The organism is Prosthecobacter sp., assembly GCF_020439865.1.
GTDB lineage: Bacteria > Verrucomicrobiota > Verrucomicrobiia > Verrucomicrobiales > Verrucomicrobiaceae > Prosthecobacter.
In genome coordinates, this window is the sequence record NZ_JAGRPF010000149.1 from 1 (window position 1) to 81,107 (window position 81,107).

At 60.5% G+C, this 81,107-nt stretch carries 73 protein-coding genes and 1 tRNA gene; 31 read left to right on the forward strand and 43 right to left on the reverse strand.

What is annotated here, in order from left to right:
* The coding region (locus KDL09_RS18320) for a PAS domain S-box protein (protein WP_294388396.1) at positions 1–982 on the reverse strand (982 nt) is incomplete at its 3' end.
* A 12-nt stretch (positions 983–994) separates the two neighbouring features.
* Here KDL09_RS18320 and cutA point away from each other — a divergent pair.
* Positions 995–1,312 (forward strand): divalent-cation tolerance protein CutA, encoded by a 318-nt coding sequence (gene cutA, locus KDL09_RS18325; RefSeq protein ID WP_294388398.1) that lies wholly within the window; start codon positions 995–997, stop codon positions 1,310–1,312.
* Positions 1,313–1,314: 2 nt separating this feature from the next.
* Here the strand turns inward: cutA and KDL09_RS18330 are convergent, their stop codons facing one another.
* Both KDL09_RS18330 and KDL09_RS18335 read right to left on the reverse strand, forming a co-directional pair.
* Positions 1,315–1,857 (reverse strand): hypothetical protein, encoded by a 543-nt coding sequence (locus KDL09_RS18330; RefSeq protein ID WP_294388399.1) that lies wholly within the window; start codon positions 1,855–1,857, stop codon positions 1,315–1,317.
* A 106-nt stretch (positions 1,858–1,963) separates the two neighbouring features.
* Positions 1,964–3,286, reverse strand: coding sequence for a glutamate--tRNA ligase family protein (locus KDL09_RS18335; RefSeq protein WP_294388402.1), 1,323 nt, complete (start codon positions 3,284–3,286; stop codon positions 1,964–1,966).
* 108 nt (positions 3,287–3,394) lie between these two features.
* On the opposite strand from KDL09_RS18335, the gene KDL09_RS18340 reads away from it, so the two are divergent.
* The 3 genes from KDL09_RS18340 to KDL09_RS18350 all read left to right on the forward strand — a co-directional run bounded on the left by KDL09_RS18340 (position 3,395) and on the right by KDL09_RS18350 (position 6,845).
* Positions 3,395–4,870 (forward strand): hypothetical protein, encoded by a 1,476-nt coding sequence (locus KDL09_RS18340; protein WP_294388404.1) that lies wholly within the window; start codon positions 3,395–3,397, stop codon positions 4,868–4,870.
* A gap of 113 nt (positions 4,871–4,983) precedes the next feature.
* The gene (sppA, locus tag KDL09_RS18345; RefSeq protein WP_294388406.1) at positions 4,984–6,012 is read left to right on the forward strand and encodes a signal peptide peptidase SppA; all 1,029 of its coding nucleotides are present in this window, start codon (positions 4,984–4,986) and stop codon (positions 6,010–6,012) included.
* 2 nt (positions 6,013–6,014) lie between these two features.
* Entirely contained in the window at positions 6,015–6,845 is an 831-nt protein-coding gene (locus KDL09_RS18350) for a CPBP family intramembrane glutamic endopeptidase (protein WP_294388408.1), read from the forward strand.
* A gap of 1 nt (position 6,846) precedes the next feature.
* On the opposite strand, the gene fabG is transcribed toward KDL09_RS18350, so the two are convergent.
* Complete coding sequence (gene fabG / locus KDL09_RS18355) at positions 6,847–7,593, reverse strand: 3-oxoacyl-[acyl-carrier-protein] reductase (protein ID WP_294388410.1); 747 nt, start codon at positions 7,591–7,593, stop codon at positions 6,847–6,849.
* Between the two features lie 82 nt (positions 7,594–7,675).
* On the opposite strand from fabG, the gene KDL09_RS18360 reads away from it, so the two are divergent.
* Positions 7,676–8,656, forward strand: a complete 981-nt coding sequence (locus tag KDL09_RS18360; protein ID WP_294388412.1) for an endonuclease/exonuclease/phosphatase family protein — start codon at positions 7,676–7,678, stop codon at positions 8,654–8,656.
* Here KDL09_RS18360 and KDL09_RS18365 read toward each other — a convergent pair whose 3' ends face one another.
* Positions 8,657–10,117 carry a DUF1501 domain-containing protein gene (locus tag KDL09_RS18365; RefSeq protein WP_294388572.1) on the reverse strand — a complete coding sequence of 487 codons (1,461 nt, stop codon included), beginning with the start codon at positions 10,115–10,117 and terminating at the stop codon, positions 8,657–8,659.
* Positions 10,118–10,193: 76 nt separating this feature from the next.
* Here KDL09_RS18365 and KDL09_RS18370 point away from each other — a divergent pair, with 76 nt between their 5' ends.
* Positions 10,194–11,570, forward strand: coding sequence for a sulfatase (locus KDL09_RS18370; protein WP_294388413.1), 1,377 nt, complete (start codon positions 10,194–10,196; stop codon positions 11,568–11,570).
* Between the two features lie 21 nt (positions 11,571–11,591).
* Here the strand turns inward: KDL09_RS18370 and KDL09_RS18375 are convergent, their stop codons facing one another.
* The 10 genes from KDL09_RS18375 to KDL09_RS18420 all read right to left on the reverse strand — a co-directional run bounded on the left by KDL09_RS18375 (position 11,592) and on the right by KDL09_RS18420 (position 21,650).
* Complete coding sequence (locus KDL09_RS18375) at positions 11,592–12,239, reverse strand: hypothetical protein (protein ID WP_294388415.1); 648 nt, start codon at positions 12,237–12,239, stop codon at positions 11,592–11,594.
* 166 nt (positions 12,240–12,405) lie between these two features.
* Positions 12,406–13,200 carry a hypothetical protein gene (locus KDL09_RS18380; RefSeq protein ID WP_294388417.1) on the reverse strand — a complete coding sequence of 265 codons (795 nt, stop codon included), beginning with the start codon at positions 13,198–13,200 and terminating at the stop codon, positions 12,406–12,408.
* A gap of 37 nt (positions 13,201–13,237) precedes the next feature.
* Positions 13,238–13,831, reverse strand: coding sequence for a hypothetical protein (locus KDL09_RS18385; protein WP_294388419.1), 594 nt, complete (start codon positions 13,829–13,831; stop codon positions 13,238–13,240).
* A gap of 3 nt (positions 13,832–13,834) precedes the next feature.
* Positions 13,835–14,575 carry a prolipoprotein diacylglyceryl transferase family protein gene (locus KDL09_RS18390; protein ID WP_294388420.1) on the reverse strand — a complete coding sequence of 247 codons (741 nt, stop codon included), beginning with the start codon at positions 14,573–14,575 and terminating at the stop codon, positions 13,835–13,837.
* The gene (locus KDL09_RS18395; protein WP_294388421.1) at positions 14,572–15,915 is read right to left on the reverse strand and encodes a radical SAM protein; all 1,344 of its coding nucleotides are present in this window, start codon (positions 15,913–15,915) and stop codon (positions 14,572–14,574) included. Before KDL09_RS18395 ends, KDL09_RS18390 begins: the two co-directional genes overlap by 4 nt.
* Positions 15,915–16,247, reverse strand: coding sequence for a hypothetical protein (locus tag KDL09_RS18400; protein WP_294388423.1), 333 nt, complete (start codon positions 16,245–16,247; stop codon positions 15,915–15,917). Before KDL09_RS18400 ends, KDL09_RS18395 begins: the two co-directional genes overlap by 1 nt.
* Positions 16,248–16,421: 174 nt before the next feature.
* Entirely contained in the window at positions 16,422–19,226 is a 2,805-nt protein-coding gene (locus KDL09_RS18405) for a DUF1553 domain-containing protein (protein ID WP_294388425.1), read from the reverse strand.
* Between the two features lie 70 nt (positions 19,227–19,296).
* Entirely contained in the window at positions 19,297–20,004 is a 708-nt protein-coding gene (locus KDL09_RS18410) for a class I SAM-dependent methyltransferase (RefSeq protein WP_294388427.1), read from the reverse strand.
* Positions 20,001–21,308 (reverse strand): MFS transporter, encoded by a 1,308-nt coding sequence (locus KDL09_RS18415; protein ID WP_294388428.1) that lies wholly within the window; start codon positions 21,306–21,308, stop codon positions 20,001–20,003. Before KDL09_RS18415 ends, KDL09_RS18410 begins: the two co-directional genes overlap by 4 nt.
* A 57-nt stretch (positions 21,309–21,365) precedes the next feature.
* Positions 21,366–21,650, reverse strand: coding sequence for a hypothetical protein (locus KDL09_RS18420; protein ID WP_294388430.1), 285 nt, complete (start codon positions 21,648–21,650; stop codon positions 21,366–21,368).
* Between the two features lie 150 nt (positions 21,651–21,800).
* Between KDL09_RS18420 and KDL09_RS18425 the strand changes: the two genes are divergently transcribed.
* From KDL09_RS18425 to KDL09_RS18435, 3 genes are all read left to right on the forward strand, one after another.
* Positions 21,801–22,862: a hypothetical protein gene (locus KDL09_RS18425; RefSeq protein WP_294388432.1), complete on the forward strand. Its 1,062-nt coding sequence runs from the start codon at positions 21,801–21,803 to the stop codon at positions 22,860–22,862.
* Between the two features lie 166 nt (positions 22,863–23,028).
* A complete protein-coding gene (gene plsX / locus KDL09_RS18430) occupies positions 23,029–24,051 on the forward strand; it encodes a phosphate acyltransferase PlsX (RefSeq protein ID WP_294388435.1) in 1,023 nt (340 codons plus the stop codon).
* Positions 24,038–25,057, forward strand: a complete 1,020-nt coding sequence (locus KDL09_RS18435) for a beta-ketoacyl-ACP synthase III (RefSeq protein WP_294388438.1) — start codon at positions 24,038–24,040, stop codon at positions 25,055–25,057. The genes plsX and KDL09_RS18435 overlap by 14 nt, the downstream gene beginning before the upstream one ends.
* A gap of 101 nt (positions 25,058–25,158) precedes the next feature.
* Here the strand turns inward: KDL09_RS18435 and KDL09_RS18440 are convergent, their stop codons facing one another.
* The 5 genes from KDL09_RS18440 to KDL09_RS18460 all read right to left on the reverse strand — a co-directional run bounded on the left by KDL09_RS18440 (position 25,159) and on the right by KDL09_RS18460 (position 28,636).
* Positions 25,159–25,287, reverse strand: coding sequence for a hypothetical protein (locus KDL09_RS18440; RefSeq protein WP_294388441.1), 129 nt, complete (start codon positions 25,285–25,287; stop codon positions 25,159–25,161).
* A gap of 12 nt (positions 25,288–25,299) precedes the next feature.
* Complete coding sequence (locus KDL09_RS18445) at positions 25,300–26,154, reverse strand: DUF3037 domain-containing protein (protein WP_294388443.1); 855 nt, start codon at positions 26,152–26,154, stop codon at positions 25,300–25,302.
* Positions 26,155–26,159: 5 nt separating this feature from the next.
* Positions 26,160–26,879, reverse strand: coding sequence for a HipA family kinase (locus tag KDL09_RS18450; protein WP_294388445.1), 720 nt, complete (start codon positions 26,877–26,879; stop codon positions 26,160–26,162).
* Between the two features lie 177 nt (positions 26,880–27,056).
* Positions 27,057–28,361 (reverse strand): hypothetical protein, encoded by a 1,305-nt coding sequence (locus tag KDL09_RS18455; RefSeq protein WP_294388448.1) that lies wholly within the window; start codon positions 28,359–28,361, stop codon positions 27,057–27,059.
* Between the two features lie 17 nt (positions 28,362–28,378).
* Positions 28,379–28,636 (reverse strand): hypothetical protein, encoded by a 258-nt coding sequence (locus KDL09_RS18460; protein ID WP_294388451.1) that lies wholly within the window; start codon positions 28,634–28,636, stop codon positions 28,379–28,381.
* A gap of 619 nt (positions 28,637–29,255) precedes the next feature.
* On the opposite strand from KDL09_RS18460, the gene KDL09_RS18465 reads away from it, so the two are divergent.
* Together KDL09_RS18465 and KDL09_RS18470 are read left to right on the forward strand one after the other, a co-directional pair.
* On the forward strand, positions 29,256–29,903 hold the full coding sequence (locus KDL09_RS18465) for a fibronectin type III domain-containing protein (protein WP_294388452.1): 648 nt from the start codon (positions 29,256–29,258) through the stop codon (positions 29,901–29,903).
* Positions 29,904–30,045: 142 nt separating this feature from the next.
* The gene (locus KDL09_RS18470; RefSeq protein ID WP_294388454.1) at positions 30,046–30,561 is read left to right on the forward strand and encodes a hypothetical protein; all 516 of its coding nucleotides are present in this window, start codon (positions 30,046–30,048) and stop codon (positions 30,559–30,561) included.
* Between the two features lie 115 nt (positions 30,562–30,676).
* Here KDL09_RS18470 and KDL09_RS18475 read toward each other — a convergent pair whose 3' ends face one another.
* Positions 30,677–30,883: a hypothetical protein gene (locus KDL09_RS18475; protein WP_294388460.1), complete on the reverse strand. Its 207-nt coding sequence runs from the start codon at positions 30,881–30,883 to the stop codon at positions 30,677–30,679.
* A 192-nt stretch (positions 30,884–31,075) separates the two neighbouring features.
* On the opposite strand from KDL09_RS18475, the gene KDL09_RS18480 reads away from it, so the two are divergent.
* The 9 genes from KDL09_RS18480 (at position 31,076) to KDL09_RS18520 (ending at position 40,848) form a co-directional block, all read left to right on the forward strand.
* Positions 31,076–31,150 (forward strand) — tRNA-Thr (locus KDL09_RS18480).
* Positions 31,151–31,166: 16 nt separating this feature from the next.
* On the forward strand, positions 31,167–32,189 hold the full coding sequence (locus tag KDL09_RS18485; protein ID WP_294388464.1) for a hypothetical protein: 1,023 nt from the start codon (positions 31,167–31,169) through the stop codon (positions 32,187–32,189).
* 10 nt (positions 32,190–32,199) lie between these two features.
* Positions 32,200–33,561 (forward strand): histidinol-phosphatase, encoded by a 1,362-nt coding sequence (locus KDL09_RS18490; protein ID WP_294388466.1) that lies wholly within the window; start codon positions 32,200–32,202, stop codon positions 33,559–33,561.
* A gap of 10 nt (positions 33,562–33,571) precedes the next feature.
* Complete coding sequence (gene ispF, locus KDL09_RS18495; protein WP_294388468.1) at positions 33,572–34,048, forward strand: 2-C-methyl-D-erythritol 2,4-cyclodiphosphate synthase; 477 nt, start codon at positions 33,572–33,574, stop codon at positions 34,046–34,048.
* 87 nt (positions 34,049–34,135) lie between these two features.
* On the forward strand, positions 34,136–35,137 hold the full coding sequence (locus KDL09_RS18500) for a MoxR family ATPase (protein WP_294388471.1): 1,002 nt from the start codon (positions 34,136–34,138) through the stop codon (positions 35,135–35,137).
* Between the two features lie 72 nt (positions 35,138–35,209).
* Positions 35,210–36,103 carry a DUF58 domain-containing protein gene (locus KDL09_RS18505; RefSeq protein ID WP_294388474.1) on the forward strand — a complete coding sequence of 298 codons (894 nt, stop codon included), beginning with the start codon at positions 35,210–35,212 and terminating at the stop codon, positions 36,101–36,103.
* A complete protein-coding gene (locus KDL09_RS18510; RefSeq protein WP_294388477.1) occupies positions 36,100–38,256 on the forward strand; it encodes a BatA domain-containing protein in 2,157 nt (718 codons plus the stop codon). Before KDL09_RS18505 ends, KDL09_RS18510 begins: the two co-directional genes overlap by 4 nt.
* Positions 38,257–38,269: 13 nt before the next feature.
* On the forward strand, positions 38,270–40,564 hold the full coding sequence (locus KDL09_RS18515; protein WP_294388480.1) for a vWA domain-containing protein: 2,295 nt from the start codon (positions 38,270–38,272) through the stop codon (positions 40,562–40,564).
* Positions 40,565–40,566: 2 nt separating this feature from the next.
* Positions 40,567–40,848, forward strand: a complete 282-nt coding sequence (locus KDL09_RS18520) for a DUF167 domain-containing protein (protein ID WP_294388481.1) — start codon at positions 40,567–40,569, stop codon at positions 40,846–40,848.
* Positions 40,849–40,974: 126 nt separating this feature from the next.
* On the opposite strand, the gene KDL09_RS18525 is transcribed toward KDL09_RS18520, so the two are convergent.
* Positions 40,975–41,568, reverse strand: coding sequence for a hypothetical protein (locus KDL09_RS18525; RefSeq protein WP_294388485.1), 594 nt, complete (start codon positions 41,566–41,568; stop codon positions 40,975–40,977).
* 22 nt (positions 41,569–41,590) lie between these two features.
* Positions 41,591–42,799 (reverse strand): Tm-1-like ATP-binding domain-containing protein, encoded by a 1,209-nt coding sequence (locus tag KDL09_RS18530; RefSeq protein WP_294388487.1) that lies wholly within the window; start codon positions 42,797–42,799, stop codon positions 41,591–41,593.
* 141 nt (positions 42,800–42,940) lie between these two features.
* Here KDL09_RS18530 and purL point away from each other — a divergent pair, with 141 nt between their 5' ends.
* From purL to KDL09_RS18550, 4 genes are read left to right on the forward strand one after another with little or no spacing between them, the layout of a single operon-like run.
* The gene (gene purL, locus KDL09_RS18535; protein WP_294388490.1) at positions 42,941–45,328 is read left to right on the forward strand and encodes a phosphoribosylformylglycinamidine synthase subunit PurL; all 2,388 of its coding nucleotides are present in this window, start codon (positions 42,941–42,943) and stop codon (positions 45,326–45,328) included.
* A gap of 52 nt (positions 45,329–45,380) precedes the next feature.
* Complete coding sequence (locus KDL09_RS18540; RefSeq protein WP_294388492.1) at positions 45,381–46,937, forward strand: DUF1549 domain-containing protein; 1,557 nt, start codon at positions 45,381–45,383, stop codon at positions 46,935–46,937.
* 39 nt (positions 46,938–46,976) lie between these two features.
* Positions 46,977–48,233: a DUF1501 domain-containing protein gene (locus tag KDL09_RS18545; protein WP_294388494.1), complete on the forward strand. Its 1,257-nt coding sequence runs from the start codon at positions 46,977–46,979 to the stop codon at positions 48,231–48,233.
* Positions 48,233–49,246, forward strand: a complete 1,014-nt coding sequence (locus KDL09_RS18550) for a hypothetical protein (protein WP_294388497.1) — start codon at positions 48,233–48,235, stop codon at positions 49,244–49,246. The genes KDL09_RS18545 and KDL09_RS18550 overlap by 1 nt, the downstream gene beginning before the upstream one ends.
* Before the next feature lie 9 nt (positions 49,247–49,255).
* Here the strand turns inward: KDL09_RS18550 and KDL09_RS18555 are convergent, their stop codons facing one another.
* The 13 genes from KDL09_RS18555 to KDL09_RS18615 all read right to left on the reverse strand — a co-directional run bounded on the left by KDL09_RS18555 (position 49,256) and on the right by KDL09_RS18615 (position 63,491).
* The gene (locus KDL09_RS18555; protein ID WP_294388499.1) at positions 49,256–51,073 is read right to left on the reverse strand and encodes a tetratricopeptide repeat protein; all 1,818 of its coding nucleotides are present in this window, start codon (positions 51,071–51,073) and stop codon (positions 49,256–49,258) included.
* 439 nt (positions 51,074–51,512) lie between these two features.
* Entirely contained in the window at positions 51,513–52,190 is a 678-nt protein-coding gene (locus KDL09_RS18560) for a response regulator transcription factor (RefSeq protein WP_294388502.1), read from the reverse strand.
* A complete protein-coding gene (locus KDL09_RS18565) occupies positions 52,177–53,286 on the reverse strand; it encodes a sensor histidine kinase (protein WP_294388505.1) in 1,110 nt (369 codons plus the stop codon). The genes KDL09_RS18560 and KDL09_RS18565 overlap by 14 nt, the downstream gene beginning before the upstream one ends.
* Positions 53,283–53,735 (reverse strand): FdtA/QdtA family cupin domain-containing protein, encoded by a 453-nt coding sequence (locus tag KDL09_RS18570; RefSeq protein WP_294388507.1) that lies wholly within the window; start codon positions 53,733–53,735, stop codon positions 53,283–53,285. Before KDL09_RS18570 ends, KDL09_RS18565 begins: the two co-directional genes overlap by 4 nt.
* Positions 53,732–54,688, reverse strand: a complete 957-nt coding sequence (locus KDL09_RS18575; protein WP_294388509.1) for a glycosyltransferase family 2 protein — start codon at positions 54,686–54,688, stop codon at positions 53,732–53,734. Before KDL09_RS18575 ends, KDL09_RS18570 begins: the two co-directional genes overlap by 4 nt.
* A complete protein-coding gene (locus KDL09_RS18580) occupies positions 54,675–55,454 on the reverse strand; it encodes a class I SAM-dependent methyltransferase (RefSeq protein WP_294388513.1) in 780 nt (259 codons plus the stop codon). Before KDL09_RS18580 ends, KDL09_RS18575 begins: the two co-directional genes overlap by 14 nt.
* Positions 55,455–55,456: 2 nt before the next feature.
* Positions 55,457–56,569, reverse strand: a complete 1,113-nt coding sequence (locus tag KDL09_RS18585; protein ID WP_345781097.1) for a DegT/DnrJ/EryC1/StrS family aminotransferase — start codon at positions 56,567–56,569, stop codon at positions 55,457–55,459.
* An 84-nt stretch (positions 56,570–56,653) separates the two neighbouring features.
* Entirely contained in the window at positions 56,654–57,958 is a 1,305-nt protein-coding gene (locus KDL09_RS18590) for a DUF58 domain-containing protein (protein WP_294388515.1), read from the reverse strand.
* 5 nt (positions 57,959–57,963) lie between these two features.
* Positions 57,964–58,992 carry a MoxR family ATPase gene (locus tag KDL09_RS18595; protein WP_294388518.1) on the reverse strand — a complete coding sequence of 343 codons (1,029 nt, stop codon included), beginning with the start codon at positions 58,990–58,992 and terminating at the stop codon, positions 57,964–57,966.
* An 18-nt stretch (positions 58,993–59,010) separates the two neighbouring features.
* Entirely contained in the window at positions 59,011–60,300 is a 1,290-nt protein-coding gene (locus KDL09_RS18600) for a DUF4350 domain-containing protein (protein WP_294388522.1), read from the reverse strand.
* 23 nt (positions 60,301–60,323) lie between these two features.
* Entirely contained in the window at positions 60,324–61,766 is a 1,443-nt protein-coding gene (locus tag KDL09_RS18605) for a hypothetical protein (RefSeq protein WP_294388524.1), read from the reverse strand.
* Positions 61,756–62,727 (reverse strand): stage II sporulation protein M, encoded by a 972-nt coding sequence (locus tag KDL09_RS18610; protein ID WP_294388525.1) that lies wholly within the window; start codon positions 62,725–62,727, stop codon positions 61,756–61,758. The genes KDL09_RS18605 and KDL09_RS18610 overlap by 11 nt, the downstream gene beginning before the upstream one ends.
* A complete protein-coding gene (locus tag KDL09_RS18615) occupies positions 62,724–63,491 on the reverse strand; it encodes an RDD family protein (protein ID WP_294388528.1) in 768 nt (255 codons plus the stop codon). Before KDL09_RS18615 ends, KDL09_RS18610 begins: the two co-directional genes overlap by 4 nt.
* 110 nt (positions 63,492–63,601) lie before the next feature.
* Between KDL09_RS18615 and KDL09_RS18620 the strand changes: the two genes are divergently transcribed.
* Entirely contained in the window at positions 63,602–64,123 is a 522-nt protein-coding gene (locus KDL09_RS18620) for a DUF5362 family protein (protein WP_294388532.1), read from the forward strand.
* A 2-nt stretch (positions 64,124–64,125) separates the two neighbouring features.
* On the opposite strand, the gene hemW is transcribed toward KDL09_RS18620, so the two are convergent.
* Positions 64,126–65,256, reverse strand: a complete 1,131-nt coding sequence (gene hemW, locus KDL09_RS18625; RefSeq protein WP_294388535.1) for a radical SAM family heme chaperone HemW — start codon at positions 65,254–65,256, stop codon at positions 64,126–64,128.
* A gap of 54 nt (positions 65,257–65,310) precedes the next feature.
* On the opposite strand from hemW, the gene KDL09_RS18630 reads away from it, so the two are divergent.
* Positions 65,311–66,285 carry a squalene/phytoene synthase family protein gene (locus KDL09_RS18630; protein WP_294388538.1) on the forward strand — a complete coding sequence of 325 codons (975 nt, stop codon included), beginning with the start codon at positions 65,311–65,313 and terminating at the stop codon, positions 66,283–66,285.
* Here KDL09_RS18630 and KDL09_RS18635 read toward each other — a convergent pair.
* The 4 genes from KDL09_RS18635 to KDL09_RS18650 form a co-directional block, all read right to left on the reverse strand.
* Positions 66,282–67,790, reverse strand: a complete 1,509-nt coding sequence (locus KDL09_RS18635; protein WP_294388540.1) for an efflux transporter outer membrane subunit — start codon at positions 67,788–67,790, stop codon at positions 66,282–66,284. The genes KDL09_RS18630 and KDL09_RS18635 overlap by 4 nt on opposite strands.
* 13 nt (positions 67,791–67,803) lie before the next feature.
* A complete protein-coding gene (locus KDL09_RS18640) occupies positions 67,804–70,992 on the reverse strand; it encodes a multidrug efflux RND transporter permease subunit (protein ID WP_294388542.1) in 3,189 nt (1,062 codons plus the stop codon).
* Positions 70,993–71,025: 33 nt separating this feature from the next.
* Complete coding sequence (locus KDL09_RS18645) at positions 71,026–72,180, reverse strand: efflux RND transporter periplasmic adaptor subunit (protein ID WP_294388545.1); 1,155 nt, start codon at positions 72,178–72,180, stop codon at positions 71,026–71,028.
* A 62-nt stretch (positions 72,181–72,242) separates the two neighbouring features.
* On the reverse strand, positions 72,243–72,845 hold the full coding sequence (locus KDL09_RS18650; RefSeq protein WP_294388549.1) for a TetR/AcrR family transcriptional regulator: 603 nt from the start codon (positions 72,843–72,845) through the stop codon (positions 72,243–72,245).
* 111 nt (positions 72,846–72,956) lie between these two features.
* On the opposite strand from KDL09_RS18650, the gene KDL09_RS18655 reads away from it, so the two are divergent.
* Positions 72,957–74,414 carry a sigma-54 dependent transcriptional regulator gene (locus KDL09_RS18655; protein ID WP_294388552.1) on the forward strand — a complete coding sequence of 486 codons (1,458 nt, stop codon included), beginning with the start codon at positions 72,957–72,959 and terminating at the stop codon, positions 74,412–74,414.
* On the opposite strand, the gene queC is transcribed toward KDL09_RS18655, so the two are convergent.
* Both queC and queF read right to left on the reverse strand, forming a co-directional pair.
* Positions 74,396–75,058, reverse strand: coding sequence for a 7-cyano-7-deazaguanine synthase QueC (gene queC, locus KDL09_RS18660; RefSeq protein WP_294388554.1), 663 nt, complete (start codon positions 75,056–75,058; stop codon positions 74,396–74,398). The two genes, KDL09_RS18655 and queC, sit on opposite strands and share 19 nt — an antisense overlap.
* On the reverse strand, positions 75,055–75,486 hold the full coding sequence (gene queF / locus KDL09_RS18665; protein WP_294388557.1) for a preQ(1) synthase: 432 nt from the start codon (positions 75,484–75,486) through the stop codon (positions 75,055–75,057). Before queF ends, queC begins: the two co-directional genes overlap by 4 nt.
* A gap of 206 nt (positions 75,487–75,692) precedes the next feature.
* Here queF and KDL09_RS18670 point away from each other — a divergent pair, with 206 nt between their 5' ends.
* The 4 genes from KDL09_RS18670 to KDL09_RS18685 form a co-directional block, all read left to right on the forward strand.
* Positions 75,693–76,478 carry an IclR family transcriptional regulator gene (locus tag KDL09_RS18670; RefSeq protein WP_294388560.1) on the forward strand — a complete coding sequence of 262 codons (786 nt, stop codon included), beginning with the start codon at positions 75,693–75,695 and terminating at the stop codon, positions 76,476–76,478.
* Complete coding sequence (locus KDL09_RS18675; protein ID WP_294388565.1) at positions 76,475–80,182, forward strand: DUF1553 domain-containing protein; 3,708 nt, start codon at positions 76,475–76,477, stop codon at positions 80,180–80,182. Before KDL09_RS18670 ends, KDL09_RS18675 begins: the two co-directional genes overlap by 4 nt.
* 199 nt (positions 80,183–80,381) lie before the next feature.
* Positions 80,382–80,840 (forward strand): nucleotidyltransferase, encoded by a 459-nt coding sequence (locus KDL09_RS18680; RefSeq protein ID WP_294388566.1) that lies wholly within the window; start codon positions 80,382–80,384, stop codon positions 80,838–80,840.
* A gap of 5 nt (positions 80,841–80,845) precedes the next feature.
* Positions 80,846–81,107: DUF1501 domain-containing protein (locus tag KDL09_RS18685; protein WP_294388569.1), on the forward strand; the 262-nt coding region annotated here is incomplete at its 3' end.

Sequence of the window (81,107 nt, forward strand, 5' to 3'; positions counted from 1 at the left end):
TGCGGGTGGTGGCGAAGGGCTGGAAGAGCTTGCCCATCTGCTCGGCGCTGATGCCCTTGCCGGTGTCCTCAAAGTTCAGCCGCACCTCGTAGTCGGTGAAGGTGCCGCTGATCGTCAGCGTGCCGCCGTTGGGCATCGCCTGGCAGGCGTTGCGGATGAGATTGTAGAAGGCCTGTTTCATCTGGTTCGCGTCCAGCGGCATCGAGGGCAGGTCGGAGCGCAGGTCGAGCTTCAGCTTCACCTTCGCCTGCTCGATCTCCGGCTGCAGGAAGCGCACGCACTCCTCCAGCAGCTCGCGCAACTGCACGCGCTGGAGCTGCGGCTGCGTGGGGCGGATGGCGGCGAGGAACTGGCCGATGATGAAATCCAGCCGCCGGATCTCGCCGGTGGCCACGTCGAGGTGCTCGCGCAGCGCCTCGCCCTTCGCCCCCATCTTCTTGAGGCGGCGTTCGAGGAGCTGGAGGTGGATCGTCAGCGAGTTGAGCGGATTGCCCAGCTCATGCGCAACGCCGGCGGCCAGCAGTGTGAAGGCGTTCAGGCGCTCGCTTTCGAGCTGCTCCTCGGTGCGCTTGCGCGTCTCGGTGACGTCGCGGATCAGCATCACGAAGCCCAGCGGTGAGTCGTCGTCGATGCTGGTGATGTAGAAATTGAGGTAGCGGTTCTCCGGGTAAAAGATCTCCAGGTCGCGGCTCACCACGGTGCCCGGCTTGAGCAGCTCGTTCCAGTCCAGTCCGCGCACGCCCTGCGCCAGCCGCTGCCCCAGCACCTGGTTTTGCTCCAGCCCGAAAAAGGTGCAGGCAGCGCGGTTCACGTAGCTCACCTTGCCCTCGGTATCGAGCAGGATGACGCCCTCCTGCAGCGCTTCGAAGACTTTTTCCTGAAACTTCTTCTCCCGCACCAGATCGAGCACCACCGCCTGGACCTCGCCCGGTTCGAGGCGGTCCATGCGTTTGATAAGCTTGTCGATGAAGGCGGATCTCATACACTGGCGGTCATGAACGACATCCTGATCGTCCTCTGCACCTTTCCCGACATGGCAAAGGCACGCGAGACTGGCACGGCGCTGGTGGAATCGCAACTCGCCGCCTGCGTGAATCTCATCCCCGCCGTTGAGTCCATCTACCGCTGGGAGGGCAACGTCGAGACCTCCGCCGAGGTGCTGGCCCTCTTCAAAACCACCCCCGCCGCCTGGCCCCGTTTCGAATCCCGCCTGAAGAAACTACATCCCTACGACGTGCCGGAGATCGTGGCGCTCAAGCCGGAACAGGTGTCGGAGAGCTATGCGCGGTGGGTCGGGGAAAACGTGGTGTGACGTCATTTGCTCCGCGTTGCCTTGCTGCGAATAGAAGCGGCAATGACGTCGCCCTGTTTCAGCAATTCGATAACCTGATCCCTGATTGAAAGCAGTTTTAGATAGTCTTCACTTTTTGATGGTGGGCTGTCACGGCGAAAAAAACGTTTCAAGTATCGTTCGATAGTGCCTTTTCGCGACAACCGTTCTTCATCGGACATCTCAAGCGAATCCATAAAGATGCTCCACGGTCGATTTCCTTTCTTCGAATTACACGGCTTACAACATGGAAGTAGATTGCCAAGCCGATGTCCGGCTCCACTGAACTCGCCATTTTCTACCGTTGCAAATACGTGGTCCCATGTTTCGGCCTCTTTTCCGCAATACACACACTCAAGATCGGCTTCCGGGTCTTGTCCCAGCGCGTGGACAGCCTCTTTCACATCAGCTTCGCTGTATTGGTCACAAGGAGAAATCGCCGATGCAAATGCATGATTGATCGTGGTTTTTCGCCTTCCAAAGATTGAGTAGATGGTGAGATGCTTCTTTATGGCTGTGACTCTCATGTTTCGGAAATGGTTGATGGAATACCCTCCTACTGAGTCTGTCCGTTTGATGAACAGCCGCTTTTGCGAACAGTGGTTTTAAAACGTCACTCGGGAACAATACGACTTAATTATCCACCACTTCCCGTAGCGCCCGCTGAATCCTCGCCAGCGTCTTCTCCTTGCCGATCAAATGCGCGATCGTCGTCACGCCCGGACCGCGTGACTGGCCGCTGAGGGCGAATCGCAGGAGCGGCATGAGTTTGCCGGCCTTGATGGCAAGCGTGTTGGCAGCGGCTTCGACGGCGTCGTGCACGCTTTGCTCGGTCCACTCGGTGGCCTGGGCGAGTTGATCGCTCGCGGCCTTCAGCAGATCGGCGTTTTCGGGTTTGGCCTTCAGTTTGGCCACGACATCTTCCTCAAACGGGAAGTCCTCGCGGAAGAAGTAGTGCACCCACTCGGGAAGTTCGGTGAGCAGGCTCACCTTCTCGCGCACGCTGTGCACGGCGGCGGCGGCCATGGCGTCGTCGGTCCATTGCAGGCCTTTGGCGGTGAGGAACGGACGCGCCTGCTGCAGCAGCGCATCGGGGCTGAGTTCGCGCAGATACTGCGCGTTGAACCACTGCGCCTTCTTGAGATCGAACTTGGCGTTGCTGCTGTGGATGGCCTCGGCGTCGAACAGCGCGGTGAGTTCGCTGCGCGAAAGTTTTTCGCTCTCGGCTTTCGGCGTCCAACCGAGCATGCAGAGGTAGTTGAACACGGCGTCGGGCAGGAAGCCGGCGTTCATGTAGCTGTGCTCGATGGCGCTGCCTTCGTCGCGCTTGCTCATCTTCGTGCCGTCCGGATTAAGGATGAGCGGAATGTGCACGTAGGTCGGCGGCGTGGCGCCGAAGGCGTTGAAGAGGTCGATGTGCTTCCAGGTGTTGGAGAGATGATCCTCGCCGCGGATGACATGCGTCATGCGCATCTCAATGTCGTCCACCACATTGACGAAGTGGAAGATGTAGCTGCCGTCCGGACGACGGATCGTCATGTCCGGCTCCTCGGTGGGCGCGAATGTCACATCGCCGCACACGAGATCGTGCACGGTGATCGCGGTGCGGCTGAACTTGAAGCGCATCGCGCCATCAGGCTCGGCATACACGCGGCCGGCGTCTTCGAGCTTCTTGAAGTAGGCGTCGTAGATGTCCTTGCGCTGGCTTTGGAAATACGGACCGCAGTCACCACCGGCCTCCGGGCCTTCATCCCAGTCGAGCCCGAGCCAGCGCAGTCCTTTGAGAATGCCGGCGGAAGCTTCCGCCGTATTGCGCGCGCCATCGGTATCTTCCACCCGCAGGATGAACGTGCCGCCGGTCTTGCGGGCCATCAGCCAGTTGAACAAGGCCGTGCGCGCGCCTCCGACGTGAAGGTCACCGGTGGGAGAAGGAGCAAAGCGGACGCGAAGGGACATGGATGAGGCGTGAGGGGTTGAAACGGGGGAGCGACAATAGCCGGGATTTGCCGATGGAAATTTCAAATCTCAAATTTCAAATCAGGCCCACAGGCCTATGTTCGCCCCATGAAGATCTCACGCATCCTGCTTTCACTGCTCGGTCTGGCGATTCTCGGCGCCGTGGCCGCACCGCTGGCCGGCGCCTGGTGGCTTCGGAGCTACGTCAACAAGGAGCGCCTCGTGCTGGAGACGGAAAAGAACATCAATGCGCGCGTGCAGCTCGACGATGTGGTGTTCACTCTCTTCACCTGGCCGCCAACGATCCGCCTCAGCGGCCTGAAGATCGCACCGCGCGACAAGTATGCAGGAACGCCTCTCGAAGGACGCCCGCAGCTCCAGCATGCGCCGGTGGAGATCGACATGGCCTATCTCGAACTGGACTCGGACGGCCTGTGGCGCCGGCAGTTTTATCCGCGCGTGCTGCGCATCATGGGCGTGGAGGTTCAGGAGAGGCTGGACGCCCAGGGCAGTTCGTTGGAGAAACTGTTTCAAAGGCCTGTTGCTGAAATAAACCTGACCGAAGACGGCGTGCCGCGCGCGATCCCGCTGTCTCCGCCTGGAAACGAGCCTGTGAATGCGCCACCCGCACCCGGCAAGTCCACCTTGGTGCAGGACACGACGGAGCCCGTGGTGACAGCTATTCCACAGGTGGAACTTCCCCCTGCTGAGAAATCGCGTGCCGAACGGCTGGCGCTGCAGGAGATCAGCATCGAGCAGGCGCACTTTCACATCGTCAACCAGGACGCTGATTCCAAGTTCAACGCTGACATCAGCGACTTCAGCCTTTCCCTCACTGACATCGACATCGATCCGGAAAACCTCATGGCGCACAACCGCCTGCACGTGCGGCTCGCCGCCAAGGCGGTGGTGGACGGCATGGCAAAGATCGGCGGACAAATGCGGCAGGTGCGCTTTGCCGACATGGTGCTGCATGGTGACGGCGAGGTGAAGCCCGTCGATCCCGCCACGATGGCGTGGTCCCCTGCGGCCGATTTGAAACTCGTCATCGACCGCGGCTCCTCCATCGGCGGCAACATGACGATCGGTGAAACCGCGGGCCAGAACCTCGACAAGCTCATGAAGTACGGCATCGACATCAGCGCCGTCCGCATTGGCGGAACGTTCCTGCAGGATGTGAACGCCCACATTTTGTTTCACAACCAGTACATTCAGTTCCTGAGCGACACCCAGTTCGTCCTGCCGGACTACGAGTACACGATCAAGCACGAGTCATGGATGGACTTCGCCAAGGATCAGCAAGGCCTGTTGACGCGGCTGTCCTGCGGCGACGCGCTCAAACAAAGCATCATCAACGGCATCGCCAGCCGCGGTGTGAACAAGACGCTTTCTCAAATGGCCGTGGATCTCATGTCCGACAGCCGCGGTCGTCTTTCCTTTGATCTCACCATCACCGGTTCGCTGGCTCACCCCGAAGTGAAGCCGGACCTCCAGCGCAAACTCGAAGGCCTGCTGGGGAACGACATCGAAGACAAGGCCAAGGGCCTGCTCAACGGCCTCAAGGGACTGTTCAAGAAGCTCTGATCCGGACGCACGATTGCTCCGCAAAAACGAACGTTGATGCTTCAGACATGCGAAGGGAAATTCCCGCGGGAACACTTGGCATCCACAGACGCGCTGAGTAGCTTCCCAGCATTATGAGCAACAAATCGTATGGCTGTCTGATCATCCTGCTGCTTCTCGCGCTGATCGTGAGCCTCGGACTGAACGTGGGCCAGTTTCTGGGCAAACTGGATCTCGATGTCGGCATGGACGCCGGCCTCTCGACCGCACGTCCGAAAAAGAAACTCCACGAGACAACCGTGGAATCGGCGAAGAAGCCGACGCAGGACAAGATCGTTCACATCGACCTCGAAGGGGTCATCTCATCGATGGAAATGAGCGGGCTGTTTGCCGAGGCGATGCCGAGCGTGGATTCGATCAAGCAGGCGCTGGAACAGGCGACGGAGGACAAGAACGTGAAGGCCATCGTGCTGCGCATCAATTCCCCCGGCGGTGAAGTGACGGCGTCGGACATCATCTACAACGCGGTGAAGAAAGCGGCGAAAGAGAAACCCGTGGTCGTTTACATGGACTCGATGGCGGCCTCCGGCGGCTACTACGTAGCCTGCGGTGCGACGAAGATCGTCGCCAGTGAAACCACGCTCACGGCCAGCATCGGCGTGATCATTGAGACGATGAACTACAGCGAACTGTTCGGCAAAGTGGGCCTGTCGATGACGGCCTTCACCAGCGGTGCGTTCAAGGACTCCCTCAGCGGCGCGCGCCCGATGCGCGACGACGAGAAGGTCTATGTGCAAAATCTGGTGACGCAGATGTATGACCGCTTTCTCGGCATCGTGTCCGAGGCTCGCGGCGTGCCGAAGGACCAGCTCAAAAACACCGTAGCGGACGGCCGAGTGGTGACCGGACGTGAAGCACTGGCGGCAAAGCTGGTGGATCAAATCGGCTATGTCGAAGACGCCTATGCGCTGGCCCGCGAACTGGGCAAGACCACCGACGCCGGCGTGGTGAAGTATCGCCATGAGGTGAGCCTTTTTGACGTCTTTGCCTCCGCCAAAACCGCTCCGCAGCCAGCAAAGGTGCAGCTCGACGTGAGCAGCGGCCTGCTGCCAAAACTGCTGCCGGGTGTGCCCTACTATCTGCCGCCGAGCTTCGCCCGCTGATCATGCTGGAACTTTCAACATTTGGGGTCTTGCGTGATCTTGCGATCTTCGCCAGCATCGCCACGGCACTGGGAGTGGTGGCCTATCGCGTGATGCGGCACTTCAGGCCGGAAGTGTCATGGAATCACGAGGGACAGGTACTCTCACGTCCCTATGCCGCGCCAGATTTGATGGTGCTGGCGGGCCTGGGACTGCTCTTTCTCAGCAGCATGGCGCCTCCGTCGGGCGGACAGGCCGATGCGGCGATGAGTGCCTCCGGGATCATTCTCAGCATGCTCTTCAATCTCATCGTCTGCGCGGCCCTGCTGCTGTATCTGCATCAGCTGCGCGGACTGAACCCAGCGGAACTGTTCGGACTGCAGCACCTGCGCTGGCGCTGGATGGGGAAAGTCGTTTTGATCTTTGCCGTGATCTGCCTCGTCGCGGTCAGCCTCACTTCGATCGCCGTGACCAAGTGGCTGCAGGACATCTGGCCGGATTTGCAGCCTCAGCAGATGGTGGCCGTGTTTCAATCATCCGGCGACCTTTGGATCAAGGTGCTGGTGATCATCGCCGCAGTGGTGATCGCACCGCTGGCGGAAGAGACCTTGTTCCGCGGATTCGTTTACGGTGTCTTGAAGAGGTATACGGATGCGCCATTCGCAGCACTGAGCTCCTCGCTCATGTTTGCGATCATTCACATGCACGTCGGCAGCCTGTTGCCGCTGTGCATGCTGGCCGTGCTGTTCTGCCTCGCGTACGAAATCACCGGCTGCCTGCTGGCGCCGATGCTCCTGCATATGATCTTCAACACCACCAGCATCGTGCTGATGCTGGTCTTCGATGTGAAGTGACTCACATCACCATGCCACCATCGACAGTCAGCACCTGGCCGGTTACGTAACGTGCGGCAGGGCTGGCGAGATAAAGCGCGGCGGCGGAAATGTCTTCAGCGGACCCGAGTTCTCCAAGAGGGACCTTCTTCAAGATCTCCTCCTTTACCTGGTCGTTGAGCACGTGCGTCATGTCCGTGGCGATGAAGCCGGGGCAGATGCAGTTGGCAGTGACGCCACGACCGGCGAATTCGCGGGCGAGCGACTTCGTGAAACCGATGAGGCCGGCCTTGCTGGCCGCATAGTTGGCCTGACCGGCATTGCCGATGAGACCGATGACGGAGCTGATGTTGATGATGCGTGCGCCTTTTTGCTTCAAAATGCTGCGCTGCACGGCCTTCACCATGTTGAAGGCGCCTTTGAGGTTCGTGTCGAGCACAGCATCCCAGTCTTCCTCGCTCATGCGAAGAAGCAGGCCGTCCTTGGTGACACCGGCGTTGTTCACCAGAATGTCAACGTGATCGAAATCGGCGAGAATCTGCTTTCCAACTTCGGCGCAGGCGGGACCGTCGGCCACATCGAGCGCATAGGCCTTGGCCGCACCGGGATGCGCGGCGTTGATGGCATCAGCAGCGCTCTGCGCGTTGGCCTGCGTGCGGCTGACAACGGCGACTTTCGCGCCTTCGGCGGCGAAGGTTTCAGCGATGGCTTTGCCGATGCCGCGACCGGCTCCGGTGACGATGGCGATCTTGTCTTGAAGTTTACCCATGGTTCATCCATGAACGGGGCCATTCACCGTGCAAGAAGAAGGTGCATCCAGACCGGATCGCGTTCATGGTCGCCCATTGCCGATGAGTGACGACGCGCCGCCAGCCGACAAACCCCGCCTTCTGAAAACGTCCCTCTCATTCGGCGGGTTCTGTGAAATCGCGGCCCTTTCGGCACTCACCGGAACGTGGCTGGGCAGTCTCGGACGCTTCCATTGGACGTTTGACCTGCTGTCGCACTTTCGGCTGCAGTACATCGTTGTGAACGCCGTCATCGTTGTCTTCGCGCTCTTCCGTCGGCGCACATGGCTGCTGCTTGTGTCGCTGATCTCGCTTCTCTGGAATGCCCAGATCATTCACGCCTACCATCACACCGCCGGGATCGAAGAAGCCGGATCAGTCAAGCCGCTAAGGGTGATGACCTTCAATGTCATGATGGACAACCCCAACCAGGTCGCGGCCATCGAGCACGTGATGAAGGCGGATGCCGACATCGTCTGCCTGCTGGAGGTGAACGAATCATGGCAGACGAGCCTCGAACCACTGCGCGTGAAATATCCCCATCGCGTCGAGGAGATGAACGACGGCAATTTTGGCATCGCCTGCTACACCCGACTGCCGCTGAAGAGTCTCGAGGTCCGGCGATTCACAATATGGCGGCTTCCTTCCCTGCTGCTGACCCTCGATCACCTTGGTGTGCCTCTGACCTTCATCGGCACCCATCCGATTCCACCGATGGGCGGCCTGAGTGCGCATGAGTGGCGGGAACAACTGTCCCAGATCGGCGCCATCGTCACGGACCTCGAAGGCGAGGTCATTGTGGCCGGCGACTTCAACGCCACGCCCTGGTGCGAAGGCATGCGGTTGCTCCGCGAGAAGAGCGGCCTCGATTTTCACTCCGTCGATCCTGTATGGCCGCCGACGTGGGGCTTGAGGCTGCCGATGATGATTCCGATCGACCATGTGCTGGTCAAACGCGGGCTGACCGTACAGAAGCGCACGATCGGACCTGAGATGGGTTCAGATCATCGTTCGGTGACGGTCGAGATTCTCAGCTCGCGTTGATCACGCCAGCACCGCCTTCACCGGATGATGCTCTTCCACGCCGGTGAGCCGCTGATCAAGTCCTTGGAACTTGAAGCTGAACTTGCGGTGGTCGATGCCCATGAGGTGGAGGATCGTCGCGTTGAGGTCGTTGATGTGAACCGGATCTTTGACCACGTTGTAGCTGAAGTCGTCGGTTTCGCCGTATTCGACGCCGCCTTTCACGCCGCCGCCGGCCATCCACATGGTGAAGCAGCGCGGATGATGATCGCGACCATAATTGTCCTTGGTCAGCGTGCCTTGGGAATAGACAGTGCGGCCGAATTCGCCGCCCCAGACGACGAGCGTGTCCTGCAGCAGGCCGCGTTGCTTCAAATCCATGATCAGCGCCGCGCAGGCGCGCTCGCTGTCCTCCACCTGGCCGCGGAGGAGCTTTGGCAGGTTGTTGTGCTGGTCCCAGCCGCGATGCAGGATCTGCACAACACGCGTGCCGCGCTCGATGAGACGACGCGCCATGATCGCGCTGTGCGTGAAGCTGCCGCTGCGCTGCACGTCCGGGCCATACATGTCGAGCGTGGCCTTGCTCTCCTTGCTCAGGTCGGTGAGCTCCGGCACGCTGCTCTGCATGCGAAAAGCCATTTCGTATTGCGCAATGCGCGTTTGAATCTCGGGATCACCGATGCGGTCGTGATTGATCGTGTTCAGCTTGTTGAGCGCATCGAGCATCGTGCGGCGGTCGGTGGGATCGACGCCGGGCGGATTCTTCACATACAACACCGGATCGCCCTGGCCACGCAATGCCACACCGGTGTATTTGGTCGGCAGGAAACCGCTGCTCCACATGCGCGTGAACAGCGCCTGCGCCTGACTTGCCGCAGGGAATGTGGGCGTGAAGACCACAAACGAAGGCAGGTCATTGCTCAGACTGCCGAGACCGTAGGAGAGCCAGGAGCCGATGCTCGGCTTGCCCGGCACCTCGCTGCCGGTCATCACAAAGGTGCAGGCCGGATCGTGATTGATGGCGCTGGTGTGCACGCTTTTGATGACTGCGATTTCATCGACGATCTTTGCGGTGTGCGGCAGCAGTTCGCTCACAAAGCGCCCGCACTGGCCGTGCTGCGTGAACTTGAACATCGACGGCGCCACGGGGAAGCGCGCCTGGCCGCTGGTCATCGTGGTGATGCGCTGGCCGTTGCGCACGCTTTCAGGAAGGTCCTTGTCGTAATGCTGCTGAAGCTGCGGCTTGTGATCCCACAGATCGAGCTGTGACGGCGCGCCGTTCATGTGCAGGTAGATGATGCGCTTCGCCTTCGGTGCGAAATGCGGCAGTCCGGGCAGCGGCGGCTGCACCAAGGAGGAGTCGGCGCTCGCGAGGCGTTCACCCAGCATGCTCGCCAGCGCGATGCTGCCCGCCCTCAGGCCGGTCTGGCCAAAGAACTGACGGCGGGTCTGACTGCGGTGAAATTCGAGGAAGGGGTCCATGCAGCCTCCCATAACGCCGTTCACGTGCGTGAGTTTGCGGAAAGCCTTGCCCACGGGGGCGCGTTCACCAACGGCCATGCTGATTCGTCTGCCCCTGCTCGCCACCGTATTGTTCCCGCTGCTCCTCTCTGCAGCTCCATCCAGGCCCAATGTTCTCTTCCTGCTGGTCGATGACCTGCGCTTCAACGCGCTCGGTTACATGGGCGACACGATCGTGAAGACGCCGAACATCGACCGTTTGGCGAAGGAGGGCGTGGTGTTCAAGAACATGTTCGTCACCACATCGATCTGCTCCGTGAGCCGCGCCACCGCGCTCACCGGCCAGTGGATGCGCCGACATGGCATCGAGGACTTTGCCAAAGGAATCAGCGATGAAGCATGGAAGGACACTTATCCCGCGCGATTCCATGACGCAGGCTACTACACCGGCTTCATTGGTAAATATGGTGTGGGCAATCCGCAGGTGACGAAGGCACGCGGAGCGAGCTTCGACTTCTGGCGCGGTGAACCGGGACAGGCAGGCCGCTTCTTCATCGAGCCGAACGATCCCACGCGCACGCACAAGACGGCGAAGATGGGCAACGATGCCCTGACGTTTCTGACGACGACACCGAAGGATAAACCGTTCTCGCTGAGCGTCAGCTTCAACGCCGTCCACGCACGCGATCACGAGAAGCGCGAGTATGAACCCGATTCGCGAGACGATGGCATGTATGACGGCATCGAGATCCCGCTGTCCAAGCTGGCGACGGATGAAGCGTTCAAGCGGTTGCCGGAATTCGTGCAGAAGAGCGAAGGCCGTCGCCGCTGGGAATGGCGCTTCGACGAGCCGCAGAAGGCGCAAAGCATCCTGCATGATTATTACAGCCTCATCTCCGGCGTGGACCGCGAGATCGGCCGCATCTTGGAGACACTGGATCAGCAGAAGCTCATGGAAAACACCATCATCGTCTTCACCGGCGACAACGGTTACTCGCTGGCCGACCGCGGTATGGCGGACAAATGGTATGCGTATGAGGAAGACCTGCGCGTGCCGCTCATCATCCGGGATCCCATGCTGCCGAAGGACCGCGCCGGAAAAACCGTGGATGCGATGGCGCTGAATGTCGATCTCGCGCCCACGATGCTCGATCTGGCCGGCATTCCTGTTCCCGCCGCCATGCAGGGGCGCAGTTTGAAGCCGTTGCTCGAAGGCAAGGTGCCGGAAGACTGGCGCACCGAGTACTTCTACGAGCATCACAGCGTCAAAGACCGCATCCCACCCAGCGAGGCCGTGCGCACCCAGCGTTGGAAATACATCCGCTGGATGGAGCCGAATCCGCTCGTCGAAGAACTCTACGATCTCGAATCCGACCCGCTGGAAGAGCACAACCTCCTCGCTGATCCGAAGCATGTCGCCATCCTGAAGGAACTGCGGGAGAAGTGGGCGAAGTATCGCGAAGCTTTGAAGTGAATCCCACTTCTGCCGCCGTACCTAGTACCGCGTTTCGCTGACCGCGCCGGAAACCGTCACGGTGGCTGTGTGGAAGTTCAGTTTCATCAGGGCATCCGGCTTCATGCCTTTAATATGTTGATGGCCAGATTGAATGGTAGGGTTGCCTTCGAGAACGACTTCTGCTGATCCCGCACGGAAGTGAATCCGCGAGGCAAGGGCGAAAAAGCTGCCCTGCGACGTAATAACAGTGACTCGTGCGCGGGAAGCACGTGCCGCCAGCAGCAGCCCCCCTTTTTCGCGAATAACCCGAATATCGTCGCCTTGGAGCAGCACAAAGGGGCTCTCACAGAGTGTCAACTGACCGCGGCGCCCGTGTGGTGCGCTGTTGACGAAACCAGCGCCGCCATTGTCCTGAGTAGCGACCACCCACGTCATGGGGTCCACGACCATGAGCGAAGAGGCCACCTTCTCGACAGCAGCGCTGGCTCCGCGACCAAGGCCGATGCCAGACGGCCTCAGCCCGGTCCCACCACTCGCCGCCAACTCTGCATCCGTAACGAACTGACGCGCGTGCACGAACCCGTGATCGATAACACGCAATTCAGGCCCCGGTTTTGCCGCCCAGCTTTTCAGCTGCGGATCCAAATCCACCACCTCACCACTGCGAGGAACCGCATCATTCGCCATGCTCAGGACGCTGCCAGAGATGAGGCCGACACACGGTGTCAACCAAGGCAGCGACAACAAACATACCGTCAAAACGAATAGAGCACGCTGAAGCTTATGCCGCTGCATTTCTCAAGTTTGTCCGGTCAATGTGGCGGAAGCAAGCATTGACTTCATCCCACTGCCGTCACCGAAACAGTTTATTCACAACGACTGGACCGTTGACGATCACGCGCCTGTTTTTGAAGTCCAGACGCATGATGGCATCATGCTTCGCTCCTTTGATGTGTTGCTCTCCGGACTGGACGGTGGGATCGCCCTCGAGGATCACCTCCGAGGAGCCGCTGCGGAAATGAATCCGCTCGGCGAGGCCAAAATAGGTGCCGTCGGGCGTGATGACCGTCACTTTGCTGTGTTTGCTGGCACGGGCGATTCGCGGCCATGGCTCCTTCTCTTTGCCGAGGTATGTCAGGTCTGTCCCTTGCAGCAGGACAAATGGAAACTCATTGAGTATCAACTGGCGGCGCATGTCGTGAGCCGATCCCGGAAATTCGTCAAGAACCCCCAGATTTCCGCCTCCTTCTTCAATCATCCCCCGGGTGCTGGCATCTGTGGCGGCGAGCAAAGCGGATACCATTCCGATGAAGTTACCCGTTTTCCCTCGCAGTCCCGTTCCGGGACGTGGCGCGGTATGAGCGATTTTCTTCGGCAGATCCTCATCACGAACAAAGAGATTGGAGGGGACCGATCGAACCACCTGGATCTCCAGCATGGGTCCCGGGCGAGCGGCCCATTGTTTCATGTCCGGGTGGGGCAGGTAGTCGAGCGGTTGACTGACAAGCGGCCTGGCAGCAACATTGATCGCGCCGGAAGCCATCGTCCCCAAACCAAGCGTGCATGGAGTCAGCCACGGCAGAGAAACAACGCCAACCGCCAACACAAACAGGCCTCGCTCAATTGTTTTACGGGTTGTGACAAGCATGGCGGCAGCCTAAAACGAGAATGTAAAAACGCTTGTATCAAAACTTGGTTTCCACGGCTCGGCCGCTCACAAACACGGCGAGCCTTGTGTAATCCAGTTTCATCAGCGCCTTCGGACCGGCGGCTCTTACCTGCTGACGACCAAACTGAACGAACGGCGTGCCCTCCAGCACGATCTCCGAAGACGCAGAGCGAAAATGGATTCGTTCGGCCGTGGCAAAAAGCGTTCCCTGAGATGTCGCGACAGTGATTTTCGCCATCGATGACCCGGTGGATGCAAGGGCCAGCGACGGCATGTCCTTTTTTCCTTCTCTGGCAACCCAAACATCGTCACCTTCGAGCACTGCAAGAGGAGAGTCAGACAGATCGACCTGTTTCCAGGAGCTGCCTTTGATCGGTGTGAGCTGTTGGCTCTCTTCAAATGAGATCAACGCCTGTCTGGAGATCGATTGATTCTGCCGGACAATCAAAGACGATCCGGGTTTGACCGCTTGATACAAACGATCTCGGTCGGGTGACACGGACAGATTGGAATCACCCTGACCGCTTGGGGCGCAGGGCGTTAGCCACGGCAACGCCAGCACGCAGGCCGCCAACGTAAACAGCGCACGACGGAGAGTTTCCCGTTTCATGGGTTAATCCTGCCCATCTTCTCCGCGTCGGGCAAGAATGAATTCCGTTCGCCGGACCAGCATGGCATATCCCAGAGCGGCCATCGCCAGCGCGATGAACTGATAGCCGCTGAGTCCAAGCCAGACCTTCGGTGTATCGCGCATGAATTCGTGCAGAAAGCGAAACAGGCCGTAGGCGATGAGGTAGAGAAAGAACAGGCGGTCACGCAGCAGGCCGCGCCATTGCAGCAGCCAGAATGTGATGAGCATAATGACCTGAAATGCACCTTCGACAGCGGGAGCGGGCCAGCGGGCGATGCCGTTCACATCGCGTGCGGCAAACACACCGGCAGTCGGTTTGCCAAGGCAGCAGCCGTTCAAATAGCACCCGACGCGCCCAAGCAGAATGCCGACGGGCACGATGATGGCAAAGGCATCGCCGGTGGAATGCTTGTGGCCGGTGAAGTGCTTGGTGAGTTCCACACCCGCATACGCGCCGAGCAAGCCGCCGAGCACCGATTTGCCCGTGGCCCATCGCACCCAATGATCAGGCTGCTGCCACTCGAGCCAGCCCTCGGCCAGCAAGTAAGCGATCTTGGCACCCGCGAACCCGCCGATCAGCGCGCCGAGATAGATGAGCAGCAGGTCGCTTTGGCCCTTCGTGCGACGATACCAATAAAAGGCTCCAATCAAGATGCCCGCGACCATCATGAAAGCGTAAGCTGCGCTCCCCGGCAGGAACTGATGCTGGGAAGAAGCGCTCACGATGCGGCTTTGGTGTCAGGAAAACCGGAATAGTAACGGCAAAACGAGTCCAATGCGCCATCCGGTCGAATGACATGCGTGCAGCAGCGGTCAATGCGATCCTCGTCCCAGGTCCACGCGTCCATGAAGGGCTTCACCATGAGGCGGAAGGCCATGCTGCGAGTTTTTTCGAGCGTCTTGAGCAGTTCGCCAAGCGGTTCGTTCTCGCAGCCGCATTTGGCGAGGTCTTCGAGCGTGTAGTGAATCTTGTCCTGCAGGAAGCCCTGAAGTTTCGTGAAGTCGAGGAAGTCGCTGACATGCCAGACCTGATCGTCGCGGCGAATGAGATAACCGATGGTCGCGCAATTCGGATCGCCGCAGGGCAATGGCGTGAAGTCCTCAAAGCGAAGCTGGCCTTCCGACTGACCGACTGCGGCAAGCAGGATGTCGGCGGTGTTGAGACGCTGCCGGGCGTTGGGCGTCTGATTGCGCCCGCTCACAAACTCCGGCTGAAAGGTCACGCCATGGATGTTCGCGTCATCGAGGCCGAAACGAATCGTCTGCCAGAGGTGTGGCAGGTTGTCATGCGTCACCGTCATCGCCAACGTGACGGGAATGTTCGCCGCCGCGAGGTTCGCGAGCGCCCTTTGTTTCACTTCACGCAGATCGGCGCCGCGAAGCGCTGTGTGTCCGGCCTCCTGCAAGCCGTCGAACTGCAAATAGACCTGCAAGCCACCGGCGCGGAAGATTTCACCGAGTTCCTGGCAAAGCGCGGGCTCTTTGGCGAAGCGCACGCCGTTCGAGTTGATCAGAAGGAAGTCGATCTGTTCGTGCTGCTTTGCCCAACGACAGATGTCGACCAGTTGCGGATGCAGCGTCGGCTCGCCGCCGGAGAGCTGCAAAATCTCGATCTTGCCCTTGCGTGCAATGACACCGTCCACGCGCTGCTGAATTTCGACCACTGGCACGGCATCGAGCTTGGACCCGATGCCGATGGGTGAGTCAGCGTAGCAGGTCGGACACGACAGGTTGCAGGAGTTCACGATCTCAATCAGTGCGAGACAGGTGGACAGAGTCTCAACGGGATTCGCACCACGCCCTTCCGCGTTACGGCCCAGCGTTCCCGCACTCCGTCCTGTGGCGTCACAACAGGTGCCACCGGAACAGCAGCGGTTCTCTTCCCTGCCCTGCGCCAGCCAGTAAAACCGTGCGTCACTGGCGATGCAGGCGCTGAACTCGCCATGGGCAATACAACGTCGTTTCATGAACACCTTGCCGTCCTGCTGCTCCACCGTGGCGGGACACGGCTTGTGGCATTGAGGACAGCGCGAGGTGGTGTGTTTGAGGAGGGAGCCGCTCATTATCCTTGGGCGACGAGGGCCAGACAACCGGCAAACAATGAAACCAGCATGAGCGCCCAGCCTCCAATGATCAGACCGACCAGCAACCCACCGGCTCTGCCCTTGCCCAGCTTGATGCTGGACACGAGATGAAGAACAAATGAACTGCCGCCTGTCAGAACCAGATAGGCCTCGCCCACGCTGGCATCATTGGGGAGCAACGGCACCGCTGCCAGAATAACAGCCGGGATGATCGCCGTGCTGGCGATCCAGATGCCCCACCAACGTTTGACGTTTGCCGTGGGTGGTGTCGTGACCTGCTGAGGAATGGGCGGCGGGATGCTTTCTTCCATTTTCGTGATTCAATCGTGAATCAGAATCGAATGCAAGACAGTTCAAAAGCAACACCAGTCCTCATGAGTTGCCAAAGCTTTCGTGCGTGAACCGTCACGAACGCCGCACAGCCGAAAAGGAATGTGGTGAGGATCATGATCAAGCCGTCGAGGAACCAACGCTTCCGTCTCACTTCAGTTCAAGAATCGAAACTCAGGCGTGGACCACAGGGTCTGAATGAACCGCGCCCAAAGATCCCGGATGTCTTCGGTGCTGGCGTTGCCAGAAGCGCTGGATTCGAGGAAGTCACGGACCTGATTCCGCTCGTGGTCCGTTGCCGCGCGCTGAAGAGAAGTTTGGAAGGCGTTCTGAATGCGCTGGTCCGTGTCGGGCGATGATTTGAGCACGACCTCGGCGGCGGCGCGGGCCTGTTCGATGACCTTGGGCGAGTTCATCAGGAAGAGCGCCTGCGTGGCGACGGTGCTGGTCGTTCGCTGCGCGATGGGCTGGTTGATGTCGGCGAAGTCGAAGACTTCAAACAGCGGATGACGCACGTTGCGGAAAGCGGCGGTGTAGAGGCTGCGGCGTGTGTCGAGGAACTGATAACCGTATTCGAGATTTTGGATTTTTTGATCGTTGGCATCGACCGCCTTCGCCTCGCTGACTCCAGGGCCGCCGATGGAACGATCCAAGGTCCCAGCGGCGACGAGCATGGCGTCGCGCAGACACTCGGCATCCAGACGCTTGCGGTTCATGTGCGAAAGCAGGCGGTTGTCAGGATCCTGAACGAGCGCGGGCGCATTGGAGGTCATGCGATAGGTGCGGCTCATGACCATTTCTTTGACCAGACGCTTCAAGCTCCAGCCGTCCTCGATAAACTTCACGGCGAGATGATCGAGGAGCTCTGGATGACTCGGCAGTTCGCCGGTGGAACCGAAGTTGTCGGTTGTGCGCACGATGCCGGCGCCGAAGAGCCAGTGCCAGACATGATTGACCATGACACGGGAGGTGAGCGGATGATCGCGCGATGTCATCCACTGCGCGAGCTGCAAACGACCGCTGGCATCGGCAGGAACACCCGGAGCATCGGGGCGCATGGCCACCTGGATGAAACCACGCGGCACGACGTCGCCGAGATTGCGAATGCTGCCGCGGATGTGGATCTTCGCATCCTCAGGTGCCGAGTCATCAGCCACGGACATGGCCTCCGAGCGCTCCGGCATCTCCTTTTGCAGCGTCTTGAGTTTTTTCTCCAACTCTGCGAGCTGCATTTTGAGCGCTGTAATCTTGGAGGACTCCTTGGCGGGCTCCTCGTCCTTCACCACCTCTCCGGCGGACAGGAACTGCACCGCGTCGACGGTCACAAAACCTTCCGACCCGGCGTTGGAGACGAGTACAAATCCCTGACCGTTTGTTTCGAAGCGGTAGGTGCCCAGCGAGGCAAATTGCAGCCCCTTGAGACTCTCGGTGGCCATTTTGACCACTTTCAAGTCCTCGCCGTCGGCATGCATGATGGTGATGGATACGCGTTCCGCCCGGCTGGGGCCGGCGTTGTAGGCGAGGCGAACCTCGTAACGGCCCGCCTCCGGAAACCTCGGCGCGAACGAGACGGTCTTCTCGCCTTTGCCCTCGTCTTTGTCACTGAGATAACCCTCATTGATGTATGGGGCGTAGCTGGTGGAGCGCTTCCAGTCGCCGACGATTTGCGCTTCGCTGTCATCGACGACGATGCCGGAAAGATCTTTGGCCGAGATGGTTTTGCGTTTTCTCAGATCGGCACTGCCGGCATCCCGCAGATCATCTTTAAGCCCGGCGATTTGAGTCTTGAGTTCAGCGACCTGCTTCTCGTGCTTCTGCATGACGATCTCAGCCTCGCCATCGAGCGGCAGCGGCGAGTCGATCCAGTGCGCAACGTTGTCCGTGTAATTTCGAAGCGTCTTGGTGCTGCGCATGATGCCGGCCAGCGCATAGTAGTCGCGCGTGGAGATGGGATCGAATTTATGATCGTGGCAGCGGGCGCAGCCGATGGTCATGCCAAGGAAGGCGCGGCCCATGGTGTCGAGTTGTTCATCGACGATGTCCATGCGCAGCATGCCTTTGTCCTGCTCCTCGTAGTTGGTGGGACCGAGAGCAAGGAATCCGGTGGCGGTGAGCTGACGGCGGCGCTGCGCCGCATTTTTATACGGCATGAGGTCGCCCGCGATCTGCTCGGTGATCATGCGATCGACGGGTGCGTCGTCACGAATGGATTCAAGAACGTAGTCGCGAAAGCGCCACGCGTCTTTGAATGGCAGCGAGCGCCCGCCGCCGGAAGATTCGGCAAAGCGCGCGATGTCGAGCCAGTGAGAGGCGAAACGTTCCGCGAAGGCCGTGGAGTTCAGGAGTTCATCGACCAGCTTCTCATAGGCGGCAGGGGTCAGCGCCGAACTCGAAGCTGCGGCGTCCGGAGGCAGTCCGGTGAGATCGAAGAAAAGACGACGCACGAGCGTTTGGGAGTCGGCTTCAGGCGCGGGCTTGAGCTGGTTCGCTTCGAGTTTCGCGAGAATAAAGCGGTCGATGTCATTGGCAGGCCACGCCGTGTTCTTCACCGCAGGTGGAGCCACGGGCTTTGGCGGCTGAAAGGACCAGAAACTGCCATCGGCACGAGGCTGACGATGAGAGGCTGATTTTTCGACACCACCTTCGCGAGGATCGGGCGCACCGGATTCGATCCAGAGTTTGAGATCGGCGATTTCGCTGTCCTTGAGCTTCCGCTTCGGCGGCATTTTCAAATCACGGTCAACGTAGGTCACCGCATGCCAGAGCGGACTCTCGGTGAGCTTGCCGGGAACGATGGCCGGGCCGGAATCACCACCCGTCTGCCAGCCGGCGCGGGAGTCGAGCCGCAGTCCTCCCTTTTGCTTGTCGGGACCATGACAGTCGATGCAGTTGGCGATGAGAAGCGGGCGGATGCGCTGCTCAAAATGCGTCGTGTCCGCAGCACCGGCTGCGGCGGACATGAGAAGTGTGATGAGGGTGCATCGGATCATCAGGGGTGCGAAGGCAAACGAGACGCGCTCTGGGGCTCTTTCAGGCGGTAAACCGCAGGACGTAGTGCTGCTGGTAGCGGCCGACGACTTCCGTTCTGGAAAGTCCCGCCTGTTTGGCCATGAGCGTCAGATCGGCGACCGTTTCGGGAAAGTCATACGCGGCCACATGCGCACAGGCGTCATCGAGATGTTCGGGCTGGACCTCCGTCCAGTGCGTGCGCATGAAATTCAGATAGTCATCGAGATACTGCTCACGGCTCTGGCCCTCCTCCCGCACGACATCGACCATGATGAACTGACCTCCAGAAACTAGGCGTTCCGCGCAGGCATGAAAAAGCCGCTGTTTGGCGGCTGGATCCAGATGATGCACGGCGAAACCGGTGAAGATGACGTCGAAGGCCGAATCCGTGTCCTCCACGGCCTGCAGCATGTCCTTGTGATGCAGCGCAGCATTGGGGATGCCTTTCAAATGAATGCGCGCCTCATCCAGTGCCGAAGCGGAAAGATCGACGCCATCATATGTCTCCGGCAGCGCCGCCTGAAGACAGGACGAGAGAAAACGGGCATTGCCGCAGCCCAGGTCGAGGAGGTGATAGGGCCCCTGTGCGCGGCGCTCCTTCAGCAACGCAGTGACGTGTGCGTAGATCTCGAGATGGAACATGTAGTTCTTCTCCGTGATGGCGTCATAGAGCGTCCACGCTTTGCGGAAAAGGGCGGTGTTGTCGTCTTGAGGAGGAGATTGAGTCATGAGGAACGTGAAGCAGCGTCGGTACGGCCAAGAAGAACAACGACGGCACTCAGAGCAAGCATGGCGGCGATGCCGTTGAGCGCCATGCCCATGTCGTAGCGAGTTTTCAACCACGCGACCATCTCGGGACTGAGGTAGCCGGCGAGGTTGCCGAGGGCATTGATCAGCGCGATGCCCGCCGCAGCGGCGGTGCCGGAAAGAATGGCGGTGGGCAGCGCCCAGAAACAGGCTGCGGCGGACATGACGCCGGTGATGGCGATCGCGAGCGCCACCATTTTGAGAACCGGCGGCAGGCCAGGCTGGCCGCTGATCACGAATGCCACAGCTGCGACAAAGGCTGAGATGCCGACATGCCAGCGGCGCTCGCCAGTATGATCGGAATGCCGTCCTACGAGCACCATCCCGACTGCGGCAAAGGCCCAAGGAATGGCGGAGTAGAGTCCGACGAGCCACTTGTCCTTCGTGAACGTATTTTCCACGATCTGCGGCAGCCAGAATGAAGCGCCGTAGATGCCGACGACGATCCCGAAGTAAAACACACTGCAAAGCCAGACCTGCGGTGATTTGAAGGCGTCCAGCGCACTGTGATGGCGGTGTCCTTCGTCAGCCTTGGCCTGCTCGTCAGCGTCGAGGCGGCTTTGCAGCAGGCGCTTTTCATCATCGTTGAGCCAGTTCGCGTGCGAGGGTTTGTCAGTCAGCAAAAAGGGAACGGTGAGACCGATGAGAACGCTGGGCAGTCCTTCAACGATGAAGAGCCACTGCCAGGCCTTCAGACCATGCCAGTTGTCGGCCGTCTTGAGCAGCCAGCCGGAAAGCGGTGAACCGACGACACCTGCCAGCGCAATAGCGGTCATGAACCACGCCACCATGCGCGCCCGGTGCTCACGCGGGAACCAGTAGGTCAGGTAGAGGATGATGCCGGGAAAGAAACCGGCCTCCGCGATGCCGAGAATGAACCGCATCGTGTAAAACGAGACGGGGCTGGAACACCAGGCCATCAATGCCGAAACAATGCCCCAGCCGATCATGATGCGGGCGATCCACAAACGCGCGCCGACGCGATGCAGGATGATGTTTCCCGGCACTTCAAAAAGGAAGTAGCCGATGAAAAAGATCCCGGAGCCCGTGGCAAAGACGGCATCGGAGAACCATGGCTCCGCCTTCATGCCAAGCTTCGCAAAACCCACGTTCACCCGGTCGAGATAGGCGAGGATGTAGCAGGCAAACAGGAACGGAATCAGCCGCCACGCCACCTTGCGATAGGTGGCGGCGGCGAAGGCAGGATCGGCGTCTGAGTTCGGCATGCGGCCCGCATGAGAGCATCAATCAGACCTCACGCCAGCATTCGCTCGTCAACGCTTTCAATAAGGACGCGGACAGACCACGAAACCGTGGCCGTGCGGGCGATACCAGACGCCACGATGCGTGTAATAAGGTGCGCCTCCGTGATAAACACGCCGCGCCTCCCTTGGCAGAACAACCACTCCGCCCGGACTATACGGGCTGTGAGGATTGCGTTCACCGGGAAGCACCGCCCGGCCTCCGGGACTGTAGGGACTGCGGGCACGCGGCCCCATCGGCGTGACGAAGCAGGAGGTCAGCGTGGTGAGAATCAGGACCGAGGAGAGGATATGACTGGTTTTCATGGCGGAGAAGTTGGACCCAAACGACGGCCCGGCGTTGCAAAAAGGCCTTCAGCCGCGATCAGCAGCCCGGCGAGTACCTCGAAAGGGATGGATTTTCACTTTCGTTTATTGCGCCCCTTTCCAAAGTCCCGCTCCCAAACTCCGACCATCATGACGCCCGAAGACGCCAAAAACCAGCTCGACAACCAAGTCCGTGAAACCATCGCGTGGCATTTCGCTCCAGAAACCGGTTGCCCCTTCTGGCTCGACTGGACAAAGAAGAACTTCGACCCGCGCGGCGTGGTGAATAGCTACGAGGACATCATCGCCAAGTTCCCGCACTTTGAAGACGAGTGGCTGCGCGACCAGCAGCCCGAGGTCTGGGTGCCTGCCGCATTCAAGGGCAAGCCCTTCAACATTTTCGAAACCGGCGGCACCACCGGCATGCCGAAGCAGCGCATCGGCTGGAATGACTTCCGCGTCGATTACGAAGAGTTCAGCCACAAGCTCGACGACAAGCATTTCCCGCCTGGCGAGTCGTGGATCATGGTCGGACCCACCGGCCCGCGCCGTCTGCGCCTCGCCGTGGAGCATTTGGCAAACTACCGTGGCAGCGCCTGCTACTTCGTCGATCTCGACCCGCGCTTCGTGAAGAAGCTCATCTCCAACAAGCAGTTCGACGTCGCCCGCCAATACATGGACCACGTGGTCGATCAGGCTGTGCTGCTGCTGAAGAACCGCAAGATTTCCGCCATCTTCACCACGCCGAAGCTCCTCGAAGCCCTGGCCGAGAAAGTGGACCTCTACAGCGCCGGCATCCGCGGCTGCTTCGTCGGCGGCACCACGATGACTCCGCAGTATGTGCGTTTCATCGTTGAAGAAGTGCTGGAGGGCAAAATCGGCTTCTATCCGACCTACGGCAACACGCTCATGGGACTGGCCGCCAGCGTGCCGCTCACGCCGGAGGACAACTTCTCCATCACCTACTATGCCCCGCAGCCGCGTGCCGTGCTGCGCATCGTCGATCCAAAGCAGACGGACAAGACCGTCGAATACGACACCTGGGGCCGCGTGGAACTGACCACGCTGACGAAGGAATTTTTCATGCCGCGCTTCCTCGAGCGTGATGAAGCCATGCGCCGCAAACCGCGCGCCCCCTATGCCTGGGATGGTGTCGCCGACGTGCGTCCGTTTGGTGCGATGGAGAAGACCATCGTCGAAGGCGTGTACTGATTCTGCGGCGTCCTTGAGCCGCTCTACAGCCGGGGATGCGCACGACGCATCCCCGGCTTGTTTTTTGGGCTCTCCAAGCCGGGAAAACTCCCATTTGCATTCCAGCCGCCGCACGCTTTAAGACTCGCCTCCCGATACTCTTGAAGACCACCACGCACACGCAGGCATGAAGATCGCACTGGATGTCATGGGGGGCGATTTCGCCCCGCAAAATCCCATTGGCGGCGTCAAACTCGCCCTCGAATCCCTGCCCTCCATCACCAAGCTGTTCCTGGTGGGTGTGCCCGAGGTCATCGAGAAGGAATTGCAGGTTCAGGGCGTCTCCAGTCCCAAGCTGGAAATCGTCCCCGCCAGCCAGGTTGTGGAGATGTCCGACAGCGGCCTAGACGCCGTGCGCAAGAAGAAGGACAGCTCCATCAGCCGCGCGGTCGATCTCGTGAAGGATGGCACGGCCGACGCCGTCGTCAGCGCCGGACACACTGGAGCCGCGGTGACGGCCTCGCTGATCAAAATGCGCACGCTCACCCACATCGAGCGCCCGGCCATCGCCTCGATCATGCCGTCGCTGACCAAGCACTGGATCTTGATCGACGCCGGTGCCAATCCCGACAGCGAGCCTGCCCATCTGGTGCAAAACGCCATCATGGGCAGCGCCTATGCCCGCCACGTGCTTGGCCGCGACAATCCGAGCATCGGCCTCATGTCGAACGGCACCGAGGAGGAAAAGGGCAACGCGCTGTGCAAGGAGACAAGCAAGCTGCTGCGTCACACGGCGGGCCTGAACTTCATCGGCAACGTCGAAGGCCACGATGTCTGGGACACGCCGCCCGATGTCGTCGTGTGCGACGGCTTCACCGGCAACGTCATTTTGAAGAACGCCGAGGCGCTCTCCCATGCGATCTTCAGCATGGTGAAGAGTGAAATTAAGAGCTCGTTCTGGACCAAGATCGGCGGCCTGCTCGCCAAGCCGGCCTTCAAGCGCGTCCACACCCGCACCAATCCCGACGAGGTCGGCGGCATGCCGCTGCTGGGCCTCCGCGGCATCACCATCATTTCCCACGGCAGCGCATCTCCGCTTGCCATGAAGAACGCCATCCGGCAGGCTTGCGAATCCATCAAACATCAGGTGAATCCGCACATCGAAGCCGCCGCCACCGCCCATTCCATTTCCCTCCATGCCCGCTCCTAGTTCCCCGTCCTTTTGCGCCTCCAGCATCATCGGCACCGGCAGCTACATGCCCGACAAAGTGCTGACCAACGATGACCTCTCCAAGATCGTCGACACCTCCGACGAGTGGATCACCTCGCGCACGGGCATCAAGGAACGCCGCATCGCCGCGGAAGGTCAGGCCACCAGTGACCTCGCCGCCGAGGCCGCACGCCGCGCCATGGAAAACGCCGGCGTTTCCGCGGAGGAGATCAAGCTCATCATCGTCGCCACCGTCACACCGGACATGTTCTTCCCGTCCACGGCCTGCTTTGTGCAGAAAAAGCTCGGTGCAGTGAACGCGGTCTGCTTTGACATCTCCGCCGCCTGCTCCGGCTTCTTGTACGCCCTGCAGGTCGCCCGCCATTTCATCAACACCGGCAACCGCACCACCGCCCTCGTCATCGGCGCAGAAAAGCTCAGCAGCCTCATCAACTGGAAGGACCGCAACACCTGCGTGCTCTTCGGGGATGGTGCCGGCGCCGTGGTCCTTCGCAAAGCGGCTGCGTCTGAGTCCGACGCCCCCGGCCGGGTGCTTTCCACCGTCATGGGCACCGACGGCACCCTCGCCGACGTGCTCAAGGTCCCCGGCGGCGGCTCCTCCTGCCCGATCACTGCAGAAAACGTCGAGTCCCGCCCGAACACGATCCACATGGAGGGCCGTGAAACCTTCAAGCACGCCGTCACCCGCATGCTGGAGGCCTCCCAGCAGGCCCTGGAAATGGCCGGCCTCTCCGCCTCCGACGTGTCCCTCGTCATCCCCCATCAGGCCAACGCCCGCATCATCAGCGCGATCGCCGAGCGCCTGAACCTGCCGCCGGAGCGCGTCTTCATGAACCTCGACAAATACGGCAACACCAGCGCCGCCACGATCCCCGTGGCCCTCGACGAGGCCAACAAGGCCGGACGCCTCAAACCCGGCGACGTCGTGCTCCTCGTCGCCTTCGGCGGCGGCTTCACCTGGGCCAGCTCCGTCGTGCGCTGGTAGTCTTGGGTGAGACAGGCAGAGGATCCATGGCAGCCGAAAGCGTTGCAACGGCTGGTGACAGGGGCCTGATCGTGGCCTCCGTGGGGGCTGCAGCCCTCAGCTCACTTTCTCGGTTCTTTGTTCACCACCCACAGCACGGCCGCCACCACCAGTCCGGTTCCCACGGCTTTGACCGCCTCTTTGACCAGAAAAGCCTGGGTGAATCCTGCCCCACAGACGCCTTGAATCATCACGATGATCCCTTACTGCTCCGTCTTGGCTCTGGCTGCAAAAGCCTGAAGCGAATCCCTGTCACTATACGAAGCGGTTAGCACATCGAGTTTGAGCAGCTCCTCGCAGACCTGCTGGGCCACGTCATGCATTTGATTTCCAGGTTTCGGTGACTTTACGACGACGAGACAGTCATCAGGAAGTTCGCCGCCTTCCTTGATACGGCGCAATCCGCCGACCACTTGATCTCCCTTGCGCAGGATTTCAGTGGTGTCGCGTAGATTCAGATGCAGCGCACGGATAGCGCGGACAGGAACGGCATGAGTTTGGTGAACGAAGGGGAACTTCATCCGATAGATGTCCGTGCCCACCTCAAGAGGTTGATACAGCTTGGAGAGATCCCACTGCTTCAGGTGATCGTGGATCGCCTCACGCATGAGTTGCTCCTGATACTCTTTCGGCTGCGCAAACTGGCGCCGGACATAGTGTCCAAACAGCTCCTTCAGTTTGGTTGAAGGATCTGGCGTCATCGCCACTCGCACATCGCTGAAGTGGAACAGCGTCTTTCTCGGACGGACCAGGAAATTGAAGGCTGAAGACAGATTGGGAGCGCCACCTGAGAGAGTAAGGCATCCATCGACCGAAGCATTGGCTTTGGGACTCAGTCTCGTGATTTCGCTTTCGATGGATTTGATGCCTTGGCGGTAAACTACACCATCGAGCTCATCAAAAAAATCGGTGACCCGGGTGGAGCGCCGTTTTTCGAGGAGAAACCCCAGGTAGCCCAGTTCCTCACAGAGGACCAGCACTCCCACGTTCACAAACTCTTCCGTTTCCCGGTAGGGGAGGAAGCGTACAACAGCATATTTGCAAAGATGTTGATTCATGGTGGTTAGGGCAAGGGGCGGGAGAGCAGTATGCGGATCTTTTCGATAAAATCACCTGAGTCTTTCAGCCATTCAGCAGGAAGTTTGGCGAGGATGGACTCCAAGTGGTCTTTACCAGTCTCCAGCCAGGCACGCATGGCGTCCCCGTTCTCGCCATCCCAGCATTCCTGCCAGTCTTTTCGGAAAATGTGCGTTTCGATGACATCCCGCACCGGGATGGCAGACAATGTTAGATGGTGGTCAATCACCCACAGGGCCTTCTCCGGTGCCAACCAAAGGAGGTTGGGGTTGGCATCCCGGCGGTCGCTATTGTTGATCCAATGATCAAAGGCCAGCAGTCGCTGCCTCTCTAGAACTGGAACGTCCTGCGTGGCTGCTTTGGGGAAAGTGTCTGCAAACTCCACCGCCTGCGATCCGAAGGCCCAGCCAGGGACTAGGTCATAGTCCGAGTAGATGCACTCGTTCACCAGCGGAGCGGGTAGCCAGGCGATGCAGACTGGCGGACACCGCAACCCCAGAGCATGGGCGAGATTGCTACACACCCACTCGCACACCAGAGGCAGCATATCGGAGGAGCGACTCTTAATGAAGTAGCGATTACCATCCGCCGCCAGACACTCCAGCGGGCGCAGTATGCTCGCAGCTTCACGGCCCAGAATCTCGGTGATGAGCAGGCGTCCGCCGGCAAAAGCGGAATCGGGTGGCATTGGGAGGTCCGAGTTCATGATCGAGTGACAAAGTTAGCCAATGTAGAGTTGACCGGCAAAGGCCTTCTGAAGGATGGCCTGCCTAAAGCGGGTGGCGAGTTGGAGGTTTGTGGAGACCATGGCTTTCAGTTCCTCCATCACGCTCAACCGCCGCCAATGGCAATAACCACTGCGGGCGTCGTGACTGGACAGGGTTTATTTCTTTGATTTTGCTCTCGACGCTTCAACCTCTGAGCCATCCGCAGTTTTAACGCGGAGCGACGTCAGCCCCTGGAGCATCACGTCAGAAATGGCAGAAGGATGAATATCGCCTTCTGACGCCGATGCGTTGGAGAACAAGTTCCTCGAAAGCTCGCGCAGTAGGTCGGTTGGAATCTCGGCATTCTTCTCATGCGCATCACGAACGGCCTCCAGCAGCCAACCAGAACGTCCGATGTCGATCAGGCGGGAACGATTTCTGAACTCTTCTTCTGAGTGTTGCTTGGCCCATGAGGACGACCAGCGAATGAAATAGACCATGAAAGTCGTGAATGCGGCTAGAGGGAAAACGGCTTTGGAGGCCAGTGCAACCCAATGCCACCATTGAAGCTTAGCAAGGTCATCCGTTGTTTTCAGCAGTTCATAGTTGTGGGTGGTCGCATAGGCTGTCAGGCCGCCAGTGACCAAGATAGCTGCAACATAAGCGCCTGTGATCGGCCAGCGCTTACGGCTCGTTCCTTTGGTGAGACCCCAGTTCTCCAACCACGCTTGAATCTGTTTGATCTGTTCATCTTGCTTTTGACGGGAGACATAGCGCGCTTCTTTGGTTTGGAATTCCGCCTCTTTGTCCGCGTGCGCATTCTCGCGTTTCTCAATTTCAGCCAATCGCGCTTCATGCACGCGTTGTAGCTTTTCGCGCTCTCCGGCAAGTTCTTCCCGCAATTGGCTTTCGTGTTTCTCGAATCGTTCCGATCGAAGTTTCTCGATCTCAGCATTTTTGTTCGCAACATCGACAATGATCTGCTCTGCCGTTTGTTGAAGGCTGCTCAACACTCCTGCCTGCGCATTTCTATATTTTCCCCACGCCGTGCTTGGATCGCCAAGCAACGAGGCGTCCAATTCCGATGCCTTGAGGCTTTTGCGACATAGCGAAGTAAGCTTGATGGTCAACTTGGCGACCTGTTGCTTTTGCGGTTTATCGAGGTGATTACGCCACTCGTCTTCGATTCGAAATACATCGAAGTAGGAATCGATTTTTCTCTGAACATACACGACGGCGAGACCGCCTGGCCCGCGCAAGTACAGAGAGGGAGCGATCGCTGAATTCTCGGCAAAAAGCGCTTTCAAGTCAGAACCGTCTGGAAGTGCATCGAGTTCATAGTTGACCTCTTGGTCACCAACAGGCGGCACATTAATTATGAGCTTTAGCGGGCATGTTTCGGCAACCTCTTTGGCGACTGAGATCAACGCTTCCGCAATCTCTTTGTCGGTAAGGCGAGGAATATTAGTGTTTGTGGCCATAGGTGGGACGTGGTGAGTTATGCCGCGAGTGCCTCGTTAAGCTCTTCCAGCAGTTTCGGCAACGGGCCGCCGAAGAGTTGATGGGCCTTACCGGGAACGCCTTTCTGGTTGAAAGGAGTGTCGTCGTAGCGGCCGGACTTCAGCAGCACCTCACGGAGTGCTACGCCAAGCGCGGCGGAGGGATCGAATACTTTGTAGTCCCGAACGGCCCAGCCCGCCGCCGCCAGCAAGGCGTCGATGTTCTGGCGGGCGTGCTGGTCCGGGAGATCGGCCATAAAGGTAATTTCTTATCAAAGCCGGGGATGAATCCGATGGCAAGGAATTGTCCCGGGCCGGAAAGTGCGAGGAAAAGCTAGCTGCGCCAAGCAGGTCGAGATGGGGAGAGGAGGAGAATGGGCACTCTTGGCTTGGTGCGCAGGCACCCCTTGAAAATGAGCGGGTTCAGTGTCTCCCCCCTCCTCGGAAAAAGTTTTTCCGAGGAGGGATTTCACGTTTCCGAGTCCGGTTTTGCGGTTTCCGGACTCGGATCTCGCGGGTCCGGCCCCGGAATGAGCGTTCCCGGACGGGGAAAGGGTGGTTCCGGGCCGGGTTTTGATGATTCCGGAGGGTGAAAAGGATGTTCCGAGCGGGGAAATCCGGGGTTCAAGGCGGGGGTAGGCTGGGGAAAATGGGGATTGAGGATGGGTCAGGTGTGGAATCTTCAAACCGAGTCGTTTCCTGGGTTTTAATTATTTTCTCCCTAAATAAAGTTCTCGCTTAAATCTGGACTTTGCCTGTCAAGTTGCTGAAATCGCGCCAGCCCCCGTCCTAACAACCAGGAAAGACACCATGCCTCGTTTCGACCAGCCCGGACTTCGATTTGACAGCGCCGGGCTGTTTTATGACGCGGCGCCGGTGCCTTCCGCAACACCCAGACGCAAGATGGCCAAACCGAAACTCGACCTGAAAAGCAAGACCGACAGTGAACTGCTGGGCTACGCCCAGGCCCACATCACCGCCATGACGGGGAACGCGAACTTCCCCACTCCGGACCCGGACGCCGCCGCCTTTGCCGCGAGCGTGGCGGCCTTTGACACGGCGCTGACCACCTCCGACACCGCGCAGCAGACGGCGCGGGAGAAGGTGGCGCTCAAAGACGCCGAGCGCGCCAGCCTGGAGCAGGCGCTGGCCCAGCGCGGCAACTACGTGGAGAACGCCAGCGGCGGCGATGAGGCGAAGATCCTCTCCTCCGGCTTCAGCGTGCGCTCCCCCGCCACGCCGCCCGCCATCCCGCCGGTGCCGGCGGACCTGGGCATCACCATGGGCGACCATGCCGGGGAGATCGATCTGCACTGGACGCCGTCGAAGGGCGCGAAGTCCTACATCATCGAGTGCGCGCCCTACAACACGCCGCGGGTGTGGCAGCAGGTGAAGATCACCACGCGCAGCAGCTTCACCGTGACCGGCCTGACCCCGGGCGCGACCTATGTCTTCCGCGTCAAGGCCATCGGCTCCGCCGGTGAAAGCGACTGGAGCGACGAGGCGGTGAAGATGGCGCCGTGAGCGCGACCCGAAACCGGGCGTTGGCCGAAAGAAGGAAAAGACGAGAAAAAATCTGAATCGGTTTTTGAACTCTTTCGATTTTTTCGGCCAATCCTCCAGCTTCGCGGCCTGACCGCTTCCTCTTCTCAAACAGCGGGCAGGAGTGCCCGCGCTCCCTTCAACCGCCATTGCCCATCCGTCATTCCGCATTCCAGCCACGCCATACGACCCATCCTACCCATCTACGGACGCCCTGATCGAGTCCGCGCCGATGCGCGGCCAGTTCAACGGGCTCAAGGACCTCATCGACGCGATCCAGACGATCACCGCCGCCGCGGTCGATGCCACGAACACCCTGCCGCCGGGAAATCCGGCGACGGTGAGCGTGAGTGTGAGCGGCAACACGCTGCACTTCACCTTTGGCATTCCGCAGGGACTCAACGGCACTGATGGAACCAACGGCAATGACGGTGCCCAGGGGCCGCAGGGAGACCCCGGCCCGCAGGGGCCGATGGGCGAGATCAGCAACATGGATCTGAGCAATGCGATCTCCGGCACGAGCGCCAACAGCAACGGCGTGGGCACGCTGGGCCTGGTGGCGAGCAGCCCACCGACGCAGTACGAAATGCAGGCGGTGGCCGACAAGCTCGACGAGCTGATCAATGCGCTGCGGAGGTAGGAGGGCAAACCTCCGTGTTTGCCGAAGTCGGCAACGCAGGAGCGCTGCCCTCCGGGGGCAGGGTTCGCGGGGCTTGGAACGTGAGACAGGCAGCCTGGGTCACGACGGCGGAACGTCAGGCTGACCGCTTCTGATGCTTGTTCCGCATGTTCCGCCATTCGGCGCGATGGTTTTGCGCCCATTCGTTCAGGGCAAACTCAAAGCCGATGTCGCGGCCCTCGCGTTCGCTGGCGAGCCATTTGAGACGCTGAATCTCCTCCTGCTCGGCGAGGAACTCTCCATAAGGAGTGCCGGGGAGAACGTCTGGGGATGAGTCGGGCATGCCTATTCATCGCAGCACCCGACCATGACTTCAAGCAGGAGAGGCGGCTCAAACCCAGCCCCATCCGAGGAACCCGGACACACCTTCCAAAGATCACTCAGAACGATGATTTTTACTCCCTGTGGCAGAAAGCAAATGACAAGGTCCTGCCACCCTTTATATAATCGCCGGCTTTAAAAGTCACACGTTCAAGCCGGAGTAGCTCAGTGGTAGAGCATCGCATTCGTAATGCGAGGGTCGCGGGTTCAAATCCCGCCTTCGGCTCCACCAACGCGTGTTCACCATGACCGACCCGAGTATTGACGCCCCAATCACGCCCCGCCGCAGCAGCGCCCGGCGTCGCGAAGCAATGATCAATGCCATTGCCACCATTCTCGGTTGCTTGGCCTTGGTGATCATGATTGCCACCGTGGTTCGTGTGGTCACGGTCAAGCTCTGGGACTCGGCCAAGGTAAACCCGGATTACGTGCAGTCTGTTTATGATGACAACGCGAACGAGCGCCGCTGGTCAGGCACCATCTCGGAGCGCCCCGCTCTCTTGAGCGAACCCTCCAAGGATAAAGCCCAGTCCGAGGATGCAGCCAAGCCCGCCGCCCCCCGCATCAGCCCCCCGCATGCCGCCACGCCGCCGGCCAGCACCGTCTCAGCCATTGAAAACATCGAAAGCAAGCGTCTGAAGATCGAAAACACGATCCGGGGCTTTTTTGAGACCACCGATGTGGATCAAAAACTCGCCTTCGCCCGTGACCCCCAGCGGGTACGATCATTGATGGAGCAATACTACCAGAACCATCCCCAGCCTCACGTCGAATGGAAGAGCCTCGGCTGGGTGCTGCCGGTGGAGGAGCCCGGCTACCGCCTCGGCTATGCCCAGGCGATCTTTAACAACGCCGAGCCCGTCAGCCTGATCATCGAGGAACTGGCGGACGGATCGTTCCGCGTGGACTGGGAAAGCTCCGTGCGCTACGGGGAACTGGACTGGGAAGAGTTTATCAAAACACAGCCCGCATCCCCCAAACTTTTCCGGGTCATCGCCTCCAAGCCCCAGCACGCGCCGCCCGGCGAATCGACCCAGGGCAGCGAAGTTCTGGAGATCAAGCATCCCGATGAGGAAGATGTGATTTATGCGGATTTCGACCGCACGGACCCCAAATTCGAACCCCTGATCCAGCAGCTTCAATCCGGCAACTGGAAGGACGTCCCTTTAACACTGCGACTCTGCTATCCGGGTCCTGCAGGCAGCGGCAAACGCGCACGGATCGCAGATGTCGAAGGCAAAGGATGGCTGATGATTGCAAGGAACTAGGAGCGAGACTGTGAGCAAATCCAACAGAACCACCAAAAAGGCGGCCCCGGGAAAGGCCAAGCCAGCTGCACGGAAACCAGGCAAAGCTGCCCCCTCCAAAAAGCCCGCTTCCAAGCCGGCACCGGCCAAAAAAGCTGCCAAAGCCAAGTCCGCTCCAGTCAAAAAGCCCCTGACGAAGAAGAAGCCCGCAGCCGCCAAGAAACCGGCCCCGAAGAAGCCGGTCAAAAAAGTTTCGCCGCCCAAGCCCGCGGCCAAGAAGAAAGCCCCTGCCGCCAAACCAGCGCCGAAGAAGCCTGTGGTGAGGGCTGCCGTTTCCAAAGCAAAAGCGCCCGCACCCAAAGCTGCGGTGGCCAAGCCGGCCCCGAAAGCTGCCAAACCGGCCTTCGCCAAGCCAGCTGCGAAGCCCGCTCCAGCGGTCCAGAAAGCCCCCAAGCCTGCCGCAGCCCCGGCACCCGCCCCGGCCGCAGCCGCGGTTTCGGCGGAGCCCGTCAAAAAGGGACCTTCGCAGCCCCTGCCCGCCCCCGGCCCGACCAAGTCCGGCGCCCTGTTCTATGACTCCCACATGCACACACCTTTGTGCAAGCATGCCTGGGGAGAACCGGAGGAGTATGCCCAGCAGGCGGTGAAAGCCGGTCTCAAAGGCATCATCTTCACCTGCCACTGCCCGATGCCCAACGGCTTCTGGCCCACGGTGCGCATGGCTGAGAGCGAATTCGACACCTACGTCGCCATGGTCCAGCGCGCGGCCGACGCCTTCAAGGGCAAGCTCGACATCCGCCTCGGCATTGAGAGCGAATACTTCCCCGGCTGCGAAGAATACATCACAGGCCTCCACCAGCGCGCCAACTTCCACTACGTGCTCGGTGCGGTGCACTGGCAGGCCAAGGAGTACCTCAACAAGTTCGAAACCGGAACGATCGAGAATTTCCGCCGCACCTACTTCGAACACCTCGCCAAATCTGCCGAGTCCGGTCTCTATGACTGCCTCGCGCACCCCGATCTGGTGAAAAACTACCATCCGGACTCCTGGTGCTTCGCGATCGTCAAAAACACCGTCTCCACCGCCCTCGACCGCATCGCGGCCACAGGCGTCGCCATGGAACTGAACACCTCGGGGCTTAACAAGAGCTACTCGGAGATGAATCCCGGCCTCGAGATGCTGCGCATGATGGCCGAGCGCAAGATTCCTGTCGTCATCGGCTCTGATTCGCACCGCCCGGTGCGTGTCGGCGAGCACTTCGTCACCGCCCTGAATCATCTCACTGAAGCAGGCTACGAAAAAGTCAGCTACTTCCTCAACCGCCAGCGCATCGATCTCAAGATCTCCGATGTCCTCGCCAGCTTGAAGAAGGCCGCCGACCACAACGCCTGATTTCGTTCCCATGGTTCGCACCGGCATTGGTTACGACGTTCACCCCTTTGAAGAAGGCCGCCCGCTGGTGCTCGGCGGAGTCACCATCCCGCATTCCAAAGGACTCAAAGGCCACTCGGACGCGGATGTGCTGAGCCATGCCATCGCGGATGCCGTGCTTGGAGCTCTCGGCGAACCCGACATCGGTCACTGGTTCCCTCCTTCCGACCCCACCATCGAAGGCATCTGCAGCCTGAAGATCCTCGAAAAGTGTGCCCAGATCGCCGCAGACAAAGGCATGCTCATTGAAAACGTCGATTCCTCGCTGATCGCCGAAGCACCGCGTGTCAAACCTCACGCCGCGGCGATGAAGAGGAATATCGCCGCCGCGCTCGGCATCGAGCCCGATCAGGTTGGTGTCAAAGCCACCACCAACGAACGCCTCGGTTTCGTCGGTCGTGAGGAAGGCATCGCCGCCATGGCCGTCGCCTGCGTGAGCAGAAAGTGAGTTGGAGAAAGAACTTCTCCTTTCACCTCGTGTTCAGCACGCTTTTCTGCGCTCCCGCTCCTTCACGTTCCCTCCAAGACCCACGTCATGTCTGACACCGCATCCGCCGCCGCCCTCGTCGCCAATTTCCAAAAACTCAAGACGGCCCTCAGCAGGCGCATTGTCGGACAGGAAACGGTCATCGAACAGCTCTTCATCGCACTTGCCGCCGGAGGTCACAGCTTGCTCGAAGGGGTTCCCGGTCTGGCCAAGACGCTGCTCGTCAAATCGCTCGCCGATGCGATGCATCTGAGCTTCCGCCGCATTCAGTTCACGCCCGACCTGATGCCCGCGGACATCACCGGCACAGAGATCATTCAGGAAGACGCCGAGACCGGCCGTCGCAAACTCACCTTCCAGTCCGGCCCCATTTTCTCGCAGATCATCCTCGCCGACGAAATCAACCGCACGCCGCCCAAGACTCAGGCTGCTCTGCTTGAGGCGATGCAGGAAAAGCACGTCACCGTCGGTCAGGAAACCTTCGAACTGCCGAAGCCCTTCTTCGTGCTCGCCACGCAGAACCCCATCGAGCAGGAAGGAACCTATCCCCTGCCCGAAGCGCAAAAGGACCGCTTCCTTTTCCTCATCAAAGTAGACTATCCTTCCCGCGACGACGAACGCGAGATCGTGAATCGCACCACGGGCAGCGAGTCCCAGGACATCGACGCTGTGCTCACCGCTGAAGACCTTCAGGCCGCCCAGCAACTCGCCCGCAAGGTTCCCGTGCCCGATCATGTGATCGACTTCGTCCTCGATCTCGTCCGCGCCACACGCCCGAACGAGCCGACGGCTTCTGAATACGTGAAGAGCATGCTCAGTTGGGGCGCAGGTCCGCGTGCCAGCCAGATGCTCGTCCTCGCTGGCAAAGTCCGCGCCCTCCTCCAAGGTCGCACCCACGTCACCACCGACGACATCGAAGCCCTCGCGACTCCTGCCCTGCGTCATCGTCTGGTGCCGACCTTCCACGCCGAAGCCGAAGGCATCTCGGTGGATCAGATCATCGCCGAGATCATCAAGCAGACGAAGAAGAGCGAAACGCGAGTGCTCTGAGTCACCGTCAAAAGATCAGCGCCCAAGCAGTTCAGGTGGTCGCCGGTCTTTCCCTGAATCTCACTTTCTCCCGTGGCCACGCTCTCCGACATCCTTCACGCCGAAGACATCACCAGCCTGCAGCATCTGCAGCTCTTCGCGCGCACCGTGGTCGAGGGATTCACCACAGGCCATCACGCCTCACCGCACAAAGGCTTCAGCGTCGAGTTCCGCCAGCACCGGCCCTATGTGCAGGGTGACGAAATCCGGCGCCTCGACTGGAAGGTCTTCGGCCGCAGCGACCGCTTTTACATCCGCGAATACGACGAGGAGACGAATCTGCGCGCCACCATCGTTCTCGATGCCAGCGGCAGCATGAACTACCGCGGCCAGAAAGGCGTTCTGAAGTTCGACTACGCGCGCAAGCTCGCCGCATCGCTCGCCTACTTGCTCATGAGCCAGCAGGACGCCGTCGGCCTCGTCACCTTTGACTCCAAGGTGCGCGACATCATTCCCTGCCGCACCAAGATCACGCACCTGCATCTCCTGCTGGAAGCGATGGTCAAAATCACGCCCGGCAAGGACACTAGCCTCGCACCCGTCATCGAATCTCTCGCCCAGCGCCTCAAGCGCCGAGGTCTCGTGATCCTGATCAGCGATTTCTTCGACGATCCCGCTGCCCTCCTGCAGTCGATCGGCGTGTTGCGCAAAAAAGGCCATGAAGTCATCGCCCTCCAGCTCTGGGATCGCGATGAAATCGATTTCCCCTTCGGCAACTGGGCGCGCTTTGAAAACCTCGAAGACGACGACGACTTTCTCCTCCTCGATCCCGCCACGATCCGGCAGCGCTATATCGAGGTTCAGAAGAACTTTGCCGAGCAGCTCAAGGAAGGCTTCCGCAAACATCAGGTCGACTACCTGAGCCTGCCCACCGACGAATCTCACTCTGCGGCCCTTCGCAGCTATCTGGCTTTGAGAATGCGATGAGTTTCCTCAATGCCATCCTCCTCGCAGGCGCAGCGGCTTTTTTGATTCCGCTGATCATCCACTTGTTGAACAAGCGGAAGGTCGTCACCGTGCGCTGGGGAGCGATGCATCTGCTTCACGAGGTGATCCGTCAGCGGAAGCGCAAGATGAAGATCGAGCAGCTCCTGCTACTGCTCACACGCATCGCCATTCCCATCGTGCTGGCCCTCTGTCTTGCACGTCCGGTGCTCACGGCGCTACGCTCGCTCGGACTCGGCAGTTCATCGCTCGTCGTCATGCTGGACGATTCGTTTTCCATGCGAGCTCCGGCTGCACAAACGTCGCTTCCCGGCGGCACCGTCATGGAACAGGCGCGGCAGGACATGCAAACGATGCTCGGTGATCTGCCGAACGGTTCCAGTGCGCAGGTCATTCTCTCAGGCGGTTCTCCACGCAAGCTGCTCGATCAGGCAACGACCGCGCTCGACCTCGTGCCAAAGCAGCTCAGCGAGGTGCCTTCGATGTCCGGACCTCTGTCGGCAAATGACGCCTTTCAGGCCGCGACGTCGGCACTGAAGGACGCTCCGAATGCTGCGCGCGAAGTCGTCATCGTTTCCGACTTCCAGGAAGCCGACTGGAAGTCCATCGCCGATGGTGCCGCGCTGCCTGGGCTCGACACACTTTCCAAACAGGAACCCAAACCGCAGATCACCTTCTTCCGCGTCGGCAGCGACCTCGCGGAGAACCTCAGCATTGCCAGCGCCGACATCTCCGCGCTTGTCGCCGCCGAATCGCAGCCCATCGGCCTGCGGGTGCGCATCAAGAATCATGGCAAACGCCCCTGGCAGGATGTCGCCGTGCATCTCGAAGCCGACGGCGCACGCCTGCGCACCGCGCGCGTCTCTCTCGCTCCCGAAGGCGAGGCCGTTCTCTCCTTCACGCATGCCTTCGACAAGGTGGGCGATCATTCCCTCTCCGTTCGTCTCGAAGGCGACAGCTTCACGGACGACAACGCCTTCCACTCCATCGTGCAGGTGCGCAATCAGCTCAACGTTTTGCTCATCGACGGCAATCCCGGCAAAGAACCGCTCAGTGGGGCGACCGACTTCCTCGAGATCGCCCTCACGCCGCACACTTCCGCAGCCGCCACGCTCAAAGACCTCATCCGCACCAAGAAAATCGACCTTCGCAAAATGCGCGACGACGATCTCCGCCAACAGGAGGTTATCATCATGGCCGATGTGCAGCGACTGCAAGGGCGCGCGATAAGTGACATCGACCGCTTCGTCAAAGACGGCGGCGGCTTGCTCGTCTTCTCGGGCCCCGAATGCGATCTCGATTGGTACAACCGCGAATTCTACCGCAAAGGCGAAGGCCCCTACCCTTCCCTCATCAAAGGCCAGGCGCGCGCCGATTCTGATTCGCTTCCCGCCCGCATCCTCATGCAGCGCTTCACGCATCCTGCGGCGCTTTACTTCAATGACGCGCGTGGCGGCCGCCTGCAGGACGCCGAATTCCGCCATTGGTTTGAGTTCACGCCGCAGGGAGATCAAACCCAGCGCATCTTCAACCTCGACCGCAACGTGCCTCTGATGGTCGAGAAGAAGCACGGCCGCGGACGCGTCATCGCCGTCGCCACCACGGCTAATGCCGAGTGGAGCAATCTTCCGCTGCAGCCCTTTTTCGTGCCGCTCATGCAGCGGCTCACCACCTACCTCGCGACCGAAGGCAGCGCACCCGCATGGCAGATTGTCGGTTCCAACATCCGCCTGCCTCTCGAACCGGCGGAACTGGGCGCTGAATTCACGCTGCGCGATCCCACCGGCCAGACGCAAACGCTCAAGTCCGCCAAGGAGGGTGATGCCGTCTTCGTGCAAAGTCCTCCCATCACCCAGCCCGGCATCTTCCAACTGCAAAAGACCGGCACGGAAAAGACCATGCTTCTGGCCTTCAACGTCGATGGTTCCGAATCCGATCTCAAAGCCCTGCCTGTCGCCGACATTCAGAAGATCGCCCAGCGTCACGACGCCGCCTTCGCCGACACCCTTCCCGCCTATCAGGCCCTCGACCGCACCCGCCGCCACGGCAGCGAACTCTGGCAGCCGCTCCTGATCGCCCTGCTCGGTCTCCTCTTCTTCGAAGTCCTCCTTCAACAACGCATCGCCAAAGGCTGAGTCCGTTTTCTTCATGTCCCCCCAAACCGAAACCACCCTGCGCTTCACCGGCGGCTATCCGCCGCTCCCGGTGATCCTGCTTGCGTTCGGTCTCGCGGGACTCATGGCGTGGCTGTATCGGCGTGAGCTGAAGTTTGTCACGAGTCGATTCGCCCAGGTTCCGGCCCTTTTGCGTTCGCTGGCCGTTTTCATTCTCGTAATCGCGCTCGCCGGTCCGGTCCTGCGTCACGTCACCACGTTGCGCCAGCTTGGCCGCGTCGTCATCGCGGTGGACAGCTCGGCGAGCATGCAGCTCACGGACGAAACCGCAGACAAGTCTGCGGGCGCTTCGAAGTCACGCTTTCATCGCGCCGAAGATCTCCTGCTCAAAGGAGCCACGCCGCTGCTCAAAAAACTCGCCGAAACTCAGGACGTCGAACTCGTCGCCCTGCGCGGCATGAACACACAGCGGCTCTGGTGGTATCGACAGGGCGGCAAAGACACCTCGGGCGAAATGCCCGCGAGCTTTGAACTGCCCGCCACGTCGCCGATCACCAATCTCGATCAGACGCTTCGCGCCGCGCTTGGGCCTGTCACGCCCGGCACAGCGCTCGTTGTGCTCTCCGACGGCCAGCACAACTCGACCGGCTCCCCCGAAGAGTTTAGCACCGCGCTCAAAACCAGCGGCACTTCCATTTTCACCATCGGCTTCGGCACAGAGATTCCGCCGCCGGATCTCGCGCTGCTCGGCGTCTCCGCTCCGGAGTCCGTTTTCTCAAAGGAGAACTTCCAGGGCCGCATCACCGTCAACGACAGCATGCCCGACGGCGTTCCCGCCAGCGTACGCATCGAAAGCCAGGGCAAGGTGCTGTGGAAAAAAGACTTCGTCACCGATGGCAAAGGCGAAAAGGGTTTCGACTTCATCTTCCCGGTCACCGAACTGCCGCCGCCCGCGCCGGGCCAGAGGGACAAGACGTTGCGCAGCGTGAAAATCCAGATCTCCGCCAGTGGTGATCGTGCCTCGCTTGAAAAGACACGCTCCAACAACGTCCGCGAACTCGCTATTCACCTTCTCGACAAGAAGCGCAAGGTGCTCATCCTCGACGGCCGTCCGCGCTGGGAAACGCGCTACATTCACAATCACTTCGACCGCGATGATCGCTGGCAGGCCACACTCATCTTCGATGACATGGCCGACAACGCCGCCAACGGCAGTCTGCAAAAGAGCTTCCCCAAAACACGCGACGACCTGCTCAGCTACGATCTCATCATCCTCGGCGATGCCGCCTTGAGCCGCTTCAAAGCCGAGAGCCTCGACTGGATCGTCGAGTTCGTCGAAAAGCGCGGCGGCGGTCTCATCCTGATCGATGGACAGCGCGGCAAATTGCACGAATGGGCGAACGGCCGCACCGCGCCGCTCATCCCCGTACGCTTCATCGGATCTGGCGGCAAGCCTCAAGCCTCGAGCATCCAGCTCACCACCGACGGCCAGCGCTTTGACGCTCTGCGGCTGAGCGACAGCCCCAGCGCCAACGCCGCGCTCTGGCCCACGCTGCCAAAGGTGAACTGGCATTCGAATGTCGAACCTCTGCCCGCCGCCGTCACGCTCGCCACCGCGCAGCAGCCCGTCCTCGTATTCCGCCAGGTCGGCGCCGGTGCCGTGCTCTACCTCGGCACCGATGAACTCTGGCGCTGGCGCTTTCAGGTCGCGGATTTGTATCATCAGCGTTTGTGGATGCAGCTCGGCGCCTGGATCGCCGCGCCGCCGTTTCAGATCGATCAGAAGAAGCTCTCCGTCGGCACCGACCGTCTGCGTTACGCGCCCGGCGAAGCCTCCGAGATCCGCGTGCGCGTCCGCAATGACAAGGGCGACATCATCACCGACGCGCAGCCACGTGCCTACCTGCTTCATGACGGCAACGATGTCGCCACGCTGCAGCTTGAGGCCGATCCCACGCATGTCGGCGTCTATCGTGCGCTCACTCCGCCGCTCAAAGCCGGCACCTACGAGATCACTGTCGCCGAAGGTCCCAGCGCTCCGCGCAGCGACGCACGCCTCTCGCTGCACGTCTCCGACACCGGCAATCCCGAGTGGGCAATGCTCACGATGAACCGCACGCTGCTCGAAGCCATGGCCGTCAACAGCGGCGGACGTTTCCTGCGCGAAGAACAGGCTGCCACCGATCTGCCGAACCTTCTGCAAACACTCGACCGCAAGCAGGTCATCACGCAGGAGACCATCCTGTGGAGCAGCTGGTGGTGGTTCGGCGCGGCGATCCTGCTGCTCACCGTCGAGTGGCTCATGCGCAAGCGTTTGAAACTCGTCTGATCATGGCCGCCAGCAACGACCGCGCCCAGCTCGCCGTTCGTGTCACACCGAACGCGAAGAAGTCCGAGTTCGCCGGCTGGACCGCTGATGAAAAAGGCCGCCCCGTTCTTCTCGTGAAACTCGCCGCCCCGCCTGTCGATGGCAAAGCCAACACGGAGCTGATCAGCTTCCTCGCCAAGTCTCTCGGCTGTCCCAAAGGCCAGATCACCTTGCTGCGCGGCACTTCCAGCCGGCAGAAGGCGGTGGAGCTTCCCGCTGCGATGATGGAGAGCCTGCCGAAGTGATTCTATGTTGGAGGGCAACGCTCCTGCGTTGCCGAATTCGGCAAGGCAGGAACCGAAGCGCAGCGGAGATAGCCAGCCGCAGGCTGCCCGAAGGGATGGCGAAGCCAGGCAACCTTGCCCTCCTGTTTACCCCCTCGCCCGCTCAAGCAGGTTCATCATGAGGTAGGACAGCATGAGGGCCATCTGCTCGCCTTCGCTAGCCTCGCCGGTGGGCTCCAGTTTGAAGACTCCTTCAAAGAAGGCCGGCTGCTTCGTCAAACGCATCACGGGACTGTCGGCGCCCACCCGGCTCGCGATGTAGCTCGGATGCAGCATGTAGCCGGAAAACGCCCCGAGGATGGGAATGCCGCTCACGATGCCATCCAGCAGCTTGACCCAGGGATTCTCCTCCTGAATCGCAAACGTCGGTGACTGCGCGCCCGGCGCGAAGACATCGTAATGCGCACGCCAGAGGGACTTCATGCCTCGCCGTCCGACGGCGCCGAGCACCTCGCCCGTGGGCGACTTGAAGGTGTAACGTGCCGACCAGTCGATGATGCGGTCCGCCTCGATCGTCGCCACGAGCTGCTGCATCGTGTCATCGGTGAAGACCTCCACCTTCTCACGCAGACGCAGCAGCTTCTGCTTCACGTAACAAATCGTCCTCCCGGTGGAATCCGTCACATAGATCTGCGGTGCGAGAGCGATCAGCTTGAAGCGAAAAGAGAGCGGATAGTTCATGAGGCCGCCAAGGTGGCCTCAATCACCGTGCTGGCAAGCTCTCAAGCAGCGCCTTCGCGCACGCCGTCGCGAACTCGGGCGCGTTGATTTCGCAATCCATGACCACCAGCGGGATGTCCACACGCAGATGATGTTTGATCGCGTCAAAGAGCGCGGCGTCGGCCTCGGCGTCGTGAAACGGCTTCCCTTCGGCGCTGATGATGCTGATCGCCTTCCGCGGAATCAGCACGGTCACGGGTCCACGGTACGCGTTCGCCTTCTCCGCGAGGATGCGGCCGAGTTCGGCGCACTCTTCGGCATTGGTGCGCATGAGCGTGACCTGGGGGTTGTGGATGTAGAAGGTGCGGCCTTCGAACTTCGCCGGAACGGTCGCCCGTTCGCCGAAGTTGACCATGTCGAGACAGCCGGGCGTGATGATCGCAGGAATGCCCGCCTTTGCCGCCGCATCGAGGCGCGTTGGCCCGGCACCGAGGATGCCGCCGACGAGTTCATCGGCCCACTCGGTCGTCGTGACATCGAGAACGCCCGCGAACATGCCGCTTTCGATGAGCGACTCCATGATTTTGCCGCCGGTTCCCGTGGCGTGGAAGACGAGCACTTCGTAGCCAGCATCTTCGAGGATCTGCTTCGCCATGTTCACGCACTCCGTCGTGTTGCCGAACATCGAGGCGGCGATCAGCGGCTTGTCATCGCCGGCAGGCACCTCTGTTTCCACCATGCCGCAAATCGCACCGGCGGCGCGGGCGAGCAGCACACGGGAAATGCGGTTGATGCCGCTGACATCGACGATGCTCGGAAACATCACAATATCCTTCGTGCCGACATACGGGGCCACATTGCCAGCGGCCAGCGTCGAGACCATCACCTTCGGAAACCCGACCGGCAGCGCACGCATCGCCGCGGAGCCGATCGCCGTGCCGCCACCGCCGCCGAGCGAGATGACGCCCTGCACCTTGCCGCCTTCGACCAGGGCCGAGAGATACTTCGCCGCCGCGCCCGCCATCGCCGTCACGGCCTCGCCACGGTCTTTGCGCTCGATGATGCCTGCCAGATCGACATCCCCGGCCGCCGCAACCTCTTCCCGCGTCACATCCGGCTTCACCTGCGGCGCTTCACCGCTGCCGGTGTCGATGAGGAGCGTCTGATGGCCGCGGGCGCGGATAATGTCCGCCACGTAGGCGTGTTCGTGACCTTTGGTGTCGAGAGTGCCGAGAACTGCGATGGTTGCCATGACACAGGATAAAAGCGGGCACGGGAAGAACAGCAACCGTTTCACACCAGCGGCTATCCGTCGTCCACCCTCCACCGCCCCATTTTCCTCCCCCTCCGGCGTTGACCACGAGCCCCCGCTTGGCATAAGCAGAGGTTCCCCATGTCCCAAGCCGTCTTCCGCACCATCCCCCTCCGCGACCTCACCGCCGACCAGCTTCTTGACCTCTCGAAGCGCATGAAGCTCTCGCTTTCCAAAGCGGACATGCTCGCCGTGCAGAAGATCTTCCAGGACGAGGGCCGCGATCCCACGGACGTCGAGATGGAAGTCGTCGCCCAGACCTGGAGCGAGCACTGCAAGCACCGCATCTTCGGCGCGAAGATTTATCACACGCTCAACGGCCAGCAGGAGGTCGTGGACGGCCTCTTCAAGACCTACATCCGCAACGTCACCGAGGAGATCTGCAAAACAAAGCCCGACTTCGTGCTCAGCGCCTTCGAGGACAACGCGGGCTTCGTGAAGCTCGACGACGACAAGGCCGTCTGCCTCAAAGTGGAGACGCACAACCACCCCAGCGCCATCGAGCCCTACGCAGGTGCGAACACCGGCCTCGGCGGCGTGATCCGCGACATCCTCGGCGCAGGCAAAGGCGCGAAGCCGGTCGCCTCCATCGACGTGTTCTGCTTCGGCCCGCCCGATATCGAGCAGGAAGACATCAAGGCCAAGGACGTCATCCATCCGCTCGGCGTCATGCGCGGTGTCGTTCGCGGCGTGCGCGACTACGGCAACCGCATGGGCATCCCCACGGTGAACGGCGCGATCCAGTTCGACGACACCTTCATCTACAATCCCCTCGTCTTCTGCGGCACCGCCGGCATCATCCCGATCAAGGACATCGCCAAGGAAGTGAAGCCCGGCCATCTGCTCATCGCTGCGGGCGGCCGCACCGGCAAGGACGGCCTCAAAGGCGCCACCTTCTCTTCCGCCGAGCTCACCACCGACTCGCACGAGGAAGACCAGACCGCCGTGCAGATCGGCAATCCCATCGAAGAAAAGAAAGCCGCCGATTTCGTGCTCGCCGCACGAGAGAAGGGCCTCATTCAATTCGTCACTGACTGCGGGGCGGGTGGTTTCAGTTCCGCTGCGGGTGAAATGCTGCGCGAGACTGGCGGCGAAGTGTGGCTGGAAAATGCACCGCTCAAAGCCCCCGATCTCGAAAGCTGGCAGGTCTTCATCAGCGAATCCCAGGAGCGCATGGTCATCGCCATCGAGGAAAAAGATCTCGAGGCGATGCACGAGCTCGCCGCGATTTATCAGACCGAACTCTGCGTGCTCGCGAAGGCCGACGGCTCGCAGCGCCTCAAGGTCATGCACCACGGCACCACCGTGTGCGACATGCACGTCGCCGCGCTACACGAGGCCCCGCGCCGTGAGATGCGTGCCAAGTGGCGTGCGCCTGCCGATGTGAAGCCCACCGTGCCCGTGCGTCCCGAGTCGTGGACTGACACGCTCAAGACCCTGCTCTCTGACTTCTCCATCGTCTCCCGCGAACCCGTCATCCGCGAATACGACCACGAAGTGCAGGGCAACACCGTCCTCAAGCCGCTCGCCGGTGCCGCCGGTGACGCGCCACAGGACGGCAGCGTCATTCGCGTGGACAACAGCAACCAGCTTGTCTCCCTCGCCTGCGCCTTGCTTCCCGAGTGGGGCAAAACCGACCCGCATCTCATGGGCCGCGCCGTCGTCGATGAGTGCGTGCGCCAGCTCGTCGCCATGGGGTCGAATCCCGACCGCATCGCCATCCTCGACAACTTCTGCATGGGCAATCCCGACAACGAGCGCGAGCTCGGCGCCCTCGTCGAATGCACCAAGGGCATGGCCAAGGCCGCCCTCGCCTATGGCGCTCCCTTCGTCTCCGGCAAGGACAGCTTTTACAACTACTTCGTCACCGACGAAGGCCCCGTCTCCATCCCCGTCACGCTTCTGCTCAGCGGCTTCGGCATCGTGGAAGATGCGAAGCACGTCGTCGGCGCCTCCCTGCGCCACGTCGGCAGCAAGATCGCCATCCTTGGCAAGGCCAGCACCGGTCTGCGCGGCAGCATCGTCGCCAAATACACCCAGGGCATCGGCATGGACGCCGGTCCGTCCTTCGACGAAGCCGAAAGCATGGCCGCGTATCGCCGCTACTTCGATCTCGTCAAACAGGGCGCCGTGCTCAGTGCTCACGACATCGGTGAAGGCGGCCTCGCCGTCGCGCTCGCCGAAATGACCTTCAGCGGCAAAGCCGGCCTCCGCATCGCCACGGACAAGATGCCCGCCGCCAGCGGCCTCACCACCGCCGAACTCCTCTTCGGCGAGACACCCGGCCGCATCCTCGTCGAGATCGCCCCTGAAAACGTCGCCGCCGCCGAAGCCGCCGGCCTCGTCATCATCGGCGAAGCCACCCGCGACCCCTACCTCTACATCTCCCACAACGGCACCACCCTCATCGACGCCAAAGCCGATCAGCTCAAGCCGCTGTGGAAGGACGGGCTGGTGAAGTATTATTGAAGTCCCAATCCGACGCCTGTAAAAGGAGGTTCGGGCCAACCGTACCGACTGCATGCAACGCCTGGTTGTTTGTCTTCTGGCCATTACTTCCGCCGCACTGGCGGAGGAGGCGAAGCTGGCTCCGAAAATCGATGCGCTGTTGTCGAAGAGCGAAAAGGCAGCGCCCGCGGATGATGCGGAGTTGCTGCGCCGCGTGTGGCTGGACTTTGACGGTGGCATCCCGACTGCGGAAGAGGCGCTGTCTTTTCTAGCGGACAAGTCGGCAGATAAACGGTCACGCTTGATCGACCGGCTCATCGACGCGCCGCGCTTCGCGGAGCGCATGGCGGAGGCGTTTCATGTGATGCTGATGGAACGCCGCGGTGAGAATGAAGCGTGGAAGACATGGCTGGTGGAGAGCTTCAAGACGAACAAGCCCTGGGACGCGATGGTGCGCGAGATGCTGGCACCAGATTTCCTCAACGAACAGCAGCGCGGCGCGGGCTACTTCATCACACGCCGCCTGGAGAAGGTGGGGCAGCAGGACACCGACTATCCGGGCCTCACACGCGACGTGGGGCGCATGTTCATGGGCATCGATTTGCAATGCTGCCAGTGCCACCGGCACCTGAGCGTGACGGACTACAAGCAGATCGACTTCAACGGCCTCTACACCGTGTATCAAAACCTCAAGCTCCAGCCGGTGGACGACAAGCACAAGACACCGTGGGTGAGCGAAGGACTCATCGCGGCGAAGTATGAGTTCGTCTCCGTGTTCACCGACAAGAAGGAGCAGACGGCGCCGCGCATCCCGTTTGGCGAGGAGGTGATGATTCCAGTCTCGACCGGCGATGACGGATGGCTCGTCAAACCGGACCGCAAGACGAAGGAAGTGGGCCAGCCGAAGTTCAGCCCGCTGCGCGAGATCGCCCAGCGCGTGCCTGCGCCGGAGAACGCGCTGTTTGCGAAGAACATCGCCAACCGCGTGTGGTGGCTGCTCAACGGCAAGGGCATCGTCGAGCCGCTCGATCTGCACCACACCGAGAATCCGCCGAGCCATCCGGAGTTGCTCGAACTCCTCGGCAAGGAGCTCACCGCGCATCATTTCGACCTGCGCTGGCTCATCCGCGAGATCGCGCTGACGAAACATTACCAGCGCGCCGGTGCCACGCAGCGCCATCTCATCGCCGAGCAGCAACTGCGCGCCTTCCTCGCCGCCACGGGCGAGCGCGAACGCCTCGAGAAGAACAAGAAACCCGACGCGGCCGTCGATGCGCAGAAGTACAGCCTCGCCGATTTCGAAAAAGCCTTCGCCGCCGCGCTGGCGAATCCGGCAAAGGAACCCGAGCTCGCCGCCAATCCCTCGCTGCGCAGCGCGCTGTTCCTGCGCAACAGCGACCACGTGCAGTGGGCGCTCAAACCGCGTGAAGGCAATTTGATCGACCAACTCTCGAAGCAAAGCGATCCCGCCGACGATCTCTATCTCACCGTCCTCACCCGCCTTCCGGATGCTGACGAAAAAGCAGAACTCGCCGCATGGCTGGCGAAGCACGCTGACAACAAGGCGCAGGCTTTGAGCGATTATGCATGGGCCCTGCTCAGCTCGACCGAATTCTTCGTGAATCACTGACCATTCGGCATTCCGCATTCGCCATTCGTCATTTCAATCATGAATCCCCTTTGCACACCTCGTGAGCACAGCCTTTCACGTCGGGCCTTTCTCGGCGGTGGGCTGAGCCTGCTGGCGTCGCCGGTGCTCGCAGAGGCGATGCGGCAGAAGGACAAGCAGGTGCTCTTTGTGTGGCTCGACGGCGGACTGTCGCAGCTAGAGTCATGGGATCCGAAACCGAACACGGAGTTCGGCGGCCCTTTCCGCAGCATCAAGACGAGCGTGCCGGGTGTTCACTTCTGCGAGCTAATGCCGAAGCTCGCCAAGCAGGCGCACAAACTCTGCGTGGTGCGCAGCATGTGCACGAAGGACAACGCACACTCCTCCGGCGTGGACCGCATCCAGCGCGGCGATCCAAAGAACCGCGGCGTGCCGTATCCGCACTTCGGCGCGGGTGTGGCGAAGCTGCTGGGACCGGGCGCGAGCGGACTGCCGCCTTATGTGTGGATCAAGCCGGGCAGCGGCGGCTTCCGCGCGGAAGACGCAGGCTTCCTCGGGCCAAAATACGGCTCCCTCGCCTTCGGCGACGGCAAACCACCGGACAATCTGCTGCGCCATCCCGACATCACCGCCGAGCAGAACGCAGCGCGCACCGAACTGCGGACGATGCTCGACAAACGCTTCGCCGCGAAACGCGACAAGCGCGTCGTGGAGGCGAATGCGTCCGTCTTTGACATGGCGGAGAAGCTCATGGCACGCGCCGACATCTTTGACACCACGAAGCTGCCTGAACGTGATCGCGAACGCTATGGACGGCATGATTTCGGCCAGCACATGCTTGTGGCGCGGCAGATGCTGGAGGCCGGAGTGCGTTTCGTCAAAGTGACGAGCTATGGCTGGGACACGCACGGCGATCACTTCAATTCGCAAACGACAATGATCCCGAAGTTCGACCAGGCCTTCAGCGCAATGCTTGAGGATCTCGAAGCCAGCGGACTGCTGAAGACGACGCTCGTCATCTGCCTGAGCGAGTTCGGCCGCACACCGCGCATCAACGGCCATGTGGGCCGCGATCACTGGCCGGAGGCGTGGAGCATCGCGATGGCAGGCCACGGCGTGAAGCATGGACTGGTCATCGGCGAGACAAACGAACGCGGCACCGAGGTGAAGTCGCAACCTTACGACATCGGCGCCGCCTTCCACACCTGGTATCAGGCGCTGGGCATCGACTCGCACCACACGGAGTTCGACAACGCAGGACAGCCGCTGCCGATCGCGCACGACGAGATGATGCAAATCAAGGAGGCGCTGGCGTGATGAAACTGGAGCCCAAACAGATCGCCGAATTCAAATCCGAGCGCCAGATCAGCGCGGCGAGATTCAGCGCGGATGGTTCCATGCTCGCGGCGGCCGGTTACGAGCCCGCGGTGCGGCGCTGGTCGTTCGATGGCAAAGATTTGACTCCCCAGCCCTCGCTGAATGGCTTTCACGGCTACACCACAGCATTGGTGTTTCATCCAGCAAAGCCCATCCTGTTCGCTGCGGACTCATGGGGACAACTCGCCTGCTTCGAAGGCGAGAAGGCGTTGTGGCGGAATGAAACAGCGCACGACGGATGGTTGCGGCAGATTGCAGTTTCAAATGTTGGCAGCCGCATCGCGACCTGCGGCAAAGATGGATTCGTGCGCGTTTGGGATGCCGCCACCGGCAAGAAACTAGTCGAGCATCACGCCGAAGAGGACGTCTATGCGCTGACGATGAGCGATGGCATCACGTTCGGCGACATGCGCGGGCGGATCGAGACATGGGATTTGAATTTGAAGAAGAAGCAGAAGTCCTTCGACGGCTCGGCGCTCTATAAGCTCGACCGCATCCAGGATCTCGGCGGCCTGCGCGTGCTGATGCACATCGATGAAGGCAAGACCCTGCTCGCCGCCGGCACGACTCCACAGAACGGCGCGACGCCGCAAAGCATCCCGACGATCCTGTTCTTCGACACTGCCACGGGCAAGCTCAGCAAGACCGTCACGCATGGCACGAACAAGGAAGGCTATGTGCAGGATCTCGTACAGCATCCATCAGGATGCCTGATGGCCGTGAGTGCCGGCACACCCGGCAGCGGGCAGTTGTTCCTCGTCGATCCCGCGGAGAAGGAAGCGTTTCACGAGAACAAGAAAATGGCCAACTGCCACGCGCTGGCGCTGCATCCCGACGGAAAACATTTCATCGTGACTTCAACGAACCGCGACAGCAACGGCAATGGCAAGTCACTCGCCAAGGACGGCAGCTACAAGACGAACACGTCACCGCTGCATCTGTTCGAGCTTTGATCGCCGCAATCAGCGGCCTCCGCGTTTCTGCGCCAATGCCGTCTCGGCGGCGATGATCATCTCTTTCAGCTGCGGGTCTTCGGGCAGAACGCTGGCAGCGTGATGCAGATGATCGAGCGCACGGTGCGGCAGGCCCGTCTGCATGTAAACCAGAGCCAGCGCCTTGCGCGTCTGGGGGTCATCGGGAGCCGCTTCAATGATCGATCGGAACACAGAGACAGCGTCGTCATAGCGGCCCACGCCTGCGAGCCCGAGGCCGAGGGTGAAGGCCACCGGCGGCTTGGAGGCCGCGGTCTGGTCCAGTTTGATGAGCTCGATGGTAGTGTCGAGGGACTCCTTGGGCCTGTTCAGACGAAGAAGAGAGTTGGAGAGATTGAGCAGCCCGTTTTGAAAACGCGGCTCGACCTTGAGCGCTTCCTGAAAGCACTTCACGGCCTTCTCATCCTTTCCGGAGTCCGAATAGGCCGCACCCAGATTTCCCCAGGTGCGATACTTGCCTGGGCTCTTGGCCACGGTGTCCTCCCACAGGCTCTCCCGGGTGCGCCAGACCTCGTTGCGCACGCAGGTGGCCCAGGAAAGAGCCACCACGCAAAGTCCGGCCACGGTAGGAACAGCCGCACGGTGCAGCTTGAAGCGCACATTCGCACTCCTCAGCAAGTCCAGCAGACAAGCGATGAGAATGAAGATGCCGATGGAGGGCATGTAGGAGCGGTGCTCCGCCACGAAGTCAGGAAGAGGGACCATTCCCGAGGACACGAACACGGTGGCAAAAAACCAGACCACGCACGCAAAGCCCAGCACCACGCGAACGTCTCCGCGGAACCGCCGGAACAGATACCAGGCCGAGCCGATGAATGCGGTGAGGAAGGCCAGCGCGATCAGAACGGGCCCCTGCACGAGCGATTCGTATTGGGGCCACTCGGGATCGATGTTGAGGCCGGTGGGCCAGACAAACAGCCTCAGATAATGAGCCACCACCGTGATTTCGGTCACGATGTAGTGCCAGTGGTTCAGCGGCGCGTCCCGGGAGTTCACGATGTTCATCGCCGCATGAACATCCAGACCTCCTTGCTGTGCCGCCGCGGTGGCAAACACCAGGATCGGAATAAGCGGCATGCAAAGCAGCAGCGGCAGCGCCCGCATCACCGCCGGGCGCAGCTTGGTTCCCCGCACCAGCCAGTCCAGCATCAGCGCCAGCAGCGGCACCATGAAGCCGTTCTCCTTGGTCTGCATCGCCAATAAAACCGCCACCACCGAACCGCCACGCAAGAGCCACACACCGGCGCGCGACGAGGCCGACAGGGACAGGAAATACAGCCAAAGGCTCAGAAGGGAGAACATCGCCGCCATCGAGGTGAAACGCTGAACGATGTAGGTGACGGACTCGACCGCGAGCGGATGCGCCGCAAAAAGGAGCGCCGAAGTCGCTGCGATGAACATCACCGAGCCCTGTTTCAAGCTCGCGGTCTTCTCCCCGCATCTCAGCAGCACGCTTATCAAGGCATACACCAGGATCGAATTGAAGGCGTGGATGACGACGTTGACCAAACGAAACCAGCGTGGATTGAAGTCATCCAGCATGTAGTTGAGGTAGAAGCTGGCATAGGCCACCGGACGCAGGATGGCATTTACCGCATAGTCAGGATCTGAACCCATCACCGCCGGACGGTTGGCGAACTCCTTGAAGTCCTTCAGGTAGTCAAAGCTGGCACCATCACGGAAAAAGGGATTGTCCTTCAGGTAAGTGTGGTCATCAAAAGCCAGGGGAAAGTCCGCAGTCCAGACATAAAGACCGGCGCAGAGACCCGCCAGCAGCACTGCCACCATGGCATGAACCCACTTCTTAGACAAAGTTGAACCGGCTGCTTCAGGCTGACTACGCGCAAAGATGACTTCCGGCTCAAGAGCAGCAGTTTCAGGCTCGTGAGAGCTGCTTGATGTCACAGAATTGGGTGTTTGGTGCTTGTTGCGGCGGCGCTTTGACATGTTTTCCCAATGGCTAAATTTAATTCGAAGCGATTGTGCCGTGAAGCGTCCCTTGAAGGCAAGACACAAGGCCTGTGGCGCCCACGACCACAACGCGGTCTTTTGTTGGCAAAATGACCTAGGCCATGTATGAAAGCCTCAGTTGCGCGAAGGAATCTCACGGGAACAACAGCCGTAGAAGCGTCCTGAGGTGCCACACGTCTCGAAGCGCCAACCACTACCTGATTGTTCTCGTCACACGGATGCGGCGTGACGCCCGGTTTTCAACAACGGTCCGGATTCAGGCCCCGTGGTCCCGCACCCACTGACCGGCGCGCAGGTACAACTCGGCGGCACTGCGCAATTGCAGTTTCTCCTTGATGCGGGCCCGGTAGGTTTCGACCGTGGACTCGCCCAAATTGAGCGTCTGGGCGATGTCGCGCGTGCTCCTCCCACGGCCAAGCATCTGAAACACCTCCAGTTCACGGTCGGCAAGCGTCTCCAAGCCGGCGAGTTCTGAGTTTCCCCGCTTCTGAGTCATGCGTTCGAGCAGTTTCGCGGTCATCTGCCGGCTCGCATACACCTCTCCTTTCATCACGCAGCGGATGGCCTGGATCACCTCCGTCGAAGCTTCGTTCTTGGTGATGTAACCCTTGGCACCTGCGCGCAGGGCACGCTCGGCGTAGAGTTCCTCATCATGCATGGAGAGAACGAGCACGTTGATGTCCAGCCCCTGTGCCTTGATGTCCTTGAGCAGTTCCAGGCCGCTGGACCCTCGCAGGGTGATGTCCACGATGGCAATGTCGGGCTGCGTTTCATGGATCAGCCGCATCGCATCACGGATGTTGTCCGCCTCGCCACAGACGGACATGCCGAGGTCGCGATCGATTAGCTGGCCGAGATGTTCGCGGAACATGGGATGATCCTCGACGAGGAGCACCTTGTACCCGTTGGCGGATTTTCCTTCAGTTGTCTTCATGGTCGTTGTGGGGTCGGAGGTTTTGGAGCTGGAGAATGCAGGACACCTGGGTCCCGCCACCGGAACGTTGTCCGACAACAAGCCTGGCGCGCAGCGCCTGGGCCCGGTATCGCATCGTGCGCAGGCCCATGCCCTCGCCACGGTTTTTGGAATTGGGCGGCATTCCTTTGCCATTGTCTTCCACCCGGAGTTCGAGTTCGTCGTCCGCGAGGTTCATGCTGATGGTGATCTCCGTGGCTCCGCTGTGCCTCACGGCGTTGGCCACGGCTTCCTGGGCGATGCGGTAGAGATGCATGGAGACCTCGGGCGCATCCACCGGCACGTCCACGCAGTCTTTGACGACAATGGCGGTGCCTGTGAGACGGCTCATCATCTTGCCCAGATCCATCAGTGCCGCCGCCAAGCCGCTGCGGTCCACATGCACCGGGAAGATGCCTCGCGCCAAATTACGTGCCTCCAACACGGCCTGCTGGATCGACTCTTCAATCATGACCGCATCACGCGCCTCGGACACTTTCTGGGCCTGCAAGTCCTCTGCGAGCACGCGCGCCGCACAACCGATGGCCGCGAGATGCTGGCACAGACCGTCATGCAGGTCTTGCCCGATGCGCTGCTGCTCGTGCTCACTCACCGCGACGATGTCCTGCTCGAGACGCCTGCGTTCTTCCAGGATCTGAATCTGGGCCGCATCAGCGTCATGTTTTTTGCGCACCGCAGTGACAGCGAACACCACGACCCCGAAGTAGAACTCGCGATTGATCAGCGCCCAGGCGTATCCCAGCGTCGTTTCATAAGGATTGGCGCCCACATTGGCAAACCACCAGACAACACCGCAAAGCAGCGTGATGAAGAGTCCTGAAACCGTCCCGGCCCACCAGACCGCCAGCACGATCGGTACGGCATAGAAGATGAACAGGCTCAGCTCCCAGCCGGTGATCGCATCCAGCCAGCCCATGAACAGCGTCAGCAGCACCGGAAACACCGTGGCAAGCCAGACCGGCTGGCGGCGCATCAGACTCGTCAGCGCAGGCAGACGGCCGGGCGGAGCCTTCTCCAACTCAGGCGGGAACACGGCATTGATGGTGCTGGCTTTCATGACGTTCCTTTCGGTTGGTTCACCATAGCCAGAAACCTGTCGTAATCACGAATGTAATCCTCCGCCTCGTAGGGACGCGAGGCCAGCACCATCAGCACGGAGTCGGATGAGTGCAGGTGCTCCACCGCCCAGACCATCGACGGTACCAGCACACCGAATGTCGGGCGGTTCAGGCAGAACTCCTCACGCTTCTCCCCGTCATCCACCCGCAGATGGCATTCACCATGGACGCAGACAAGAAACTGCTCGCACTCGAGATGGGCATGCTCACCGCGGGTCTGCTGTGAGGGAATGCCATGGGTCAGGAAAATGCGCTGCGGCACGAACGGCAGATCACGGGTGAACTCCAGCGCCGCCAGATGACCTCGCACATGATCCACGACGTGGCGCAGTTCATACAGGCGCACACCGCGCACCGAGCACGACTCGATGGAGGTTTCGTGGATCATGCGGCATGTCCCCCATGTTGAATGACCTCGCGCACCAGCGACTGCGGCTTGCCGGAGACGGTCAGGAAAGCGCGTCCGACATACTCACCAATGATGCCCAGCATCAGCAGTTGAGCGCCACTGAAAACGGCCAGCGCCCCCATCAACGAGCCCCAGCCAAGCTGCCGCTGCCCGACAAACAGCGTTTCGATCACCACCTCGGCAAGGATCAAGACTCCCAGAACGCAAAGCAGCCCCCCGAGCAAACTCGCGATGCGCAGCGGCATGACGCTGAAATCAAACAGGAGGCTCATCGCCAGACGGACCAGTTTGCGGGGCGTGTAACCGCTTCGTCCGTCCACGCGCTCCGCGTGTTCGACCTCCAGTGTCTCGATGCGGTTCGTGGCACCGAGAATCAGGCCGTCGATGTAAGGGTAAGGACCGCGATAAGTCACGATTCGCTCGACGAGTTCGCGACGCAACGCCCTGAAGCTCGACAGGTAGAGATCCCGTGGCTTCCCGAGGAGAAAGGTGGCGCTGCGATTTGCCGCCCAGCTCGCCAGGTTGCGCGCCCAGTGATGTTTCTTATCCGCGTAGTAGGAGTACACCACTTCGGCTCCGGATTCACGAAGATGCCGCAGCAGTTTGAGCGCCTCACTGAGAGGATTCTGCAGATCGTCGTCCACATTGACCACGAAGCGCCCGCGCGTATGACGGTAGGCCTCGATCACCGCGGCATGCTCACCGAAATTCCGCGCCAGTTCCACCAGCGTCACCGGCGCGGGAAAGTCTTTCAGCAGAGCCTTGGCAGCGACAAATGTTCCGTCCGAACTGCCATCGTCCACCAGAACGAGCTCCCATGTTTCCGTCAGGGTCAATGTTCGGAAAGCTTCCAACAGGAGCGGCAGCGCCTTGCCAGTGTTATACAACGGCACCACGAAACTCACCTCGGGAGAACTCTCATTTGCTTCCATGGTCCAGTCCTCCGGTTGATGGGTTCACTTTGTGCGCCACGGCGAAAACCGACGAACCAAAAGGGATGTGAAACACACGGCACAGCCAGGCATCGACCAGGCCCGCAAAGGTCAGCATGCGATTCAGCCACTCGGGCATTTGATGAAGATCCGACATCACTTCGGACTCCTTTTTCTCTCCCAAACGGCTCAACTTCCGCCACACAAACAAAGGGGAAAACAGCCAGGCATTCCAGTAGTGGATCATTTCGACCGCGAGACTATGTTGCTCGATCAACGACCGCACCTGACACGCCCTGTAACGCCTTGCACCACACACCGCGAGATCATGTGATCCGCGCAGACATTCAAAAGCCGGCAGATTTACGACCAGCAGCCCGCCCGGACCTAGCACGCGGCTCATTTCTTTGAGCGCCTTCTCTTCATCCACTCCCGAGTGATACAGCACATCCAGGCTGAGGACCGCATCAAATTCTCCGTCTTCAAATGGCATTCGCTCCACCGGCGCCTGTTTCACCATGTTCAGGCCACGCTGCTGACAGTGATTCACGGCCAGTTCCGAAGCGTCGACGCCTTCCACATCGAGGCAGCGGATGCCCTTTTGCAAAAAACCCAGCATGCCACCGGTGCCGCATCCCGCGTCCAGAATGTATCCACGCGGAGGCAGCCGTCCGACCAAGGCCCTGCTCACCAGTCCTCGAAGCACCAGGTACCACCAGTGGTGTTCCTCGGCTGCTCTGAGGGTGTTGTATTCGGAAGCCTGCATGATCAAAAAGTTTCAATGGCGTCGCAGACGGCATCCAAGGCCGCTTCGGACAAATAGGGATGCAGCGGCAATGAGATCACCTCGGCCGCGGCCCGCTCGCTTTCCACAAGCGACACATTACTGCCAAACGCTGCCTGTCGGTGCAGGGGCAGTTGATAATGCACTGCCGCCGGCACACCGGCGCGCAGCAGATGGGCCAGCAGTTCATCCCGGCGCGAACTGCGCACCACGTATTGATGGCAGGCGTGCTCGCAGCCACCCCGCACCACCGGAGGTTTCACGACAGCGCTTCCTCCGAGCCGGGAATCGTATTCCGCCGCCAGTCTGCGCCGCTGGTGAACGCTCTCAGTGAGCGCCCCCAACTTCACACGCAGCACCGCGGCTTGAAGCTCATCGAGCCGGCTGTTCACCCCCGGAATCTCACTGTTGAACCGGGTCTTCCATCCATACACGCGCAACTGGCGCAGCCGCACGGCCAGTTCATCATCGTCGGTGACCACAGCACCCGCGTCCCCGATTGCCGCGAGATTTTTGGTGGGATAAAAGCTGAACGCCGCCGCCCTGCCGAGTGTTCCGACCGCACGTCCATGCCACGACGCCCCGTGTGCCTGGGCACAGTCTTCCAGCAGAATGGCACCATGCTCATTGGCCACATGTTTCAGATTTCTCCAGTCCACTGGATGTCCGTAAAGATGCACCGCAAGGACCGCCTTCACACCGCGCCCTTTGGGCGAACGAAGAACCGCATCCAGCGATTCCGGACAAAGCGTGAACGTCTCTGAATCGATGTCTGCAAAAACCACTTCCGCTCCGCTGCGCCTCACACCCGCCGCTACAGCCGAAGGCGCATGGGCAGGCGCCGCAACCTTGTCGCCGACACCGATTTCATGGGCCCGCAACATCACTTCGATCGCATCCGTGCCGCTCGCCAGGCCCACCACATGCTTCGCTCCGAGATGTGCGGCGAACTCTCTCTCGAACGCCTTCACCTCCCCACCCAAAATGTAGCTGCCACTTTCAAAGACACGCTGCACAGCCTGCGTGAGCGCTGCTTGGTGCCTCTGCCGGTCCGCCTGCGGATACGGTGGAAACATATGACTGGTTGGGCTGGTCATGCGTTCCACACCCTCCCGTCCCTCAGGTTTGTCGCAAATAACGCTACACGTAGCGTCTAGCGCCACATTTGCGTGGCGCCGACTTCAGAGCAGCCCGCCAGCCTTCACATCCAGATACTTGTTGGCCAGCGCCACTGGCAGCATCTGCGCCGATTCGTCCACCGTGAGAATGCGCCGCGCGCGCAGGGTCTCCAGCACACGGCGGCGCTCACCGAAGTAGTGTGTCAGCGCACCGTATTGCAGTGCGTCAGACAGGTGATCGATCGGAGCATCCGCGCGCTGATCGAGCTCGTGCTCGCGCAAAGTTGCGGCGAGCACCAAGTGACGACGCTGCATGGCGCTGGCGGCGGCGGAAAGGGCGGAACCGTCTTCACTGCGAAGGTTCGTGAGAAGGATCACGAGGGCGCGGCGACGCTGCAGGGTCATCACACGTTCGGCGGCCTCGACGAAATCACTCGGTTCGCCGCTGGCCTCGTAGTTGTAGAGATGATTGAGCAGCTTGGGCATGCTGTGTGCCCCTTTGACCGGCGGCAGCCAGCGCTGCACGCCGCCGAACCCCACAACGCCGACTTCGTCCCCTTGGCGCAACGCAATGAAGGAGATCAACAGCATCGCATTGAGACAGTGATCAAACTGACTGAGACCTCCGTCCAACGCGCGCATGCGACGGCCGCAGTCGGGCACGAGAAGAATCGTCTGATTGCGTGTCTCCTCAAAGTCACGACTGACGAGCGTCGAGCGGCGCGACGTCGCCTTCCAGTCGATGCGCGAAAGCACATCGCCATCCTGGTAGTCACGCAGTTGATGAAAATCCAGCGAGGCACCCATGCGGCGGCGTTTGACGATGCCCATCTGCTCCACGCGGTTGGCCATCGCCAGCATCGCAAAGCGCACCACGGGTTCGTAGTTCGGATAGGCCCGGGTCTGGCTCTCACCCGCGACGAAATGAAGGTTGCGCCACAACCCAATCACTGAACTGACCAGCACATGCGCGGGAGTGAACACGTGCTGGCCACGACGAACGAAACGCGCCTCATACGTGATGGCGGCAAACTCACCCGATGGGATGCTGACACGATGCGGGAGCCCCTCGGCCTCGGCCGCAGTCGGTATGCCGTCGAACAACTCCACATCCAACGTGCGTCCCACCGAGTGCGTCACGGTCAGCGTCACCTGCGATCCGACTCCGAGCGCAAAACGACCCGGCAACGAACGCTCTCCGGTGATTCGCCCTCGACGCGGCAGCGTGAACGCGTCCACCAGCATGATCAGCAGCAGCAGACCTCCCGCGCCCAGCCAGAGCGGTACAAACTTCTCCCAGACACACGCGGCCACCGCCAGCACAAGCCAGGCGATGAGCAGTCTGAGCAGCAGGACGGTCGGACGCATGAAAATCAGACGCGGGGTGCCTCGATGGTCTTGAGCAGTGAGTTCAGCATGTCGTCCACGCTCTGGCCGCTGATGGCGATTTCAGGAGCAAGCTGCACGCGATGACGCAGCACGGGCAGCACCGCGCGTTTCACGTCCGCCGGCGTGATGTAGCCGCGTCCTTCGAGCAGCGCATACGATTTGGCCACTCGCACCAGACTGATCGCGCCGCGCGTTCCGGCACCGAGAGAAATCGCACTGTGCTGTCGCGTCGCGCGCACGATCTTCACCGCGTAATCAACCACCTGCTCGACCGCCTGCACCGCTGCAGCCTCCTCCTGGGCCGCGATGATGTCATCAGGAGAGCAAACCTGCGGGACACTCGAGGTCGAAAGCCCACCGCCCGATGCGCGCGATGAAACCGCCTTCACCACCCAAGTCTCATTCGCCACATCGGGATAGTCGATGAGCACCTTGAGCAGGAAACGGTCGAGTTGCGCCTCCGGCAGAGGATACGTGCCCTCCTGCTCGATCGGATTCTGCGTCGCGAAGGTCATGAAGGGCGGCACGAGCGCATGGCTCTCGCCATCAATCGTCACCTGCGTCTCCTGCATCACCTCAAGCAGCGCGGACTGTGTTTTGGCCGGAGCACGGTTGATCTCGTCCGCCAGAAGAAGGTTCGCAAACACCGGACCGCGGCGCACGCGGAACGTGCTGCTGGCCATGTCGAACAAGGTGTGGCCGCAAACATCGGACGGCATCAGGTCAGGCGTGAACTGGATGCGCCGAAAGCTGCCGCCAAACGTATGGGAAAGCGCGAGCACCAGATGGGTTTTGCCCAGACCCGGCTTGCCTTCGAGCAGCACATGACCTCCGGCCAGCAGCGCCGCCAGCACCTGATGCAGAACCTCCTCCTGCCCGACAAACACCTGGGCCACCGCTGAGCGGATCTGCTGAAAAACGGTGGTGCTGCGCGGCATGGCCGGCGGCGTGAACGTCGCAGGCGGCGGCGTGTAGAGACTGGAAACGTCAGGTTCTGGAAGGATCGGGTTCATGGCTTTGTGGGTGATGGTTTAGAGAGCACGACGGATGGCTTGAAGGTCACGCATGAGATTGACGAAGTTGTGGCCGCTTTCGGGCGGCGCCACATCGAACGCGGCGGTGACACGATTCACCGGCAGCCCGGTGCGACGGGCGATTTCTTCGGCGAGGTGGTCGCTCATCTGTCGGCTGCCATCGTTCAGGGAAGGATGCTTCTCTCGCACACGTTCCCACACGGCATCCCGGGCGGACTTCACCAGCAGTGAACCTCGTCGCATGCGCCAGAAGAACTCCCCCAACGCTCCGATGTGGCTGGCGAAATGCCGCGTGGAATCGAGTTCCACCTCGGCCATCGGCCCGAAGCGCGGCATCTGCTGCCAGAGCCAGAAGGCGATGCAGACACCGAGCGCGACGAGTGCCATCCAGCCATGCTGCCACAGCAGGCCGAGAAAACTGCCGGCGTGAGACGCCACGAACAACACCTCCTTGGATCCATGTTCGCCCACGAGATCGGACAGCCAGCGCGCATGATCGCGTTCGCCGATCCAGTGATTGCGCAGAGGACGCGCATGCGACAGCAGCGTGACGGAGCCCATGCCGTGCTGCAGATGCAGCGCCAGCGACTCGTTCTTGTTGCCGGCGGAGAACTCGCCCGATCGAAGCTTGCGCTTGAGGATCATGTGCAGGTAGCCGCCGAGTTCGACCTGATAGGTTTCTCCGTTCCATTTCACCTCCTGCACCGAGGCACGCCAGTCTTCGTCCTCTTCGTCATTCGACTTTTTCTTTTTCGGCTTCGCTTCCGCCCCATCTTTGTCCGCTTCGCTCTTTTTATCTGCCGGACCGTCTTTCGTCTCGCCCTTCTTGTCGTCCTTTTTGACCAGCTCTTCTTTGATGAATCCTTTGAGTCCTTCCTCCTTGACTCGCTTTTGCACCCCCACCCCCAGTTGGTCCAGGATCGGATCTTTTTCCTCCTCGAGCAGCATCGCTGAGATGAAGGAACCGAACTGGGTTTCAAAGTCGTTGTAAGGCCGCGTGCCGCTGAGGCAATAAATGAGGTGTCCGCCGCTGAACGCCCAGCGCAGCAGTTGTTTCGCACGGCCTTCAGGGAGCCCTCCTTCACCCGAAATGAGGATCACCGCGTCATGCGGAGGCAATTTGGTGAGCGACTTCGCCCCGTGCGCATTGTGCCCAAGTCCATCAAGCAGCTCTTCGGCAGCCAGGAAAGGATTCAACCGTGCCTTGCCCTTGTAGCCGGTGGTCTTCTCCACGTCCTCCCAATGGCCGTCACATCCGCAGAGGACGAGCGTTGCAACCAACGCCATGATACAGCGTGTCACGAACCCTTTCATGCCTCGCCTCCTTTCTCGATGAAGGGCCATTGATCCAAGAGCCTGCCCATTTCGTCATTCGAAGCAGGGAGGCTAGCATAGGCCACCTGCACCCAGGCTCCTGTGAGAAGGCGGAAGTAGTCGGCCTCAATCTTTTCTCCTGCCTGCATGACATGCACGAGACAGTCCTCCTCAGTGTCGCTGTCGATGATCGGCACCCGACGACGGTTCACCAGCCAGGACAACGAACCACGATACAGCAGGCTCAGCGCCTCTTTGAAATCACCCGCAGCCCACGCCGCACGCGCGGCGGCCACAATGTCATCCGGCAGGCTCTCGCGTGTGATGTTCATGCCCATCAGCACCTTCGGCGCTTTTACGGCTGTCTTGCTGGCACCGCGTGAGGTGAAAAGGTGGCTGTTGTTGACCAAATAAATAACGAGCCACACCACCAGTCCGATGATCAGCACCCAAAACAACAGTTCACCGATGGCGCCAAAAGCACTGAGATGCGGCGGAGAATCAATGTTGTCCGGCGTCTTAAATTCCGGCACCCACTCCTTGGTTTGAATTTTGTGAATCTCAAACTCCGGTCTCTCAAGCACCTCCTTGACGACTTTGTCCGGATCCTTCCCCTCGGCTGCGAAAGCGGAAGGCTGCAGGCCAAAGAGTGTCAGCACCGCGATCACCAGCGCCGTTGCCGCAGAAGTCAGACGCGCGGCCATTCGTCGGAAGGCCAGCTCGACGTCCCAGCCCTCGATGCGCGTCCGGCAGTTCAAATAGAGCGCGAATCCGGCACCGACATAAAACGGCTCGATCAACGAGACCACGACCATGTGACACGCCGCGCCCCACCATAGGAAACCCGCAGGCACGGCGTTCTCGACATCGAACGCACTCATGAGCCCGTCCCAATCCGGCTGGGCCGACTCCGGCAGCATGCCATACGTGCCGAGCATCAGTCCGATCCACACGACCAGTTCGATTTTGGAAAACGCATAGGAAAGGGACACGCCCGAGCCGCCGCCGTCCATCGCGAGAGTCTTGATGCGACGGTTCACCGCGGAACCGCGCAAGCCTTCCAGCATCTGCGCGGGCAGGGCAAAACTGCGAATGAACGACAGGCGCCGCCACAGCAGCGCGGGCAGACAGTTCGACAGCCACAGGCGCGGCCACTCCTTCCACGTCTCGATGAATCCCGGACGCACACCAAAGGCCGCACGGCTCAGGAAAAACAACGGCACACGGTCGTAGAGCGGTTTCAACCACCACACCACCAGCGGAATCCACTCCGGAGACGAGCGCAACACCACGCACACGACGATCCACAGTGGCACCACCGTGCATGCCCATAGCCCAATGATGGAGCCGTAGTCACGCCGAACCATGGCACAGCCCAGATCCACGGATTCCCAGGGCTGCCGCGGACGCAGGGCGACGGTGATGTCCTCAAGCCGCATCCGCCTGCCTCCTTCCGCTGAACATTAGAAAAGCAGCCACCAGCAGCCAGCACACGCCGCCTGCCGCGAATTTCATCTCCGTCGGCATATCCAGGGGAGACCAGAAGCCCTCCAGCACCGCAGCCAGACTCGTCAGAACCGCCGCACCGATCAACAGTGGCAGCGCTTTGCGCCCTGCGAGCACCAACGCATCGCGACGCGTCAGTCGGCCGGGGCGAAGCACCGACCAGCCGACACGCATTCCCGCCATGGCCGAAATCACCACGCCGGTGAGTTCGGGTGCGCCGTGCGCCACCACCCAGGTGTAAAGCGTGAGCGGATTGCCCGAGTAATGCACATAGCCAAACACCGCGCCGAGATAGAGCGAGTTGAACAGCAGCACAAACAAGGCTCCCACGCCGCCGAGGATGCCTCCGGCAAACGTTTTGAAATCGATGCTGACGTTGTTCCAGATGTAGAAACAGAACGCGGCAAAGCCGGAACCGAAGCTGTCGCGCACGTAGTCCGAAGGTTTGCTGGCCTCACCATACATGCTTTCGATTTGCACCATTCCCTCCGGCCCGAGCAACGCCATGGCCCACTCGGGATGCGCCGGAGTGAGCGCCGCAAGCAACACCGCCGGCACATAAAACAGCGCCGTGCACCACCAGAACAGTTTCCAGTCCGCTCGCACCGCCTGGGGAAACTCAACGAAGAACAGGCGCATGAACGCCTCTCCCCCTCCCGCGCTGCGGCGCTCCAGCAGGCGGTAGGCACGAATCGCCAGCGCATTCAGTTTCTGCGTCAGCCGCTGCGGGCTCATGCGATGCTGCGCGATGCTCAGATCATGACACACCTGACGAAAGGTGGCGGGCAGTTCCTCCACGTCCTCGCGCGGCCGGGCCTGTTCCGCCTCGGTGAGGAGCCGCTCCAGTTTCTTCCAGCGCGGCTCGATGTTCTTTTCAAACTGGGCCGGCGTCATGATCGAAACAACGGTGCTCCCTTGATGGGTGGCGGTCCGCCACGTTTTTCCTCCGGCTCCTGCAGCCACAGCGCCATGCCGCACAGACGGCGCAGCCCTTCCACACCCGGTGCCAGCGTGAGCGGTTGTGTCAGCGCGGCGAGTTCCAGACGGCGCTCATCCGCCCACAGGGGCGCACGTTCCATGAACTGCAGCAGCGCCGCCTGCTCCTCCCGGGTGAGCACCTGCGACGGAGCACGCCGCTCGGCGCGAATTTCAACATTCGGCGTGATGGCCGTGGGGGGATCGGCATACGTCACCACCGTGTTCGCCACCAGATCGCCGAGACGCTGAAACCGCTTCGTGAAGAGCATGCAGACGATGCCGGTGAGGTACAGCCCCGGCATGAAATCCACCACGCGCAGGAAATTGCGCATCACCGCCTGAGCCAGCGTCACCGGACCACCGGTCACACTCATCACCCGCAGCTTCATCGACCGCTGTCCCGGTGTCGCCCCTTTCGCACCGGCTTCGAAGAGTACGTTGTAAAACCACTCCATGAAGAACATGAACAGCATCACCAGACCGCCCGTCACCTTCGGACCGATCATTACCGGCAGCACCCAGAAAGCCAAAATCGCCACACCGATGTCGATGCCGATGCGGATCAGCAGGTCAATCATGTAGGCCATGCTCCTCACCGCCGGTCCGGCCACACGAAGCTGAATCTCCACGCCATCGGCGAGTTCGACTGGTTGCAATGTGTCCGCGCGTGCCGCTGCCATTAGCGGGTAATGAAGCGGGTCCGTTTGGTTTTGACAACCACCGAATTCTTTTCGTAGGCTTCACAAATGCCGGGATATCCCGACGTCTCTGTCCATCCACTCCTACCATCATGGAATCCACGCCCCCCAATCCCTACACCTCCCCCGCTGCGAATCTCTACGGAGCCTCCAGCGGCCCCGCGGCTGATGGCGTTTCCCCGAGCACCATCGCCATGCTCTCGGCCACGAAACCCTGGGTGCGCTTCATGTCAGTGTTGATGTGGATCGGCGTTGCTTTCATGCTGCTTGGCGCCATCGGCATGGGCGCTGTCACAGCGTTGGGCGTCACGAAACAGACCACCACGAGCCCGTTTGGAGGCGCGGAACTTGTGGTGATGGCGGCCATCTACGGACTGATGGCCATCGTCTACATCTTCCCCGCCATCAAGCTGGGCAAATACGCCAGCCGCATCGGATCACTGGTCTCCACCCGTTCGGTGGCCGACCTTGATGCGGCGCTGAACGAACAGCGCAGTTTTTGGAAATTCATCGGCATCATGACGATCATCATGATCTCGCTGTATCTGGTCGTAGTCGTTGGGTTCGTCGTATTCGGTGCGACTGCGGCGATGAAAAGCGGCGCTTTCAAATAGGCCTAACCCATCAACGCCACGGCGATGGGATCGACGAGCGGTTTGCCTGCACGGGTGAGCCGCACGAACTGCTCGTTGAACTCCAGCAAGCCTTGGTCGCGCAAGGTCTCCAGCATCTTGCGTGACTCGGACGTGATCAACTCCAGCGGCAGGCCGCGTGCAGTGCGCAGTTCCAGACCGAAGCGCTCCGTGCGGCGGTTTTCCGGTGTTAGTTCCTCGACATCCGTCGCCGTGTCGTCACCCGCCAGTGTCATCGCCATGTAGCGCGGCGTGTCCTTCACGTTGTGCCAGCGCTGGCCGCCCACCGTCGAAAATGCACCGGGACCGATGCCCAGATAATCCTCGCCCATCCAGTAGGCTTCATTGTGCACGCTGCGATGTCCCGGCTTCGCGTAATTCGAGATCTCGTAGTGCTCAAAACCATCCGCTTCGAGCAGGTCGATGCCCAGATTGAAAAAATCGGTGTCACGACCTTCGTCTTCCCGGAACTCGCCGGCTTTCAGCCTGCGAAAGAAGTCGGTGTCCTCCTCATAATTGAGGTTGTAGGCCGAGATGTGATCCGGCTTCAACGAGAGCGAGCGCTCCAAGGTGGCACGCCATGTCTCCAAGCTCTGGCCCGGAATCGAAAACATCAGGTCGAGGTTCAGACTTGGAAATTCAGCGGCCTTGAGTGCCTGCCACGTTTCTTCGGCCTCAGCGGGTGCATGATCACGCCCCAGTGTCTTGAGCGTCGCGTCGTCCCAGGCCTGCACGCCCAGGGAAACCCGCGTCACCCCCAAATCGCGCATCATCGCCGCTTTCGATGCCGTCACATTGCGCGGATTGGCCTCCATCGTGAATTCCACGACCTCCGACATGTCCACCCGATCCCGCATGCCGCGCAACAGGCGCTCCAGATGCGTCTCGCTCAGCATCGTCGGCGTCCCGCCGCCGAAGAAGATCGTCTGCGGCTTCAGCGGCTGCTTTTCCATCTCCTTGAGGAGCGCATCCACAAACGCCGTCATGTCCGTCCCGCCCGGCGTGTGCTTGTGAAAGCTGCAATACGGGCAGATGCGGTGGCAGAACGGGATGTGGACGTAGAGGTGGCGCACGGATCGGGCAGGAGTAATGGAGTGGTGGAGTGCTGGCTTCATGCTATATCGCTGCGCCCAATACTCCAACACTCCCATACTCCATTCTTCCTCGACGTGTCAGACGAATCCCACCACGAACGCGAACTCGGCGGCCAGTTGCTGGCGGCGGTGTCGCGTTCGTTCTACCTCACGCTCAAAGCGCTTCCCAAGGAGCTGCGTGAGCCCATTTCCCTCGCCTACCTGCTCGCACGCACGGCAGACACGATCGCCGACACCGCCAGTGTCAGCGCCGAAGTGCGTCTGGACTGCCTCGAACGCTACCGCGCTCTCGTCCGTGGCGATTCCGCCGTCGAATCGCTCGCCAGCACCCTGCGCGAGCAGTTTTGCCCCAAGCAGGAAGACGATGCTGAACGACGCCTCATGGAACAATTCGCCGATGGCATCGCCTGGCTGCGCACGATGCAGCCGACTCCACTCGCTGCGATCCAAAGCGTGCTGGAGCACATCATCGACGGCCAGATGCTCGACATCCGCCGCTTTCCCGCCGACGGCCAACTTCGTTCGCTCGCCAGTGCCGAAGAACTCGATCAATACACCTGGCTCGTCGCCGGCTGTGTCGGCGAATTCTGGACGCAGCTCTGTGCCAGCGAACTTCCGAGTTCACTCGATCCCGCCGTCTCCACCGCACAGATGCAAGAATGGGGCGCACGCATGGGCAAAGGCCTCCAGCTCATCAACATCCTGCGCGACATCGGCGAAGACACTCGCGACGGCCGCTGCTACCTGCCATGCAAGCCCGACGACATCCAAATCGAGTGGCGCAAGTGGCTGCAAGCCTGCACCGACCACCTCGAATGCGGCCTGCGTTACGTTCAGCACGTCACCCACGGCAAACTCCGCTACGCCACCGCCCTGCCCCTGCTCCTCGGCATCCAAACCGCCGCCAAAATGCGCGATGCCTCATGGGACAAAGTTCAGCAGGGCATCAAGATCTCACGCCTCGACGTCGCCAGCATTTTAGCTCAAGCCGCCATCGCCTGTCGAAGTTCAGAAGCGATGGAGAAGCTGTATCGGAAGCTGGCCGCTTAATCCCGCTTGAACCAGCCCTTCACCCGCGAGAAGAAACCTTTCTTCTCGTCGCCATCATATTGCGCGGCGGGATCGGGCGTCGTTTCGGGCACTTGAGTCGGCAGCTTTTGATCCCAGCCGCCGCCGATGGCCTTGATCAAACCCACCGCAGCAATAAGACGCTGACCAGAGACCTGCGCGGTGGCACGCTGGGTCGCGAGCGTCGTGCGGTTGGCGTCAATGACATTGAGATAAGGGCTCGTGCCGGCCTCGTAGCGGACCTTGGCAATCTGCGCAGCCCTCTCGGAACTGATGCGTGCGCGTGAGAGCGACTCTGACTGTGTTCCAAGGTTGCGGATCATCGCCAGGCTCGACTCCACATCCGCCAGCGCGGCGAGGAAGGCCTGACGATACGCCGCGAGCGCCTCGTCGTGGTCGGCCTTCGCCTTCGTCAGATTCCAGCGGTTTTTGTTTCCCGAAAACAACGGCACGTTGACGCTCGGACCGATGTTCCACATGAGCGATGTCGGGCGGAACAGAAAATCAATGTCACCGCTCTGAAATCCGCCGCGGCCAAGCAGCTTGATGCTCGGAAAGAAATAGGCCTTCGCCACGCCGATGCGCGCGGTCGCGGCGTGCAGCATGCGCTCAGCCTGCGAGATGTCGGGCCGACGTTCCAGCAGGTCGCTGGGCATGCCCGAAGGCACGCTCGGAGGTCTGGGGAGAGACGTCGTCGAGGGCGGGATGCGAAAGTTTGAAGCACTCGTTCCGATGAGCATGGCGATCACATTTTCCAACTGATCACGCTGCGACTGAAGCGATGAAATCTCCGCTTCAGCAGACGCCACCTCGGTTTCCGCCTGCGCCTGCTCCAATTCGCTGCCGGCACCGGCCTGCACGCGCGCCGTGGCGATGTTCAGCGCTTCATTGCGCAGCCCCACCGCCTCACGCACGAGGCGCATCTCGTTGTCGAGCGTGCGAAGTTTGAAGTAGTTCATCGCCACCTCGGCCTGAATGCCGAGGAGCACGTTGTGCATCGCGTCACCTGCTGCGGCGGCATCCAGTCGCGTGCCTTCGGCCTGACGGCGAAGCTTGCCCCAGAGATCGAGCTCCCAGCTAAACTCCACCGGGGCATTGTAGGCCGGACCGTTGTATCTCAGGCCATTCAGCGGAAACGGCGACGGCATGTTCTCGGAAGTCCGCTGGCGTTCCGCGTTGAGCGGCAGGCCGATGGTCGGGAAGAAATCACCGCGTGACATGCGCGCGGCAGCACGCGCCTGATCGAAACGCGCAATCGCGCCTTTGAGCTGCTGATTGTTCGCCGTGGCGGCGGCGACCAGCGTGTTGAGCCGCGAATCATTGAAGACCTTCCACCATTCGCCTTTCGGCAGATGTGCTGAAGGCGTGGCCGAACGCCACGTCACGCCTTTGAACTGCGGCGGCGTTGCCGTGGCAGGACGTTCGTAGTCGGGACCAATCTGCGCAAAGGCGCTGGTGGTGAAGAGGAATAGGACGAGGAGGCGCATGATGAAGAGTGACTTAATGTCCGGCGCTAAGTGCAGGCTGAAGAGGTTGGGATTCGGACTCGGCGGCTTTCTCTTTTTTCCGCCGGCCGAGTTTCATGACGAGAACATAAAACACCGGCGTGAAGAACAGGCCGAGGAAGGTCACGCCGATCATGCCGGCGAACACCGCCGTGCCCATGGCGCGACGCATTTCAGAACCGGCGCCGGTGGAGACAACCAGCGGATACACACCCGCAATGAAGGCGATGGACGTCATCAAAATCGGACGCAGACGCAGACGACAGGCGTCGATGGCCGCATCGAATGGACTGAGGCCGTGGTCAAAGCGTTCCTTGGCGAACTCGACGATGAGGATGGCGTTTTTGCATGCGAGGCCGATCAAGACGATGAAACCGATCTGCGTGAAGATGTTGTTGTCGCCCCCCGTGAGATGCACACCGGCAAGCGCGAAGAGCAGGCACAACGGCACGATCAAAATGATCGCCAGAGGCAGGCGCAGGCTCTCATACTGCGCGGCGAGCACCATGAACACGAGCAGGATACAAAGCGGGTAGATGTAAATGGCCGTGTTGCCCGCGATGATTTTTTGATAGGTGAGATCCGTCCACTCGAACTCAAAACCGGGCGGCAGCATCTCCTTCGCCATCTTCGAGATAAGATCCTCCCCCTGACCGGTGCTGAGCGGCGGCAGCGTGGTGCCGTTGAGATCGGCGGCGAGGTAGCCGTTGTAATGGGTGACGCGATCAGGGCCGTAGCTTTCCTTGACCTTCACCAGCGATCCCACGGGCACCATTTCTCCCGTCATGTTGCGCGTCTTCAGACGCGTGATGTCGCTCACATCATCGCGGAATTTTTCCTCCGCCTGCGCCACCACCTGATAGGTGCGGCCGAAGCGGTTGAAATCGTTCACGTAAAGGCTGCCCAGATTGATCTGCAGCGTCTCGTAGAGATTGGCGAGCGGCACGCCCTGCGCTTTCGCCTTCTCGCGATCCACGTCAGCTTCGAGCTGTGGCACGTTCACGGTGTAGCCGGAGTACACTGGCATGAACTTGCCACTGCCCATCGCCGCGCCTGCAAGTGCCTGCGTGGCCTTGTAGAGCTCGGTGTAGCCGATGTTGCCGCGATCTTCGATCATCATCTTGTAACCGCCCGTGGTGCCGATGCCGTTCACCGGCGGTGGCTGAAGCACGAGCACCATGGCATCCTGGATGGCCATGAACTGGCCGTTGAGCGAATTCGCGATGGCCTCGCCGGACAATTCCGGCGTGGTGCGCTTTTCGAAGTCGTCGAGACAGACGAACACGATGCCGCTGTTCGGACTGGCGGTGAAGCCATGGATGCTCAGCCCCGGGAAGGCGACCGCGTCCTTCACACCGGGATGCTTCATCACGATCTCCGACATGCGGCGCATGACATCATCCGTGCGATCGAGCGACGCGGCATCCGGCAATTGCGCAAAGCCGACGAGGTATTGCTTGTCCTGTCCCGGCACGAAGCCTTCGGGCACAATTTGGAAACCGCGATAGGTGGCCCACACGAGACCGCCGTAGATCATCAGGGCGATGATGCTGAAGCGGATCGTGCGCTTCACGATGCCGACATACGCGTTCGACGACCACTCAAAGAAGCGGTTGAACGGATGGAAGAACCAGCCCAGCAGCACATCCATGAGACGCGTGAGGATATCCTTCTTGTCGTGATGCCCTTTGAGCAGCAACGCGGAGAGTGCGGGCGAAAGCGTGAGCGAATTGATCGCCGAAATGACCGTGGAGATCGCGATGGTGACGGCGAACTGCTTGTAGAACTGGCCGCTCAGGCCGCTGATGAACGCCGTTGGAATGAAGACCGCGCACAGCACGAGAGCGGTGGCCACAATCGGCCCCGTCACCTCCTTCATGGCCTGTTTCGTCGCTTCAAGAGGCCTCAGGCCGTTGCGGATGTTACGTTCGACGTTCTCAACAACGACAATTGCATCATCCACCACGATCCCGATGGCCAGCACGAGGCCGAAAAGGCTCAGGTTGTTGATCGAAAATCCCAGCACGTTCATCACTGCGAACGTGCCGACGAGTGACACCGGCACCGCGGCGAGCGGGATGATCGACGCGCGCCACGTCTGCAGGAAGACCACCACCACGATCACCACGAGCAGAATCGCCTCGATCAGCGTGTGAATGACCGCATCAATGGACTTGTCCACGAAGACGGTCGGATCGTAGGCGATGGCGTAATCGACGCCTTCCGGCATCTTCGTCTTCAACTCCTTCATGCGAGCGCGGATGGCCTTGGAAACCTCCAGTGCGTTCGATCCCGGAAGCTGGAAGACGCCCATGCCGACGGCCTTCTTGTTGTTGATCAGGCTGCGCATCGCGTAATCACCCGAACCGAGTTCGGCATGCGCCACATCCTTCAAGCGCAGTTTCTCGCCATGCGGACCGGTTTTGACGATGATCTGATCGAACTCCTCTTCCGTGATGAGACGGCCTTTTGCGTTCACGGTGAGTTCAAACGCGGAATCCTCCGCTGGTTGCTGACCGATGGCACCCGCAGCAACCTGGATGTTCTGCTCGCGGATCGCATTCACGATGTCACTGGAGGTCAAACCGCGCGCGGCGGCTTTGTCGGGATCGATCCAGATGCGCATCGCGTAATCACCACCGCCGAAGATGTTCACCTGCCCCACGCCGGGAAGACGGGAGAGCTCGTCCTTCACATTCAAAGTCGCATAGTTGCGCAGGTAAATCTCATCATAGCGGTCGTTCGGTGACAGAATGTGAACCACGAGTGTGATGTCCGGTGAGGACTTCACGGTGGTGACGCCAAAGCGGCGAACTTCCTCCGGCAGCTTCGGCAGCACCTGTGCGACGCGGTTCTGCACCTGCACCTGCGCCAGATCGAGATCGGTGCCGACCTTGAAGGTCACCTTCATCGTCATCACGCCGTTCGCCGTGCTCTGCGAGTCCATGTAGAGCATGTTCTCGGTGCCGTTGATCGACTGCTCCAAAGGCGAGGCGACCGTTTCCGCGATGGTCTTCGGATTCGCACCCGGATAATTCGCCGTCACGACGACTGTGGGTGGCACCACTTCGGGATATTCGGAAATCGGCAGCTTGAAGAGCGAGAGCGCCCCGAGGATGAAGATCAGCGCTGACAAGACGCCCGCGAAGATGGGTCGGGTGATAAAAAAGGATGAGAAATTCATGAAGCGAGTTGGGGAATGAGGTTCGCCTCGCGATTACTTCGCAGCGGTGTTCTTCGCCGAATCATCCGAAGTCGGCGCCACCGGCATTCCGGGCTGCGGCAGGCGCGCCTGGCCGTTGATTATGATTTTGTCACCGGCCTTCACGCCGCTGCGGATGATGCGTTTGCCATCAATCACCGGCCCGAGCGCGACGGCTTTGTATACCGAAACCATCGGTTGTTTCGACTCATCGACGCCGAGCACATATTTGTTCGCCTGATCGGTGAGGATGCTCTCTTCATCGACGAGCAGCGCCTTGTACTTCCCGGTCATCGGAATGCGGATGCGCGCGAACAGGCCCGGCGTGAGCTTGCCGTCCGCATTGGGAAACTCGGCGCGCAGCACCATGCTCCCCGTGCTCTCATCGAGACGGTTGTCAAAGGACTCGAGGTGGCCCTTGTGAGGGAAGTCATCCTCGTTCGAGAGCTGCAGTTCCACCGGCATGTGCCCATTGCCGTTGGTGAAGGTCTTGTTGTCACGCTGCAGCGCCTGGAGCTTGAGCAGGCTGTTTTCGTCGATGTCCGCATACACATACACCGGATCGACGGTGACGATGCTGGTGAGCAATGTGGAGCCGGCTGTGACGTAGTTGCCCGTTGTCATCATCGCACGGCTGATGCGTCCCGAGATCGGCGCCTTGACCGTGCTGTGCTCAAACTCGATTTCCGCACTGTGCTCGGCTGCCTCGGCAGCTTCGAGAGCGGCCTTGGCCTGAAGATGCGCCGATGTTCGCGCCTCCGCCTGCTCTGGTGCGATCGCCTTTTTTTCCAGCAATTCACCCACGCGTTTGAACTCGCTTTCCATCGCATCCGCATTGGCTTTGGCGCGGCTCACTTCGGCGCGTGTGGCGCGGAGTTTCGTTTCAAACGGCCGCTGATCGATGGTGAAGAGGACGTCACCCTTTTTCACGAGCACTCCGGCGTCGAAATGCACCTCGGTGATGTAGCCGGACACACGGGGTTTCAATTCGACCGTTTCCACCGGCTCGACGCGCCCCGTGAACTCCTCCCATTCGACAAGTTCTCGCTGCTCGACCGGTGCGAGCGTCACCGGAGCCGGAGGCATCTGGCCGCCATGGCCACCACCGTCTGGGTGTTTGCCACAGGCGGCGAGGAGCAGAACGAATGGGAGGAGGGTTTGAGGTTTCACAGAGCGCGTTGGTTTTGGGGTGGAAAGTTGACCAGTTGGTTAATTTGAATGCAAAAGAAGAGCTACTCGCCGTCTTTGACGCCAAGAATCCGGCGGGCTCCAGCCTCCATGGCGTCGAGGTGACTGAGGTCGTTCCAGATGCGGGCGTGAAGGAGCAACCCTTCACCATAAGCAAACAGGATTCGTGCAAGGGCGGGCGCGTCAGGCGCTTCGATCACGCCCTGAAAATGGGCATCCCGAATGGCGCTCTCGTAGTAGCGAATGAACTGGGCGAGGATCTCCTGAAGCTTGTCCCGAAGCTGGTCATCCGTGGTGCTCACCTCCGCACCCAAGGAGTGCACGGGACACCCGAGCACCCGGCCGTGCTTGGCCTGCATCTCACCCTGCTCCTCGCGAAATTCACGAAAGCAGCGCCAGATGCGCTCCAGCGGCGGCACCACAGGCGAAAAGGTCTGGTCGAGCTTTTTGCGATGCTCCGTCCAGCCATGCTCGACACCCGCAATTGCCAGGGCCGTCTTCGATTCAAAGAAGTGGTAGAAGCTGCCTTTTTTGACCCCTGCCCGATCGCAAATCTGATCCACCGACGTGCCGCCGTAGCTGCCGGTCCAGAGGAGTTCCAGCACGGCTTCAATCAGGCGGTCTTTGGCGGTCGAGGTTCGTCCCATGCGGCTCTAAAGCGCTTACTAGACGATCGGTCAACAATTTTTCCTTCCAACCACGTCTCTGTCATTGCCTAGCACCCACGAACCCGCCAAAGTGTGCCATTCCTTCACTCCATGAACGACCAAGCCACCGTCCTCATCGTCGATGACGAAAAGCACACCCGCGATGGCCTGCGCCTTTCGCTGGAAGATGATTTCGACTGCTACGTCGCTTCGAACGCCGCCGAGGCGATGGAATACCTCAAGAACGACCACATCGACGTCATGCTCACCGACCTTCGCCTTGGCGAGGACGACGGCATGAAACTGCTCGACGCCGCCCTGGCCCTTCCCAAGGCACCGGTCTGCATCATGATGACCGCCTACGGCAGCGTGGACACCGCTGTCGAGGCCATGCGCCGTGGTGCCTACCACTTCGTCACCAAGCCGTTGAACCTCGACGAGGTGGAGTTGCTCATCAAACGCGCCCTTCGTAGCCGCAGCCTCGAGCATGAGAACGTCGTGCTCAAACAGCAGGTGGAGCGCAAGTTCTCCATCGAAGGCATCCTCGGTCAGTCCGAGGTGATGAAACCGATCCTCGACACGATCCAGCAGGTCGCGCCTTCGCGTGCCACCGTTTTGATCGAAGGCGAAAGCGGCACAGGCAAGGAACTCGTCGCCCGTGCGATTCACAACCTCAGCGGCCGCCCGAAGGCGAACATCGTTTCCGTCCATTGCGCCGCACTCTCGCCTCAGATCCTCGAAAGCGAACTCTTCGGACACGAGCGCGGTGCCTTCACCGGTGCCCAGGAACGCCGTATCGGCCGCTTCGAGCAGGCGAATGGCGGCACGCTCTTCCTCGACGAAATCGGCGAGATCGATGCCTCAACGCAGGTGAAGCTGCTCCGTGCGCTTGGCGAGCAGACCATCGAACGCGTTGGCAGCAGCAAGCCGATCTCAATCAACGTCCGCGTCATCGCCGCCACCAATCGCGACCTCGCGAAGATGGTCGAGGAAGGCAAATTCCGCGAGGATCTCTACTGGCGGTTGCGCGTTGTCACCATCCACCTGCCACCCTTGCGCGAACGCAAAAGCGACATCGCCGTCCTGACAGATCATTTCCTCAAGGAACTCGCCAAGGCCAACGGCAAGGCTTACAAGCCGCTGGGTGAAGATGCCATGCCTGCGCTCATGCGTTACGACTGGCCCGGCAACATTCGCGAACTCCGTGCCGCCGTCGAACACGGCATCGTCATGAGCAACAGCAGTCGTGTGATGCTCAAGCACCTGCCTTCGTATCTCCTGAACCCTGGCAGCCTCGGCATCAGTCTGCGCGCACCGAAGACTAGCAATGCCACACCGTCCGAAGCCGCCACTCCGTCGCCGAAGAGCGATCTCGACGTCAACGAAGCCGAGCATCAGCTCATTCTCACCGCCCTCCAGCGCAGCGGCAACAACCGCACCGTCGCCGCCGAACTGCTCGGCATGAGCCGCCGCACGCTGCAGCGCAAGCTCAAGGACATGAACATGGTGCGCACGCACCGCCGCCGCATGCAGCCGGAGACGCCGCCCGCTCAAACGCCCGCGTCGTAAACCGTGGGATCGTCAATCCCGGCGAGTTGAAAAGCTTCGATGCGTTCCACGCACGTGCCGCATTTGCCGCAGTGCAGTTCGCCACCTTTGTAGCACGACCACGTCTTGCCGTAATCGACGCCGAGTGATGCACCGAGCTTCGCGATGCCCGCTTTGTCGAGGTGAATGAAAGGACGCAGCAGTTCGATCTTCGCATACGTGCCCTCGCGCATCGCCGCAGCCATGCCCTGCATGAAAGGCTCGCGGCAATCCGGATAAATCGCGTGATCCCCCGCATGCGCGGCGATCACGAGTCCTTCTGCTTCACGACTTTCCGCAATGCCGCAGGCAATGGCGAGCATGATGCCATTGCGAAAGGGCACGACGGTCTTTTTCATGTTCTCGTCGGCGTAGTGGCCTTCCGGCACTTCGCCGCCGCTGTTGAGCAGATCGGACGCGAAGAGACGGTTCACAAAGTCGAGTTCGATCACGTCGTGATGCACACCGGTTTCGGCGCAATGCCAGGCGGCGAGAGGAATCTCACGGTGATTGTGCTTGGCGCCGTAGTCGAAACTCACCGCGCCAACCACGTCATGCTCCGCACGCGCCCAGTGGAACGCCGTCACGGAATCCATCCCGCCGGATAGCAGCACGAGCGTCTTCATTCGGGCAGGCGCAGCGTTTCGTCGATGTCTGGAAACCGTGCTTCACAGGTAAGCTGGATACCGCCGCGGGCGCCGAACTTGCCACGCACCACGACCTGCTTCGGCGCACAGGCTTTCACGATGTCATCAAGCACGCGGTTCACGATCGCCTCGTTGAAGGCGGCGTGATTGCGATACGAGGCGAGGTAAAACTTCAGCGACTTCGTCTCCACGCACTTCTCATCGGGGATGTAGTAGATTTCGAGATGCGCGCTGTCCGGCTGGCCGGTCACGGGGCAGATCGAGCTGAATTCCGGCGCGCTGAGATGGATGCGGTAGTTCCGCCCGGGCGTGCGATTGGGGAAGGTCTCCAGCACCGCCACATCCGGCGAGGCCGGCAGGCGGTTTTCGGAGCGTCCGAGCAAGGTGAGGTCGTTTTCCTGAGACATGTGCCCGCAGAATGCGGGAGAGAGGCGAGAATGCAAATGCGATGATTCCCTGCCCTGCACGTGGCCGGATTCCCGTCACAAGCACCACGCTGCGAAAGCCAAAATGATCGGCAGAAACGCCTCCGCCGAGCTGTTACCAATGGATGCCTGATTGATTGTGCCCTGCACGATAGTTTTCCAAATCTGGAAACGTTTCTAAATCCAGAATGATCAAAGAAGCCGCCATTCCCCTCACCGACGACACCCTTGCGCCCGGCACCGAGCGCACGCTGGCCATCCTCGAACTCCTCGGCCGCCACCGCGCAGGACTGAGCCTGACCGAGATCGCCCGCGAGCTCGATCTGCCCGTGAACTCCGTCTTCCGCATCACCGGCACGCTGCATAACCGCGGCTACCTTCAGCGCCGCGAGGACGACAAGCGCTTCGTGCTTACGAACAAGCTCTTCGACCTCTCCCGCCCGCAGGTGCGCGAGAAGAGCCTCGTCGTATGCGCTTTGGAGTCGCTCAAATGGCTGCGCGATCAATCCGGCGAAACAACCCAGCTTCTCGCCTGCGCGAATCACAAGATGACCGTGCTGGAGCAATGCATCTCCTCGCAGCCGATCAAAGTCAGCAGCACCGTCGGCCTGCAGGTGCCCATGTATTCCTGCGCCCCCGGCAAAGCGGTGCTCGCGCATCTGCCATCAGCGGAACTCGAGAAGTTTTTCGCCGCGGTGACGCTCAAGCAGTTCACACCGACCACGCTCGCCACGCGCAGCTCGCTTGAAGCCGATCTCGCCAAAACACGCAAACGCGGCTTCGCCGCCGACATCGCCGAGGGGCTCGAAGGCATTCACTGCGTCGCCGCCGCGATCCTCGACGAGTATCGCTACCCCGTCGCCGCGATCACCGTCATGTCTCCTTCGTTCCGCCTCAAGCGCGATCAATTTGAGAAAGCCGGCAAGCTTTGCATCGAAGCCGCTGAAACCATCACCCGGAGGCTGCTGGCATGAAGAGGCTCGTCTCTTTTTCTTTTTTCGTTTCTTTCGGCCAGCTCATCAGTGCGCCGACGCCGCAGCAGATCGAATTCTTCGAATCAAAAATCCGCCCGATCCTCGCGCAGGAGTGCTACGAGTGTCACAGCACCGCCAAAAAACAGAAAGGCGGCCTGCTGCTCGATTCGCGTCCCGGCTGGCAGTCCGGCGGCGAATCGGGCGATGTCATCAAGCCCGGCGATCCAGCCTCCTCGCTGCTGATTCAATCCATCAAGCACGAGCATGATGATCTCAAGATGCCCAAGGCAGGTGCGAAGCTCGACGACAAGGTCATCGCCGACTTCGAGCGCTGGATTCGCGATGGTGCCGTCGATCCGCGCGACATGCCGCCGTCGAAAGAAGAAATCGCCAAAGAGACCGACTGGAAATCCATTCTCGAGCGCCGCAAGGAATGGTGGTCCTTCCAGCCGATCTCGAAGCAGCCTGCGAACAAAACCCTCGACGAATACATCGATGCCGAACTCGCCAAACAAGGCATTTCCACTGCGCCGCCAGCCGATGCGCAGACTCTGCGACGCCGCCTGAGCTACGTGCTCACCGGACTTCCTCCATCAGACTCGTCCGACAAGTCCGAACCGTCGGACCAAATCAACGCTCTCATAAACTCTCCCGCCTTCGGCGAAAAGTGGTCCCGGCATTTCATGGACTGGGTGCGTTACGCCGAGAGCTACGGTTCCGAAGGCGATCCCGCGATCCCTTACGCCCACCAATACCGCGACTACCTCATCCGCGCCTTCAATGATGACGTTCCGTGGCCGCAGATGGTCAAAGAAGCCATCGCGGGCGATCTCCTGCCGCATCCGCGAATCAAGAACGGCCTCAATGAAAGCGCCATCGGCATCGCGCAGCTTCGCATGGTCCTTCACGGCTTCTCGCCCGTCGATGCTCTCGATGAAATGGTCACTTTCACCGACAACCAGATCGACACCATCACGAAAGCTTTCCAGTCGCTCACGGTGAGCTGTGCGCGCTGCCACAACCACAAGTTCGACGCCATCTCGCAGACCGACTTCTACGCCCTCTACGGCATCTTCACCAGCACGCACCCCGCTGTCATCGACGTGAACGCCCCCGGCACCGGTGATGCCATCCGAGCCGAATTGAAGACACTCAAAGCCGAGATCAAAAAGACACTCATCACCGAATGGCTGAAAACCACGCCCAAGTCCGACATCTCTGAAAAGCCGGACGTGTCTGACAACCACTTCGCCAATCTGGAATGGTTCACTCAGGGCATCGCCAAAACGAAAGCCGGTGAATTCGCCATCACCGATGCAGGCCTTCGCATCTATCCCGGCGGCTACTTCTCCGACCTCATCAGCTCCAAAGACCGCGCCGTCCTCTTCAGCCAGCGCTTCGAATGCCCGGAGGGCACACTGTGGTTCCGCGTCGCGGGAAACGGTGGCGTGAAGGCCAAGTATGTCGTCCAAAACTACCCGCGCACCGGCACTATTCACAAGGCCGTCGTGCTGAAAGATGCCAAGGATGAGGAATTCAAGTGGCGTCCGCTCGAACTCGATTTCTGGAAAGGCGACGAAGTCTTCCTACAACTCACCACCGCGGCCGACATGCCGGCCGAATACACGAACGACCGTTCATGGTTCGGCATCACCGACGTCCGCATCACCAAGGGCATGCCAGCACCCGAAGCGCCTGCAGCTTCGAAAGCATCGGCTTATCAACTGATCAGCGCCTGGCAAAACAACACACTCGGCAACTCGCAGGCCGAGGCGCTCAATGCATTGGTGCAGTCCAAGAAGCTGTCGCTGGAATCCGTCGCACCGCTCCTCGCACGTTACCGCGAACTCGAAAGCAAACTCCCCTTCCCCACCCGTGTGCCCGGCGTCATCGAAGCCGACGCAAAAGACGCCACGCTGTTCGTGCGTGGCGATCACAAGCAGCCCTCCGATCTCGTCCCGCGCCGGTTCCTTGATGCGCTCAATCCCGAGCCCTTCAACACGAAGGGCAGCGGCCGTTTGCAGCTCGCCGAACGCATGGCGGACATGAAGCACAATCCGCTGACCGCACGCGTCATCGTGAACCGTCTCTGGCATCACGTCTTCGACCGCGGCATCGTCGCCAGCGTCGATAACTTCGGCAAACTCGGCGAACTGCCGACGCATCCCGAACTCCTCGACTTCCTCGCCCAGCGCTTCATCGACAGTGGTGGATCGATCAAAGAGATGCTCAAGCTCATGGTCACCTCCAAGGCCTTCCAGCGCAGCGCCCACGCCTCTGATATCGCAGCGCAAAAAGACCCTGAAAACAAGCTCCTCAGTCATTGGAGCATCCGCCGGCTCGAAGCCGAGGCCATTCGCGATTCCATCGTCACCTTGTCCGGCAAACTCGATCACACACTCTATGGCGAATCCGTCGGCAGCGGCGATCCGCGCCGCAGCATCTATGTGAAAGTCATCCGCAATTCCCTCGATCCCTTCCTCACCACCTTTGACGCGCCCGTGCCCTTCGCCACCCGCGGCAAGCGCGACACCACCAACGTCCCCGCGCAGTCGCTCACCCTGCTCAACGACAACAAAGTCATCGATTGGTCACGCAATTGGGCCAACGCCGTCGTAAATGACGCCAAGAATCGGACCGATGACTTGCGCGTTCGCCAGATGTTCCGCCAAGCCTACTCCCGCGAAGCCACAGACGACGAAGTGAAGCAAAGCCTCGCCTATCTCGCCGTTTTACAAAAGGAGAGCGCCGATCAAGCCCGCGAACTCGCCGTGCAGGAGGAAAAGATCAGCGACTTGAACCGCCAGATCGCCGCCATCCTTGATCCCGCACGCACCAAGCTTCAAGCCGAACGCAAACTCCCGACCGCGCCGATCGACACGCCCGAAACCCTCGCGGAATGGACTTTCGACAAGGATTGCCGCGACAGCAAAGGCCGTCTCGATCTCGAACTTGTCGGTGCTGCTCACGTCGAAAACGGCGCGCTCATTGTCGATGGCAAATCGATGGCGAAGTCCGGTTCGTTGCCGAAACAACTCAAGGCCAAAACTCTCGAAGCTTGGGTCATGCTCGACAATCTCACCCAGCGCGGTGGTGGCGTGCTCACCGTGCAGGGCAAGGACGGCGTTCTCTTCGACTCCCTCGTCTTCGCCGAGAAAACTCCCGCGCACTGGGTCGCCGGCAGCAACTTCTTCGAACGCAGCGAACTCTTCGAAGGCCCTGCCGAAACCGAGGCCACCACGCGTCCCGTGCACGTCGCGGTCGTCTATCAGGCCGACGGCACCATCAGCGGCTATCGCGACGGCAAACCCTACGGCCGCACCTACCGCAAAGCTCCCGGCGCCGTCTTCGAACCCAACGTGAGCCAGGTTCTCTTCGGCTGCCGCCACGGCACGCCCGTGGGCAACAAAGGCCTCTCCGGCCGCATCTTCCGCGCCCGCCTCTACGATCGCGCCTTGACCGCTGAAGAGATCGCCAAAACCGCCCGCATCGAATCCAGCACCATCACCGAGGCCGACATCCTCGCCACACTCACCAGCGATCAGCGCACCCAGTTGAAGAAGCTCCAAGATCAGCGCGATCAACTGACCCAGGCGCTCGAATCAGCCCTCACCAAAACCAGCAGCGACACGCCGGAACTCCAAGCCTGGACCAGTCTCGCCCAATCGCTCATCAACCTGAAGGAGTTCATTTACCTGAAATGAAATTTGCTCTTTCCCAGCCTGCCCATTTCGGCCATCTTCGAAGCCATGCAGCGCAGCCAGCCTCGAATGCAGCGAGTGATGACCACGTTTGCTTCCCACGAACATCGGGAGGCGAGCGAGCGGTCCGAATGGCGTGCGATGACCCCTCTACAGCGCCTTCAGGCAGTGGAAACCATGCGGCAGCTCAACCACCCGAAGTATGATCCCGCTGCCGACAGACTTCAGCGACTTTATACGGTTGCTTAACCGCCACAGGGTCCGCTACGTGGTGGTCGGCGGTTATGCTGTAGCCTACCACGGCTACGCGCGTTACACGGGCGACATCGACTTCTTTGTCGAAAACTCCTCCAGCAACGCTCTGGCTCTTCAAAAGGTGTTCAAAGACTTTGGTTTCAAAAACCCGCCGCCCGAGGCATCCCTGTTTCAGGAGGAGAAACGCATCGTCCGCATTGGATTTCCTCCAATGCGCGTCGAAGTGACAAACCACATCGATGGTGTGACATTCCCCGAGTGTTACGAGAATCGCATCAATGCCCGAGTCGCTGGCGTTCGGGTGCCTTTCATCGATCTTGAACGTCTCCGCAAAAACAAGATCGCCGCAGGTCGGCCGAAGGATCTGGACGATCTCCGTCAACTCTTTGGCGCCCCTCCCGAGTAATGACCATGAACACCATCTCCCGCCGCCAAATCCTCTCTCGCGCCTCCACCGGCTTCGGCATGGCGGCCCTTGCCGGGCTGATGCAGGAAGAGTCGCAGGCCGTGCTCGTGCACCGCGCCAATCGATTCGCGCCGAAGGCGCGCAGCGTCATTTTTCTCTACATGAGCGGCGGTGTGTCGCATGTCGATTCCTTCGATCACAAGCCGATGCTCAAGAAGTTCGAGGGCAAGCCGATGCCGGGCGTGGTCAAGAAGACGCAGTTCAACA

Bases quoted from the DNA above. Each gene is read 5' to 3' on its own strand.
- KDL09_RS18655 (WP_294388552.1), top strand. From the start codon at position 72,957: ATGAACGACCAAGCCACCGTCCTCATCGTCGATGACGAAAAGCACACC.
- KDL09_RS18380 (WP_294388417.1), bottom strand. From the start codon at position 13,200: ATGCTTGTCACAACCCGTAAAACAATTGAGCGAGGCCTGTTTGTGTTG.
- KDL09_RS18525 (WP_294388485.1), bottom strand. From the start codon at position 41,568: ATGAACTATCCGCTCTCTTTTCGCTTCAAGCTGATCGCTCTCGCACCG.
- KDL09_RS18445 (WP_294388443.1), bottom strand. From the start codon at position 26,154: ATGAATCAACATCTTTGCAAATATGCTGTTGTACGCTTCCTCCCCTAC.
- KDL09_RS18440 (WP_294388441.1), bottom strand. From the start codon at position 25,287: ATGATTCAAGGCGTCTGTGGGGCAGGATTCACCCAGGCTTTTCTGGTC.
- KDL09_RS18620 (WP_294388532.1), top strand. From the start codon at position 63,602: ATGGAATCCACGCCCCCCAATCCCTACACCTCCCCCGCTGCGAATCTC.
- KDL09_RS18550 (WP_294388497.1), top strand. From the start codon at position 48,233: ATGAAACTGGAGCCCAAACAGATCGCCGAATTCAAATCCGAGCGCCAG.
- KDL09_RS18415 (WP_294388428.1), bottom strand. From the start codon at position 21,308: ATGCCGAACTCAGACGCCGATCCTGCCTTCGCCGCCGCCACCTATCGC.
- KDL09_RS18330 (WP_294388399.1), bottom strand. From the start codon at position 1,857: ATGAGAGTCACAGCCATAAAGAAGCATCTCACCATCTACTCAATCTTT.
- KDL09_RS18460 (WP_294388451.1), bottom strand. From the start codon at position 28,636: ATGGCCGATCTCCCGGACCAGCACGCCCGCCAGAACATCGACGCCTTG.
- KDL09_RS18370 (WP_294388413.1), top strand. From the start codon at position 10,194: ATGCTGATTCGTCTGCCCCTGCTCGCCACCGTATTGTTCCCGCTGCTC.
- KDL09_RS18610 (WP_294388525.1), bottom strand. From the start codon at position 62,727: ATGACGCCGGCCCAGTTTGAAAAGAACATCGAGCCGCGCTGGAAGAAA.
- KDL09_RS18650 (WP_294388549.1), bottom strand. From the start codon at position 72,845: ATGGGACGAACCTCGACCGCCAAAGACCGCCTGATTGAAGCCGTGCTG.
- plsX (WP_294388435.1), top strand. From the start codon at position 23,029: ATGAAGATCGCACTGGATGTCATGGGGGGCGATTTCGCCCCGCAAAAT.
- queC (WP_294388554.1), bottom strand. From the start codon at position 75,058: ATGAAGACGCTCGTGCTGCTATCCGGCGGGATGGATTCCGTGACGGCG.
- KDL09_RS18425 (WP_294388432.1), top strand. From the start codon at position 21,801: ATGACGCCCGAAGACGCCAAAAACCAGCTCGACAACCAAGTCCGTGAA.
- KDL09_RS18450 (WP_294388445.1), bottom strand. From the start codon at position 26,879: ATGAACTCGGACCTCCCAATGCCACCCGATTCCGCTTTTGCCGGCGGA.
- KDL09_RS18555 (WP_294388499.1), bottom strand. From the start codon at position 51,073: ATGGTGGCAGTGCTGCTGGCGGGTCTCTGCGCCGGTCTTTATGTCTGG.
- KDL09_RS18680 (WP_294388566.1), top strand. From the start codon at position 80,382: ATGATCCCGCTGCCGACAGACTTCAGCGACTTTATACGGTTGCTTAAC.
- KDL09_RS18635 (WP_294388540.1), bottom strand. From the start codon at position 67,790: ATGCGCCTCCTCGTCCTATTCCTCTTCACCACCAGCGCCTTTGCGCAG.
- KDL09_RS18560 (WP_294388502.1), bottom strand. From the start codon at position 52,190: ATGAAGACAACTGAAGGAAAATCCGCCAACGGGTACAAGGTGCTCCTC.
- KDL09_RS18500 (WP_294388471.1), top strand. From the start codon at position 34,136: ATGTCTGACACCGCATCCGCCGCCGCCCTCGTCGCCAATTTCCAAAAA.
- KDL09_RS18615 (WP_294388528.1), bottom strand. From the start codon at position 63,491: ATGGCAGCGGCACGCGCGGACACATTGCAACCAGTCGAACTCGCCGAT.
- KDL09_RS18455 (WP_294388448.1), bottom strand. From the start codon at position 28,361: ATGGCCACAAACACTAATATTCCTCGCCTTACCGACAAAGAGATTGCG.
- KDL09_RS18540 (WP_294388492.1), top strand. From the start codon at position 45,381: ATGCAACGCCTGGTTGTTTGTCTTCTGGCCATTACTTCCGCCGCACTG.
- fabG (WP_294388410.1), bottom strand. From the start codon at position 7,593: ATGGGTAAACTTCAAGACAAGATCGCCATCGTCACCGGAGCCGGTCGC.
- KDL09_RS18375 (WP_294388415.1), bottom strand. From the start codon at position 12,239: ATGGCGAATGATGCGGTTCCTCGCAGTGGTGAGGTGGTGGATTTGGAT.
- KDL09_RS18520 (WP_294388481.1), top strand. From the start codon at position 40,567: ATGGCCGCCAGCAACGACCGCGCCCAGCTCGCCGTTCGTGTCACACCG.
- KDL09_RS18545 (WP_294388494.1), top strand. From the start codon at position 46,977: ATGAATCCCCTTTGCACACCTCGTGAGCACAGCCTTTCACGTCGGGCC.
- queF (WP_294388557.1), bottom strand. From the start codon at position 75,486: ATGTCTCAGGAAAACGACCTCACCTTGCTCGGACGCTCCGAAAACCGC.
- KDL09_RS18360 (WP_294388412.1), top strand. From the start codon at position 7,676: ATGAGTGACGACGCGCCGCCAGCCGACAAACCCCGCCTTCTGAAAACG.
- KDL09_RS18385 (WP_294388419.1), bottom strand. From the start codon at position 13,831: ATGAAACGGGAAACTCTCCGTCGTGCGCTGTTTACGTTGGCGGCCTGC.
- KDL09_RS18530 (WP_294388487.1), bottom strand. From the start codon at position 42,799: ATGGCAACCATCGCAGTTCTCGGCACTCTCGACACCAAAGGTCACGAA.
- ispF (WP_294388468.1), top strand. From the start codon at position 33,572: ATGGTTCGCACCGGCATTGGTTACGACGTTCACCCCTTTGAAGAAGGC.
- KDL09_RS18590 (WP_294388515.1), bottom strand. From the start codon at position 57,958: ATGCGTCCGACCGTCCTGCTGCTCAGACTGCTCATCGCCTGGCTTGTG.
- cutA (WP_294388398.1), top strand. From the start codon at position 995: ATGAACGACATCCTGATCGTCCTCTGCACCTTTCCCGACATGGCAAAG.
- KDL09_RS18670 (WP_294388560.1), top strand. From the start codon at position 75,693: ATGATCAAAGAAGCCGCCATTCCCCTCACCGACGACACCCTTGCGCCC.
- KDL09_RS18405 (WP_294388425.1), bottom strand. From the start codon at position 19,226: ATGTCCGCCGCAGCCGGTGCTGCGGACACGACGCATTTTGAGCAGCGC.
- KDL09_RS18435 (WP_294388438.1), top strand. From the start codon at position 24,038: ATGCCCGCTCCTAGTTCCCCGTCCTTTTGCGCCTCCAGCATCATCGGC.
- KDL09_RS18580 (WP_294388513.1), bottom strand. From the start codon at position 55,454: ATGCAGGCTTCCGAATACAACACCCTCAGAGCAGCCGAGGAACACCAC.
- KDL09_RS18605 (WP_294388524.1), bottom strand. From the start codon at position 61,766: ATGCGGCTTGAGGACATCACCGTCGCCCTGCGTCCGCGGCAGCCCTGG.
- KDL09_RS18475 (WP_294388460.1), bottom strand. From the start codon at position 30,883: ATGCCCGACTCATCCCCAGACGTTCTCCCCGGCACTCCTTATGGAGAG.
- KDL09_RS18585 (WP_345781097.1), bottom strand. From the start codon at position 56,569: ATGACCAGCCCAACCAGTCATATGTTTCCACCGTATCCGCAGGCGGAC.
- KDL09_RS18340 (WP_294388404.1), top strand. From the start codon at position 3,395: ATGAAGATCTCACGCATCCTGCTTTCACTGCTCGGTCTGGCGATTCTC.
- KDL09_RS18510 (WP_294388477.1), top strand. From the start codon at position 36,100: ATGAGTTTCCTCAATGCCATCCTCCTCGCAGGCGCAGCGGCTTTTTTG.
- KDL09_RS18350 (WP_294388408.1), top strand. From the start codon at position 6,015: ATGCTGGAACTTTCAACATTTGGGGTCTTGCGTGATCTTGCGATCTTC.
- KDL09_RS18335 (WP_294388402.1), bottom strand. From the start codon at position 3,286: ATGTCCCTTCGCGTCCGCTTTGCTCCTTCTCCCACCGGTGACCTTCAC.
- KDL09_RS18565 (WP_294388505.1), bottom strand. From the start codon at position 53,286: ATGAAAGCCAGCACCATCAATGCCGTGTTCCCGCCTGAGTTGGAGAAG.
- KDL09_RS18420 (WP_294388430.1), bottom strand. From the start codon at position 21,650: ATGAAAACCAGTCATATCCTCTCCTCGGTCCTGATTCTCACCACGCTG.
- KDL09_RS18515 (WP_294388480.1), top strand. From the start codon at position 38,270: ATGTCCCCCCAAACCGAAACCACCCTGCGCTTCACCGGCGGCTATCCG.
- KDL09_RS18485 (WP_294388464.1), top strand. From the start codon at position 31,167: ATGACCGACCCGAGTATTGACGCCCCAATCACGCCCCGCCGCAGCAGC.
- KDL09_RS18400 (WP_294388423.1), bottom strand. From the start codon at position 16,247: ATGGAAGAAAGCATCCCGCCGCCCATTCCTCAGCAGGTCACGACACCA.
- KDL09_RS18600 (WP_294388522.1), bottom strand. From the start codon at position 60,300: ATGGCGTTGGTTGCAACGCTCGTCCTCTGCGGATGTGACGGCCATTGG.
- KDL09_RS18570 (WP_294388507.1), bottom strand. From the start codon at position 53,735: ATGATCCACGAAACCTCCATCGAGTCGTGCTCGGTGCGCGGTGTGCGC.
- KDL09_RS18675 (WP_294388565.1), top strand. From the start codon at position 76,475: ATGAAGAGGCTCGTCTCTTTTTCTTTTTTCGTTTCTTTCGGCCAGCTC.
- KDL09_RS18640 (WP_294388542.1), bottom strand. From the start codon at position 70,992: ATGAATTTCTCATCCTTTTTTATCACCCGACCCATCTTCGCGGGCGTC.
- KDL09_RS18410 (WP_294388427.1), bottom strand. From the start codon at position 20,004: ATGACTCAATCTCCTCCTCAAGACGACAACACCGCCCTTTTCCGCAAA.
- KDL09_RS18575 (WP_294388509.1), bottom strand. From the start codon at position 54,688: ATGGAAGCAAATGAGAGTTCTCCCGAGGTGAGTTTCGTGGTGCCGTTG.
- KDL09_RS18595 (WP_294388518.1), bottom strand. From the start codon at position 58,992: ATGAACCCGATCCTTCCAGAACCTGACGTTTCCAGTCTCTACACGCCG.
- sppA (WP_294388406.1), top strand. From the start codon at position 4,984: ATGAGCAACAAATCGTATGGCTGTCTGATCATCCTGCTGCTTCTCGCG.
- KDL09_RS18365 (WP_294388572.1), bottom strand. From the start codon at position 10,117: ATGGACCCCTTCCTCGAATTTCACCGCAGTCAGACCCGCCGTCAGTTC.
- hemW (WP_294388535.1), bottom strand. From the start codon at position 65,256: ATGAAGCCAGCACTCCACCACTCCATTACTCCTGCCCGATCCGTGCGC.
- purL (WP_294388490.1), top strand. From the start codon at position 42,941: ATGTCCCAAGCCGTCTTCCGCACCATCCCCCTCCGCGACCTCACCGCC.
- KDL09_RS18395 (WP_294388421.1), bottom strand. From the start codon at position 15,915: ATGAGCGGCTCCCTCCTCAAACACACCACCTCGCGCTGTCCTCAATGC.